Genomic DNA, 115,343 nt, shown 5'->3' with positions numbered 1-115,343 from the left:
CGTCACGCAGCGGAAGTCCGATCGCCGACGCATAGACTTTCGCGGCCCACGGCGAGAACCACCAGAGGAACGCCTGCATCGCACCGAGCGAAACCGCGATGGCGATGGCCGCGCCCGCACGGGCCAACAGTGCCGCGCCGAGGGTGAGCAGCATCGGCCCGAACCCCACGATGCCCAGGATGGTCGGATCGACTGGCAGATGCAGGTTGTTCAACGCATTGGTGGGAATCGGGGCGAAGGTTATCAGGATCGGAATCGCCACGACGATGCCGATCCGGCCCCAGCGGTGATCGCGGTGCGCGGCGAAAACGATGATGCTGCCGATCATGGTGAGCAAGATGGACAGGAACAGCGCCACATGTGACGGGGTATTGAGCACCGCGTCGAAGCCGTAGATCGAATGCCACTCCAGATCGAGCAGGCCGTAGAGCAGGAAGAGTGCCGCACCGGCTCCGGCGATCATATAGCCGAGCGGTGCGGTGAGGTTGCTGCCGAAGACTCGAATGGGGGTGCCGCCGAGGCGGGGCACCGGCCGACCCGCACGTTGCGCCGAGGTGGCGATGAGAACCATGGCCAGGCTGACGAATCCGGATATCGCGCTGCCGGAGTACAGGAACAGATGCGGCAGGGTGAAGAAGGTATCGGGGCCGACTTCGTCGTGCCACTCGATATCCCAGCTGAGGCCGATCAATGTGACCGCGGTACCGAGTAGTACGCCCCATGCGCCGACGCGAGCCGCGGTGGTGTCATTCGAGATCTCGGGTCCAGTGTCGACTTCGACCGGTGCTGCCGTGCTCATGGTGCTCATTCCTCCTGAGGTGTGCATGGTTTCAGCCGCCGACCCAGATCGGCACCGCGAGTTCGTCGATGCTGTCGTGTTCGTCGATCGATAGTCGAAGCTCCCACGGGCCGGTCATCATCAGTGGCACCGCTGCGGCATGGAAATGTCCCGGACCGGTGGCCATCGCCGCGACCGGTTCTCCGGCGTGGCCCATGAGCGGCTGGTTCGCCTGAATACTCACTGCGGCATGGTCTTTCGTAGCGCCAATGCGGTCGGTGACGGTGATATCAATTGCGGTGCTGCCGATTCGGACGCTGTCGATGGAAACGGTGACGAGATGTTGCGGGGAACCGGTTTTCAATACCAGTGGACCGGATGGGCGCGGCCAGACGAACCAGGCGATGGCGGCCAGCACGATGACGACCACCGCTCCCCCGGCGAGAAGAACACCTTTTCGGGGTGCCGCGATGTTCTCCACTTGCTCGCTCATGGCCGTGCTCCCGCCGCGACATCGAGTACGACGGGGACGGTGAGCACGGTGTAGCGCCGTTCGACCTGGATCCAGAGGCGATAGCGGCCCGCGAGGGGAAAGGTGTAGGTGAACGGCACATCGGGACCGTATGCGGCGACCGTCTCGTCGGGAGCGCTTTCGCCGTTGGCCGGTGGCATGAGCATGGCGCCGCGGCTCGCGGCGGGCTCGGTCATATCCATTCCCGGCATATCCATCCCCGGCATTTCGGACATACCCGGCATGGATGTCGCGCCCATCGAGTGGCCGTGCCCCCAGATGGGTGAAGTCTGCACGGCCGCACCGATATTCGGATCGTCGGGCAGCGGACCCGCCATTATCAGATGGCCGACCATGCCGAGCCACGGCTGCAGATCGGCGGCGTCGCCGAATTCGGCGGTGATGGTGGTCGGCACCCCCGCGACCGGTGTGCTCGTCCGGACAGTGACCTGGTTGCCGTCGACAACGGCGGACGACGCCTTGTCACCGCCACCGAGATGCACTGTGGCACTGGCCGATTCCGGTGCCACAGCACCAGGCGAGACCGTGAATCCGCTTGCCGCGCGCACCATTTGCACCCCGCCGCCGCGCCGCGCCAACTCCGCGGACAGCGCGTATCGCCCAGGCTCGGGTGCGGCGAGATGAACTTGATACCGACCTGGTCCAGTCCGGATCGGGTGCAGATGCGACAGACGACCGGTCGGGCCTACCAGCAGCAGATGCATGAGCGCACTGTCGTGTACGACCAGATCGTCGACGAGCGCACCGGTGGCGGCATCGATCAGAACGAGGTCGAGATCGCCCGGCTGTCCGGCGGTCACGGGCCCACCGGCGACCGTGAGCAGTACCGGCGGCCGCGAAAAGTCCGAAATCAATGGCTGATTCACGGCATAGGGATCGGTGACATTGTCGAGCGTGGGATCGAGCTGACCGCCGGGTTGCGGCGGCAGCGGTAGCGATGCCGAAAGCAGTGCGGCCGTCACCGAAACCGCCACCCCGGCCACCATTCCGGCGGCCGGAACCAGCGCCCACCCGCTGCGCCGAGCACGAATCGCGATCATCACGGCGACGGGTAGCAGGACACCCGCCACCAGAAACCCGCCGTACACCAAGCGCTCCGGCGGCGAGGTCACCTGTGCGGGCACGATGAACGGAATCCTCGTCACCCGCGTGCCGTCACCGACGGCCAGCTCCCACGGACCGGCGCGGTCCATCGGGACAGTCGCCGAGTACATGCCCGCAGTGCCGCCGAGTTCGACAACCGCATCGGCGGTGGGCGCGCCCGGTGCGGGCCGCGTCGACTGCGTCGATGCCCCCGTCGGCGTCGCCGCGAGCGTGAGCCGCCCCGCAGCGGTGCCGGCATGGGTGACCACATCCACCCGCAATGGCCCAGGCACACTGGTCACCCGGCGCAAGATGATCGTGAGCTCCCGATCACCGAGCGACTGCGCGACCGAAATATCCGAACCGGAGGACGCCGAATCCGCCGACACCGAGCCCACCCCGATCGCCATCAACAACGCACAAACCCCCGCTACCAGCAGAGCGCGACCAACACCGGCGACAACAGCCACGCCCGTCATGGTAGGTGTGCGTGCCTGCCAGAACATCACCCCCAGTGGGGATTTCACCTCCCCCGCCGGAGTGATGCCGCTCTGGACCGGCATCCGGATAATCCCCCAGCTCACCGCCGAAACCGCTGGGCCATCTGCTGATTCGATAGCACCCGAATCGGGGTGCACCAGCGCGCCGGAGTGGCCGCCGCCGATGGACGACGGTGCAGTCGACCCGACAACGAATGGAACACGGTGTCGCGGGTAGTGATCACCTGCGGCGGACCGCGACGGGGATCCAACGAGAAGTGGCCGCTCCGGCAGCGCGGGCTCGCTTGGTCAGCGCAATCATGGGGCCCTGTGCGCTGTGGACCAGGCCAACCACGCACGGTGTTGCTCTATATCGCCCCGAGCGCCCGGCATTCGAATCTGTGTGATCGAAACTCGTCGGCCGCGAACAGGGTGGCGCAATGGCCGCTCCGAGCCCCATCCGCCCAGGTCAGAGGCAATAGGGGGCGGCGCAATAACATCCGCTGATTTATGGCGCTCGCTTGCGCGCACTTGGGCGCCCGAGCGGCAGCTATCGTCGCTATCCATGCAGGTCAGCGAAAGAAAGGTGGCGGAGGTGGGAGCCGAGGCGACGCCCGTGCGACGGTTGCGGGCCGACCAGGCGCGCCGGATAGCCGACGTGCTGCGTCATCAGATACATGCGGGCGCGTTCGACGATGTGCTGCCGAGTGAGCAGGAGTTGGTCGCCGAATACGACGCGTCGCGCAATACTGTGCGCGACGCGCTCGCGCTGCTCAAGGATGACGGGTTGATCGATCGGATGCCGAAGGTGGGCACCCGGGTCGCCCGGCGAAAATACGATCACGGGCTCGACGCACTGCTCGGGCTGCAGGAAACCCTCAAGGGCCACGGCACCGTGCGCAACGAGGTGCGCGCGGCCATGCACATCACCGCACCCCCCGCCGTCGCACGCAAGCTCGGGCTCGACCCCGGTGAGCGCGTGGTGTATATCGAACGCCTGCGCTATCTCGCCGACCTACCGCTGAGCCTGGATCTGACCTACCTGGCACCCGATATCGGCACCGAGATCCTCGGTCACGATCTCGAGACCAACGACATCTTCGTACTCATCGAACAGATCAGCGGCGGACCGCTCGGCTCGGCCGACCTTGCGCTGGAAGCGATTACCGCCGACGCGCACACCGCCGCCACCTTGGAAGCACCTGAGGGCGCCGCGCTGCTGATGCTCGAACGGCTGACCCGGCTCGACGACGGCAGACCGGTGGATCTGGAGTACATCCGCATGCGCGGGGACCGAATCACCATGCGCGGCAGCCTGATCCGCAGCACATCCGAATGGAAGGTCATCTGATGGCACTGGCGAACCAACGCACCGATATTCCGGTGACCATCGACGAATCACTATGCATCCAGGGTTGCACGCTCTGCGTGGAGATCTGCCCGCTCGACTCACTGGCCATCAATCCGGAAAACGGTAAGGCCTTCATGCACGTAGACGAGTGCTGGTACTGCGGCCCGTGCGCCGCCCGGTGTCCCACGGGTGCCGTCACCGTCAATATGCCCTATCTGTTGCGCTGAACGATCCGGAAGTCCCATGAAGAAACGCCTCGCTCCGCTGCTCCTCGCCGTCGCACTCGCCGCGGCGGGCTGCTCCCTGCAGAGTTCCGACAGCACCCCCGCTGGAACCGTCAGGGTCGTCGTCGGCTACCAGTCCAAGACCATCAATACCGTCACCGCGGGCACTCTGCTGCGCGCCCAGGGTTATCTGGAACAGCGGCTACAGAAGATCACCGACAGCGGCGGCGCCAAGTACCAGGTGGAGTGGCAGGACTACGACACCGGCGCCCCCATCACCGCGCAGATGCTGGCCGAGAAGATCGATATCGGATCGATGGGCGATTATCCGCTGTTGATCAACGGATCTCGTACCCAGTCCAATGAGCGCGCGAAGACAGCGTTCGTGTCAGTGACCGGCTACAACCCCAAGGGTGCGCTCAATATGGTTGTGGTCCCACAAGATTCGACGGCGACCAGGGTCGGCGACTTGGCCGGGCAGAAGATTTCGGCCAGCGTCGGCTCGGCCGGACACGGCACACTGGTGCAGGCGCTCTCGCGGGCCGGCGTCGATCCGGCCAAGGGCGTCGAGGTGCTCAACCAGCAGCCGCAGATCGGGGCGACCGCACTGGAATCGCACCAGGTCGGCGCGCTGGCACAGTTCGTGGCCTGGCCCGGGCTGCTGGTCTTCCAGAACAAAGCGAAATTGCTCTACGACGGTGCGGAACTGGGTGTGCCCACCTTCCACGGCGTGGTCGCGCGGCGCTCCTACACCGCCGATCACCCCGAGGTGCTGCAGGCCTTCCTCGCCGCCCAACTCGATGCCACGAAGTTCCTGAACGACAAGCCGTTCGAAGCCGCCAAGATCGTCGCCGACGGGTCCGGATTGCCGCAGGAAGTCGTCTACCTCTACAACGGGCCCAGCGGAACGTCTTTCGATACCACCCTCAAGCCCGGTCTGATCGATGCGTTCAAAGCCGACGTGCAGTACTTGAAGTCGATCGGTGACTTCGCCGAACTCGATATCGATAAGTTCGTCGATCCCGCACCGCTGCGCACGGCCTTCGCCGACAACGGCGTCGGCGACTATGACCAGGCGGTGGCCTCCACCGTCAACCCCAGCCGCGTCACCGGCACCGATCCGGTGTGCGCACGTCCGGTGAGCAATGCCGCGCAGGCCGGTGAGCTGTGGCTCGACGGCACGGATCGACCGCAGCCCGCCGCCGATCCGACCTGCCTGCTGCGCGCGGTCCAGGCCGCCAAGGCACAGGGCAAGGTGACCCGCGCCGCATATGTGCCCGATGCCGAACTCGGCACGCGCTGGTTCGCCGATAAGGCGGTGTGGCTGCGAGATGGGGACAGTTTCCTGCCGTTCACGACGCCCGCCGCCGCGCAGCGCTATCGACAGACGCATCCGGCCGCGACCGCGATCTCCTACGATCAGGCCGTCACGGAAGTCCGGCCATGACCGCATCGCACAGCGCTTCGTTGTTGAACGATGACCTGGCAACAGCCGAGCGCGCCACCGCACCGGCCAGCCCCCTCGTAGTCGAACGTGCTGAAACCACTGAAGTACGTGGAAGTTCCGTATGGCGCACCCGAGTGCTCCAAGTGGCGTCGGTCGCGACCGCGATCGGGCTGTGGCAGCTGCTCACCGCCGATAAGGTGCGGTGGTGGCTGCGCTTCGACACGCTACCGACGGTCACCGAGATCGTCCGCGAATTCGGCAAGCAACTGCAATCGGACCAGTTCTACGTCGATGTCGCGCAATCGCTGATCCGGATTCTCACCGGATTCGGGCTCGCGGCCGTGGTAGGGGTGGTCGCGGGCATCGCCCTCGGCCGCTCCGGGCTCTTCGCCGCGGTACTCGGACCGCTCACCGAATTGGCCCGGCCGATTCCGGCCATCGCACTGGTGCCGGTGGCGATTCTGCTGTTCCCGAGCGACGAATCGGGCATCGTCTTCATCACCTTCATGGCATCGCTGTTCCCGGTCCTGGTCAGCACCAGGCACGCGGTGCGCGCGCTGCCGACCATCTGGGAAGACGCACTACGCACGCTGGGCGCATCGCGCACCGATGTGCTTGTGCGAGTGGTATTTCCAGGCATTCTGCCCGGCGTATTCAGTGGTCTGTCGGTGGGCATGGGCGTGGCATGGATCTGCCTCATCTCGGCCGAGATGATCTCCGGTCGGCTCGGCATCGGCTACCGGACCTGGCAGGCCTACACCATCGTCGATTATCCGGCGGTATTCGTCGGCATGATCACCATCGGCATCCTCGGCTTCGGCACCTCCGGAATCGTGGAACTGGCCGGTCGTCGGATCACCCGCTGGCTGCCGAGAGAGGTCGCCGAATGACCACGACAACCGCACCCGCCACCGCCATCGGAATGCGGTTGAGCCTGGATGGAGTTCGCATCGCCTACGGCGGCAAAACGGTGCTCGACAACCTCGAGCTGGCCATTACGCCCGGCGAAATCCTGGTCGTGGTCGGCAAATCCGGCTGCGGCAAGTCGACGCTGCTGCGGGCGATCGCCGGACTGCGCAAGCCGGACCAGGGCGTGATCCGCGCCGACGGCAGTGCCGTGACCGGCCCGTCGGCCGATCGCGCCCTGGTCTTCCAGGACGATGCGCTGCTGCCGTGGCGCACCGTGCGCCAGAACATCGAGCTCGCACTGCAATTGCGCAAAGTCCCGCGCAGCGAACGCAAGGCGCGCGCCCGACATTGGGTGGAGGAGGTCGGGCTCACCGGCTACGGCGACTATCTTCCGCGTGATCTCTCCGGCGGCATGCGCCAGCGAGTTCAGTTGGCGCGCAGTCTCGCCGGATCGCCGCGCGCGGTGCTGATGGACGAACCGTTCGGCGCACTCGATACCCAGACCCGGACAACCATGCAGCGCTTGCTGATCGATACCTGGCGCGCCCATCCCACCACCGTCGTATTCGTTACCCATGACCTGGACGAGGCGCTGCTGCTCGGCGACCGCATCGCGGTACTCGGCGGCGGCGTACTGCACACCGTGGTCGATGTGCCCGAACCCCGCACTCCGGCGGATCGCCGGTCGGTGAAGGCCGAAATCCTGGAGAAGTTGTGAATATTCCCGAGCTATCCGATCGGATCCGGCTCGACTGCGATGTGCTCGTCATCGGCGGCGGCACCGCGGGAACCATGGCCGCGCTGACCGCAGCCGAAGCGGGCGCCGATGTACTGCTGCTGGAGAAGGCGCATGTGCGGCACTCCGGTGCGTTGGCCATGGGCATGGACGGGGTCAACAATGCGGTGATTCCTGGCAAGGCCGAGCCCGAGGACTACGTCGCCGAGATCACCAGGGCCAATGACGGAATCGTCAACCAGCGCACCGTATATCAGACGGCCACCCGCGGCTTCGCCATGGTGCAGCGACTCGAACGCTACGGCGTGAAGTTCGAGAAGGACGAGTACGGCGAGTACGCGGTGCGCCGGGTGCACCGCTCCGGGTCGTATGTGCTGCCCATGCCCGAAGGCAAGGATGTGAAGAAGGCGCTGTATCGCGTACTGCGCCAACGCAAGATGCGCGAGAAGATCCGCATCGAGAACCGGCTCATGCCGGTTCGGGTGCTCACCGACGCGGGCCGCGCGGTGGGTGCGGCCGCGTTGAATACGCGCACCGGCGAATTCGTGGCGGTGGCTGCCAAGGCAGTGATCCTGGCGACCGGTCCGTCCGGCCGCTTGGGGCTGCCCGCATCGGGCTACCTGTATGGCACCTATGAAAACCCGACCAATGCGGGCGATGGGTATTCGATGGCCTATCACGCCGGTGCGGAGCTCAGTGGTATCGAATGCTTCCAGATCAATCCGCTCATCAAGGATTACAACGGCCCGGCCTGCGCCTATGTCGCCAATCCATTCGGCGGGTACCAGGTGAACGCCAAGGGTGAACGCTTCGTCGACTCCGATTACTGGTCGGGACAGATGATGTCGGAGGTCAAGCGCGAAATCGAATCCGCGCGCGGGCCCATCTATCTCAAGGTGTCGCATCTGCCCGATGAGGCGCTCACAACTCTCGAAGGCATTCTGCACACCACCGAACGCCCGACGCGCGGCACCTTCCACGCCAACCGCGGCCATGACTACCGCACCCACGACATCGAGATGCATATCTCTGAAATCGGTTTGTGCGGTGGACATTCCGCATCCGGCGTGTGGGTCGACGAACATGCCCGCACCACCGTCCCCGGACTCTATGCGGCCGGTGATCTGGCATGTGTACCGCACAACTACATGATCGGCGCTTTCGTCTTCGGCGATCTGGCGGGCGGACATGCCGCATCCACACTGTCGGAAGTCACTGCGCCGGCCTACCTTCCGGAAGACCAACTGGCCGCGGCCCACGAGCTGATCTACCGGCCACTGCGGCAGCCGGACGGCCCGCCGCAGCCACAGGTCGAATACAAGCTGCGCCGATTCGTGAACGACTATGTGGCGCCGCCGAAGACGGCCGCGAAGCTGTCGATCGCGGTCGAGACTTTCGAGCGGATGCGCGGCGAGATCGCCGACATCGGTGCCCGCACACCGCATGAGCTCATGCGCGCGGTCGAGGTTTCCTTTATCCGCGACTGCGCCGAAATGGCGGCGCGCAGTTCGCTGACCCGCACCGAATCACGATGGGGTCTCTATCACGAACGGGCCGATCTGCCGCAGCGCGACGATAACGAGTGGCGCTATCACCTGAACCTGCGCAAGAACTCCGATGGCGCGATGGAATTCCTGAAGCGGCCGGTCGCGCCGTATCTGGTACCAGTGCCCGGTCTCGATGACCTGCCCTCGACCGACACCAGCGCGGTCCCGGTAGCGCAACCGGAACTCGTCGGTGGGCGCGCGCCGGCCGATGCACCGCGCACCGTCCGCGCCTCGACCACACCACCGTCACCGCGACTGGTCAGCCTGCTGGCCCTGGATTCGCCTACCGTGCAGGACCTTTCGACCTATCTGTCCGATGCCGATGCCGGTGTTCGGGTGGCGGCACTGTCGGTCCTGACCGAGAACACCCCCGAGGCATTCACCTCGGTACTGATCGGCGCGCTCGATGATGACGCGGCATCCGTTCGCGCGGCCGCCGCGGCCAGCCTGCGCGAACTCGTTGAGGTGCTTCCCGATTCGACCGGCCTCGCCGATCGACTGCACTCCCCCGATCCCGTCGTTCGGGCGACAGTCGTGGATCTGCTGCGCGCGCTGCGAGCCGGATCCGCGGCGCAATTCGTTGCGGCGCTGACTGATTCGGATCATCGGGTGCGCATCGAGGCCGTGCGGGCGCTGGTGTCGCTCGATGACTGGCGCGCCGTTTCCGCCGCGGCGACCGATGAGAACCGCGAGGTGCGCATTGCCGTCGCACACGGGTTGTCGGCGATCGGCGGTCAGGGCACCGAAACCGCGCGGGCCCTGGCCAAGGATCCGGATCCACTCGTGCGTGCCGCCGCATTGGCCGCCTTCGCGAGTCTCGGTGTGACACACGATGACACACCGCTACTTGTCGGCGCGCTCGCACACTCGGCCTGGCAGGTCCGGGTGGGTGCGGCGCGGGGTCTCGCGGGCGCGGCCCCCGATATCGGAGTCATCCCGCTTTCCGAAGCCCTGCATGATCCGCACCTCGACGTGCGCAAGGCGGCAGTATTATCGCTGGCCACCTGGCCGCACAGCGGAGCGGCGCACGATGCGCTGAAGCTCGCGATCGATGACACCGATGCGGACGTGCGCGCCTATGCACGCCGTGCGTTGGACAGTGCACACCCTCTGTCGTAGCCGCATATCGCTTGTGCGGTGTGCGTCATCGCCACCGGGGGGCGACACTGCGCCGCTGCCCGACGGAACTGCGCGGCAGCGTCCTACCCAGGCCGCATCGCCGCGGATTCCAGGCTGCCGCAGCCGTCGACCGCACCCACCGGACTGAGTCGCCACGGACTCCAGGCTGCCGCAGCCCTCGCCCGCACCCACCGGACTGAGTCGCCACGGACTCCAGGCTGCCGCAGCCCTCGCCCGCACCCACCGGACTGAGTCGCCACGGACTCCAGGCTGCCGCAGCCCTCGCCCGCACCCACCGCATTGAGTCGAAATCGGTTTACGCGCAGCGGAATTGGAAGCTTGCGACCGGTGTCGCGCCGGGTGCCACCTCGACCTGGACGTAGGCGATGCTCGCCAGCTCACAGCCGGAGGGCACGGAGGTAACCTGCGCCTGGTAGCAGCCGTTCGGGAAGGCCTGCGTCGCGGTTCCATCGCCACCGGTCGTCAAGGTGGCAAGCACCGGACCGGCGGCGCAGGTGGTGATGCCGACCCCGACACCCGTCACCGGCAGTTGATCGGTGCCGGTGCTCGCCTGCACCTTCAGCGGACCGTCGCTCGGCGCCTGAGCACCGGCCGCGCCAGCGGGCAGCATCGCCACCAGTGCGGCACCGAGTACGGACGTGACGAGCAGCGTGTGGCGCAAACGAGTCTCCTTCGGCCGATGTGAGCGGATCCGGGTGATCGCCCCTGCCACCGTATTCCAAACCGACCCCCACGGCCACGACCGAGGCCATCTGCCGATCAGCGTCACCGGGCCTGGCCGCGGGTCGACGGCAACACAGTGTCGCTGGTCTCCGATCACTACCGCCGAACCGTTGATGTTTCCGTACCTGATGCGATGGCGTCCAGAGTCGCGGCGAGGATCAGACCTGGTCCGCGATAACAACCACACCACTGGGCGCATCGACCAGCGGAACCGTCCGCGCGGCAGCATCATCCACGTGCACGCGCGGATGATCAGGCAGCTCGGATTCGTAATATGTACCCGGACCATAGAATTGGCCATACTTCACGACCACGCCGCCGATACCGAGTACCGCCGCCTCGAATTCCTGGATGCCCGCCCCGCGACCGGCGGCCGGCTCCCACGCAATGCTCTGGGCGAGAAAGCGTTTCGCGTCCGCGGCCTGCGCGGCTGTGATCAGATTGCGGGTGCCCTCGGATCGGATGCGCGCATTCGCACCGGCGAGTTCCGGCAGCAGCGCGGCATCGTCGGGCAAATCGGTGAGCTGATGCATCACCAGATCCGGTCGGAAGGCGACGACCGCCGCGGTGAGCGCGTCGAGGTCGTACACATCGCAGACCACCGGTTCCGCACCGGCGGCGCTGACCAGGTCGGCCCTGGCCGCGGACCGGGTCATCCCCGCAACCTCGTGTCCGGCCTCGATCAGCAAGGGCAACAATCGTGTTCCGATGACGCCGGTCGCGCCGGCCAAATAGATCCGCACCCATCCCACCCTAGTTTCCCGCATCAATACTACGTAGCTGGTCGTATGCTCTAGGCCCAGCGGTATCGAGGGAGATGGAGCATCCGTGCCGGATCGAGAAGTGCTGACCTGGGAATTATTCGGGACGGCGAGTCGCGAACTCGCCACCGAAATCGCCAAGGACGGGTTCGAGCCGGATCTGATCCTCTCGATCGCGCGCGGCGGACTATTCGTCGCCGGGGCACTCGGATACGCACTCGACGTCAAGAACCTGCACGTGATGAATGTCGAGTTCTATACCGGTATCGATCAGCGCCTCGATCTCCCCGTCATGCTGCCGCCGGTCCCGCAGGCAGTCGACCTGGCCGGCGCGACGGTCCTGATCGCCGACGATGTGGCCGATACCGGCGCCACCCTCAAACTCGTACGCGACTTCTGCATCGACCATGTCGCCGAGGTGCGCTGCGCGGTCGTGTACCAGAAGCCGCATTCCGAGGTCGACTGCGAGTATGTCTGGCGGCGCACCGACCGCTGGATCAACTTCCCCTGGTCCACCGAACCGCCGGTCGTCGATCGGCAGGCCCGAGTGCTCGACGCCTGAGGCACACGACTCGGCACGCCCGCTTTCGTGCGACGGTGACTACCCGCCGGATCGCTGGGCCGTTGCGGCCTCGAGGCGGGCGCCGAGCGCGTTGACCTGGTCGCGCAGTTGGATGAGATGCTCGATCGGATATCCGACCTCGGCCATGACGGCCTCGATCATCTCCCGGGCCCGTGGTTGCAGTGCACGTCCGGCTTCGGTGGCGCGCAACTCGACGGCGCGGCGATCATTGGTGCTGCGAACGCTGTCGACCAGGCCATGTGCCTGCAGCCGCTGGACGAGCGGCGAAACCGTGCCGTAGTCCAGTTGCAGCTGTTCGCCGAGTTCCTTCATGGTCATCGTGGGCCGCTCCCACAACACCAGAAGTGCCAGATACTGCGGATAGGTCACCCCCATCCCCTCGAGAAACGGCCGGTACGCCGCGGTCATCGATCGGGATGTGGAGTACAGGGCAAAACACAGTTGTGACGCGAGCGAGAGCAGGTCGGCATCGGATCCCCCGACGGCCGCGGTAGTCCCCTTGGACCCCGCGGCCGCTCCGACACGCACCACTGGTGTGGGATGCGCTTCTTCGGGCATGGATCTGACTGTACGCACCCTTGTGCCCCTGATCGCACCATCCCTCGTTCAGTGGACGACTCCGGCTAGCTGATATCGATCGTCCCGTCGAACACCATCGGGGTCGGGCCCGGGTTGCAGTCTCGGAAAGAGCTCGTCGGCATGGGGACGCCGTAGCCGATCATGTTGGGCGCGCCGTCCTGCCCCTTGGTGACGGTGATCTGGATCGCCATCGCATCGGGTGCGAAAACCATCACCGGTTCGGCCGTAGTGATCGGATAAACCAGCGACACGGTGTTGCCGTTGACCCGGAGACAGGTGACAGGACCGGTGACCTTGATCGGCAGCTGCATATTCCCGACTCGGCCGGTGGCGGCATAGGTGCCGGTCGCGGGACCATCGCCCTGTCCCTGCGCCTGCACGTGTAGGACGCTCATGCCCAACGCCTGCATATTGCCGTTGATCGATACATTGGTGGGCTCGGCCGCTGCCTGACCTGCCGCCGCAACCACCGCTGCCCCGGCTATAGCCGCAGATGCGGCGATGCGAGTGAGCGAAGTTGTCATAGTGATACCTCCTACTGTTGACTGTGCGGACGGTTACCCGGGGCAGCAGCAACCATGCCTGGCACATTCGCGACACGACTGTCGCGCAGGAGGGCATGACGATCCAGCAAAGATGAACCGCCACAAGCACCGGCTACCTGGTCATCACCTGCGGCGGGGGCCTTTCGTGGGCCTGCGCAGACCCCATACCTCGAGGGTTGTCGCGATCGCCATGTATTGCAGATAGGCGGCAATGACGAGTTCGGCGCCGTAGTCGTGCAGCCATCCCCGCAGAGGCAGCAGCGCCACCAGACCGAGGCAGATCAGCAATGCGCCCAGCACAAGTGCGGGAATCCTCAGCGGCGCGAGCTGCTCATCGAGGAGTGCACGGGCGGCCCGCCCCGAATCCGTGGCAGAGCGCGAGTTCGGCTGGGGGGCGGGGGCGGTGGGCCCGCCTGCGTTGAAGGGGTTGGGTATTGACGCTGCGTTAGCCATAGCGTTCTCCGGGCCGACACTCGGATCGGCCTAGGTAGCGATTCGGTATGGAATATGGCGCGAGACGGGTGATCGCCATGATCGGCGACCGATCCGTCCTGTCATGCGGCGCGATTGCCGCTCCCCGACGTTTATGAAGGCTAACTATTCGCTGGGCGTTGTGGGGCAGTTATCGAACTCCGAAAAGGACCGACTACTCACCCGACGTCGCGCGTGCGCGCGAGACCGAATCGTGACCTTCGCGGCAGATTTGGCCCTGAACTAGGGAAATACCCTGTCCGGAAAGCGAAATTCCGGCGCGCCCCAGAGCGAGCGCAGCCTGCTGGCGTTACCGAACCGATATCCCAGCGGCACAGCGTTCTCCGTAGTGCTCCTTGGTCGATGACTGCGGCAGATCAGGTTCTGCGCGAGATGACCATGATGTATTCGCAGGGAACGACCGTTCGGTTGGCGAAGCCGTGGTCCGCGTCGGCCTGGAAGAACAGGGAGTCGCCTGTGTTCAGGGTCTCGCTGATCCCGCCGATCGCGACGGTGAGGGCGCCCTCGAGCACCACGAGTTGTTTCTCCGTACCCGGCGGATACGCGGGTAGCAGTCCGGTAGAGACCTGTGCGGGGAGGTAGTGGACGACCATCTCGGCTCCGCCCGCGCCCGGGGCCGCTGACACCATGTGCCGCTCGAAGCCGGTTTCCGGGTCACGGAAAACGGGGCGATCGTTCTTGCGCATGACAACGGCCACACCAGACGCGGCAGCAGTTGCCCCACCGATCAGGTCCGAGAGCGACGTGTCGAGCGCGTGGGCGATCCTGGACGCGACGCCGATCGTCGGGCTCTTCTCACCGCGTTCGACCTTGGACAGCATCGCCCGGCTGACCGACGACTGCGTGGACAGCTGCTCCAGCGTCAGGCCCGCCTCCTCGCGGCGTCGCCGCACGTTACCGCCGAACGCGCCGGCTAGGTCGTCACCGTGTTGTGGTTCGCCCGCGCTTCCGTCTTGCTCGACCACCCTGCTCCTCGATCGATGGGTACCTCGCTGCGAACAGTGTATATTTCTCCTAAAGAAGAAATCGTCTTCTATCGGAGACGCACGATATGTGCCCAGCACGACGGAGGTTCACCATGCGTTTGATCTCGAGTGGCCAGCACCATGCCACGTTCGAATTCGGTGATCTGCAGGTGATCTCCTTGCGAGACGGGTACATCGACATGCCGCCGACACGGCTCCGCGACGAGGATGGGCGCCCGCTCGAGGAGCTGCCAGCCGCCGTGCCGCTGGCCGGCGACAACTTGCGGCTGTCGGTCAACGCGTTCTTCGTCACCGACGGCACGCGGTCGGTTCTCATCGACACCGGCGCGTCCAACGCATGGCACGAGCCGACCATGGGATTGATCTACGACGCGCTCGACGAAGCGGGAATCGACCCTGTGCATGTCACCGATGTGGCCATTACCCACAAGCACGAAGACCACGTGAGCGGCCTGATCGCGCCGGACGGTTCAGAGGCGTTCACCAAACTCGAGCGCGTATGGATCGGCGCGGGCGACACTTCGGTGTTCACGGGGCGGCTCGAGCCGATCCGCGGCCGGGTCGTACCCGTGTCGGAGCAGGTCGCGATCAACGACTGGACCACCGCGATCCCGACACCGGGCCACACACCCGGTCACACCGTCTACGACATCAGGAGCGGCACCGGCCACCTACTGGTCTGGGGCGACACCGTTCACGTTCCCACGCTCCAATTCGATCAACCGAACGTGTCCTGGGAGCTCGACGGCAACCAGCCCCAGGCCCGCACCGCGCGAGCAGCCCTCCTCGAACAACTGACCCAACCACACCATTTCGTAGCCGGCGCCCACCTCGACTCACCCGGCATCGCCCGCGTAACACCCTCCGGTGACGGCTATGCGCTGGAATACCTCGCTCCACCCATCGGCTGATCGAGCGTGTGGCCCGCGGGACCAGCGCCGTTGCAGTACTAACCGCGGGCACCGGTCACAACCGGCACCAAATACCTGTGCGCGAATGCGGCGAGCTCGTCGTCGGAGCGCAGCGGGGCTGTGCCGTGCGGGGCGAGTACGAGCGAATGGACTATGCGGCAGACGATTTCGGCGCGGGTCATCAGGTCGTCGGTGTCGGCGAGCAGTCCGCGCTGTACCGCGCGTTCGAGCGTGCTGGCGGTTGCGGCAACACACATGGTGAAGGTAGTGGCGCCATCGACGGTGAGTTTCATGATCACTCGCTCGGGTTCGATCGCCAGCATTCGTTCGACCATGGCATGGGTGCGCCAGCGTGTCACGACCGTGACGAATACGTCGGCGACGAGACCTTCGATGCTGTCGTGATGTTCGGGCATTGCGGCAAGTTGCGCCAGCAGCGTCGCGACCTCACGGCTGATTACGGCTTGCACGAGATCATCGCGTGAGCCCACCCGCCGGTAGACCGTGACTCGGTCCACCCCGGCCTGCCGGGCGACATCCTCGATCGTCGACTTCTTCACGCCGACCTTCGAGAACTGCACGAGGGCGGCGTCGAGGATCCGTGTCTCGAGATCGGCCGCATCATCGCGGCTCAGGGGTGCTTTCGACGCCGTCTTCACTCGTTCGACGCTAGCAGAGTGCGCCCACCGTGCAACAATTTCGACGAAAATGTTGCGAGCAACATTGCAATGCAATTTGTTGCACTGTACGGTCGCCGTATGGCTGACACGGCTGGCGCGACGAAGCGCACCTACGGCGACGACGTGCACGCGATCAACGCTCGCGATGTCCATTTCGAGTTCGATTCCGTGCCCATGCACTACATCCCCGGCGAGGTGCTGGCCACGCACATCGTCAACGTCATGCATCTGGTGCTTCCCGAGGGTGAGCGGGCCATGGCGCAGGCCTTGGCCGAGGCCCTGCCGCATATCCAGGACGAACGGTTGCGGGAGGAGGTGATCGGGTTCGTCGGACAGGAGACCATGCACGCCAACAGCCATGAGGCCGCACGCGAGCACCTGCGGTCCATCGGCCTGGACGTGGACTCCTATGTGCGCAAGGTGGCATGGCTGGTCGACCGCATTCTCGGTGATCACGGCCTGACCGGACGAGCCGAGGATCAGTGGCTCAGAGAACGCCTCGGCCTGTTCGCCGGGATGGAGCACTACACGGCCGTGCTCGGCGAGTGGCTGCTCAACGCGGACATCCTCGAGGAAAAAGGCATGCATCCGGCCATGCTGGACCTGGTCCGCTGGCACGGTGCGGAGGAAGTCGAGCACCGCAGCGTGGTCTACGACGCCTACATGTATGTCGACGGCAGTTACGCACGCAGAGCACGGACCGCGATCCTGGCCAGCCTGACCCTGCTGCCGCTGTTCATCGTTTCGACGGCTTACATGCACCGGAAGGATCCGGAGGCCGATAAGGGCAAATTCTGGTTGCGGCAATTCGTCAGCGCGACCCGGCGCGGCGTGATCCCCAGTTGGACGGTGTTCCTGACCGAGATCCCGCGCTATCTGCGACCGGGTTTCCATCCCTCACAGCTGGGTCCGATGGACAAAGCGCTGCGGTATCTCGGGCACTCGCCCGCCGCACGGGCAGGTCACTGATGGGTAAGCCGACCGAGCCCACCCTGGTGAGTCTGCGAGCACTCGGCGCGATCATGGACGCTTACAAGAGCGTCTTCGTGAAGGGCGGCGCCGCGCCGCTGCTTTCGCGCCCGAATCCGGTGCGGCGCAGTGGATTCGAGCTGGATGTGCGCGTCGAGAGTATCGAACGCCAGACCGCTGATGTGGTGAGTCTGACGCTGCGCGCGACGCGGGGCGGACCGCTGCCGACGTGGCGGCCGGGCTCCCATGTGGATGTGTTTCTGCCCTCAGGGCGGCAGCGGCAGTATTCGCTGTGCGGGGATCCGTCGGATCGGTTCCGCTACCGGATCGCGGTGCGACTCATCCTGGACGGCGGCGGGGGCTCCCGGGAGGTGCACACGACGCTGCGCACCGACGACCGGCTGCGAATTCGCGGCCCCCGCAACGCATTCACCTTCGTGGATGCCCCGTCGTATCTTTTCCTGGCCGGTGGCATCGGCATAACACCGATCCTGCCCATGGTGCGGGCAGCGGGCTCCCGTGGTCGGCTGGTGTATGTCGGCCGGTCGCGCGACACAATGCCGTTCCTGCACGAGTTGCCCGGCGCGGATATCCGTCCCGATGATGAATTCGGTGTCCCCGATATCGCCGAACTCATCGCTCGAGCGAAACCCGGTGCGGCAGTGTACGTCTGCGGACCACCGCCGATGCTTGCGGCGGCACAGCGTTGCATGTTCGAGCTGAATCCGACCGGGTCGCTGCACACCGAGCGCTTTTCGGCGCTACCGGTCGTCGATGGCCGCGCATTCGATATCGCCCTCGCCCGCACCGGCGGCTCCGTTCGCGTAGCCGCGGACGAGACCGCACTGACCGCGCTGCGCCGTCGGCTCCCCGATATCGCCTACTCCTGCCAGCAGGGCTTCTGTGGCACCTGCAAGGTCGGTGTCGTGTCCGGATCCGTCGATCACCGCGACCGACTGCTCACCGAATCCGAACGTGCCGACCACATGCTGGCCTGCGTATCGCGCGCCGCTGGTGACGAACTCGTACTCGACCTCTGAACGGCCGGAGACCCGCTGATGGCGGCGCTTGTGCCCGAATCCCGAAAGGCTTTCGCGTCCAGTCGATTCGTCATCGAAGCTCTTGAATCCCTTGCCGCACAGGCTATCCGAAGAAAGCACAGTTATGAGCGCTCCCCGTTTCGATACCCTCTGCGCCGCCTTCCAACACACCGCCGCCATCGATCCCGACGCCGTCGCGGTGCGTACCGTGGGTAGCACCCAGGAGCTCACCTGGGGTGAATACGCCGCCCAGGTCCGCCGCATCGCGGCCGGTTTCGCCGCGCTCGGCATCGGCCGCGGTGACACCGTGGCCTTGATGATGGGCAACCGGGTGGAGTTCTACCCGATCGACGTCGGCGCACTGCACGCCGGAGCTACGTCCTTCTCCGTCTACAACACGCTGCCGCCCGAGGGGATTTCGCATGTACTGAGTAATGCGGGGGCATCCGTGGTGGTATGTGAAGCGCAATACCTAGACCGCATCCGGCGCTCCGGCGCGACCCCCACGCACATCGTCGTAGTGGACGGCCACCCGAGCGAGGGCACACTGACCCTGCAGCAGCTGCAGACGCTCGGCACCAGCGACTTCGATTTCGAGAAGTCCTGGCAAAATACGAACCCCGATGATGTCGCCACCCTCATCTACACCTCCGGCACCACCGGCAACCCCAAGGGCGTCGAGACCACGCACGCAAACCTGCTGTTCGACGCGCATGCGCTGGCCCAGGTGCTGCCGATCGAATTCGGCGACCGGATCACTTCGTTCATGCCATCGGCCCATATCGCCGACCGGCTGACCGCGCTCTACCTCCAGATAGTGTTCGGCACGCAAGTGACGGTGGTAGCCGAACCCGCGCTCATCGCGGCCGCACTGCCGGATTGCCGCCCGACCATCTGGGGTGCGGTACCGCGGGTGTGGGAGAAGCTGAAGGCCGCGATACAACTCGGCGTCGCCAACGAACCCGATGCGGCGCGCGCCGCAGCTATGCACTGGGCCCTCGACACCGCACGCAAACGCATGGACCTACTGCGCGCCGGAGCCCCCGTTCCGGCCGACCTTGCCGCCGAATTCGAGAAAGCCGATGCCGCCGTATTGTCGGTGCTGCGCGCGAAACTCGGCTTCGACGAACTGAAATGGGCAATCTCCGGCGCGGCGCCGATCCCCGCCGACACCCTCGCCTTCTTCGCCGCGCTCGGACTGCCCATCTCCGAAATCTGGGGCATGTCCGAACTCACTTGCATCGCCAGCGTATCCGCCTATGACCCAACCGAACTCGGCACCGTCGGACGTCTCGTACCAGGTATGGAGATGCGGCTCGCGGGCGACGGCGAACTGTTCGTACGCGGTCCGCTGGTCATGAAGGGTTATCGCGGCGAACCGGACAAGACGGCCGAATCCGTCGACGCCGACGGCTGGCTCGCGACCGGCGATGTGATGACTCGCGACGACAATGGCTGTTTGCGCGTCGTCGACCGCAAGAAGGAACTCATCATCAATGCGTCCGGGAAGAATATGTCTCCCGCCAATATCGAGAACGCGGTACGCGCGGCGTCCGCCCTGATCGGCACCGTCGTCGCGGTCGGCGACGCCCGCCCCTATGTCACCGCCCTGGTGACGCTGGACCCGGACACCGCCGCGAGTTTCGCCGCCGAGCACGGCCTACCGGTCGCCGCCACCGCACTCGTCGAGCATCCGGACATCATCGAACGGGTCCGCGCTGCTATCGATTCCGCAAACCAAGTCCTGTCCCGCGTCGAGCAGATCAAACGCTTCCGTCTGCTGCCGACCTTCTGGGAACCCGGCGGCATCGAACTCACGCTCACCATGAAGCTGCGGCGCAAGCCCATCAACGAGGTGTATGCCACCGACATCGACCTGCTCTACGCCGACCCGCAGCCCGCTGGCGTGCACACGCCCGCCACGAAGGAGAGCGTCTCCCGATGAGCCACTGGTGAGCCGATTACTTTGTGCGGGAACCGGTTTCGTAGGCGGCGAGGTCTACGCGGGCGGTGGCTCGAGCGTAGGCGATGTGCGAGCCGGGCCAGACGGCGACGACCTTGCCGGTCTCGGTGTGGTACCAACCGGGACAACCACTTGTGAAAACCGTTCCGGCGAGGCGGTTTTGCAGATCGCGGTTGTAGGCGTCCTGGACTTCGCCGCGAACATCGAGCCAGGCACCGGTACGCACGCTGTGTTCGAGGGCGAGGCGCGCATAGCGCGCCTGTTTCTCGAGCAGGAAGATGATGGTGTTGGTGAGCGAGCCGGTGTTGGGGCCGTAGATCATGAACAGATTCGGGTAACCCGAGACCGTGATGCCGAGATAGGCCTCGGGTCCCGTTTTCCACTCGGTGTGCAGTTTGCGTCCGTCGCGGCCGGTGATGTCGATCGGGGCGAGGTATTCGGTGGCCGTGAATCCGGTGCACCAGACGATCACATCCGCGTCGACCTCGGTGCCATCGTCCAGCACCAGGCCCGACTCCTGTACGCGGGCAACGCCTTCGGTGTGCACGCTGACATGCTCGCGGTCCAGTGCGGGATACCAGTCATTGGACGGCAGCAGCCGATTACATCCGGCCTTGTAATCCGGGGTGACCTTGCGACGCAGCTCCGGATCACTGATCTCGCGACGGATCTTCCAGCGCAGCCAGGCGTGTATACCGACCCGAAGTGGATCGAATCCATTGAAGATGATGGGAACTCGCGACTCGTACCACAGCCATTCCAGATTGTGCTGGGCGCGGGCCAAGCCGGGGACGATGCGCAGGAGTCGACGGCTGCGCGGGTTGGTCTTGTGGTTCCACTTGTTGCCGACCCAGTTCGGGGAGCGCTGGATCACCTGCAGTTCGCGCACTCGGTCGGCAATGGCGGGAACGATCTGCACCGCACTGGCCCCGCTGCCGACGATCGCGACTCGCTTGCCGGTGAGATCCACCGAGTCGTCCCATTCGGCGGAGTGGAAGTGCTTGCCCGCGAAGGCGTCCAGCCCCGCGAGCACCGGGACCTTTGGCCGGGACAGCTGCCCGGTAGCGCAGATCAGCCCGTCGAACCACTGCTTCTCACCATCGGCCAGCTCCACCTCCCAGCGTCCGCTGTCCTCGTCGAAGGTCGCCGCGATGACCTCGGTATCGGTCCGAACCTTCGGCGCCACACCATATTTGACCGCAGTGCGCTCCAGGTAGGCGCCGATCTCTGCCTGGGTGCCGAAACGCTGAGACCACTCGGTCTCCAGTTCGAACGAGATCAGCAGCCCGACCGTGCGGCACGCGTGGCGAGCTGGAGTCGATTACATGGACATCGCCTACTCCTTCGGGCGGTGGCGTTTCGATGAGAACAACGGTGGCGGCGCGGCGGCGATCATCGACTACTCCGGCGTCCCCGACGATCTGCGCACATTCCTGCTCGAACGCGATATCGCCGAGTTGATCACCGTGGACCGAGAGGTGTTCGGCGCGCCGGTATCGCCGGATATCGTCGAACTATCCTGTCCCGCACCAAAATACGCCGATATGTTCACCGAACTGATCGGCATCGAGCCGGTGTTCGACGCACCGGTGACCCGCATCGTCATGACTCGCGAGACCCTCGATCTGCCTATGCCGCAGGCGAATCCGCATGCCGCCCTACTCGCCGAGCAGCAAGCCAGCGAGATCATGCAGCGCCGCCGCGATCGGCAGGGTATCGCCGCCCGGGTCCGCGCGGCCCTGCTCACCCACGGTGTCACCGCGAGCCAAGACGAGCTCGCCGCCGCGTTGCGCCTGAGCGTGCGCACCCTGTGTCGCCGCCTCGACGCCGAGGACACCTCCTTCCGCGAACTCGCCATCGAAACCCGCCAATTATTGGCCGAGGAACTGCTCACCATCGGCACCACCGTCGAAGATGTCGCCCAACGCCTCGGCTATGCCGACGCCTCCAGCTTCACCCACGCCTTCACCCGCTGGACCGGAACCACCCCTGGCCGCTTCGCCCGAACCCGCCGTTGACCGCAATTTCAACGTTTCAGGTTGGCCTGCGCTTGCGGCGGTCGCCGAACACCTACTCGAGGCCGTGGCCTACCTGACCTTCCCGCAACCCACGACGCAGCCCGGAGCCGTTATCCGGGGAGCTGGTGTGGCTGAGTTCACGGTGCTCGCGTCGTGTTCGTGAGTAGGTTCTTGATCATGGACAACCAGGGACCCAGCCGGACAGCGCTCGTCACCGCCTACGCCCGCGCCTATCACCAAATCGCTGACCAGCCAAGGATTCTTACCGATCCACTGGCGGCACGTCTGCTGGGTGTCACTGCGGACGAGCTGACCGAATTCGGCCGCCCCGCAGAGGATCGTCCCGGTAGCGATGTCGACCCGGGAATCCTGCGGCTGGGTGTCAGTAATCGGCCGCGCCGCCTGTTCTTCGCTGCTCGTGCCCGCTTCGCCGAGGATCGCGTGGCCGCGGCCGTCGCGGCCGGCGTGCGGCAGGTCGTGATCCTCGGCGCGGGCCTGGACACCTTCGCCTACCGCAACCCGCATCCGAACTTGCGTGTATTCGAGGTCGACCATCCCGCTACCCAAGCGTGGAAACGCCAACGCCTCGCCGCCTCCGGTATCGACCAGCCCGAGCGGTTGACTTTCGTGCCGGTCGACTTCGAAACCGACACACTGGCAACAGGATTGGAGTCCGCTGGATTCAGCCGGACCGATCCGGCCGTATTCGTGTGGCTCGGTGTCGTCTTCTACCTGACCGAGGACGCCGCTCAGACCACCCTCGAATACATCGCTCGTCAACCCGAGCCGGTCGAGGTGATCTTCGACTACCTACAGCCAGCAGACACCGACGAGGAACGTGCGCAGCTGCAGGCGCGCGCGAATCGAGCGGCAGCTGTCGGCGAGCCCTGGTTCAGCTACTTCACCCCCGACGACATCGCTACACAGTTGCGCGCACTCGGCTTCACCGACGTCGAAGACCACTCCGCCACGGACCTCATCGCTGGATACCTCGATAGAACCGCGGAAGTCGAAGACGAACCATTCCAAGCACTGCGCCCGGTCCGCATACTACGGGCGAGCCGCTCAGGATTCCCCGCAAGTTTCTAGCCAGCGCAGGCCAGCCGCGCACGATAAATGTCGTATCGGCGTTGGTTGGGCTACCGGATCACCTTCGCGTAGAAATGCCATTTACCCCCGGACTTACGTACGTTGGTGATGCGGATTCCGAGCCCTTGCCCGAACAGGAGCTCATTTTGTTCCGGAAACGGGCCATTTCGCCCGATCCACAGCGCCTCCACGCCTTTCGGTACCAAAATGTGCAGTTCCACCGTCGGCTCGGCGTCGGCAATGACGACGGGCCCCTTCCCCAACGATGTCGAGGAGAAGCCGGGCTCGATCCAGGTGGTGCCGACCAGTTCGTAAGGGCTGTCGCCCGCCATCATGAACGCCGCCTCTTTGAGAGCACGATGGACCTCCAGCCCTTCGGGCAGCGGGCTTTGCACGGCCCTGTTGATAAGGGTGATCCGTTCCTGTATGTCCGCGACCGTAGGCCATTTTCCGAAGGAAGCGGTGAATGTTCCCCGCATGCCAGCCGATAGCGGTCTTCGAATTGTCTTCTGCAATTCACGCCAGGGGTCCTCAGAACTTATGATGCGTGATACGAGATCCCGCTGTACCGAAGTCAGATCGGCTTTCGAGGCGGCCCGATAAATGTCATCCAACGTCGGGACACTGCCATAGAGTTCGAACAGGCTCCAGCCGTCTCTGGTGTCGCTGTAGAATTCCTTCAATTTCCGTTCCGCAACCGACGGATCAATGACTCCCGTCGGGCGCAGTAGCGACTGATACGCATAAGAGTTGAAGGTACATTCGAGAACGGCCGCACGCTGATCGTCAGGAAGATCCCGGAATGCGGAACTAAGATATCGCTCACCGTACATCTCACCGAGGCGATCGGAATCGAATCGACGTATTCCGTCGATGACGTAGCCGGGTTTGCCATCGGCACGAAACAGCGCGCCGGCACGAATCGGCTCGCGGGTGACCGCCGAGCGGTACGACCTATCCTGCGACCACGGCGCCTCGCGCCCACGGTTGGGCGGCCGATTCTCGACGGGGGTTGGCTCAGGCGTATGGGTAGCGGCTGTGGGCGGTATATGTTCGCCCACACCTTCGGCAGCCGCAGGATCTGCGCGAGCGGGGATACTCGAGGCTCCGCGCTTGACGGCCGTCAACGTAGTGACCAGCGCTCGGACCGCCGCTCGCTGCAGAAGCTCGACCGTGTCCGTGCGGTGTCCCGTCGCCGCTGCCGTCGCGGCGACCGACAACCCCTCCCAGAACCGCAGTACCAGGACCCTGCGTAGGTCGCGAGTGAGTTGCTCGACGGCACTCCGCAATTCCGCTTCGGCCGATTCTGCCAGCACCCGACTACCTGGCCCGGGCTCTGCCGCCTCGAATGCCGCTCGAACCCTGTCGCGAAACCGTTCGAATCGTGTCGGCTGCTGCTGTGCCTGCCGCGTCTGGTCGGCGGGATTATCTTCGACCGATTTCATGGACGTTGCCGCGGGAGTGGGCCGCGGGAGCGTGGACGGAACTTCGGGTTCAGTGGCGGGTATCGATGCATGCGGCGACCATGGCGTTGGGCGGGGCGCCGGATCAGAAATATGGAACTGCTCAGCCGCGCGTCGCATCGCCGCTGCCGAGATGTAGCCCGCCTCACGCATACGGTCCAGTTGTGCGAGACCGGCCTGTTTTTCCGCGGCAGATGCGCCGCGGAAATCGCGTCGACCCACCTCGTCTCGGAAAACCCGTTCGGTCGTCCTGTGATATAGACGAGTTGCCTCTTTCCAATCGAGTATCGAGTCGAAATCGCCGGGATCAGGAGCCGATTCCCCTAACGGATCCATACGATAGCGGTACCCCCACGCCACAGCGAATTCGTTCCAGTGCCCGGCCTGCCGCAAGAATCGGTCATACACCCGCAGGGCAGCGTCTGCACCTACGGTCGGCGATCGACCCGGATTCCAGCCGAACAAACGTCTTACATCGATATCGGCGAGACCGTTCACCCGCTGAAATTCATCCTTGTATTCGACCAGTGATCGGGTATTGCGCGGGTCGGGAAAATGGAATAATTCAACCGAGTAGTCGGATGAATTCTTTCTTCCGAAATCGGGATCGATAGACGGGAACACTTCGAGCATATCGCGTCGAAGGTCGAGGACCTGGTCATCGTCGCCGAGATACATCTCGACCATCTCCGCCGTCAACGGAACTTCCCCTGCCTCGCGTTTTCTGACCATGGCTTCCGTCATGCCTGTCGCGGTCGCCACCTGCGCCAAGAGAACACCCGCTTGTTCGCGGCGATATCGGAGATAGCTGCCCGCGTGAGGATATCCTTCGGGGAAAATCGGCGTGCCGGGGACCAACGAGCAGAGAACGGCCTCGACGATATCTTTCGACGGCTGAGAACCGCCTGCCTCGATATCGGCGAGAGCTTCCTCCGCCATCCCCATCTTCACGGCGAGATGTCGGCGCGGAAGGCCGGTTCGCGACCGTAATACCCGCAGGCAAGCGCCGATATCGGCATCGCCGTCGATGGCATCTGACGACTGCGCGGCCAGGGCACGCAGATGCGCCTCCCATCCCACGCGCACCAGATGATCCGCAGCCTCACGGTTATTTATCGTCATGGGAATTACACCGAGCTCGCGAGCTAGTTCTTCCTGGGTCGATCCGGTGTATTCACGGAGTCGCCGGAGGCTACCGCCGACGTCGCCGGGTGGAGCTGCCGCCAAATCCGGGCAGAAGAACTGCGCGAGCGGGCTATACAGGTGGCGGGCATCAGGAACACGGCGCAATAGCGCCCGCATTTGGTCGACAGGAAGCGGCCGGGCGTTTGCCTCGATAGCCTCCCAGGTCCCCGGGCTCGCGTCGGTGAGCACATCCATGTCGGCTCGTGTCAACGCGAGGAATCCGCGAACGTCCCTTGCCCAGTCACGAGCCAGCTCATAGGCGTGCGGATGCGGAAGGGGGGCATCAGGGGCATCGTCGGATTCGGCGTGGATCTCGGCGAGCCAGCGCCTGATTCGGCGACCATCGATATCGTGGATCCGGGCGTACTGCCCAAGACTTTGTGTGGCGAACCCGGCCCCCTGGTTCCGTGCCCGGATCTTGTGCCAGCGCTGGAATGCCTCCCGATTCATGTCGTATGTGTGGCGCCCGGCGTCGAATTCGGGATCCGACGGGACGCCTTCCTCGGGTACCGCACCGATAAATGAGAGATCGAGATCATGGGCGTAGGGCATCGACTCATGACCACCGGAATGCGCGACCGCATGCGCCGCAGCCGACAAAGCGATCTCCACCACCTGCTCGACGGGCAGCCCGGCCACCACACCCATCGCCAGCGCGGCGGTGAACGCATCGCTCGCGCCCGTGGTATCGACCACGGACGTGCTATGTGCCTCGAACACTCCTGTGCGCCCCTGATGGCGCACGGCGCAACCAGCCGCACCGAGCGTGACCACGATTGTCGGAACACCCAGCAAATCGAACAGACGGTCGGGCAGCAGCTGCGTGTCGAGCGATTCGGCATCAGTTGCCCCGGCAGCGGTCAGGAGCGCCCGAGCCTCGGCTTCGTTCGGCACGAGAATATCGGCCATACGCACCGTCTCGAACGAAAACTGGTCACGCGCCGGCGCCGGCTGCAGAACGACCGTCGCACCGTTTTCCCGAGCAACGGACGCGACGTGCGCGACGACCGCACCCGGCGCCGTGAAAGTCAGCAGCACCACATCGGCGTTCTCGATCGCGCCGATATTACGTCGAATGTCCTCGCTGGTCAGATCCAGCTCTGGGGACAGATGGTCGATATACCACCATTCCCCGTCCGGCTCGACTATACATTCAACCATTCCGGTCGAAATACCGTCCTCGATCCGTATACCGTCATAACCAATTCCCTCGCGCCGCAATCTCTCGCGAATTTCTGCGCCATCCTCATCCCGCCCGGTCGTGGAGACGAATTCCACCTCCGCGCCGAGCCGCGCGAGGGCAACCGCCTGGTTGAGAGCCTTGGCGCCTGGCGTCCTGCGAATGGACCGCGCGGTACGGTACTTCGCCATTCTGGGAGGTTCATCGTATTCAACAATGCGATCCATGAGAGAGATACCGACCGTCACCGCTCGGGGACGCCCCAGTGGTCCAGGCCCCGAAGCGCGCGGAGCAGCAATGCGGAGCATCTCGTCCGGAACATCAAAAACACGACCGAAATCACGCAGATAATCCGGTGATATGCGGGAATGGTTCTCCGCCCTCGTTACAGCGGACAGGCTTACACCCATTGCTTCGGCGAGTTGCCGGCGACTCATCCCACGGAACGTCCGAACTGCCCTGTGCCAATCACCGAATGTCCGGAGATCAGGATCTCGGGGATCAGGAACAGTCCTACCGAAAAACCGTGCAAAATGACGCGGAGAAACGCTACGAAGCATGTCGTCCGAATAACCGATAACGCGACCGAAACCACGCATGTAGTAAATGGTAATACGTGTACCGCGTTCGGCCTCTCCTACGGTTTGCCTACTGACCCCCATGGCATCGGCGAGTTGTTGTTGTGTGAGGCCATGCAGCGTCCGGACGGCCGCGAGCCATTCACCGAATATGACCATTTGTTCGCTGTGGCTACGGGCTGGCATGCGCGGATGAAAATCCCCGACCACGAAGGGGCGATCGTCGCGCCCCGGACCACTCCTGTCGCGGTCAGCGGCCCTGGTCGATCTCGCCCATGGTGTCTCGGTCTTGCGGCCGCCACTCGATTCCGTATCCGGCGTCGATGGCCGCGAAGACAGGCTCGGCGGCGCGTCAGCATCCGTATCCGCCCGACGTTCGTCGGCGCGGCGTGCTACCGCTGCATGGGGATCAGTTGCGGCGCTTGCCGGTTCGACGCGGTCAGGCTGTTGCGAGTGGGGGCCTCGGGCTGTCCTGGACCGGGCATCGCTCGACGGGTCATCCGATGGTCTGCTGCCGATCAAACCTTCGGGAAGGTCCGGGTGCGCGGTGAAGTGCGCTGATTCGACATGCGGCGGTTGAAGATTCGCGACGTACTCGTGGATCACCCATCGCGGGGTGCCGACGACGTTGCCGTTGATCTCCGCGTCGCTGAATCCGACAGCGAGGGCCTCATCTTCTCTCAGCGTGGTCTGGCCCGCGACGTTGGTGAAAGCGTAGGACGGCAGGCGGCTGAGCCATTCCGCGTAACTTTCGATCAGGCCGCGCCTTTTAAGCTGGGCGTGCGCATTGCGCAGCATGGCGGTGAGGTTCCGGCTGAGCTCGTCCCCCGTGGCACGGTCGATCGCGTGCGCGAACTCGTGCAGCACATCATCTGCATACGGCTGCTCGCTGCTCGGTAGTATTCCGCGCTCGACACGACGCTGATTATCAGCGAGGGCCGCATTTCTATCGGCTGCATACTTCAAACTGAATGTCAATTCCGCCCGGACGGTGGAACCGTCGAGTTCCTCTCCGTGCTTGTCCGGCTCGGGGCCGGTCGTGGCGCGCGCGCCGAACAGAAAGTCGATCCTCAATTTGCGAATGTTGGTCATGAGCATCCGGAAACCAGGGGCGTATCGATACCTATCGAGCAGGTCATCCAGTTTTGCCAAGATTTCCTCGACGGTCTCCTTCGGGACGTGGGGACTGTCGAACCCGGCCAACTCGAGATAAGGGTGCCTGAGCAAGAAGTCTTCGATCAGCCGAGTCTTGGCCTGGGCGTCGTCGTCGAGCCTGGCCATGCGCAACGGACTCTCGGCGTGCTGGGCAATCTCACGCAGCGAATCCATCGCCGCCCTCTGTGTATTGAGCACCGTCCACGAGAGCGACTCGGGAAATGCCATTTGTTCCAACAGGTCCCCGGCAGACATCACAACCCGCCCGATGTCGACGATGGCTTGCCGGGGGAGATGGTGGTCCTGCCACACCTTACGACCGTCGACGTAGCGGACGAAGGCAGCGGCGAAGGGGCTCTTCTTGCCGGTGATAGCCGCTGAAATGCCCAGCAGGTCGGCCGCGTGTGGGTCGCGCGAGGCTCCTTCGTACTGGTAATCGCGGTAGAGGACATGGAATTCGGGCGGGCTCAGGCGCACCTCGGCAATCGGTGCTCCCATGGCCCGGCAAATCAGTGCCTGCGCCCACTCCCGCATGGCATGTTCGGCATAGCGGTAGGTCTCTCGCAGGACTTGGACGCCGTCTTCGAAGGTCATCAGTTCGATCTTGACGCCCGGCCGTCCCCGCAAAGCCGCGATCTTCTCCACCTCGGGTGTCTCCCGGGCCATGTCGGCATCGCTTCGGCGGCCGGTGCCTGCTCCATCGATGAGACTCGATTGATGTTCCGGCTGCCGTGCGACCCCCGGCTGGTCCACGGCCGCTCGGCCAACTGGTTCGGAAGAATCCGGAGTAGGTGCGGGTTCGTGATTGGGCGGACGGCTGCCGATGGTCCCGGCGGGACCATCGGGTTCCGTGGTATTGCCTCGGCCGAGGTGCTCGGCGATGACTCGGTCCATGTCGGCCCGCATGTTGGTCAGCTGTATCAGTCGAACCGATTGCTGGTGGTCCACGAGAGCGGCCAAGAGGCGGCCGGTGGGGGTGGTGGCGTCCAACGTGGCGGCGAGGCGCTCGAGCGCGCTCGAGCGGTGTTGGGCGTCGCGCTCGACGACCTCGCCCGATGCGACAGTGGCGTGGCCGAACATGTCGTCGAGCTCTCGGCTCCGCTCGGCGCGGCCGACGGTGTTCGATTTGTTGAGCTCGGTGTCCGGTGCCCCCTCGATGGCCAGCGCGGTTGCCCGTTGAAGATCGTCCTCCAGTAGCAGGCCACGGCTGATCCAGGAGCCGAGCCCGGTTAATCGCTGCTGCCCAGCGCTGGCGAGCAGTTGGTCCCATTGGGATCGGGTGAGTACATTCAGGCGCCTGAGCAGGAGATCGAGTATGTCGTTCAGGTGGTTTGACACCAGCCCCGGATCGGCACCGATCAATGTTGCAATGGTGGTGGCGGCTTCGGCGTGGACCTGGTGCCAGGCGTCCAAGGCTGACGCTTCCGCACCGGGGGCCGGGGTTTCTTCGCCGCGCAGCGCCGCGACAGTGCGCAGTTCCTCGACCAGTTCCGCGCGCCCGCGCAGCAACTGAGCGGCCCGCTCGTCGGCGGCGTCGGACTCCGGCGGTCTGGCGCCGATTATTCCCTCCGGCCCGGCAGGAGCGGCGCCCGGCGGCATCACCGCCGATGGATGTCGAGTCGGATCACCCCGCTTCGGGGTGGAATCGGACGGGCGACTGCCGATCTGACCGTTGGGCCGATCTTGCTTGAAGTCGGCTCCTTGCGCCGGTAGTGCGCGCAGCGATCGAATCAGCGCGGGATCCCAGTCACCATCCCGACTCGCGACCAAGTGATCCTCGGCAAATCTCGCCCATTCCTCCGCATTGACGATCCACCCCGCGTCGAGTTCGGCGGCAGCGATCACTCGCTCTGGGAATCGGGCCAGCACGTCCAGAACGTCGGTCCGGGGCGATGACATCGTCCGCGCCGCGGACAGGGCTCCGACGATCTCGAATACCCCGGTCGCGGCATGGGCTACGGTTTCGGCCGCCGCGATCGACGGTTGTGCACCGCCGTCGGTGAGCCGACGCCATTGCTCGGCCGCCAATGCGGTCTGCACTCGTGCGGCTGCGATGGCCGCGGCGACCGGCGGAGGTTGTCCATGATGCACGGCTGCGAGGTGAGCCGAAGTCACCGCCCGCGTTTCGGCGAGCAGCGTCCGCAGGTCACCATCGGACAGCCGCGCGGCGACCAGCGCCATATCGCGCATGGTGGCGATCTCGTTGCGGCTCATTCCATTTCGAGCCAGGGTGAGAATTTCGGACGCGCCGGATGTGAGCGATAGCCCGTCGATCAGCTTACGGGACCAAGGCGTCGCTTCGCCCGGCCGACTGCCGATGCGCCCATCGGGTCCGTGTTGTCCGCGCGACTGATCGGCATGTTGTCCGAAGGTGTCGACCACCTGGTCGGTGCCGGGCGACCGATCTGCTTGCCGATCGACTACTTCGAACACTCGATGTGCGGCAGCGGGCTCGGTGCCGAAGGTCAAATGCGCCGCGCGTCGTACATAGGCCGATACCGCTGGGTCGTCGACAAGTTTGCGCCAGCCCGACCATGAACGCAGGTAGGCCGCGAGTGCCGTTCCCGCTTCGCGAGCGATCCGTTCGGTATCCACCAGTGCGTAAACGTTCCGAGAATGCACTTCGCCGAATTGGCGATCAGGATCGCGAAATAGTTCTTTCCAGATCTCCGCCGCCATTTCAGCGTTACGGTCACAGTAGCCGATCACTCGATCCGCAAGTGCCTGCAGATCATCCACACCGACTTCTTCGAGGGCCTGCTCGAGAGATTTCTGGATGACGACGCCCACCTGCTGGATGAAGGCGGTGCGCCACTTCATACGTTTTTCGTCACCCGTGTGCAAGGGCTTGAAAGGCGCCACCTCAATACGATATCCGTGCGCCTGCAATACCGCGATGAAGGCGATGTCTTCATTGTAGGTGTGCGGTATGGGAACACGGCGTACACCTTGGTCATCCAGCAAAAGAAACGCCCCAGTGATGGGGACAGCTCCCTCCAAAGCGTCCTCTCGCTCACCACCGTCATATGCTGGCACGAATCGATAATTGGTCTGAGGTCCGGCCGCGGAATCCGACGCCAGCGCATGCTTTGCATGCTCGGCGTCGTACACATCCGCCCGCCCGACATATTCTGCGCCCACTACGCGGTCATCGGAAATCGGTCTGGAGAGCAGGTCAGCGACCGCTTCGGAATCTACCTGATACACTTTGCCTTGAAAAGCACCTTCGGACAATCTCACATCATCGTCGAGAAAGAGAACTCTACTCCCTGGAGCAGCGGTGGCCGCCGCAACGAAATGCGCCAGCCCTCTGATGCCCGCGTGGTTCCATTCGGCACGCCCCAATTCCTTGAAGGCATACCGCGCATACGACTCAGCGGCCTCGTCCGGCCATGGGAGATTGCGTAGAAGTTCGCGTCGACGAGACTCATCTATATATACCGTCCGAAACGGCGCACTTTTCAATGCCAAACGATTGTGCGCCCTGTTGACCCAATCCACAGAATCGTCATACACGAACACCGCGTCCACGGCAGTAATCACAGACGCGATATCGGAGATAATTTCGTTCAAGCGTTGCGGACCATCTTTGGTGCAGATGTGAACGTTGATCGGTGGAGCGGTGTGCTGTGTCGACCCAGGAATACCCAGAATGGGGATTCGTGTATCGGCGGTTACCGGCGGCTCGGCTATATCATGGACTGCGGGTCCGGCCGATCGCGCCGAGGAATCGAGTACGGCGCTGCCGACTGGATTATTCGCCGGTTCGGTCCGGACGACGCGCATGGCCGAATGGTCGGACCTCGTGAACTCGACAGTGCGGCCGCCGGGTTCGCCGGTAACCGCGATGGTGAGTTCACCGGGAGCGAAGCCGGACGCCTCCTCGGCCAGCGATTCGGTGAACCGCGGTGCCTCCGGCAGCAGCGCGATCAGCACCGCCCGCAGGTCATCGCGCACAACGCTCGGAAGACTTATGCGCAGGACGGTTGGCGTTGTCGGCCCCGCCGTCTGCAAATCGAGCACCCAATTCCCGGCGCGGATTCCGAGAGCGGTCGCTTCACCCCGCCGATCGGTGTGCACTTCGGCATGCGATGCTCGGCAGCGGTTGATCAATTCGCCCACGATCGGCGCGAATCGCGCGATGTACGCCGGTCGCCCGAGTTCGCCGATAAGGAAACGCGCCCGACGGGCGACCGCCCCGACGGCGTGACCCACCGTGATCGGTACCATCACCGGACCTGCGGGGCGATCGGCGACCTCAGTCCAGTCCCGGCCTGTATCGGTGATCGGTGACGAGAAATCGAGCAGCACGCGATGGCGTGGATGCGGCTCCGTCACGGAGAGCGGGCGCGACTCCTCTACTCGGAACTGGCATTTCGCGCCCGCCAATGCGAGGTTCAAGATCGCCGGACTCGGCGGCGTGCCGTGCGCGTTGTAATCCAGCTGAGCGCGCAATCGTAGCTGTCGATCCGCACCTTCATTCAGAGTCAGCACAATCGCCGCGTCGGCGTCGGTGCCGGGCTCGGAGTCCCCGTCCGCAGAGGTGGAAGAAACGAGTTCGGCTATTCGTATGACCGCATCGATCACGTCCCGTGCGGTATCGGACCCAACACCCTCGGGCAGTCGACGCATGAGGTTTTCGGTAATGGTGCTCAGGATCCAGGGCTGCGTGCCCGGTCGAATTACCTGCTGCCCCCGAAAGCCCTCATACTTCGCCTGCATGTGGAAGGCATGCTCCCGCGCCTCCTCGCGGACATCTGTAAGCGAGTATTTCGGGTCGGTCTCCAGTTTGTGGGCAATTCGCTGCAACGCCGTGGCGTTATCGCGGCGAATATCACGATTGTCGCCGTACAAGTTGTCGGGATAGGCTCGACTGAAATCCGGGTCGGTAAATCCAGCAATAATCCGCAGCCGAGCGGCGATCGCGCGTTTAACCACACTGCGGCGCATCGGACCCTCCGGACGGCGGACCTCGCTCAGTCCCTCTTCCTGCAACAGATCTCGGGACGCCCGCGTGAACGCATCCTCCACCGCATGGGGACCGGACAGGAGGCCAAACCCCCGACCGGCAACCCACTGTTCGATGTCGGATCCGGGTTGCAACTCGATCGACGTGCGTTGTTGCCCCAATGCCTGCACACCTCGAGCGAAAAGTTCCGCAGAAGGAGGGCCGATCAGGTGCGGACGCGCAGATTCCGACGCCGGACCTGTCGCACCCAGCCGACGGGTCAGGATGTCGGTGAACCATGCGATGAAGTCAGACTGGTTGCGCGCCTTGGCCTGTGAATCGAGATCGTGTGGTAGCCGCAGCGGCCGACCGAACGCGAAGGTCATCGTGGCGGCCGCGAACATCCGGATGGTCGCATCGCTGCCCCCGATAATCAGCGGCGCTTGAAAGAGCAGATAAACCACGTTGGCGAAACATCGCAAGGTGTCGGACGAGGGATGCGGGGAGCGAGGCGCGACGCGCGTGGCGAGTTCGGTGATGGCGGCATCAAAAATCACCTGCTGATCACTGGCCGAAGCCGTTTCGATGGCAAACTTGTCACGATCGAAACGACGCACGGCGTTTCCGTCCACACGGGTCCCGTCAGGAAGTTCCACAGTATTTACCAGCACCGCGGGATCTTCCGCCTCGTCCCTCATTCGCGCACGGAGAATGCGGCCGATGGCGGATGCCGCCCAAAACGCCTGCGTCCCCACACCGCCGTGCCACTGCCCGGTCCTGGAATCGCGGTCTATCCCAGCGCGCAACCACATCAAGTCGCCGTACATCTCGACATCATTTACACCGCGAGTGAACCTGGTCCGGAAGTATTCGGGATCCTTTTTCCCATCGATACCCACGATATTCGGGTCACGCGCGACCGCCCAGACCTGACGCAGGTACCGCTGACTCGAGATCCAGAAGTACAGCTGTGTCAGCACCTCTCGCTTAGCCTCAAGGGTGTCTGCCGAAGCCCATTGGGCGCTGAGCCCATTCAGTCCCTGATTGGCGACATGGGCCATCCAAAGCGAAAAACCCCACAGCGCCGCATTGATATCCGGATCATTGGTCGTCATCCGCCGTCCGGGCGGTGGGAAATGCGTACTGCGAAGCGGCCCCATTCCAGCCCACGCCGCGGGTATTCGGGTCCGACCGCGCACCAGAAAATCGGATGAATCACGCCCCGCGCCTTCGTGCGGACGCCGGCCGATCCGATCACCGGGTGCCTGGTCCGCGGTGCCTGGACGTGTCAGCTCGGTGATGACGGGCGGGCCAGTGGGAACAAACAACAAGTCCAGCGCCGCGAATTCGTCGAGCGGTGCGGACGAGCGCAGCACCCGATGAAATTCGGCGACCACGCGGCCGGTGAAATAGTTGCCCGGCGGGAATGGACGGTCCGTGCCCCCCAGGGCCCGATATCGCTGCCGCACCGACTCTAGTTCGAACAATGCCACGGGGTCGAGCGTGGAGTCCGATTCGACCCGGGCCTCCCATTTCCGATAGCGAGCACTGCCCTGCCGAACTTGCTCGGCCCACTCCGCTGGTGAGCTGAACATGTCCTTGTTGAAGGACGGGAGAGCGCTGGGCGGCTGCCCCGCGCGCTCCAGCGACCAACACAGGGCGACCCGCGAGGCGCGGCCGTTGAAATCTATCGAGAAGGGATGGAGCGATATCTGGCCCTGTTGCAGGTCCGCAGCCACCTGGTACGGGTTGTATCCCGGTTCGGCGATGGCCTCGTTGTACAGGGCGCACAACTGCGCCAGCTCGTCGCGCATCGCCGCCGCCGAGCCGTACCGCGGATAGATGATGAACGCCGCCGTGGCCAGTCGCACAGACCTCGGGGTCGGCCGCTCGAAGCCGGCGAGCGGGTCGGACAGCAGATCGGCCAGCTCCTCGTCGGACAACGGGGACGACACGAACCTGAGCGTGCGGGCGCCGGGGACTCCATCGATGCGCGGAACGGCCATGAACCCGTAAGGCACGCCATGTCCGTATGGTTCCGGAACGTAGGTGAGCCGAGGATTGTTCACGACGGCGCTGATTTCGTCGGCCGTCAGCGGCACGCCCTGCGCGGCCCGGACGATGTTGGCGCCTCCCTGCGAATCGCCGGCGCCCCGGAACCGCCCGGCGCACTCGGGTTTCACCCGAACCGCGAGCCGACGATGGATCTCCGCTAGAAACTCCACCGACAGTGCCTGCTCGGATCTCGAGCGTGCGAAGACGCGAGCATCCAGCCAGCCCGCCCACCCCTCCGGTCCGTCGAAAATGTCCTGCGGGCGTTCCTGGCCCGAGACCAGGACGACTTCGCGATAGGTGTCCTCCATGAACAGGGCCAGTTCCAGGGCACGCTCCGCCTCGCTGGTGATTCCCAGCGCGTGCTCCAGCACGCGGATCTGGTCGTGGATTTCCAGATCGAGGAATCCCCGCTCCCCGCCCGGGTCCGCCGCACCGGCATAGTGCTCGACGAGTGCCCGTCGGTTCGTGGGTTCGTGACCTTCGGCAGGTCTGCTACCGATCAACCCGTCCGGTCCCGATGTGCTGGCGCTGGTTCGAGCGCCCTGAGCACCGGCCTTGTTCCACGGTGTCAGCGACACGCTGTCATCTCGACCGCTATCGGCCGGAGCCCGAACCGCCGCGGTGCGCTCATCAGAGGACGGTGTGCCTGCGCTTCCGAGTCCGCCCGACGGTGGCCGACTGCCGATGAGGCGGGTCCGCTTCTCCCGCTCGGCCTGAGCGCGCAGGCTCGGTACGAGCTTGTCCAGCAAGCGGTGTTGCAGGTCCAGCAAGGCATAGGCCCGCAGTTGTTCGATCGGCAGATCGGCGAGACCCGTGATGAATGGTCGAAGCTGCTCGGCGACGTTGTCGATCGTCGTAGGCAATGTGTGCAGGGTCGCCGGTTCGAGGGTTGCGAATACGTGCTGCCATACGCCGTCCGTGAATGCGTCGAGCACGACGGCGGACCCGTCCCCGCCGTACGCCGGACCCCAGACGCTCTCGAGTCTCCGCAACGCCGTGTGTATTTCGTCGTTGCGGTGCAGCAGCGCGCGGCAGGTGGTCGCGTCGACACCCGCCAGCGAGGTCGCGACATGCTCTGGGTCATCCGGCGCCCGGTTGGGCTCTTGGGAGGAGTGGGCACCGGTCGCCATCCGCCACAGGTCGATCACCATTACCAGCTGGTCCAGTACGTCGTCGCTCGGTTGCATGGTTCGGGTCGGCCGGGTGAGCTCGTCGGCCGCGGTGAGCAACCGATGCGCGTGCAGCCATCGGCGGCCGACCGCCTGTTGTTGCGCGGTCGCGAGCGGGTCGGAATCAAGACGTGCGAGCGTGTATTCCGCCTCCTCGGACGTCAGGTCGGAGTCGGGCTTGCCGACCAATCGCCGATCGCCCGCCACAAACCGTTGTCTACTGAACTCACGCAGGTCGGCGGCGCGAAGACGCTCCAGTTGCTGCCGCTCAGCGGACCCCGGCGCCGCGAAGGCGGGATCGACGCCGAGCGCACCCGCTGCCAGCAGCACCTGTGCACGCCAGGAATCATCGCGATCGTTCGGGCGACTTCCGATAGAGCCGCCCGGCTCGCCCGGCCCGGTGGACGGATCGTCGGCGCCGGGGCGATCGGCGGGGCCGGGGCGATCGGCGGGGCCGGGAACGCCGTCGGACGCGTGCTCCGACGGTCTGCTGCCGATCATCCCTTCGGGGCCGCCCGGCAGGTCCGTCGGAGGGTAGCCGAAATACTCACGAAGCAGTATCCGACGCTCCACGAGCAGGGCGTGGTGTTGCTCGATGTGCTCATGCAGTTCGGTGTCGTCGAGATCATGTCCCGCCGCACGGGCCTGGGCGAGCAATTGCTGTCTGCGCAGCCACCACATGCGATTCTCATGACCGTAGGTCAGGTCGTCCGCTGAACCGAAGCCGATCAGTCCGGACATGCGCTCCAATCGTTCCGGCTCGGGCGGAAGCCGGGGATCGCGGTCCGGAGAGGCGGCCCGCGCCATCCGATAGGTATCGGTGTCGGAGCAGTCCAACCGCAGCGGCGCGATGCCGCTCAATCGGTCGTCGTGAAACGACTCCAACGTTTCCAGAGCGGTATGTGTCTCCCGCAGCATGTCGATCCTGTCGGCCAGCAGGTAATGCTGCCGACTCGCCGCGAGCAAGGCGGCGACGGCCGTGTTGTGGCGCTCGAGACCACCGAGATCGACGGCGGCGGACAGCAGTTCGACCGGCACCTCCGTTTCCGCGGCCCGGTACATCGCACCCGCCTCGACATACCCCGCCACCGCGGCGACGATTCCCGCCGCCAGGTCGTGCAGATGGTCGCGGCGCTGCTGGAGTGCGGCGGTCCGTGCGCCAGGCGTGGCGTCGGCGAGCTCTCGATCGAGCTGTTCGACCGCCATCCGGTAGTAGTTTTCGTACCGGTGCAGTACGAGCAGCGCGTCGGCGGCGATGACGTTGGGGCCACCTGCCCATTCGTCGAGATCACCATGCGCCGCTGTCGCAGCCTGCTCGAGCGGCGCGTCGGCGTCGGCGCGGACCATCTCCTCGACCATCGGTCGGACCCGGTCGCTGCCCTCCACCCACAGGGTCGCCGGTTCCTCCCGCACCCCTTGCAGGGCGTCCAGCCGACGGACGAATCGGTGGGCCTGCGCGGTGGCCGACCCGTCGTCATCGGTACCGGTGCGGCGGAACCGCAGGTGGGCCACCAGGGCGATTCGATAAGCGCCGTAACGGCGTTCGGCCCAGGCGAATCGGGCCGCGGCGGCCATCGCCTGTGCGCCGAATGTCGCCGGGTCGCCGGTGATGTCGAACACATAGGTCAGTACCTTTTTCGCCGGGTGGGCGAAAGGCAACAGTCCGGACAACGCCTCGGGCAGCAGCTCGGGTACGCCTAGTTCGCCGAAGGACAGGGTGACATCGGCACGGTTCGGGTCGGATACGTCCGCGGACAACAAATCCGGCCGTTCCAGGCCGTGGTCGGCGGCCCAGGCCCTGGCCTGTTCTATCCCAGCGCGAACCACGGCGGCGGATGACTCCTCGCCATCGGAAGCGTTGGCGCGCTGGATCTTCGCGTCGTTGACGACGGAGCGCACATTCGGGTGTATGCCGTCGACATCGCCGATCAGCTCGGGCAGCCGCTGGAATTCGGACGCCCCCCAATCCTGCTGCCCGAGGTGTGCGGCCACGGTGCCGTTGGCCGCGCCGCGCGCGTGAGCCTGCGCGGACGACTCGCCCGGTGACTCCATCCGGAACAGCGTGGCCGCCGCCGCGGCGGCCAGCCAGCCGCCGGCGTCCTCGGACGACAGGACATGCACGGCGACACCGGGGTTCGGTGCCGAGACGATATCAGCGCCCGGACTCGGTTCGACCATCACGAGGGTGTGCAGCCCGTCCGCCGCCGACAGTCCGGTCCCGCCGGCGACCAGGCAGCCGGTATCCGAGCCGATGACGGTGATATCCGGTGCCGCCGCCGGGTTGACGAGGCGACGGTAGTGGTTGTCGGCCGTGATCTGCTGACGCAGCAGCAGTTCCCGGGTCCGCAGGGACTCCGCCGAGTCGCCGACGGGTCCACGCCGCCAGGCCACCACGGAGACCCGCAGGTCTGGGGTGATCCGCCGGACCTGCTCGACCAATCTCGCGGCGGTGGCGAAGTACTCCGACACCGGGTCGGCGTCTCGGTCGAGCACCAGGTAAACGACCTTGTCCGCCCACTCCGGATCCTCGCCGAACACGAATTCCAGCTCGCCGGTGGAGAAGTCGGCGTGGCGCAGGTTCTGCACGGGAGTCGGCGGCTCGGTCGCGGGGTCCGCCGGTACCTCGGTCGGACGGCCAGCCGTTGGGTCGGCGGTCGACAACTCGGCGATCAGGCGCGCCGCTCGCGCTGACACCGGCGCCTCGGCCGCCCACACATTGGCTTGCCGCCGGGCATCGGTCGGGATGCCCGTGGTGGTACCGAGCAGGCCCGGATGCTGTCGGACCAGCGTGGACTGCAACCAGCTGTGTCCGCGGAGCAACACGAGTTCGGCGAGTGCTGGATCCCGCAACTCCTCGGGCGACTCTTCGTCGGTCAGACCGGTCCACCACCGGTGTACCTGTTCGATTCGCTGCCGGGTCAGGGTCGCTGCCTCGTCGGCGTCGATCCCGGCACGGTGGGCGGACTCGCCCGGCACCGCCAGCCGCTCGGCCGCCCACTCCTCGCCGCCGGGTGCCGCTTCGCTGTCGCTGGTCCCGGGCAAGCGCCGCAGCGCGGCAGCGGTTACCGCTTGCCGTCTTGCCTCGGGTCCGTCTGCCGGTTCGGTGGCTATCAGGGCGGCCGTGAGCCAGCGGATCACGCTATCGCTTGCGTCCGAATGGTATTCGGCCGCCAACCGGTCGACGTGGCGCGCCCGCTGCTGAAGTTCGCGCAACCGGCGCTGGGCGAGGCGATGCTCAGCCGCCGTGTCGGCGAGCTCTTCGAGACTGTCGGCCCGGTTCGCTGCCGTGGCACCGGCTGCGGTTCGCAGTCGCTCGGGCAGGTCAGGGCTGGATACGAGCAGTTCCCGGTCCGCCGGGCAAGTGTCGAGATGTGCCGCGGACTTCGTGGTGAACTCCGCCTGCAGCGTCAGTTCGCGCTGCTCGGCGTCGGCTAGGTCTCGGTCCAGCTGTTCGATGGCGTCCGCCCAGCCGGGGCGGTCCACTCTCGTGTCGGCGCGTAGTCGGGCGGTCGCAGCGCCGATATGCGGCGCGACATCCGTCACGGGAGAACCCGACTCCTGTTCGGGTTCTGGCTCGGAAGCACGAGTGCCATCGGGTGGGCGGTTGCCCATCCGGGCGAAATCTGCTGGATGGGCAGGACTCGGCCGGTCAGGCGAGTCCCTGGTGCTCGTGACCGGCTGGCTGAGCGGGCCTTCGTCATCGAATGGCCTCGATTGGGCGAGCACCGGTTCACCGATCTCGTTTATCACCCGGATATGTTCAGGAGACGCGTCGGTCTCGGTGCGGTTAGTGGCGGGTGCTGACGGTTCCTGAACGAGGTCGCCGTTCGGCTCGAAATCGATGGTCCAGAACGCGCGCTTGGATTCGGGCAGCTTATCGATGAATTTCTGCTGTTCGCGCTGCCAGATATCGAATTTGACGGCGCTGTTCAGTAATGCGCGCGGATCGGCCAGATCGTGCGGGGCGAAGTCGAGGTTGCCGTTTTCATCTGCGGCGAGATCGACAACGACCAACTTCGCGGGGTCGCCGGGTTTGCTGTCATTGACCAGGAGTACGAGGTGGTTGTCGGCGTCGTCGCTGCCGTCTTTGTCGGTGTCCTTCCATTTGTAGACCAGGACCTGGATGCCGCCGGGGCGCTGTTTCAGGGATTCGACGGCTTTGTCCAATGAGCCGAATGTCGTTGGTATGCCGCCGCGGAACGATTCTTGGACCGTGCTCCAGTCGTGGCCCCGCAGCGGTAACCCACCGGTCGGCATCGTGAAGAGGTCCTTGTTTTTTGGGCATAGCACTCGCATGGCGGTCACGCCGTTGTTGACGCAGTTGTTGGGGCTGCGTAGGTGGATTTGCGTGATCAGGTCGAGCAGGGCTGCGGTGGCCAGGTAGTTGGAGGCCGCGGCGAGAACGTTCTCGGCGTTTTCGGCGACGGGATCGGCGGCGTCCGCTTCGCGGGCTGCGGTGTCGTTCGTATTGACGTCGCCGGTGGGATTGTGGATGCCGGTGTCGGACAGGTGCTGGACGACCGCTTCACCGACGATGTCTCGGGCTATCGCGGGGGTGATGTCCGAGGGGGGAAACCCGAGTGTGTTCGCGAGATCGTGCTGAGCTTCGGCCAGCGCGATGCCGACCTGCCGCAGCCCCTCGGCACCTTCGACCTCCTCGGGAGACCAGTCGAGTTGCTGGGCGAGTTCGTCGCGCCGGGGAGTGAGCTGCTCGAGTGCTTGTTCGTCGGTGAGCAGCGCGTACTGGACGGCGGCTGCGCGGGTGGTCGCATCGACCTGCTGCCGCAATGCCGCGACCACAGCGGGCGGAAGGTTTGCTTCGCGCAGCAGCCTCTGTAGTGGGTCGCCGGTACCGTCGGTGCCGGAGGTCCGGGTGCCGACGCGTTGGGTGCCGGGGTCGGCGTGGTGAGTTTCAGAGCTGGCATGGTGGGTGTCGGATTTGGAGGTGTCGGCGGGGTCGTCATCGAGGACCGCAGCGGTCAAACTCGGGGCGGGAATGCCCAACAGTCTGGCGAGCCGCGTGGATCGGTCCACCAGTTGGTCTGGTGCGCCGATGTTCGCATTGCCAGGGTGCCAGGGGGTCAACGCGGCGATGAGGGCTTCGGGGGCGGTAATCGGCGCGTTGTGGAGGAGGAAGTCGGCGGTGGCGTGGTGATGGGCGCGCTGTTGCAATCCGGGTACGAGCGAGCCGAGCTTGTCACTGGCCTCGACGACGTCGTTGTGCGTCTCGGCTGTCGGCTCGGCCCGGTGCTGGGCCACGGCTTGGTTGTATTGCACCACCGCCTCGCGGACCCCGCGCAGGTGCATGGCGTTGCGGATCAGTTCGTCCTGCGGCGACATCAATGCTTGTGCGGTACCGGGTTTGCCGTTGCGCGCGGTGCGGTTCTTGGCCTGGTCGTAGATGTAGGACTGTTCGGGGACCTCGGTCATCCACACGTGCATGCCGCCCTTGGCGAGCACGGCGTCGGATACGGCGATGTCCACACCGCGTTGGCCCTGCCGGTTGATCACCAGGATCTTGCCCTGCTCACCGGCGGCGTCGAAGACCTTCTGCAACTCGGCTTCCGAGTCGGCGCCCCACTTGGCGATCCGGTCGTTGTCGACCGCCTCGATCGCCTCCCGCGGCACTCCGGCCCGCAGCAGAGCGCGGACCTGTTTTTCGACCAGATCGTTGCGGTGGCAGAGGATCTCCTGGAAGCGGCCGTTGCCGCCGTCCCACATCTGGTGGGCGTAGCCGGCCACCGCGTTCAGCTTGGCACGGGTGTTCTCGTGCAGGTCGGCCTGGCCCTCCACCAGCTGCGACGGGTTGTAGGGATCGATTTTGTGCGGCGCGTCGAGCCCGTACACCATCTTCAGCACGCCACCCAGATCGTCCAGCGTGCCCGAGGCGCCGGTGATGTGGTCGAAAAAGCGGTTGGTGCCGTATATCTCGGCCGCGGTGATGCTCTTCGACGAGTCCGCGTCGGCGCGCACCACGATCCCGTGCTGCTCGGCGTTCATCCCCTCGGCCTCGGCGGCCCGGATCTCCTTGGCCTCGACGGCCTGGGCCAAGCTCGCCTTGCCCGGCTCTGCGCTCCAGCGTGATTCGCTCGATGTCTTCGGATTGCGTTGCAGGCCGTGCTCGGCCTGGTCGATGATGACGATCTTGCCCTGATCGATCACGTAATGCGTTTTTTTGCGAGAGGTGAACTCGGCGGCGGCGGCCATCTCGAGCCGCGACGATCCCATGCCGTCCAGCCACCGTTTCCCGCCCGGCAGCGCCTCCAGTTTCGCCCGTCCCGCCGGGGTCAGCTCCGCTCTGCCGTCGTACCAGTACTCGGTGTCGATGTCGAGGGTGCCGTCGGACCGTTCGACGTCGACTTCCTCGGCGATCTGTTTCAGACCGAAATCCTCGTGCGACAGTTGCCCTTTCGCCACCGCGTCGGCGAGGAAGTCGTGCGCGTCGAAGACCTCACGAACTGTTGCCTCGGGAGCGGCGTCCTGTGTGCCTTCGGATTGGATGAAGATCTTCTCACCGCGGTCTACGATCGCGTCCATTTCGTCGATCACCGCCCGGCGCGGCGGCTTATGACCGGCATTGCACAGATGCCCGACGGTCTCGCCGGTGGCAACCACGATCGCGGGCCGGCCTGGTGTCACCGAACCGAACCCGGTCTCCTGATCGGCTCGCAACACGTCGATGCCGTAGCGGCTGAGCACCCGCCGGTACTCGGTGAACTCTCGATGCGCCAGTCCGTCCGCGGTCGTCACCAGCAGCGCCGAACCGTGACGGACCGCCTGGTTCAACGAGTACGACATGAACATCAGCGTTTTGCCCTGCCCCGGCAGCATCTGTACCGGTCGCCCGGCCATCTCGAACGTGCCCTCGAGCTGCGGCACACGCAACACCATCCCACCGGGTACCTCGTCGATCGTGCCGCGCCGAATGATCTCCATCCCCGCTACCAGCGATTCGTGTTCGTCGGGGTGGAACAGCCCGGCTTGCAACACCTCGTCCGGCAGGTTCGACAACTTCAGCGCCTCCGGGACGTGATCACCCGACCGCGCATGGAAATCGGCCAGCACGTCCTCGGCATGATCGCGAGAAGTCGTGGTCGACGAGCCCGTTTCGTCGCCGGGAGGCGCGGCCGGACCGGTATCCGGCCCCGCCTCGGCATCGGCCGGTGTCCTCTGGGCGGGCACACCGGTCTGGGTATCGTGCTCCACCGCGGAGCCGTGCTCATCGCTCGCTGCCGCCCGCCGTCCGTCGGAGGTGGCCGCTGCCGAGTCGTCCGGAGCCGCGCGCTCTCCGTTGTCCGCTGGAACCTTTTGTGGTCCAGAGGTTTCCGCACCGGCCTCCACTCGTGGAGCGACTCGGCTCGACTCGTTACCATCCGGATGCCGCGCGGCGCTGGCGGCATGCTCCTCGGTGGCGGGCACGTCGGGGCCGTGCTGGGTTGCGTCCACCGAAACCTTCGGCGGTGTGGCTGTTTCGGCACTGGTCACCACCGGCGGCGGGCCGTGCTCCACGGTCCGGTCGCGCGCGTTGCCTGCCGACGGATGCTGCCCGGCGGTGTGCTGTGGGGTGTCGGTCGCACCGCGTGTCGGCGCCGATGCATCCGGGACTGCCGCTTGCGATTCCGGCCTCGTGAGTGACTGGGCATCGGCCGATGTTGGTTGTCCGTCGTCTGCCGCGCGCGGGGTGGCATCCACTGAAACCTTCGGCGGCGCGGCCGGTTTGGCGCCGGCAGGGACCGACGGTGCGGCCGCGTTCGCATGGGCATCGGATCCGGCGGGGGCCGCTATTGGCGCAGCAGACACCGTCGTGCCCCCGCCGGATGCCGCATCGACCGGTGTCGAACCCGGCCGTGCGGGCCCAGCGGGCCCCGCCGCCCCTGGCGCGGTGTTCGCCGTCGCGTTGGGTACCGGCGCCTGACTCTCGGTGGTCGCCGCGTTCGGAGCGGCCATCGATGGCTGTCGCGCAGCCTCCCACGCCTGCTTCGCCTCCGCCGAAATCTCCACCGGCGGTGCGGCCGCGGGCAGATCGGGCCGGGTGAACAGAACGCTGCCGTCGACCGCCGACTCGGTAGCGGGACCGGAGCCAGCAGTGTGGCTGCCGAGTTGAGCATGCACGGTGCCGGCGAACGCGCCGTTGAGCATCGGCGCCAGAATATGGTCGAAATACTCCGGCCAGCCGGTGATCATGGCCGCCGCGCCCAGACCCGCCGCCGCGCCAGCCATCCCGTGCACCAGACCGGCCAGCGTTCGGCTGGTCTGGATCATGGGAATCGCCCCGGGCGCCACCCGCGCGGCCAGTGTGCCGCCCACCGCGCCACCGGCACCCGACGCCGCCGCCGCGAGTATCGACGTCACGTCGATACCGTTCGGGTTCTCGCCGTTGTCCCCGACCGGGGACGCATGTCGGTAACCGGCCTCGACCTGCAGTAGTTGCACGCCACCGTCCACGGCCGTCGGCAGCAGCGCCGCCCGGCCCACCGTGACCGCGAACCGGACCGGTCCCACCGCCGACAGCTTGGTCGCGGCATCCACCGCGAGCCGTTCGTAGGCCTGCTTCAGGCCCGCACGCATCACCTCGACCTCGGCGCGGCCCTCCGTCAGCGCCGCCTCCACCGCCGGTGCGGCCGCCGCCTCACCGACCGGCCCGGCCGCGGCGGCCGCCGACACCATCCGCACGATCCGCCAGCCCAGCTCGATGCCGAAGGTGAACATCACACACAGCGTCTTCTCCGCGTCGTTGGCCGCACCGTCGGTCTGATCGGCCAGCGCGAGTGCCCGCTCGCGCAGCTTGGCCCCGCCATCGCGCTGCGAGCGCAACGCCTCCCGCAACTGGTCACCGAACATACCCAGCGAATCCTGCTGCGCCAGTAGCATTCCCGCGCTCAGCGCGTGATCGTTCATGGCCGCGGCCCTGTCCCGCAACTCCGCGGCCATCCACCGCATTCTGGAGATGTCGGCGCGCGGCAGATCCCCGCCGAACACCACCATCTCGATCGGGCGCCGGACCATGTCGGGCAGCCCCTCGAACATCTCCCGCAGCTGAACCACGGGATTCAGCGACAACGCGTACCCCATCCGGCGCCGCCTATCCCGGCGGCGGGGCCGCGTCGACCAGCACCGCGTGCAGTATCTTCGCCGCAGCGCTCGCCCGCTCGCCGTGCAGCACGACATCGGCGAACGCGATACCCAGTGCCCGATCCACTTCGAAGCCACCCGCCGCACCGGTGGCCCCCTTCAACTCGGCCCGCCAGTGCCGGAAACCGCGCAGCAGCTCACCCAGTGTCGTGTACCGTCCCGCCACCACCCGCATGTACTCGGCGATCAGGGCGCGCTGAGCGACCTCCCGGGCGACACCGCCGCCGGCGTGGTTCAAGGCGAGACCGAGTTCTCGTACCGTCGCCGAGCCGACAGCCGAATCATTGGGTCCTGCTTCGGTTTCCGGCGTTCCGAGGCCAGGGCTCGGTTCGTAGACGACTCGCTGATCGAGCGTGATCGACCGGACCGTGGCCGAGTCACGCACGTCACGGCGCCACCGCACTCCGCCGGCGTCCTCGCCCAGGTCCCCCACCGCGACGACGTCGAGTTCGATCATCGGGTACTCGGTGAGCACCCGATCGACCGCCGCCGCGAACTCACGCACGGGCGTCTCCTGCAGGTCGGGCAGGTCGAAACCGATGACCGTGACGTGGTGCCGGTGGGCCAAAGTCCGTGCGAGCCAGGCGAATATGGGCGAGACGCCGGGCTTGCCGGCCGGTTTTTCCGTATCGCGGCCTCGATCACGCTTGCGCGGCTCGGCGCTCTTCGGGGAGCGCGGCGGGGAGCCGGGCCGGGGATTGGACGAATTCGGGGTGGAAGGCGCGGACCCGCTCTTGGGTGGTGGTCCGGTCCACGGCGTTTCTCTTCTGCCGCCGGTCCTGGGAGCGGATTTTCGCCCCGGCGTCGTCCCGGGCCTGGGCGATGTCGCGCTCGGGTTGCGTGGCGCATCCCGTCCGGCGCCGACCGGCGGCGACACCGGTGAGGATGGGGGCCGGCGGCTCGGATTCCCAGCGGACTTCGAGCCACCCTGCGGGTCCGAAGTTCCGGCCGGAGGATTCGACGACTGCGGGCTGTTCCGCGACGTCGACGGTTTCCCGGAAGATCCCCGAGGCGTGCCGGACGCTTGCTGTTCGGTGGGGGTGCGGTTCGAGATCGGCTGTCCGGCAGGGGTATTGCTCACAGTTCCGGCGCCGGGCCCGAGAGAGGTGGTCGCGGGTTCTGCGCTCCCAGCGGATGGGATGGCCGAGGACGGTCGCACACCCGTCCCATAGTTCTGGTCCGGACGATACGCCTCGTCGCCAGCTCGCCCGATCTGAGCGGCACCGTCGAGATCCTGGGCCTCGAAGTCGTGCGCGGCGGCGGCCGCGTGCTGAGCGGTCCCGCGCAGGCTTTCCTCCATCGCTTGCAAATCCCGCAGCAACTCATCGGCCTGTGGCGTGAAATTCTTGGCGAAGGCCTCGCCGAGATCGTCATCGCCCCAGCACCCGTTCGCATTCGCCAGGGAGTCTCGCAGTCCGGCGTAGGTCCGCGCGACCTGGTCGCCGAGTTCGGCCAGCCGTGCGCTGTCGCGTCGCAGACTGTCCGGGTCCAGCTGCACTCTGTCGTTCACATCGCCCCCGGTGCGGCCCGGCGCAGCCGGAATCGTCGCTCGAAGGCGGCCACGAACTCCGAACGCGGCACCGACGATGTCGACCGTTCCACCACACCGTCGTCGGCGACGTAGAAAACCGCACGGTCCAAGGCGATTTCGCCGTCGGGCATCGGTGACCGCACCACCCAGCCCACGTCGATGCGTTCGGCCCGCAACGTGGACAGCGGATACCCCGTCGTGTCGTAGCCATGCCGGTGAATGTGACCGCGAACGAGGTCGACGGCATCGGCCTCGGACATCCCGTCCGCGTTGTCCGCGGCCAGACCGGCGACCAGGAATTGGAACAGCGCGCCGTCGATATCGACCCGGTCGTCGTGACCGAAGACGTCCATAATTCGCGCCCTGGTCACCGAGCCCGACTGGGCGGCGAATACCAACGCCGCGGCGGTTTTCGGCACGTCGCCCACTCGATCGCCCACCAGGCTGCCAATGATGCCCGCCACGGTGTCGACGGTCCATACCGCGGGCATGGCCGGTGCGCACTGCGCCATCGGTGCCGACTCACCTCGATACCATCGACCCGCCTCCCACCAGTAGCAGAACGTCAGCAAACCGGCCGCCGCGCGCGGATTGAGCACCGGGTCCGCGACCCAAACCGGTGCGCCGGCAAAGAATTTCGGAGCTGCGGCACCGGAGTTGTAGACGGCATCCAGGACCGGCGCGTTCCAGACACCGCCCGACAACACCGCCCGGTCGCCGGGCAGCAGGTTGAGCGTCGAACCGCTGCGTGCCGCACTTTCGAACACACCGGTCGACGGCCCGATCCGTGGCCCCCGTCGCGATCCGGCCGCCGTAAAGGCCGCCGCCAACACCGCCCACCGGGCCCACAACGCGGCGAGATCCGGCAACTCGTCCTCCACCGGCACCGCCCGCACCCCGGCGCGGCGGTCCGCCCGCGTCTGGTCCGCGGCCTGCCGTGGCGGTCGCGACGGCAATTCGGCTCGCCCGACGTAGGCCGCCAACCACACCGGCAGCCGAGCTCGAGGATAGATTTCCAGGTCGGCGCGATACGCCTCGGGCGCGAACAACTGCTCGCCGGGGAAGGGCTCCGCACCATAGTCGGGCAAGGCCTCGACGCCGTCGGCATCCACCCGCACCAGCAATCGCCACCACGGTCCGTCGTCGGACCGAGCCGACTCGTCGCGGTGTCGACGCACCGCATCCCACACCGCGTCGGGCACCTTGCATCGAACCGAGCGTGTGCCGTCGTCGGCCAGCAGCAGTGCCGACTCATCGACGACGGTCACCGCGAACCAGGCTTCCAGCCGCCGCCATCCGGCCGGGGCGAATTCGGACAGCCCGCGCGCGATCTCCAGTGCCTCGGCATCACCGCGCCCGGACACGCTAGCCCCCTGAACTCGAGGTCAGGCAGGACCGGTGCGGCGGGGAGCCGGTGCGGCGGGCGGTCCACGCACAGTCCATAGGCAATCCCCTTCGACTAAAAACGATCGTCACCAGCACGGTTCGACGGCCTCAATCGGTGCGAGCAGCTCGGACAACAGCTGCGACGTGGTCATGACGTCTCCCCACGAGGTCGAATTCCCACACGCCACCGTGCTCGGCGATGTCGAAGATGCAACCAAAAATGGTGACCTGACCGCACGGAACCACGCAGGTACACCAGCCGAACGCATCGACGCGCGCCGCGGCCGGATAGGCGGTCGACTCCGGTCCCGCTCCAGCATGAAGGTGCGGACTCGATATGGCGTCCCGGACCGATATCTTCCGCTGTTCTTCACCTGACTCCACGATCGAAAACCATTACACGGCAACAACAATGCCCCCATCCACCTGGTCGCCACTCCACTCCCGACCGCGACGTGACCGTAGCCCAGGGATGCCCGGATGCGGCGCCTGAGTGTGCGGCAGCCGAATTCGACCCCCAACGATCGACTCACACCACGCTCCCCGGTTGCGTCCTAATAGACTCGCAAGTATTGGCGTATAGGTAGGCCTGAAGCATCGGTATGTGATAAGCGGTCCGCCCCTGGTCTAAAGGCTGTAGGTTCCCGCGGCGCGGTACGGCGGGCATCCGGCCACCGTGGCGACGGCGCCGTCGCCGGGCGGATTGAAACCGGCCAGATTCTTCATCTCGCCGCTCGCACTGTCGACGAGCCGCCGCGGGTCGACCTCGCCCTGCGCAGCGCGACTGGCTGGACAGGCGAAACCGGGCGGGGGACGGCGGATGATCAGGCTAGGTTGATCACATCAACGGCTCGGGCGGGAAGGATGGTGCGCCCGAAGGGGAGGGGCGCACCAACCGTTTGGGGGTGCCACGCGATGCACCGGGCAGGGGTTGACGTTGCACCGGGTGAACGCAGAAAGGCCTTTCTGCCGCTCCGCTCATACAGTTCGACGATGTGCAAGAACGAAGTGCCTCCCTGTGAGACTCCGCAGTTAGGTAGTGGTCCCACATCAGTACCCTGCGGGGTGAATCACGACTACTGGTCGAGGTGCGGCATGATGAACCGTTCAGCAGTGCTGGAACTCTGGATCGCTATTACCGTTGAGCCAGGTAGTCGCTGAATTCCGTATCTATCAGCGCCTAGATAAGATTTACGCTCGGTGCGGAATATCGACCGTATCGATGACATAGAAGTACTCGGAGAGTTCGACACCGGGAGAATCTTCTACATTCGATCAGCCCAATCTCTGATCAGCCGGCGATCCGCCCGCCGGGTCGGGCCATGCGATCGTGACCGGACCGATGATGCGAACATAGCGAAGACTACGGCCAGCACGCACTTTTTCGAACGTCGTCAACTCTCGCGGATATGATCCCCACCTATAATATTTGCTCGCGGCATACCGAATCCCACAACTTCGACTCACCCTGTGGTGTCACAATCATCAACTGATAGGTAGATATCGCACATCCGCAGATCGGTGGATTCACGAGATTTCGTTGGCAGCGTGTCGGACCGACCGGCTACTCTGCTCGATGTGTCAGCGCAACGCCCCTTCGGTAGCGGTTCTCTTCCAACAGCGGCCAGTGATTTCGTCGGACGAGAACGAGAGCTGGAAAAAATCGCAACCCTATTTCTGTCTTCGACGCGACTGATTACCTTGATCGGCGCGGGCGGCATCGGCAAAACCCGGCTCGCGACCGAAGCCGTCCACCGCTATCACAAAGCGCGGCGGGTGCCGATTCACTGGGTCCGGCTGGCCCGACTCCCCGCGGGCTCGGATGCGACGGCGGTCGAGGACGAGCTCGCTCACTCGATCATCGACATGGACTTCTCGAACCGGTCGACCTGGGATGCCTTGATCGATAAGTTGACCAAGACCGAGGGCACCAGCCGCAATCCGCAGGCCATTCTGGTGATGGACAACTGCGAGCACGTACTCGACGGTGCCGGACAGGCGATTGCGGCGTTGCTGGACGCGGTGCCCGGACTGACCGTACTGGCCACCAGCCGCGAGGCCATCGGCTGGGTCGACGAGCAATTGGTGCCGGTCCCGGCACTGTCACGCGAACAGGCGCTCGCTTTGTTCCGCGCCCGAGCGGAGTTGACCGGTCACCCTATTGCGGGTGATGACGACGCCGCGCTCGCCGGTTCGATCTGCTGGCATGTGCACAACCATCCCCTCTACATCAGGCTGGCCGCCGCCCGGCTGACGCGGCAACCGTTGCCGATGATCCTGCGTGATCTCAGCGGCGAGGACGGCGACCGACGGCTGCGCTGGTCGCATGGCCCACGGGTAGGCGCAGACGAAAGACATTGGCGCATCCACGATGTCATCGCCTGGTCCTACGACCTCTGCCAGGACGACGAGCGCCTGCTTTTCGAGCGTATGTCGGTCTTCGCCGCCGGTTACGACAGCAATACGGACGACGATCACGGCACGTCAAGGCGCGATGTGGGGGCCGAACTCGAAGCGATCGAGGCGGTATGCGCCGACGACGACGGCGCTGGCATCGCCCGCGACGAGATCGAGGGTTTGCTCGAACGTCTCGTGGACCAATCGCTCGTCACGGTGCACCTGACACCTGATTCAGTCCGGTATTCACTGCTGGAAAGCTTGCGAGTCTTCGCGCAGCAGCGGCTGCACGAGCGATCGGCGGGGGCGGAGTGGCAACGGTTGGCCGGCAGGCACCGACGGTACTACCGGGACAAGGCCGTCCGCGCTGGAGCCGATTGGTTCGGCCCGGCCGAACAAGAGTTGTTGGACTGGGCTCGTGCGGCGTGGGACAACCTGCTCACCGCGATGGACAGCAGCCTCGCCACGCCCGGGGAGTCCGCGATCGGATTGGAGATCGCGACCGGGTTGATCGCCCTGCGTCTTCCATTCTTCCTGGGTTCCCTGCGCGAGTCCCGCCGCTGGGCAATGCGCACACTGGAAGCGACCCGCGGTCTCGATCCCCAGCCCATTGCACTGCAGACCGCCTCGATGGCGCTGACCGCATGGTTGACCTCGTGTCAGGGCGTGCACGACGAGGCCGCCCAGATGCTCGATGAATGCGTCGCCGCCTGCGTCCCGGATGCGGCAGCGAGATCGAATTGGCGAGACGATCCGATGGCCGATCTCGGTCTGCCGGCTCCTGTCGACTTCGCCTGGGGTACCGAACTGCTCTTCGCGGATGATCCGCGCTCGATTGTGGTCCTGGCACGTGCGCGCGAGCGGTTCCGCGCGGATGGCGATGAGGGCGGTGCCGCCATGAGCGAATTGTTCCAGGCCCTGGCGGCCGGACTGCTCGGCACCGCGGCACAGGCATTGGAGATCGCACAGCGCTACCTCGACCGTGCCACGCGATCGGGTGCCGGATGGGCACAGTCCTGGGCCGAATTGGCCTGGGCGATAGCACTGACCAAGCACGGTGATCCACATGAGGCATTGGCCGTCGGGCGTACCGCGCTGAGGAGTCAACTGTCCATGCGGGACCAGTGGGGAGCGATCTGGGCGGTCCATATCCGGACGTGGACACTGGCACGCTTGGTCGCCGACGCACGCGTCGACCATGGCGCACAGCCCGATTCAGTGCTCTGCTTGGCGACGGAGATCGCTAATCTCGTCGGCGGTGCCGGCACGGTACGGCAGCAACTCGGCGTGAACATCGCCAACCTCGGACCGTTCGCCACCGAAACCGATAAGGCGATTGCGGTAGCCCGAGATGTGCTCGGACACAAGGCCTTCGCAGCCGCCACACACGAAGGAGCGATACTTCGAACCGAATTCGACGAAGTGGCTCGGCTGGCGCTCGGCACTCTGTCGTTGAACAAGCTGGCACTCGACCACCCGATCCGTCGACACCGACCATCCAAATGGAGCGAGTTGTCGGCCGCCGAACGCGAAGTGGCTGTATTCGCCGCGGCAGGCTGGACCAACACGGCGATCGCGGCAAGTCGTGGCAGCTCGTTCAAGACGGTCGACGCACAGATCGCATCGATCTTCAGCAAGCTGATGATCAACTCGCGAGCCGATATCATCACCCTCGTTCCCAGCGATGCACGGGAGAAGGTCGCCCAGGCGGCCGCCCGTCGCCCCCAGCAGCGAAGACATCGGTAGCCGAATCAGTGTGCCCACAACTCGGCCGCGCGCTCAACTCCCGCATCGAACCGGCCATAGTGTTCAATTCGGTGGCGATTTCGGCCAGCACTTTCGATACCTCGATCGCATTGGCTCGCAAGATATCCGTCGACAGCGGCGCCTCATCCGCGGCGAATCGCATGACATCCCGAATCCCGCTGCCGCACAACCGCAACACCGCATCGTCGGCGCCTCGAATGCTCGCCGCCAATGCCGACGCGACCAGATGCGGCACATGCGAGATCCGGGCAACGGCCCGATCATGCTCGGACGGTGTCATCATGACCGGGTGTGCACCGGTCAGGCCGACCAACTCGACGACGGCGTCGATCGCGGCCGGACTCGTATCCGCAACCGGTGTGAGGGCCCACGGTCGATCTCGGAACACATCAGCTGATGCGGCGAGCGGACCCGAACGCGTACGACCGGCCAATGGATGGCCACCGACATAGTTCTCCACATCGCAGCCGATCATCTCGGCATCAGCCGTAGGAGCCACTTTGACGCTGCCGACATCGGTATAGAAATGTGCGAGCGATTTGACCTGACATTCGGCGAGCACTGTCGCGATATCACTCGACGGCACGGCCAACACCGCGATATCGACCGGCGCCGCGGGCAGACCGACGACTCCCGCTCGCCGCGCCGCTGCCATGGCGACCGTATACGGATCCCGATCGCACAAATACGTCAGAATTCCCTGCTTACGCAGGGCGAGTGCGATAGATGTTCCGATCATTCCGGTGCCGATTATCGCAACCTCGCGCACCGACCGGTCCGGCGGCGTTTTCACCGCAACCGACAGATTGTCGAATTGAGGACATCACAAATTTTCATTACCCGACCTCATTGGCCTCGGCTCAAGCACAGTACGAAGTGCCTGATAGGGCGAGCTGATCTCGATGGGCAACAAGCTACTCGGGACGCACCGACCGGTTCAATAGGGAATGCACATAGGTAGATAATTCTCGGCAATTACCTACCAGCAGTCGCTACCTACGCAATCCATTTCAGACGTGAAGAGCATGGTGTGCGTCTCCACCGCGCCTTTGGAGCCCGCCGCCAGGGCCGGCGGCCGAATCGTCATCCTAAAATTGGGGCCATGACCGCAGCGACGGGCCTTGTTACTTTCACGCTTCATTTCATCAACGAGGAGGATCTCTTGTACCGTCCTATGCTGAATGTCATTGCCGGCGGCGCGCTTGCTGCCGCTCTCGTACTGCAGCCCGCGCTCGCCGCGGCCGCGCCGAACGGCCTCCCGGTGGCACCATCGACCACCGCCTCGACCCAGATCACCGCGCCGTTCGACCCCATCTGCCCGCTCTGCTTCATCCGTGAGTTGATCGAAAGCGGGTCCGCGCGCTGATAATCCGCCCAACCGGGCGAGCAGCACCTGCTCGCCCGGCTTGGGGATCAACCGACGGTCGACTCGTCACTGCCGAGCCGCAGCCGCCGGGTCGGAGACGAACACCCGCCCCGGGTAGACGGAATCGCGAACCCGGGGCCGTCTCGTTCAGCCGCGGATACATCGCTCGGCCCATTTCCGGTGAGATGCGCGAATCCTTCGCGCAATAGAGCCGCCCGCCCGCGAAGGCATGGCCAAGGCCCGCGCGAAAGACCGGCTCAAGGGCAAACACCCGAAAGTGCCACTCGCAGCACGAAAAACGATCCAACGTTGCTACCACGACCCCGACGACACCTCGATCGCATCCACTTCGTCGTGACAAAACAGGTGGCGCAGGTTCGTACAGCGATCACCGATGCCGTAGACCTACTTATGGTCCCATTCTGGAGTTCGACAGACCGGAATGGAGAGGTGTGAAGAGCATTGGTGTGCTGTGCGCTGCTCGCCGGACTCCTGGTGTTCGGGCCGCGTGGTGTGCGTATCCACCGCGCCTTTCGAGCCCGTCGCCAGGGCCGGCGGCCGAATCGTCATCCACTCGAAATCGCCGTCTCCGGTCATCTCGTCGAACCATCGCATACGACAGCCCTTTTCGTGCCCACCCGGCCAGCGGCGGCGCGCACATCACAGGAGTCGACATGAGCACAGCTGCACCGGTTCAGGAGTCCGCGTCGAATATTCGCCTGCGCGGACCCGCGACCTCCCGATGGTTGCGGCGCACTCTTGTACTCACCTCGCTGGTCTGGACCGCCGCGGCGGTCCTTCCGCAAGCTCTCGGGCTGTCGGATGCGTGGCGGGCCTTCGGCACCGGACTCGTCATTCCGGGCGCCGGTCTGTTGTACGCGATGCCGCCGCTCGACCACACCTTCGCTACCGAGGTTGTCGTCGGCCACGCCGTGGTGCTCTGGGCCGAGGTCGCTCTCGCTAGTGCGGCGGTGCGCCGTGGCCGCGGTCTGCTGGTCGCTGGAGCGGTCGCACCGCTGGTCGCAATAGCGGTCGTGGCCGTGCCGACGTTTGTCGTGGTGGCCGGTCATATTGCCGCCTTCATCGGCGTACTGGCCGCCGCGAGTTGGGCATTTGCCTTCCGTTCGGTGGCGCGGTCGGATTATGTGACCCTGCCGGCGATCGTGCTTTTCGCCGCCGCGGTCTCTGCAGCATTGACGCAGGTGCACGGCGACATGCCGGGACCGATGACATGGGTGTGGTGGGGTGCTCCCGTTGTCGCGGTGGGGCTTTCGGCATTCGGGTTGATTCGTGAGCGCGTCCGGCATGGTGCCGCCCGTCGGCTCGGGATCGAACGGGAAAACTATTTGGCCGGGCGGCGAGGCTCGGCGCGGACGAATCCGGTGCCGCTCGACCATCGCCTGGGTACGCCCGAGGTGACCGAGGCCGGTGTCGATCAGCTGCGATTGCTGCGATATCTGATGAGCATCGCCGCGCAGCCGCTCGACGACTGGGACGGTTTCGACGCCGAGGGTGCGGGCCCGTTGCAGCAGTACCGGTATCAGCTCAATGCCATCGGCTGGGCACTGGCGATGTACGGATACTCGCATTCCCCCGCTTTGCGCGGACCACTGCACCGCGCACAACTCGCCGTCCTCACACGCATGCAGGACCAAGCGGTCTGGGGATACTGGTACCACCAGAATCTCTTGGGCAATTGGGACTTTCGCGCGCGGCGCGCGGATCCGATCGACGTGCCACAGAACATCATGTTCACCGGCTACCTCAACCTGCAACTCGCCATGTTCCGGCAGGCGACCGGTGACCGTCGCTTCGACACACCCGGCTCGCTGACCTTCTCTTGGTCCCCCACCGAGGAATTCGCCTACGACCACCCTGCGATCAACGACATCGTGATCCGGAACTTCGGCGGTGAACTCGGCCTGTGGCCGTGCGAACCGCTGCCGGTCGGCCGCCGCCGCAGGCACGGCCTCGTCTTTCCATATTGCAATGCGGTGAGCGCGGCGGGCGTGGCGATACTCGACGCACTGGTCGGGACCAACCATGCCGCCGACATCAGTCGCCGCTTCCAACGCGGCCTCGATAGCGAGTTCACCGCCGCCGATGGCGATATCGTCTCCTTCATCGCCTCCGGACTCGGCTTCACCGCACGGGCATTCCGAGGACCGGCAACCACCGCGTCGGTCGCGGCTTTCGTCGCACCGCTACTGCCCGACCTCGCCTGGCGCGCATGGGAAATACTGCTGTGCGAATGGCTGACCACCGACCGGTTCCGGCACCTCGGCACCGGCGGATCCGAATCCCCGATCGTCGCGGACTGGGGCTCGCAGGCGGCGACCAACGCCGAATCATTCGCAGCGGCAATGCTGCTCGCACAGGAATGCGGAGAATCCGATTGGTGCGCCGAACTCTGGGCAGCGGCGACCGAGCAGCTGAGGTTCGGCGAATATGCTCGACAACCAGGGGTCTGGAGCTTCGACGCGGCCTCACTACATGCCAACGGAATGCTGGGGCTCGGCGGGCTCGGCCGCACCTACGCCCTCACCGACATGATGTCACGGCCCCGGCCACCGCAATGGAACGCAGGGCCTCGGATCTTCGATATGCCGCATCCGAATATCCTTGTGGCCAAGGCGGTCTCCGACGGCTACGGGCTGGACGCGGTCCTGTATCCCGGTCTCGGACCGGGCCGATTCGCACTAGTACTGGATCAACTCACCCCCCGAGGTCAGTATCTGATCCACGGTGCGGTGGAAGGAGAAGTGACCGCCGACGCGGCCGGCAAGGCCCGGATAGCCATCGAACTCCGTACCCGCAGCACCATCGCGGTGCGGCCGGTGCCGCACGGACCTGCCATTCGTCGATCAGCGTAACGAACTCGAACATTTCGTCGCGACTGCGACCAAGCGAGGTGGGGCCCGATCGTCGCCGCAGATCGCCCCGCTCGGCAGCTAGGAAAGGACGACCGGGAGGGCGGTCAAGGCCCGGTGGAAGGGACCGGGTCGCCAGGTCAGTTTCTCGGCGGGAACCGCCAGCCGCATACCCGGCAGGGCGTCCAGGAGCTGGTCGATGGCGTCTTGCGCGATCAGGTATGCCGCGGTGCGGGCCGGGCAGGCGTGCGGTCCGGTGCTCCACGCCAAATGCGAGCGGTTGCCGGTGTGTTCACCGGCGCTGATAGCCGGATCGTTGTTGCAGCCGGCCATGCTGACGACGACCGGTTGATGTGCCGGAAGCCAGACATCGTCGATCAGAACCGGCTGACGCGGGTAGGTGACGCAGAAGTTCGCCATCGGGGGATCGGTGAACAAGACCTCGTCGAGCGCATCGCGGGTCGATAGGCTCCCGCTGAGTATGTCGCCGCCGAATCGGTCATCGGTGAGCATCAGCAGCAAGGTGTTGACGATCAAATTCTGTTGCGGCTCGATCCCCGCGCCGTAGAGAACGACGAGTTGGTGGATCAATTCCATATCGTCGAGGTTGCTCGGGTGATGGATCAGTCGGGTGGCGATGTCGTCACCAGGTTCGGCTCGTTTGAGCGCGATCAACCGCGCCAGCGCCTCGGCGAGCAGGACGTTGCCCTGGTCGGCGTCGATACCGTCGAACAGCGCCGCGATTCCGGCCGCAACCTCCTCCCCGATCCGAGGTGGACAGCCGATCATGGCGTTGACGACCGCGAAAGCGAGCGGGAAGGCGTACTCGTCTACCAGATCGACCGTGCCAGCCTCGGGCATAGCATCGATCAGTGGGGCGGCGAGACTCTCTACCGTGGCGTGCAGCGCGTGTAGATCGACCTCGCCGATGCTCGCGGTATTCGCCTGTCGGTAGCGTGCATGCTCGATTCCGCTGCTGCGCAAAGCATTCGGACGCCATTCCAGGACTGGGAGCACCGGGCAATCGGCCGGGACAGTTTGCTGCCAAGCCCGCGGATCGGCCGGAAAGTGTTCGGGATCGTGCAGGATTCGTATTGCGGCGCGATAACCGATCACCAGGGTGGCGGGCACCCCTGGGGCAAGATAGACCGGTACCAGCGCGCCGTAGCGTCGACGCATCTCTCGGTAGAAAGGGTGTGGATTCGCGGCGAATTCCGGACTGAACAATGCCACCCGTCGATCGTCGGGATCGACCGGCGATTGGTGGTGTGGAATCGGACTTGTCACCATCCGAGCTGCCATCCCTCTCCCTGGGGCTCTGACAGGCCAGTCATGTCCCGCCGAACGTGCGCCTGCGCTATTCGTACCGTTAACGCTGGACTGCGCACGGCTTTTGAACCACCGACCAGCCGAGCCCTGGCACAGTAGAACAACAATGGCGAGTGCGGCAGACAAACCGATAGGCAGCGACTCCCTCTCACCGAGTTGACGCCACTCATAGTCACCGACTAGGTAGGTGACGAACATCGGTAGTTTCGGATTTTTACGAGTGCCACTATGGTCCGCGACCGAATGTCCGTCATTGGGCGAAAGTCCCCAGCTCGGGTGACCTCGGAGCCCCACCGGAGTTCAGCGCGACGCGGCAAGCACCGCATCTGTCGCCACGGCATTGCCGACGGTGATCCTGATACCCGTGCCGCAATGCTTGACCTGGATTCCGTCGCGCACGAAAGCCGCGCGAAGCCGGTCGATTTCGGCATTACCGCAGGAATTCAGGTACACGAAATTCGCCGCGCTCGTCGGCACCGCGAAGCCCAGTCCGCGCAATCCCTCGGTGAGCCGACCGCATTCATGGGCGATCGCCGCGGTGCGCACCGCCAATTCCGCCTCGGCGTCATAACATGCTCGCACACCGGCCTCAGCCAGCGTCGTGACCCGGAAAGGCAGCTGCCACCGTCTAATTTTCGCGATTACCGGAACCGCGCCGAACGCATACCCGACCCGCAGCGCCGCCAACCCGTATGCCTTCGAAAAGGTGCGCGTCACAACCAGATTCGGATTCCGCGCCACCAGGTCGGTCGTGGCCACCCGATCCGCGACCGCGACGAACTCGATGTACGCCTCGTCGAGCACGATGGTGACCGACGGATCGATCCGATCGAGCAAACCCTCGAGTTCGACCAGGTCGATGCGGGTGCCGGTCGGATTGTGCGGGCTGCACAGCACAACCACCCGCGTGTGGGCGTCGACGGCATCGGCCATGGCGTCGAGATCCTGATGGCCGTCCGCGGTGAGTGGAATCTGCACTGCCCGACCATTGATGGCCTCGGTCAGCAGCGGATAGCCGTCGAAGGTCGGCGTCGCCATCACGACGCTGTCGCCGGGCGCGACGAACTCGCGCAGGATATATGTGATCACCCCGGTGGCACCCGCGCCGATCACCACCTGCTCAGGCGGCAGGCCGAGCCGTTCGGCGATCATCGCCGGCAGCCGCCGCGGCAGGTACTCCGGATATCGGTTCGGCACTATCCGTGCGCCCCGCAGCGCGGCACGCACGGACGGCAAAGGGCCATAAGGATTTTCGTTGAGCGCGAGCCGATGCTCCAATTCCGAGGTCGGCGACATATCGAATCCCCTCGCTCAGCGTCGATGAAGGCCCGCACGACTATTCATGCGGGCGCTCGATTCGAACGGATGCTATGTGGTCGCTAGAGCACGGAATTCATGATCGTGCCCGCACTGGTGGCGACCGCACCACCGGCCATCGCACTGGCAATCATCTTCGGCGACTGCAACCCGCCCCCGGTCCATTTCTCCCAGGCGAACCGGCCGCCGCCATAGGTTATTGCGGTAACCCCGGACAACTGAATCATCCAGGTGAAATACCGGCCCATTTGCATCAGTTTGTCCGCCATCGGCGGCGCCTCCGGTTCCGGATTACTGATCTCGGCTAACACGACATCGTGTAACGCTGCGAGAATCATGCTCACTTTTCATGCTCCTTGTCGCATGCCGGTGCTGGGAGAAGAAGAGACTTCGCAATGGACCGCTGACAGCGCGTTGACCTCATAGATTCAACCTCATCAAGATCATGCGGCGGGGCCGACACACCGGAATCGATCGCCTGATGCCGCGCGAATCCCGGCGTGCTGAGCGCTCGTCGCGCCTTTCCTGAGCGCGGAAAATTCGCCGGAACAGGCCGCCGACCTTGCGGCCGATCGGCGATTGCGGGATCGTCATGCCCGATTGCAGAGCCGAAGCCGCCACCGAGGCGCCAACCGAAATCGACACGAGTGTGGCTCATGAAGCTCGTGTTTACGATTATTGGCTCAGTGGAAAGGACAATTACCCGGCAGAGCGGGCGGCGCGGCGATGCGATAGCCACCCATATTCCGGCGATCCGCAGTATGGCGCACCAATCGGACTTCCTCGGTGGGCATGGGCCGCAAGGACTGACATCGACCGACGTTTGGGTCGGCGCCGGTCGGCAACTCCCCTCATGAGGTGATCATCATGGTCAACGATCTGGAGAAGCGGTGGACGGCGGACGAGCCGACCTTTCATCGGGTGGCGATCTATGTGGCGGCGGTGCTCGGGGTGGCCGCGCTCGTCTTCGTGGTCACCGCGATATGGGCGGCGCAACGGCGGGCCTGCGCGGACGCGGAGACGATGCTGTGTGACACCGCCGCTAAAACCGCGATCCTGACCGGTCCGACCGTGGTGCTGATGCTCGGCGGCATCTGCGCATTCGTGCAAACGTATCGCGTGTGGCGGCGCGGCCGTAGTTGGCCGATCTGGCAGGGCGCTGGTTGGTTCCTGTTCACCATGATGATCGTCTACCTCGGCATCGGCGGCGGCAGCGTCGCTGGCTGAGTACCGGCGCCCGAGCTGTGATGTGAAGCACAGGCAATTATGTTGTGCCCAATTTAATTGCCCACTACCGTAGTAGACATGACCGATCACCTCACTCTCGACGAGCAGCTGTGCTTTCGGCTCTACGCCGCGTCGCGGGCGATGACGGCGGTCTATCGCCCGAAGCTCGAACGCCTCGGGCTCACCTACCCGCAGTACCTGGTGATGTTGGCACTGTGGGAACGCGACGGTCGCAGCGTCGGCGACCTCTGCGAAGTACTGCTACTCGACTCCGGAACGCTGTCGCCACTGCTCAAGCGGTTGGCGGCGGCAGGCCTGGTCGAACGACGCCGGGCAGCGGCCGACGAACGTCGCGTCGATATCCAACTCACCGAACGCGGCCGCGAACTGCGGTCCGAAGCCCGTTGTCTACCAACGGAAATGGGCGAGGCCAGCGGGCTGACGCCCGATGAATTCATTGCCCTGCGCGAAACCCTTCGGCGACTTGCCGATTCGCTGATATCCCACCCTCGATCGAAAGAGAGTCAGCCATGACCGTCCTGTACACCGCCGAAGCCCTCGCGACCGGCGACGGACGCAACGGCCACGCCCGCACCTCCGACGGCAAGGTCGACGTCGCGCTGAACATCCCGAAGGAAATGGGCGGCAGCGGCGTTGGCACCAACCCGGAGCAGCTCTTCGCGGCGGGTTACGCGGCCTGCTTCCACAGTGCACTGCGCCTGGTCGGCACGCGCGAAGGCGCGAATGTCGACGATTCCGCGGTCGGCGCGAAGGTCGGCATCGGCCCGAACGACGAGGGCGGCTTCGAGTTGACCGTCACCCTCGAGATCTCGCTGCCGCATCTTTCCCCCGACGAGGCGCAGACCATCGCCGACAAGGCACATCAGGTGTGCCCGTACTCGAACGCGACCCGCGGCAATATCGACGTCCAGGTCACCCTCGCCGACGACTGACGAAAGGAATCCACATGCGTGCCGTAGTCATCGAACGTTTCGGGGAGCCGAAGGATGTGCTCACCACCGCACAGCAGCCGACGCCCGAACCCGGGCCCGGACAGGTGCGGATCGAACTCATCCTCGCGCCCATTCACAACCACGACTTGGCGACCATTCGCGGGGTCTACGGCTACAAGCCCCCGCTGCCAGCCGTTCCCGGCACCGAGGCCGTTGGCCGAATCGATGCATTGGGATCGGATGTGCTCGGACTGGAAGTCGGTCAGCGCGTGAGCGTTTCCGGCATCCACAATGTGTGGGCCGAGTATTTCCTGGCCAAGGCGACGCAGGTGGTTCCGCTGCCGGACAGCATTTCCGATGAGACGGCGGCGCAATTACTCGCGATGCCGCTCAGTTCCCTGATGCTGCTGGAGGATTTGCGGGTTTCACCGGGCGACTGGATCGCGATCAATGCCGCCAATGGTGCGGTCGGTCGCCTGGTGAATGTGCTTGCGCGGCAACGCGGTCTCAATGTGCTCAATCTGGTTCGCGGCTCGGCTTCGGTTGAGTCGTTGCAGGAGTTGGGTTTCGAGCCGGTCTTCGATACCGAATCCGATGGCTGGCTCGACCGGGCCGTCGCGGCCACGGCGGGTGCGCCGATCGTGCGCGCGGTGGATCAGGTCGGTGGGCGGGCCGCCGATGCCCTGCTTTCGCTGCTCGGTCAGGACGGTGAGCTGATCTCGTTCGGTGCACTGTCCGGTCAGCCGCTGTCTATCAACCCGGGTCCGCTGATCTTCAAACAGGCTGTGGTCAAGGGCTTCTGGGGTTCCAAGCGGGCCGAGCAGACCAGCCGCGAGGATATGCGGCGCCTGATCGGCGAACTCGTCACAATGGCGGCAACCGGCGCGCTGCGCCTCGACGTCGAGGCCGTCTATCCACTGGAGTCCGCCGCCGATGCCGCCGCGGCGAGCGAAACGCCGGGGCGATCGGCCAAGATCGTACTGTCGTCCCAGCCGGTGTAATCCGATCCGGGCCCGCTACCCGACCCGCACCACGAGTTTGCCGAAGTTACGGCCCTCGAGCATGCCGATGAACGCCTCTGGTGCATGCTCGAGGCCCTCGACAATGTCCTCGCGGTAGCGGACCCGATCCTCGGCGATCCAGCCGGACATCTCGCGCAGGAAGTCCTTGTACATCTCCCGGACGAATTCGGTCTGAATGAATCCGCGCACCGTCAGACTCCTGGTCAGAATGCGGCCGTAGAAGCCGGGCAGGCGATCGGTTCCCTCGGGTGCACTGGTCGCGTTGTAATTCGCGATGAGTCCGCAAACCGGCACGCGCGCATAGGTATTCAGCAGTGGATAGACCGCGTCCGCCACCGCGCCGCCGACATTTTCGAAATAGATATCGATGCCATCAGGTACCGCGGCGCGCAGTTGATCGGCGAAATCCGGTGCGCGATGGTCGATTGCGGCGTCGAAGCCCAATTCTTCACGCACATGGGCGCATTTCTCCGGGCCGCCCGCAATGCCGACCGCCCGCGCACCCTTGATGCGGGCAATCTGGCCGACAGCGGAACCAACCGGGCCGCTGGCCGCGGCGACCACCAGGGTCTCCCCCGCCGTCGGCTGCCCGATCTTCAATAGCCCGGAATACGCCGTGAACCCGGGCATACCGAGAACACCGAGCGCGGTCGATACCGGCGCTTCGTCCGGATCCAGCTTGCGCAGGCCAGACGCGGGCGCGACCTGATGCGTCTGCCAGCCCGAATAGGCTTGCACCACATCACCTTTCGCGACCGACGGGTCCCGCGATTCGAGTACCTCGGCGACGGTCCCGCCGACCATCACATCGCCGATCCCGACCGGCGCCGCATACGACTCGGCGGCACTCATTCGCCCGCGCATATACGGATCGAGGGATAGATACAGGGTGCGCAGCAGTACCTGGCCCTCGCCGGGCTCGGGAAGCACCGCGGTTTCGATGCGGAAATTCGCCGGGGTCGGTGCGCCCTCCGGCCGGGATGCCAGCACAATCCTCGTCGACTCCACCATATGCCTTACCCTAGCCCGGCGGGGGCGTCGATTCACCAGGCTTGCGCCTTGGGCCCGAGATAACGTCCGGCGTTCACTTCCAGGGTCTGCCCGGTGACCCAACGTCCGTCATCGGCGGCGAAGGCGTCTACGCTACTGTCCAGGCGTTCGGCGCGAACGGCCCCGCCGCACGGGCCAGGGACCTGGTGGAACTGCTTGTACCCTGACCCGTCGCGACCGATCGCACGTCCTGAGAAAGCTAGGCACGCTAACGGTCGCCGGTATGTCACCGATAGGGCCGCCGACGGCCAGATGACAGTCCGAGAATTCACACCTGTTCGTGTTCGACTACGACCTGTTCAGGAGTCAAATTGGTACGGCTGGTTCGCACCCTTTCCGGATCGTACGCGCGGGCGGCACTCACATCGGCCACCGCCGCACTGGCGTTGCTGCTGAGCGTCGGCCTCGGCACCGCGACGGCACGCCCTGTCGGTCCGTTCGACGTCGGGGGAGCCATTGAGGTCGAATACGACCAGGTCGGCGGCCCCGGTGTGCTCGGCGACCCGACCGGACCCGAACTCGATGCCGCCAATGGCGGCCGGTATCAAACGTTCGAGCGCAATGCCGCTATCTATTGGCATCCCGATACCGGCGCGAATGCGGTCAGCGGCGCGATCCGCGACAAGTGGCGCGACCTCGGCTGGGAGACCGGCATACTGCGGTACCCCGTCACCCGTCAGCTGTCCACGCCGTCGGGGTCCGGCGCCTACAACGTTTTCCAGGGAGGGTCCATCTACTGGTCCCTCGGCACCGCCGCGCACCAGATCGGCGGGGCGATCCGCGATAAATGGGGTGCCTACGGCTGGGAAAGCGGCGCACTCGGGTTCCCACTCACCGACGAGGCGGCCGCCCGCGCGGGCAACGGGCGCTACAACCTGTTCCCGGGTGGCGCGATCTATTGGTCCCCACGTTCGGGTGCGCATGTCGTCTGGGGTGCGATCCGCGATCTGTGGGTGTCCAATGGTCAGGAATCCGGACGGTACGGATTCCCGACGGGCGAGGAGTACGACTACGAGGGCGGGAAGGCGCAGGACTTCCAGGGCGGTCGGATCACCTGGCAGCCCTAGGAAACGCGATGTGGCGGCCTACATTGCGCCACAGCAGGATGAGTGCCTTCACCTTTCGCGCAGTCGAGCTAGCCGCGACAATCAGCACGTCCTCGCCGCGGCGCGGCATACCGTCCAGCCGTCGCCGTCCGGACGCGGTACCCGGGTCCATGTCGTCGTGCCGCCGGTGCGGTTGCCGGAAGTATCCGTGCCGGACTCGTTCCGGCTGCGGTATTCGCGCAGATTGTTCTGTTGTTCGTTGCGCCGCAACGAATTCTGCGGGGTGTGGTGGTAGCCGAACGGATCGATGTGATGCCAGCCGGTGGTATCACGACCGCTGGTACTGCCGCCATTGTTCGAGTGGTCCGAGCGCGCGTCCGGAATCGCGGACGCCTCGCCCGCGCCGATCACCGTGCCCAGGGTGATCGCGCCGACGAGCAGTGCGAGGGCTCTGCCTCGTGCGCCACCGTGCTTGGTCGTGGTTGTTCGATGCATCATGGCTCCTTTGCCTCGGTGCTCCAACTACTGAGATGAATAGTAGATGTAGAACCTGAGAAATTTCAGCACCATGCCTAGCAGGCACTTTCAGCGCGAGTGCAACGGCAAGCACGTAAGCATTCAGTAGGTTCGCTTCCGCCTGAGGAACCGGGTAACCCAGCGACACCCTGGATGCGGATGCCCGGCAAGCAGGTGACGGCACGGGAGATCGCGACCGATCCGGTGCCGAAATAATTCCGTGCGGGAATAGCCGCGGCCGCGATACGTTGCTTCGGGGTGGTTGGTGAAGCGAAGGAGAGGGGCCGGTCGGTGGCAACCGAGGCAGTGGAGTCGTCGGTAGGTCTGCGATCCGATCGAGGTGCGATCCTTGCTTCGCTGATGCTCGCGACGGGACTGGTCGCGCTGGATTCCACCATTATCGCGACCGCGGTGCTGACCATCACCGACAGCCTCGGCGGATTCTCGCAATTCCCGTGGTTGTTCTCGATTTATCTACTGACACAAGCGGTTACGGTTCCGGTGTACGGCAAGGTCGCCGATACATTCGGGCGCAAACCGGTAATCCTGTTCGGTATCGCGGTTTTCGCGCTCGGCTCATTGCTGTGCGGTGCGGCGACGAGCATGTTGGGCCTGATCATTTTCCGCGCGGTGCAGGGTATCGGCGCGGGCGCCATCATGCCGATGACCATGACCATCGCGGGCGATCTCTACACCCTGACCGAACGTGCCAGGGTACAGGGCTATCTGGCCAGTGTGTGGGCGATCTCGGCGGTGGTGGGACCGCTGCTGGGCGGGCTCTTCGCCGAATACGTCAGCTGGCGCTGGATCTTCCTGATCAATATCCCGCTGTCCGCACTCGCCGGGTGGATGCTGGTCCGCAACTTCCAGGAGAGCACCCCACGCCGCAAGCAGCGCGTCGACTATCTCGGTGCGGCACTGCTCACCGTCGGTGCGGGGGCGCTGATTCTCGGTTTGCTCGAGGGCGGACAGGCCTGGGCCTGGTCGTCGCCGACCGGCATCGGCATCTTCGTCGGCAGCGCATCTGTACTGGTGCTGTTCGCCCTAGTCGAGCGACGAGCCGCGAATCCGATTCTGCCGCTGTGGGTTTTCACGCGACGGGTCATTATCGCCAGCAGTCTGGTCTCGGTGCTGGTCGGTGCGATCCTGCTCGGCATGACCTCGTATGTGCCGACTTTCACCCAGGGTGTGCTCGGAACCGGGGCATTGATCGCCGGTCTTACCGTCGGTGCGCTGACCCTCGGCTGGCCGCTGGCCGCATCCCAGGCCGGAAAGGTATACCTGCGCGTCGGTTTTCGCGCGACCGCGCTGATCGGCAGCACTCTGGCCACCGTAGGGGCCGCGACCACCCTGCTGATCGATGAGAATTCCACGCTGATCCAGGTCGCCGCTTCGTGTTTCCTGATCGGCACCGGCATGGGCTTGGTCGCCACACCCACCCTGATAGCGGCCCAGACCACGGCGCAGTGGTCGGAGCGCGGCGTGGTCACCTCGGCGAATATGTTCGCCCGATCATTGGGTAGTGCGGTCGGTGTCGCGATATTCGGCGCGATCGTGAACTCGCGCGTCGGCGACACCGACCATCCGGCTCCGGCATTGCTGTCCTCGGCGGTGCATCTGGTCTTCCTCGCGGTGGCCGCGATGGCCTTGGTCATGGTGACCGCCTCCGCGATGATGCCGCGCCGAGGCACGAACGCCGCCTAGCACGTTATGAGACGCGCCGCTGGGCGATTTCGGCCAGCGCGCGGTCACGCTGTTGGGTGGGTAGTTGTTCGGCGGCGGCGCGGACAGCATCGACGGCGGATTCGGAGAGGGCGTTCAGTGTGCCGCGGTATTGCGACCAGAGGTCGTTTTCGGCTGTGGCACGCAGCATTTCGGTGAGTTTGTCGGGCGAGGCCAGGTTGACGAAACGTTCCAGTTGCGCGGCATCGTCGACGAGGTGGGCCGAGCGGACGAGTGCGATGCCATCGAGTGCGGATTCGGTGGCGCGGGCGGCGGTATCCGGAATCGAGGAGACCAGCTCGCCGAGGGTAATCCAATCTTCGCGTGCCGCGAGCTCTTTACCAACCGCGACAATGGTGGCCTCGGGCAGACCACCGATAACGGCCGCGCAATGGCGTGGATCGAGTTGTGCGGCAATATCGGCGAGGAAATCGATCGGCAGGCGCTTGGCGACCTCCACCGCGTGCGACGGATCTAGCACGCCCGACATCCGGGCCGCGAGCAGCGCACCGCGGCTGCGTGCCACCATTTTCGCGGTGATGGACGTCGGAATCACCTTGGACGCCTGGGCAACCCGACGCAACCCGGCTTCCTGTCCGGCGACGAAAAGATCGGTGACCTGGCGACGGAATTCCCGCAGATCCGCATCGGGTACGTCAGCGAGATAGGCGAGCTGATCGGCTGGAACACCCAGTGTCCGAGCGAGTTTCAGTAATTGCGCCGTCACAGCCCGGCCGCCTTCTTGACCGGGCCGCGCAGAAAGCGCGGCAGGAAGTCGAGCATTCCGAAGGCGGCGGCCTTGAGCTCGTCGGCCTGCCGCCATCGGGCATCGACTACCGCTTGAGCGAGTTCGGCTTGGTGCTCCGAGCTCAGCGCGGAAATGCCAGGGGGTAGGTCCTCGGATATCAGTTCCGCCAGCGTGTGCTCTGTCATGGTTACCTCCGTGGGCACATCGGGTTCATGATCACAGTGGGGCGATTCGGGGCTTGATGCAAGGAAACCGCGCTGTTCGAGCATTGCCGGGATCGCATGCCCTAACGTCGGAGCATACGACCGAGTCGTAGATCGATCGGTCATTGGTGGATCGGTGGTCGCCATGGGTGTCGAGCACAGATGGATATCGCGGTAATCGGCGCCGGACTTGCCGCATTGACGGCGGCTCGCCAATTGCGTCGCGACGGATTCGATGCGCCGTCCTGCTGGATGCCTATGTCGGTCTGCAGCGGTTGGGTCGGATGTCGCGCGGTGCCAGCGGCGGCACCGCGGTCGGCGACCCGGGCACGGCAATGGGATGCCGAGACCGTCGAGTTGTGGACGCGGCGCAATGTGCATTCGGAGATCACCGCGTTGGTCGCTGGACACTGGAAGCCGACAGCGGTCATCTGCCCCCTCCGGTGTGGCTTATCCAGCAGCCGAGCGGGTAAATTCGGCCCGCCACCTTTGCGTCTCGTGATTCGCTTCGATATCCACTGCCCGAAGTCCCCCAGCAGCAAACGAATTGATCTCCGACCGGGTCAGTGGCCACGGCGGTCCGCTGACCTGTTCTCCTTCCGCCCTGATTCCGGCGATCACGACCAACTGACCACCGGGTGCTACGGCCCGCCGGATATTGGCGATCGCGGTGTCGCGCACCGACACCGGCATCGACTGCACCGTAATCGACTCGACGACGAGATCGAACGCTTCCCGCCACGCGGCGGGCGGATCCAGCAGATCGGCCACCACATACTCAACGGATGACTCCGGAAACCGTTGGCGCACTTCGGCGATGACGGTCGGCGAAATATCGAAAGCGATGGTCGCGAAACCGAGCCGGCCGATGTACTCCGCGTCCTGCCCGTATCCGCAGCCGATTACCAATGCCCGACGTCCGGCACGGTCGGACGGTCCTCGCTCGGCCCACTCGACCAGCATCGGATTGGGCTGATCACGATCCCACGGCACCACCGCCGCCCCGGCGGCCGCCTCCGCATACAGTCGCTCGAACCACCCGGTCGGATCATCCTGCGCAAGCGACTCGGCGGCCAACCTGCTGGCATCGGCATCTCGGTTCACAGCCATCCGGCCAGTCTCGCACGGGCCGACGTCAGGAGCGGCCCCGCCGGAAGGCGCGGCGACCTCCGCTATGCCACCGGTTCGGTTACCGCGCCGCCCTTGCCGAACTTGGTCATCGCCAGATAGCCGCCGCCGACAAGCACACCCCAGACCGCTCCGACGATAATCGCGGTGCGCCCGCTGTCGGTCCAGAACAACAGGACGACAACCAAACCCAGGAAAGCCAACGCCAACCAAGTACTGATCGGAGCACCGGGCAGACGGTAATCGCTGGCGGGCAGCTCGCCACGACCGACCTTGGCGCGATAGATCAAGTGGCACACCAAGATTACGCCCCAGACGAAGATGATGCCGATGGTGCTGACCGAGGTGATGTAGTTGAATGCCTTATCCGGCGAGATCACATTGACGATCACACCGATGACCATCGCCGCCGCCGAAGCCGTGATGCCGACATACGGCACCGCACGCGAACTCAGCTTGTTCAAGCCCGCGGGAGCTTCCCCGTGCAGCGACAGGGTGCGCAGCATGCGGCCGGTGGAGTAGATGCCCGAATTGCACGACGACAGCGCCGCGGTGAGCAGTACGAAATTGATGATGCCCGCGGCACCCGGAATACCGATCTGCTGGAACACCTCGACGAACGGACTCTTGCCCGCGTGGAAGTTGCGCCAACTGGCCACCGACATGATCACCACGAGCGCGCCGACATAGAACAGGCCGATCCGGAACGGCAGGGTATTGATCGCCTTGCGCAGCGTCTGGCGCGGATCCCGCGCCTCACCCGCGGTCACGCCGACCAGTTCGACGCCGACGTAAGCGAACAGCACGATCTGCAGCACCAGCAACGACTGTCCGAACCCGTTCGGGAACACGCCGCCATCGGCCCACAGGTTGGTGACCGTCGGATCGGCGGCATGGCCGAAGCCGACCGTCAGCACCCCGATACCGATGAGGATCATCGCGATGATCGCGGTGACCTTGATCGCGGAGAACCAGAATTCGCCCTCACCGAACAGTCGCACCGAGATCAGATTGGCGCAGAACATGACCGCCAACACCACCAGCGCGGTCAACCACGGCGCGATATCGAACCAGTACTGCACATACTTCCCGGCGACGGTGATCTCGGCCATACAGGTCGCCACCCACACCGCCCAGTACGACCACCCGGTGACGAATCCCGCGAAGCGGCCGAGGAATTCGTGCGCGTACTCGGCGAAGCTACCCGAAATCGGCCGGTAGGTCAGCAACTCCCCGAGCGCCCGCATGATCACGAAGATCGCCAGACCCGCCGCGAGATAGGCCAGGATCAGCCCCGGCCCCGCCTGCTCGATCGCACCACCCGCACCATAGAAGAGCCCAGTGCCGATGGCACCACCGATCGCGATCATCTGGATGGTCCGTGGGCTCAGCCCCCGGGAGTACCCCTCTTCACCGGATGGAGCCGTGGGCGCCGAATCAGCTCGTAGCTGACGGTCGGAGGCTGTCATGGATCGTGCGGTCCTTCCCCTGGAGCTCGAGATCGATCAGCCCGTCACGCTACCGGCCGCACCACCGGACCGCCGCGCGACCCGAACCGTGGTGCGATCAGTGCAGGCGGAAGCCATGATTCGCCAGGGACTCGCGGAGCCGGTGGCGGCCGTTCAGGCTGGCGGCGGAGGCCAGCCGAGTCAGGACGCGTTCGGTCCAGGAATGCGCCAATCGCTGTTCGGCGTAGAACTCGGCGATGCGCTCTTCATAGGCCGCGACGTGGGTGCGTTGGGCGGGGAGGTCGTAGGTTTCGTGGTGGAGTACGGCCGGTTGCGGGAGGCGCGGTTTGACGCGGGCGTCCTCATTCGGGTCCGGGTGTCCGACAACGAGTCCGAAGACGGCGAACACTTGGTCGGGCAGTTCCAGTTCCGCCGCGACCTGTTCCGGATTATTGCGGATCGCACCGATATAGACGGTCCCGAGGCCGAGGGATTCCGCCGCGACGACGGCGTTCTGCGCGGCGAGTGCGGCGTCGATGAAACCGACATAGCTCGATTCGAGGTAGTCGGCTCCGGCCAGCGGCGCTTCGCGATCGTCGGCGAGTTGGCGCAACCGGGCGAAATCGGCGGTGAACACGAGCAGCACCGGTGCCTGTTCGATATGCGCCTGCCCACCGGCGAGCGCGGCGAGGCGAGCCTTGCGCGCCGAGTCGCGGACCGCGATGACGCTCCACACCTGCAGATTGGAGGAACTCGGCGCGGACTGGGCCGCGGATATGAGCAGGCGCAGGGTGTCGTCGGAGACCGGGTCGGCGAGATAGCGGCGCACCGAGCGGTGCTCGTGCAGCACCTGCAGCACCGGATTCCATGCGGTGGGCTCGGTCGAATTCGGATCCCGATAGCGCTGCTGGATGGCGTAGGCGGGGCTCGGCACGGTCTGCGTCATGCCGATCATCCTGTGCCATGTACGGCGCGCCCGTCTGCGGTAACCCTCAGCATGAACCGAACCGGGTACGGTTGGTAAGGCAAGCCTAATTAGCAATTAGTGGAGGTTACCTTGGCACGACCCCGCACCACCCTGACGGTGCAGCGCACCGAGCGGCTGACCCCGCATCTGATCCGGGTGCATTTCGGCGGACCCGGATTCGCCGCGTTCCGACCGAGCGAGTTCACCGACTCGTATGTGAAGTTCATTTTCCCCCGCGACGGAATAGATGTGCTGCGCACCTACACCGTGCGCTCGGTCGATCCGGATGCCGGTGAGCTGGCCGCGGACTTCGTGTATCACGGCGACGAGGGCATTGCCGGTCCGTGGGCCGCGTCGGCGCGGCAGGGCGACACCATCGACTGCTTCGGACCGGGCGGAGCCTATGCGCCGCGCGTCGATGCCGACTGGCATCTGCTGGCCGGTGACGAGGCGGCGCTGCCCGCGATCGCTGTCGCGCTGGAGGGGATGCCCGCCGATGCGGTCGGGCATGCGTTCGTCGAGGTCGCCGGACCAGATGACGAACTGAAGCTGGACAAGCCGACCGGCGTGGAGCTGACCTGGCTGCACCGCGGCGCACGCGAGCCCGGCGATGCACTGGCCGAAGCCGTGCGCGCGGCGACCTGGCGCGAGGGCCGGGTGCAGGTCTTCATCCACGGCGAGGCGCGCGCCGTCATGCAGGACCTGCGCCGCTACATCCGCCGCGAGCGCGGCGTCTCCGCGGAGTGGGCGGCCTCGATCTCCGGCTATTGGCGGCGCGGACGCACCGAGGAGGGCTTCCGCGAATGGAAGGCCGAATTCAAAGCAAGCGACACCGAGGACGCGCCGACCAGGTGAACGGCCGAAATCCCATGGCGACCGGATGTTCGCCGATCGCCATGGGATTTCGTGGTGTCGCTACTGCTGATTCGCGCGCAGCGCCTCCTGCACGAACCGAGTCGTGTAGGTCTTCGACAAATCGATGCGGTCCTTGACGGGCGCCACATTCTTCGAGTACTTGCCGAGCACGTTCAGCACGTTCTCGGCGCCTTCGGATTTCATCAGGCCGCTACCGTTGAACATGCCGATCGAGTCGCGGATGGATTGGACATAGAGATCCCGGCCAGCGCTGGCGTATTGCGAGGGCATCTTGGCGGCGATCTCCTCGGCGGTGTGCGTCTTGATCCACTGCAGCGTCTGCACGAAGGCCGTCGCGACCTTCTGCACGATATCCGGATGCGCGTCGACGGTGTCGCAGCGCATGTACAGCGAGGATGCCGGATACAGCCCGCCCAATGCCGCCCGGGTGCCCTGCTCGGTGCGCATATCCACCAGAATCTTCGCCTCACCGGAGTTCACCATGGTGGCGACCGTCGGGTCGGTGGTCATGCCAGCATCGATGCCGTTGTGGTTCATACCCGCGATAAAGGTCTGTCCCGCACCGACTTTCACGCGCGTGTAGTCGGCGGTGGTCATGCCGGCCTGCCCGGTGAGCGCCTGGGTGAGGAAGTCGGTCGAGGAGCCGAGCGAGGTCACACCGAGGTTCTTGCCGCGCAGGTCGGCCAGCGAATTGATACCGGCCGCATCCGCCTTGGAGACGAGTTCCACTTCCCCTGGCACATCGGCGAATTGGACCACCGAGGTCAGGCACTGTTCCTTGGCCTGCAGGTCGATGGTGTGGTCGTAGAATCCGACCACGGCCTGCACATCGCCGGTCAGCAGCGCGGTTTCGGCACTGGCACCGGACTGCTCGCCGAGCAATTTGACGTCGATATCGTTCTTCGCGAAGAATCCGAGCTTCTCGGTGAGCATGGCGGGCAGGTAGATCACCTTCTCCAAACCGCCGACCATAATGGTGATCTGGGGCCGCCCGTTTGCCATCGGAATGGTTCGCGAGTCCCGGCAACCGGTCGCCAGCAGCAGTGCCGCGATGACTCCGAGAATGATCGTCAGATGTTTGACGTACCGCATGATCAGATCCCGTGGCTCGAAGTCGCCTGCGACGGACGCCATTTCAGTAGTCGGCCCTCCGCCGCACTGATCGCCCACTCCGCCAGCAGCGCGATAACGGTGATGATGATCATGCCCGCGTAGATACCGGCCGAATCGAACGTGCCCTGGGCATTGCTGATCAGCAGACCCAGACCTTTACTCGCACCGGCATATTCACCGACAACCGCGCCGATCAGCGCGAAACCGAAGGCGGTGTGCAGACTCGACAGGATCCAGGTGGTCGCGCTCGGCAGCACGATCGAGCTCAACACCTGACGCTTGCTCGCACCGAGAATGCGGGCGTTATTGATGACATTGCCGTCGACCTCACGCGCACCGGTGAAGGCATTGAAGAACACGGCGAAGAACACCAGCACCACGACCGTGGCGACCTTCGAGCTGAGCCCGAGACCGAACCAGATGATGAACAGCGAGGCCAGCACGATACGGGGAACAGCGTTGAGCGCCTTGATGAACGGTGCGAGCACCTCGGCCCAGTACCGGCTGCGGCCGAGCAGCGTACCGAGAACGACACCGGCCACCGCGCCGATGACGAAGCCGAGCACCGCTTCCTGCACGGTGGTGTACATCTGCAGCCAAATCGAGCCGAATTGTGTTCCATCGGTGAACCATTCGACCAGCCGGTCCCAGATCAGCGAGGGCTTGGAGTAGAAGAACGGGTCGATCCACAGCGTGGCGGTGAGCTCCCAGGCGCCCAGCCACACCGCGATCAGCAGGATCCGCAGACCCCAGGTACGCAGCCGGTTGCGCCGGAGGTTGGTCCGCACGCGCGCGAGAATCTGCTCCTCGGTTTCGATTTCGACCTCGGGCGCGGACTTCGCCACATCTTCGAGTACGTTATGCGACACGGGAGGCTCCCTTGCCTCGGGCTGCCTCGACCTGATCGCGCAGCGTTTCCCAAATTTCCTTGTAGATATCCCGGAATTCGTTGGTGAGCCGTACCTCCTCGACATCGCGCGGACGTTCCAGCGACACCGGGAAGTTGCCGCAGACCGTGGCCGGGCTGGCGGTCATGACGACGACCCGGTCGGCGAGCACGATGGCCTCTTCCAGATCGTGGGTCACGAAGATGACGGCCGCGCCGGTGCCCGCCCACACGCGCAGCAGCTCGTCCTGCATCAGCTGCCTGGTCTGCACGTCCAGCGCGCTGAACGGCTCGTCCATCAGCAGGATCTCGGGATCGTTCACCAGCGTCTGCGCCAATGCGACGCGCTTGCGCATGCCGCCGGAGAGCTGATGCGGGTAGTAGCTCTCGAATCCGGCGAGACCGACCTTGCGCACCCAGCCGCGGGCCTGTTCGCGCGCCTCGGCCCTGGACTTGCCGCGCAGCCGCGGGCCGAGGGCGACGTTATCGATCACGCTCTTCCACGGCAGCACCGCGTCCTGCTGGAACATGTAGCCGATGCCGTCCGGGATGCCGTGGACATCCTTGCCGCGCACCAGCGTCCGCCCGGCCGAGGCCGGCTCCAGCCCGGAGACCAACGACAGCGTCGTCGACTTTCCGCAGCCCGTCGGGCCGACCACGGCGACGAATTCGCCGGGTTGCACCGCGAGGTCGAGATTGCGGACGGCAGTGTGGATTCCGCCGCCGGTGCCGGGGAAGCGCTTCGTCGCGCTCCGCAGCTCGATGAGTGGTTCGGTCATTTTTCTTGCTCCTAGCGGATCAGGTAGAGCGAACCTACGTGGGCCGGGTCACACTTCGAGGCTTGTGCGCACAACCGGTGCAAACGAGGCGATTCGAAGGTTGTGCGCATTCTGCTCACGTCGGTCCGCGTGGTTTATGCTGCGGAAATGGCCAGCGACGGCAGAGCACGACGGCACGCGACCGGACACTTCCGGTTGCGCACCCAGGTGCTGCTGCTGCAGATCGTGATCGTCTCGGTGACCCTCGGCGCCGCCTTCGCGGTATTCGGCTACGTCAGCGGCCAACGGCTCAACGATCAGTACGGGCAGCGTGCGCTGGCCATCGCGCGCAGCATCGCGGCCGAACCGGTGGTGCGCGAGGAGGTCGCACGGTATGCCCCGGGCACGGTGACGCCCGAGCTGCGGGCGCAGCTCACCGCGGGACCGCTGGAGCGGATCGCGATCGATACAACGCAGCGCACCGGCGCGCTGTTCGTGGTGATCACCGACGATGCCGGGATCCGGTTGGCGCATCCGGACGAGGCGCGACTGACCGAACATGTGAGCACGGATCCGTCGGAAGCGCTGGCGGGCCGGGAGGTGATCGTCAAGGAACGCGGCACGCTCGGGCCATCGGTGCGCGCGAAAGTTCCTGTGCTGGAAAATGATTCGGATCGTGTTGTCGGTGCGGTGAGCGTCGGTATCTCGACCACCGCGATTCGCGGGCAGTTGCTCTCCGATCTGCGCACCGCGGCGCTGTTCATCGCCGCCGCGCTCCTGATCGGCATCGCGGGTTCGGCATTGCTGGCGCGGCGCTGGCGCGGGTTGACGCTCGGACTCGAACCTGCCGAACTGGCCGAACTGGTCCAAGGGCAGGCGGCGGTGCTGCACGGCATCGGTCGCGGTGTGCTGGCCGTCGACTCGGCTTGGCGCACGACGTTCGTCAATGACGAGGCACGGCGGCTGCTCGGAATCAGCGCCGAGATCGGCAGGCCGGTCGACGAGATCGGTTTGACGCCACGGGTGCTGGAGGTATTCCACGCGCTCGACGAACAACCGACGCCGGCCACCATAGGCTCGCATATCGTGGTGGTCGCGGCTCGGCCGGTCACACGTGACGGACGCGATCTCGGTGCCGTGCTGACCGTGCGCGATCGCACCGATGTCGAGGCATTGACCCGCCAACTCGACGCCGTGCAATCGATGAGCACCGTACTTCGCGCCCAGCGCCACGAATTCTCCAACAAGATGCACCTGCTCAGCGGGCTGCTGCACAGCGGCCGCACGGAAGAGGCGTCACATGTCATCGATGAGCTGATCGGTGCGGGACCGCTCGGCGCGGCAACACCCGGCATCGATGCGATCCACGACGCCTATCTGCAGGCCTTCCTCGCCGCCAAGGCGGCGCATTCGCGCGAGAGCGGCGTCGAACTCGTCCTCGGCCCGAATACTTGGGTGGACGGCAACCTCGCCGAGCCCGTCGATGTCACCACCGTGCTGGGCAATTTGCTCGACAACGCGATCGAGGCGGCACGCATCGCCGACCATTCCGTCAAACAGGTGGAAGTCGAACTGGTGCAGGAGGATTCGACGTTGCACATCGCGGTCGCGGACAGTGGTGACGGTGTCGCGCCCGAAATGATCGAAACCCTGTTCACCGAGGGCACCTCGACCCGTGAGGATCATGGCGTTCCGGGCGGGCGCGGTGTCGGCCTCGCACTGATCCGCCAGATCGCCCGCGCGCACGGCGGCGATGTCCGGCTCGCCAGTTCGCGTGGCGGTGCACCGCCACTCACCGGTGCCGAATTCATTGCCCGAATCCCCGGAGTACTCGTAGACAGCGAAATGCCATGGCCGCAACAGATCTGACCGTGCTGGTCGTGGACGACGACTTCCGCGTGGCCAATCTGCACGCCGGAATCGTCGAATCCATCGCGGGTTTCACCGTCGCTGACACCGCGAATACCCTGGCTGGTGCGCGAGAACTCAACGCCGCCAACGAGATCGATCTGGCGCTGGTCGACGTGTACCTGCCCGATGGTTCGGGCATCGACCTCGTGCGCGAATTGCACTGCGACGCCATGGTATTGACCGCTGCCACCGAAAGTGCCACCGTCCGAGCCGCATTCACCGCTGGTGCACTCGCATACTTGGTGAAACCCTTCCCACACACCATGCTCGCGGCCCGCCTTGCCGGATATGCCCGCTACCGGCGCACCCTCGCAGCACCTCAGATCGATAACGCTGCCATCGAGTCCGCGCTCCAGGCGCTGCGCCCCACCTCGTCGCCCGCTGCGGCGACCATCATCGCCTCCCCCACCAAAGATCTTGTCCTGCACACCATCCTCGAGGCCGCCGCACCCTTGTCCGCCGCCGAGGTGGCTACCGCCATCGGCATCTCCCGCGCGACCGCCCAGCGCTACCTCGCCGCCCTGGTCGCCGCGGGCACCGTCCACATGCGTCTGCGCTACGGCACCACCGGCCGTCCCGAACAGGAGTACACCGCCGCACCGCGTCGCTGAATGCCCCTGTCGATCCGGACGGAAATCGGAGACACTAGCATTAGGCGTGCCTAACCTTAACCAGGTTGGGTGAGTTGTGTGAGTGAGGATCGACAAATGCATGGCCACGACTTGGGGCGGCGCCGATGATGGCGCTGGTAGGCGGGGGACATACCCGGCGCGGTTTCGCGATCCGGACGGTTGCCACCTGCGCCGCGCTCGTGACGGCGATCTGGTTGTCGACCCAATTGCACTGCACGCCAGCGCTGCATCATGCGGCACTGCTCATCCACCTGACATCGCTGGTCCTCGGCTTCGGCGCGGTGTTGGCGGTGGATTATTTCGCCGTCGCCTGGGTCCTGCGTCGCACCCCTCTGCGCGAAATGCTGACCGTCGCAGATCGCCTCCAACTGCCCATCTGGCTCGGCGTCATCGGTCTGGTCGCCAGCGGCGTACTCCTCGAACCGAATATCGCCAACCACACCACCCAGACCAAAATGGCGCTGGTAGTCGCCCTGACCCTGAACGGCCTGCAAGCATCCGCCTTCACCGACCGGGTCGCGGCCCGCGGCGGCATCCTCGACCGACCACTGATCGCCCGCGGCGCGCTAACCCTGCTCATCTCCCAGGCTTGCTGGTGGGGCGCACTCTGGATCGGCTTCTGGAACACCACCAACCACGCGTAATCCTCAGTTGCTGCCGCTTACCGCGGTACCCGCACCGACGCCGATGATCATCAATCCACCGGTGGCGCCGACGGATCGAGTCGGCGCGGACGAACCGCGCCCGCGCGGCACCCGCGATCACGACCCACATTCCGTCCGAGAGTACTTGGACGCCGAGCGCGATCGCCCCGAGCATCAGCAGCCGTAGCGCACCTGTGGCTGGGTCGGATATGAGATCGCTATATCCCAAACGTCGCGCCGCAAGAGGTCCGGTAGCGTCGGAACGATGAGCCTGCAGGTCGCCATAGTCGGGTACGGATTGGCCGGGTCGGTATTCCATGCGCCGCTGATCGCCGCGCAACCGAGGATGCGGGTGGCGACGGTGGTCACACGGTCATCGGAGCGGGCGGAGCAGGCGCGGCGCGAGCATCCAGGGGTGCGGGTGCTGGCGAGTGCGGAGGAATTGTTCGACGATATCTCGGGCCTCGATCTCGTGGTCATCGCGACGCCGAATCAAACACATGCGCTGCTGGCGCGGCAGGCACTGGACGCCGGGCTGCCGGTGGTCGTCGACAAGCCGTTCGCGGTGAGTGCCGCCGACGGCGAGGATCTGATCGCGCGAGCCGAGCGCGCCGGGCTGGTGCTGTCGGTATTCCAGAATAGGCGTTGGGACGGTGATTTCCTGACCGTGCGGAAACTGATCGCGGATGGGCGGCTCGGTGCCGTGCGCCGTTTCGAGTCCCGATTCGAGCGGTGGCGTCCGGTGCCGAAGGGTGGCTGGCGCGAGGTCGGTTCCGCCGAAGAGGGCGCGGGACTGCTGTTCGACCTGGGTAGTCACCTGATCGATCAGGCGGTGACGCTGTTCGGCCCGGTGCGCACGGTGTACGGCGAACTGGACCGGCGACGGCCGAATATCCAGACCGATGACGACGCCTTCGTCGCACTCACCCACACCTCGGGCGTGCGATCGCACCTCTGGATGAGCGCGGTAACTCCGCAGCTGGGACCACGTTTTCGGGTGCTCGGTTCCGAAGCCGGTTACCTCACTTACGGATTGGATCCACAGGAGGAGGCACTGCGTTCGGGCCGTCGCCCTGGTGACGGCCCTTGGGGCACAGTCGGACCCGAACGGTGGGGGGTATTGGGCGCGGAACCCAGCCTCGAACCGGTCCCTACCATCTCGGGCGACTACCCCGCGTTCTACGACGCCATGGCCGCCGCACTCCTCGACGACGCACCCGTTCCCGTCGACCCACGCGACGCCGTCACGACCCTGCGATTGATCGACGCCGCCCACAAATCGGCGGATCTCGGAGAACTCGTCACCACCTGATCGGCTCGCGACGAGTCAGCGAAGCTCGCCGCCGCCGGATAAGGTGCGGCGGTGCAAACAGCGGAATTCGTCGAGCGCGGCGCCTCCATCGCGGACCGGCTCACCACAACCCAGGCGGTGCCACCATGGTGGTTGGTCATCGCGACAGCAGTCGCGGCCCTGATTCTGGTCGGATACAGCCCGCTGTGGCGGCTCACCCGCAATGTGGTCACCATCGCGCACGAGGGCGGCCATGCGCTCACCGCGCTGCTCACCGGCCGCAGGCTCAACAGCATCACACTGCACTCCGACACCTCCGGCCTGACCGTATCGAGCGGAAAACCTTACGGCCTCGGCATGATTTTGACCGCGATGGCGGGCTATCCCTCGCCACCGCTACTTGGCCTCGGCTTCGCCGCACTGCTGGGCGCCAACCGCATCACTCTCATGCTCTGGACCGCGATCGCCCTGCTCGCAGCCGTCCTGATCAAGGTGCGCAATGTCTACGGACTGCTGACGGTGTTCGGCTTGGGCGCCGTCGTCTTCGCGGTGTCCTGGTTCGGAACCGATACGGTGCAGGCCGGTTTCGCATATCTCGGCGCGTGGTTCCTACTGCTCGCGGGAACCCGGCCGGTGATCGAATTGCAGCGCGGGCGGGTTCGTCGCTGGAATATGCCGCAGGGCACGGATTCCGATGCCGATCAGCTCGCCCGGCTCACCCACATCCCCGCGCTGCTGTGGGTCTTCGTCTTCGGCGCGATCGCGGTAGCTGCGCTGGTCGGCGGAGCGCTGCTGCTGTCCGAGGCCGCGGGTGTCTGCATTCCCAACGTCTCCGGCGCGGAGTGCACCACACCGGCCCTGCCCACCAGATAGGTCCGGTACGCCGCCAGACACAGCGCGAGCCACAGCGCACCGATACTCCAGCCGCCGAGCACATCGGTCGGCCAGTGCACGCCCAGATACCAGCGGGAAAGGCCCACGGCCACAACGAATACGGCCGCGACGATCACGCCGATGCGGCGCAGGGCCGGACGGTGCGATCGCGAAAGCACCACCGCGGCAAGGAGTCCGATCACCACGATCGACCCGAGACTGTGCCCGGACGGAAACGCCTGATTGGTCTCGGTGATGAGACGATCCGCCTCAGGTGGGCGAGTACGCCCGACGAGATGTTTGCCGACCACGACGAGCACACCCGCGCCCATCGTCGTGACACCGGCCAGCACCACCTCCGGCCACCGCCGGCGCCAGGCCAGCACGACACACAGAACCACCGCCACCGCGGTCATCGCCAGCGTGCCGCCCAAGTCGCTGACCCCGATGGCAACAGGCGTCAGCAGCCCGTCACGCCGCTGGACCACCCAGTCGGTCCCCGGCTGATCGATCGCGGTGACGCCGCCGCGCCAGAGCACGCTGCCGGTTATGGCGCAGACCATCGTGGTCAGCACCACGATGCTGCGAACTGGTAGCGGACGACTTGTCATACCTCCACCATGCCAGATCCGCAGCTGTGAGATTGCTGAGCGTCCGGCCGAGGATCTACCGGATATACCGTTGCGATGTCGTAGGGTGTTGGCCGTGAATCGATGGCCGGACCATGCCAGCAGCGGACCGGACGAGCACTCGCCAGTCGCGGAGTTGGCTCGTGCCCTGATCCACGCGATATGCGATACCGTCGCGGGCTGGCTGCATCCGTTCGCGGGTGCGGCGACCGTACCGCTGCTGCTGCTCATCCCGCTGCTCATTCTCGGCGTGGCCTGGCTGGCGACCCGGGTCGTGCGTCGACGCACGCATCCCTGAGTCAGCTCGACTGCCAGGCGGTTATCGCCTCGCGAACCAGTTCGGCGGGATCCTGGGTCGCATCCACGGTGATGCCGAATTCATCCGAAGCCAAGGGTTGCAAGGCCGCGAGTTGCGAATCGAGCAATGCCGCTGGCATGAAATGGCCACGGCGAGTCTGCATTCGGCGAGCCAGTTCCGCGCGCGATGCGGACAGATGCACGAAGAACGCCTCGGGTGCGGCCGCACGCAACCGATCGCGGTAGCTTCGCTTGAGCGCCGAGCAACTGACAACACCCCCGCGCTCGCGCCGCTCCCCCAGCCACGCCGCCACGATATCGAGCCACGGGGTGCGATCGTCATCGGTCAGTGGCACACCGGCCGCCATCTTCTCGATATTCGAAGCCGGATGGAAGTCGTCACCCTCGGCGTATTCGACCTGCAGCGTCTCGGCAAGCAGCGCACCGACGGTGGACTTTCCGCATCCGGAGACGCCCATTACGACGACAATCGGCCGATCTGTCATGCGAGCTCCACTCACCAGGCCGACCCTATCGGTAGCCCGCGCTACGACGTTGCGAGGACGAAGGTCTCGGCGACCTTGTCATGCCAGCCCTGCCGAGCGACATGATCGAAATACGGCGACACCGCACAAACCACGCCCCAGACACCGCACAGAACGCTTGGCAGCACGAGAGTCACCCAGCGGATCAATGCCGCCGCCGCGCCGATACCTTCCCCCGGCGCGGCGGCGGTGTCGATCCGCACGACGCGAATGCCGAGCGCCTTCTTCCCGAAGGTCGCACCCTGGGTCGCGGTCAAGCCGACTTCGTAGGCGAGGCCCGCGAGCAAGCCGAGTGCGACGACCAGCAGCACGGTCCCCGCGCCGAATCCGGAATCGGTATCGGCGGGGAATTCGCTCGACGAGTCCGTGCTCGCCGTCACGACGGCGGCGACAATGCCGATCGGTATGCCGACGACGACGGTATCGATGAGCCGCGCGCACAGCCGGGTTCGCATACCCGCTAGCCGATATCGACCGGAGGGGATGGTGAGGTAAGCGGTACTGGACATGCTCGAGATTCCCCTCCGTTTCCGATCGCCGACGGCCGCGGGAACAGGAATCGACCCGCCGAACTCCCCTCCACATGGTCCGGCCGGCCTGATTCCTGTTCCCGCTCGCCGACCGGACGTTACGCAGCGGCGCGACCACGCAGCCACTGATCGGCTTGCCGAGTGGCGCATCTGTGCAGTTCACGGTCACGCAACGGAATTCCGGACCGGAATGCCGGTATGTCGCAGCGGTTGCGGTAATTTGATGCCTCGAAACACCGCGCATGCCGCAGGAGGGGAATGACTGCCATCAGGGGGATGGTCGCCGCTGTGCTCGTTGTGTTGGCAATGCCCGGCATCGCGCGGGCCGAAGAGCCGATCGATATCTTGCAGGCGGGTGCCGACGCCGGGGTCGCGAGCGGTTATCCGGGCGTCATCGGATTGGTCCGCAATGGCTCCGACACGCGCTACGTGCACGCGGGCTACGGCGAGTTGTCCACCCGCACTCCCGCCGACCCGAAGGCACGGTTGCGCATCGGCAGCTTTACGAAGGCGTTCGTCGCCGTGGTCCTGCTGCAATTGGAAGCCGAACATCGGCTGTCCCTCGACGACCCCATCGACCGCTGGATTCCCGGCGTCGTGCCCGACAGTGCCGGTATCACGATCCGCCAGTTGCTCAACCACACCTCCGGCCTGCCGGAATACACCGACGATCCGAGGATCTCGCTGCCCTATATCGCCGGGGTCGAAAGATGGCCTGCGTGGTCCCCCCAGGCGGAGGTCGATATCGCGCTGCAGCGAGGTCGGATCGCAGCGCCCGGCGTGGGGTTCGCCTATGCCAATACCAACTATGTCCTCGCGAGCATGGTGATCACCGCCGTGAGCGGCCATCATACGGCCGACGAAGTGCGCGAACGCATCATCGAACCACTACAGCTGCGCGATACCACCTATCCGGTCACGGACCCGAATCCGCACGGCAACTGGCTGCACGGCTACACCTGGCAACGCGATATCTCGGTCGCGGATCCGCAGATCTACGGCGCAGCGGGCGCGATGATCTCCACGCTGGACGACTTCGCCACCTTCACCCACACCCTGTTCTCCGGGCAGCTGCTGCCACCCGCGCAACAGACCCAGCTCACCGCCACGGTGCCGACACCCGACGATGGCAACGGCTACGGACTCGGCGTCCTTCATGCGCAGGCACCATGCGGTCCGGTCTGGACCTACCTCGGCCGGACGCTCGGCTACGACAATCGGCTCGTCGCCAGCCCGGATGGCAGCCGCATCGTGCTGCTCACCGGCAACGAATTCCACTACCTCGCCGACAACGCCGCTGCCGCACGGTTTCTCGACGATGCCGCCACACGAGCCTTCTGCGCACTGTCTTCACCCACCGCGCCGTCTCCGCAAGCTCCGTCTGCTGCCAGCCCCTCTGATCAGCAGGGCGGACGATAGGCCATCCGCGGCAGATGCGCCTGCCACACCTCGCGGGTCAATACCGCGCGACCGACATCGCAGATGCGCGCGATGGCGTGCCGCGGGTCCAGATCCCACATGCTCAGCACGCCGTTGCCGGTGCCGACCAGATATCGCCCCGCCGGATCGAAGGCCAGCTGCCAGCTCGTCGTGCTCGGCACGGTGATCGAATGCCCGAGCGGTTTCGGATGCGCGCGGTCGCGGAAATCCCAGATCCGCACGGTCGAATCCGCGCTCGAGGTCGCCATCGTCGCGCTGTCGGGACTGAAGTCGACGGACAAGATATTCAAACCGTGCGTCGCGATCGGCTCGCCGAGTTCGCGCACCGCGGCGGGATCGGAGATGTCCCAGGCTTGCAGGGTGTCGGCCGCGAGACTGACCAGCGTCCTGTTGTCCGGCGTGATACCGATCCAGCCGAACGGTTTGGTCGGCTCGCTCGGAATCTCGCTCAGCACATGGGGTGCGGCCGGATTCGACAGATCCCAGAGTCGGATGACGTATCTATCCTGGCCGGTATCGGTCCGATCCAAAGACATGGTCGCCATCAGCTCATCGCCGATGCTGTACATGGCGAATGCGCCGCTGCCGGTGGCCAATGGCATCCGGCGACCGAGCGGGACCGGATGCGCCCGGTCGACCAGATCCCATACCTGGAACGACCAGGCCGCATCGTCGGCGATGGTCCACAAATATCGACCGCCCGGACTGAACATGGCGGCGAAGATCCCGGGCAGTTCCGCGATCGTGCGCGCATGCGCGGGATCGCTGACATCGTGCAGGAGCACACGCGGCGGCGATCCGACTGTCGAGGCGGCCGAGTGCCCGTCTCGGCTCAGCGCGGCTCCCGCCGCGTACAGCTCGGTGGGACCGGGTCCAAGGTCGGCTAGTTTGCGCAGGTCGGCGCGATCACGTACATCCCAGAGCGCGACCCGGCCGTTGATCGCGCCGGTCACCATCGTGCCCTCGGTGCTGAACGCGGGCGGCACAGGTAACCACCCGAGCCGCCCGGGGAGCACGGCGGGCGCCAGCGACCAGAGCCGGATCACGCCGAGCGCGCCCGCGGCCGCGACGGTATGGCCGTCCGGACCGAAGGCAAGCGAGTTCTGCGTGTCCTGACAGACCAGCATGGTGCTGACCTCAGGACACGGTGACGACGATGCCAGCAACGGTTCGCCGAGCGGCCGCGGATTGGCGCGGTCGGCGATATTCCACACCGTGACGCCATTGCGGTTGCCCGCGGCAAGGGCGTCGCCGTCCGGGCTGAACGCGAGCGAGCGCACCGCCGAGCTGGCGGCCGAGAGCATCGAACCGCGGAGGACCGGCCGGACCGGATCGGTGATATCCCATACTCCGACGGTGGCATCGCCGGTATTCTCCGCCCACGGCGAATCGCCGCCGCTGCCGACCGCGAGGGTCACACCGTCCGGGCCGACCGCCACCTCCCGCACCGGCCGCGCTGGAATCGGGATCGGCGCGCCCAGCAGTGTCGGAGTATCGCCGATGGTCCACAGTTGGATCGCATCGTCGTAGGCGACAGCGAGCCAGAATCCCTTGGGATGGAATGACATCGATCGAGTCTGCTGTGGAACCGGCAGCGGGGCAGCCATTTTCGTCGGTGACGCGGGGTTCTGCAGATTCCACAGCGTGACGGTGCGATTGTTATCGGCAGCGGCGAGCACCCGCCCGCTCGGGCTGAAGGCCACCCGGAACACTTCACCGGCGATCGGGACCGCCGCCGGGGCCGGATGTCGCGGATCTTCGACATTCCACAGCTGCAATGCCTTGCCGCAGGCCGCCGCAAGGAGCTTCCCATCGGGGCTGAACGAAATCGAGGTCGCCGGGGCGTCACAGGTCAATGGCGTGCCGATGGGCTGTGGACGCGCGCGATCGATGAGATCCCACAGCCGGACCGTGTGGTCCTCGCCCGCCGACGCGAGCAGCGCTCCGCCCGGTTGGTATGCGACCTGGTCGACCGCGCCGATATGGCCGGACAGCGGGGTCGCCAGCGGCAGGTTCTGGGTGCTCAGCAGTCGCGAATTCACGTCCGGGTCATCGGGTTCGAGGCGATGGGCGACCAGGGCGAGTTGGGCTGACAGGGTGGGGTCGGTGGTGCGCAGACTCTCGGATTCGGCGAGCACCGCCGAGAGCAGGGCATTGTCACGCTGTTCGTCCTTCAACCGGACTTGGCCGTAGGCGGCGATGCCGAGGACGAGCACACCGACGCCGAGCAGGGCGAGCACCGCACGGGTCGCGGCGGCCCAGCGTCGCGACTTGGTTCGGGAAGCCTGTGCCGCGGTGAGGAATTCGGTCACGGAGTCGGTGGCCGGATGCTGGTCTGCGGCTTCTTTCGCGCTCGCCAACCGGGTGCCGCGGTAGAGCAGGGCTGGATCATTGCCGGATGAGGACCAGTCCGCCGCATCGGCTTCCAGCCGTTGGCGCACCAGATATCCGACGCGATCCTCCTCGATCCAGGCCCGCAGTCGGGGCCAAGCGCGCAGCACGATTTCGTGGGTGAAGTAGGCGCTGTCGGCATCGGAAGTAACCAGCCTGGCACGAACCAGTGTTTCCAGCACCGCATCGGCGGCCTCGGAATCGACTGCGCGGCTGATCAATTCGGCGCGGGCGGCACGACGCCTGGTGTCGTGACCGTCCGGACCGACGCTGACCAGGCTCAGCAACAGCGGTTCTGCCTCGATCCGCTGGGTGACGGTGAGTTCGTCCCAGGCCTGTTCGGCCGTCGCCGCGACCGAACCCGTGACCCCGCCCGCCTTGCGATAACCGGCAACAGTCAGGCGTAGTCGTTCCCGATGTTCCCAGGTCGCAGCCATGACGTGGGAGAGCAGCGGCAGTGCGCCGGGATCGTAGCTGCGCCGGTTCTGATGATCGCCGAGGCCACAGAGTTCGGTGACCACCAGTTCGACCAAGCCTGCTTCTAGTTCGAGTCCCGCCGCCGAGGCCGGTCCGGTAATGGCCTCGGACAGTTCGCTCAGCCGCATCGGGCCGAGTACATAACCTCGGTTGTTCAGTACGTCTTCGAGGATCGGATAGTCGAGGCAGGGTGCGTAGAAGTCGGCACGCACGGCCAATACTACTGTTGCCCAACGATTTTCGTGCGCCACAGCGAGGTCCGCAAGCGCGGTGAGGAAACCCTCGCGCTCCTGCTCGTCTTGGCAGGCGGTGAACAATTCCTCGAACTGGTCGACGATCAACAAGCCGTATTTGCCGATAGCCCAGTCCTCGCCGACGGCTTCGGCCAGCGCTGTCCGCGGTTGCGCGCCGGGAGTGACAGTCGTTATCTGCCAATCCTTTTCGATCTTCCGGACCGCCGGGACCAAACCCGCGTGCAGCAGCGAGGATTTACCCGCACCCGACGCGCCTACCAGGGCGACCATGCCGCCCACGGCCGCGTCGAGCGTGCTCAGTACCAGCTCGGTGAAATCGGTGGTGGCGCGGCCGCGGCCGAAAAACCATGCCACGTCGTCGGATTGATACGACGTCAGCCCCCGATAGGGGCATACGCCGGTGGCCGGATCGTTTTCGGGTTTCCAGGTGACGGCTGCCTGCCACAGCCGCCGCCACTCCGGTAGATCCACCAGTTCGCGCTGCACGGGCGCGGCCGACTTCTTGGCCAGATCGAGCAAGGTCAGCAGAATCGGCAACAGCGTCTCGAATTGCGCGGGGACATTACGGCCCGAGCGCCAGTCGCTGATCCGCTGCAACGATGCGGTACCGCCCTTGGCCGGTCCGCGGGTGGCCTTCATCCGCGCCTCGGCGGCGGTGGCCACCTGCCGCAATTTAGGATTGCCCGCGGCCTCGAACAGACTCATCAGACGTTGGGCGAATACCGATCTCGGCGAAACACCCCTGCGTAGATCGGATTCCGATTCGACCGCGCCAACCACCGGCCAATGATAAGCGGCGGCGAATCAGACCCGACCCACGAGACCATTTTCGGGCACCATGGTCGGCATGGATCTACGCATCTTCACCGAACCGCAGCAGGGTGCGAGTTATGACACCCTGCTCACCGTCGCCAAAGCCACCGAGGACCTGGGTTTCGACGCGTTCTTCCGCTCCGACCACTATCTGGCCATGGGCGGCAGCGATGGCCTGCCCGGCCCGACCGATGCCTGGATCACCCTGGCCGGGCTGGCCAGGGAGACCAAGCGCATCCGGCTCGGCACCCTGGTGACAGCCGCCACCTTCCGACTGCCCGGACCGCTGGCCATCCAGGTCGCCCAGGTGGACCAGATGTCCGGCGGCCGGGTCGAGTTCGGACTGGGCAGTGGCTGGTTCGCCGAGGAACATGCCGCCTATGGAATCCCGTTCCCGCAGGACAAGTTCACCAGATTCGAGGAGCAGCTGGCGATCATCACCGGCCTGTGGGCGACCAAGCTCGGCGATAAGTTCAACTTCGAAGGCGCGCATTACGCCATTACGGACTCCCCCGCACTGCCGAAGCCGGTGCAGGACCCGGTGCCGCTGATGATCGGCGGGCACGGTGCGACGCGCACCCCGCGCCTGGCCGCCACCTACGCGACCGAATTCAATATGCCCTTCGGCTCGCTCGAGGACAGCGCCCGTCAATTCGACCGTGTGCGCGCCGCCGCGCAGGCGCGCGGCCGCCGCCCCGACGATCTGATCTACTCCAATGCCCTGGTGGCCTGTGTCGGCGCCTCCGATGCCGAGGTGGCCCGCCGGGCCGCCGCCATCGGCCGTGAGGTCGAGGAACTGAAGACCAACGGGCTCGCGGGCTCCCCTGCCGAGGTCGTCGACAAGATCGCCCGCTACGCCGAAATCGGCGCTACCCGTCTCTATCTCCAGATCCTCGACCTCGACGATCTGGCGCACCTGGAACTCATCGCGGCCCAGGTGATGTCACAGCTGTAGATCGTCCACGGTGGCGGATTCGTTGCGAGACAGGTTGATGCCCAGATTCGCCGCCGTCCGATCGATATCGTCCTCATCGACGCCACCCATTTCGATGGCGGCGCCGTCGGAGGACAGCACCTCGACGTTGAGGCACAGCGACTGGAGCTCCTTGAGGAGCACCTTGAACGACTCCGGAATGCCCGGCTCCGGAATGTTCTCGCCCTTGACGATCGCCTCGTACACCTTGACCCGGCCCGCGATATCGTCGGATTTGATGGTGAGCAGTTCCTGCAGCGTGTAGGCGGCGCCGTAGGCCTGCATGGCCCAGCACTCCATCTCACCGAAGCGCTGACCACCGAACTGGGCCTTACCACCGAGCGGCTGCTGGGTGATCATCGAGTACGGACCGGTCGAACGGGCGTGGATCTTGTCGTCGACCAAGTGGTGCAGCTTCAGGATGTACATGTAGCCGACGGCCACCGGGTACGGGAAGGGCTCACCGGAACGTCCGTCGAACAGCGTCGACTTGCCGTTGTCGTCGACCATGCGCTCACCGTCGCGGTTGGGCAGGGTCGAGGCGAGCAGACCGGTCAGCTCCTCTTCACGAGCACCGTCGAACACCGGGGTGGCCAGATTGCTGTCAGCGGGCACGGCGCGCATATCCTCCGGCAGCGCGCTCGCCCAGCCGGGTGTGCCCTCGATCTTCCAGCCCGCCTTGCCGATCCACCCGAGGTGGGTCTCCAAGATCTGGCCGATGTTCATACGACGCGGCACACCGTGGGTGTTCAGGATGATGTCCACCGGCGTGCCGTCGGGCATGAACGGCATGTCCTCGGTCGGGAGGATCTTGCCGATGACACCCTTGTTGCCGTGACGGCCGGCCAGCTTGTCGCCGTCCTGGATCTTGCGCTGCTGCGCCACATAGACGCGCACGAGTTCATTGACCCCGGGCGGCAGATCATCGTCGTCCTCGCGCGAAAACACGCGAATACCGATGACTTTGCCCGATTGACCGTGCGGCACCTTCAGCGAGGTGTCGCGCACTTCACGCGCCTTCTCACCGAAGATCGCGCGCAGCAACCGCTCCTCCGGGGTCAGCTCGGTCTCACCCTTGGGAGTGACCTTGCCGACCAGGATGTCGCCATGTCGCACCTCCGCGCCGACGCGAATGATGCCGCGCTCGTCGAGATCGGCGAGGACCTCGTCGGAGACGTTCGGGATATCGCGGGTGATCTCCTCGGCGCCGAGTTTGGTATCGCGGGCATCGACTTCGTGCTCCTCGATGTGGATCGAAGTGAGCACATCCTCTTCGACGATGCGCTGCGACAGGATGATCGCGTCCTCGTAGTTGTGGCCCTCCCACGGCATGATCGCCACGAGCAGGTTCTTGCCGAGCGCCATCTCACCGTTCTCGGTGCACGGACCATCGGCGAGTACCTGGCCGGACTCGACCCGCTGCCCTTCGTCCACGATCGGGCGTTGATTGACGCAATTGCCTTGATTCGAGCGGGCGAACTTGCGCAACCGGTAGCTCTTGCGGGTGCCATCGTCCGCCATGACGGTAATGAAGTCGCCCGAAACCTCCTCGACCACACCGGCCTTCGCATTGACCACCACATCGCCCGAATCGAGAGCGGCACGAAACTCCATACCGGTACCGACAATCGGCGCCTCGGAGCGGATCAGCGGCACGGCCTGGCGCTGCATGTTCGCGCCCATGAGGGCACGGTTGGCGTCGTCGTGCTCGAGGAACGGAATCATCGCGGTCGCGACCGACACCATCTGGCGCGGTGAGACATCCATGTAGTCGACCTCGTCGGGGGGAACCGATTCGACCTCCTCGCCGAAGCGGCGGGCCAAGACCTTGTCCTCCGCCAGATACCCGTCCGCGTCGATCAGCGAATTGGCCTGCGCACGCACATACCGTTCTTCCTCGTCCGCGCTGAGGTACACGACCTCATCGGTGACCACGCCGTCGACCACCTTGCGGTACGGCGTCTCGATGAAGCCGAACGGATTGACCCGCGCGTACACCGACAGGTAGCCGATCAGGCCGATATTCGGGCCCTCCGGGGTCTCGATCGGACACATCCGGCCGTAGTGACTATGGTGCACATCCCGCAGTTCCAGGCTGGCGCGTTCCCGCGACAGACCACCAGGGCCCAGCGCCGAGAGCCGACGTTTATTGGTCAAGCCCGACAGCGGGTTGTTCTGGTCCATGAACACCGACAGCTGGGAAGTTCCGAAGAACTCCCTGATCGACGCGGTCACCGGACGGATATTGATCAGTGTCTGCGGGGTGATGGCCTCCACGTCCTGGGTGGTCATGCGCTCGCGGACGACGCGCTCCATCCGCGACATGCCGACTCGGATCTGGTTCTGGATCAGCTCGCCCACGCGGCGCACGCGACGGTTACCGAAGTGGTCGATGTCATCGACGTCGACCGGAACTTCGACACCGCCGGGTACTGTCATGGTCTTTTCGCCCGCGTGCAGCCGGACCAGGTACTCGATGATCGCGATGAGATCCTCCTCGGTCAGCACCTGGTCGGTGGTGGTACTGATGCCGAGCTTCTTGTTCATCTTGTAGCGACCCACGCGCGCCAGGTCGTAGCGCTTCTCCTTGAAGAACAGGTTCTCCAGCAGCGCTTGCGCGGACTCCTTGGTCGGCGGCTCACCTGGACGCAGCTTGCGATAGATATCGAGCAGTGCGTCGTCGGTGCCGACCGTGTGATCCTTCTCCAAGCTCGACATCATGACCTCGGAGAAACCGAAGCGCTGCGTGATCTGCTCGGAGCTCCAGCCGAGCGCCTTGAGGAAGACCGTCACCGGTTGGCGGCGCTTGCGGTCGATGCGCACACCGACGGTGTCGCGCTTGTCGACATCGAACTCCAGCCACGCGCCACGCGACGGAATGACCCGCACACTGTGCAGATCCTTCTCGGTGCCCTTGTCGACCGAGTGATCGAAGTACACACCCGGCGAACGCACCAGCTGCGAAACGACGACGCGCTCGGTGCCGTTGATGATGAACGTGCCCTTATCGGTCATCATCGGGAAATCACCCATGAAGACCGTCTGGCTCTTGATCTCACCGGTGTTGTTGTTGATGAACTCAGCGGTCACGAACAACGGCGCCGCGTAGGTCATGTCCTTGTCTTTGCACTCGTCGATGGAGGCCTTGACCTCCTCGAAACGAGGATCGGAGAAAGAAAGCGACATCGACCCGGAGAAGTCCTCGATCGGCGAGAGCTCCTCGAGGACCTCCTGCAGTCCGCCCGTCGAATCGCCCACGCCGAGTTCGGCGGCGCGGGCCTCCCATTCCGGGCCGCCGATCAGCCAGGCAAACGAATCGGTCTGCACGTCGACCAGGCCGGGAACCTCCAGCGGCTCCCGGATCCTGGCGAAGGAAATCCGCTTCGGTGCACCAACCGTCCGGCTCGATTCTGACAAGGTGCGTCCTTCCCCTCACGCAATGCGCGAACATCGCTTGTCTACTGATGAATTTCGCCCCGGCCGCGCACCCGAACGAAACTCGCGCACCACAAAGGAAACATCACCACAGCGAGTGATGTTTACAACAATTGGTTCGTGAGGTGGACAGGAGGCAACCAGCGCAACGTCCAAAATTACACTCACACTCGCTGAATGTCGAGTGCGGAACAGAAAAGGAATCAACGTTTTTGAGCCACGTCAGAACCGCGCCGAATTGCTTCCCATTTATAGAATAACTTGCGCTGCCCGCCTACGTCAAGCTTTTCGCCACATTTCAGGCGATGGGCCGGTTCGTGGGCAGATTGACGAAGCTCGGCGCATCCGGATCGAGCTGCAGGTATTGCGGCTTGAGTTCAGTGGCGTTGAGCATCGGCCGAAAAGCCAAAGCCTTCGGCAGGTTTCCGGCGAACACATCCACCCGCAGCCGGTGGCCGGGCAGCAAGAGTGCTTGGGTCGGGATGACCGCGATATCCAGTGTCACGGGTTCTCCCGGCACGACGGGCAGCATGCTCTCCAGGGTGATCGGGTTGTACGGCGCGGTGTAATCGCCACTCGCCGAGCGCATGCTGCGCACCTCGTCCACCGCACGCAGTGACGCGGTGAGCTGGCCGGTGGTCAATACGGTCGACGTACCGTCGGGCGAGACATCGTTGACGGTGACGTCCCAGTAGCCGTCCGTCGCATCATGCACCGCGTTGAGGTGCACATTGATCGGTCCGGAAAGCACCGTCGGCTCACTCATCTGCGCACTGGTGAAGGTCAGCCCATTGCCCTCGGCGACGCGAGAATCCTTGGCGCAGATGTCGAATGGCGCGGCTAAACCGGCGGAGCCCTGCGCGGTATCGCGTGAGCATGCCATGCTCATCCCGGGCGCCACTTGCAGGGCGGTGCGGTCCTTCGGCTTCGTCGAGGACAGTGACCCGTCGTGCACCGCATGCTCGGCGGTATCGCTCGACGCCGAGGACAGGTAGACGCGACGATGTGTGACACTGGGTTCCGGGAACTGTCCCAAGGTCTTCCAGCCCGCACCCTGCTCCCACAGCGTAATCGGCCCGAAGTCGCCGATGCCGTTGTCGATGCCTTTGAGCCACTTGTCGAACCACACCCGCTGCAGCACATCCAACCGTGGCGGAGCGCCGGGCACACCGGTACCGGCACCCGGATTCGCGTGGTAGGTATCGCCGATCAGCAACTGCTTCTTCGCCTGTGGCAGTGGGATGACGTTGTACAGTTTGGACGCGCTATTGGCGAAGATGTCATGCCAGCCGCCATACATGAAGGTGGGCACCGTGATTCGCTCCGGATGCCCGAGAATCCCCTGCCGGAACTCACTGTCGTCGTCGAGTGCGGCGGCCAGTGCGGTCGGCACCCGGTCCAGCGACGGGGTGAGCAGCGCCTGCGCCAGTAGATCGGAATTGGTTGCCGGATCGGCCACTCTGGACTGGAGCCATTTCCAGTCGAAGGTGCCGTTGAGCATCGACGGCACGTCGGGAATCAGCTTCGACTGGTTCACATTGCTCAACCACAGGGGCAAGAAGGTGGTGCCGATACCGCCACCCGGTGCGACGACATCACGCATCAGATCGCTGCCCGCCTCCACCGGGAAGATGGCTTTCAATGCGGCAGGAGCGTTTTCGGCCGCACGCAGTTGATTGATGCCCGCATAGGAGCCGCCGCTCATACCGACCGTACCGTTGGACCACGGCTGCTCGGCCGCCCAATCGATCACCTCGAGGGTGTCCAATTGTTCACGCTTGCCGAGGGTGTTCCAAGTGCCCTGGGAGAAACCGGTACCGCGGACGTCCGCGACCACCAACGTGTAGCCGCTGCGGATGAGATTGCGGTCGATGCCCAGCACGGTTTGGATCATGCCGCCGTCGAGCGCGTGCATCAGCTCACCGAATCCGCTGATCGGCGTGCCGGACAGATTGAGACGCCGGACCATGTCCATGGTGAACGGCCGCAGTCCGGGCGTGGCGAAGGCCGAATCGATCAGATTGCTCATGAGTTTGGTGTAGGGCGTGAGGTTCACGATCGTCGGCAACGGCTTGTCGACCACCGTGTTCGCCGCATCGACGGGTCGATACACATTCGCCTTGAGTACGACGCCGTCGCTCATGCGAATCGGGACATCCCAGTCGATATGGACATCCGGATACTCCTGTGGGCCGTCGTGCATAGCGGTCCACCGCTCACTGAGGGCGCTGTCGATGCTTTGCTCGGCGGTCGCGGAGCCGCCGCTACTCGAGGCAAGTGCCACCACGGCGGCGACAACGGTCGCCAGTCGAACCCAACGCATAAGCGCAGGTGTCACTCCATGCCCCGACAACTCGCGATCCCCTCTCGATTGGTAGGCAGCACGCGGACAAGATCGTCCGATCGACGCGCGACGACGACGATAGCAACCCATTGGCGAATATCGCGCTAGCTACGGTCGGTGCGGTTCGTCGGATTCGGTCGCAGACTCACTGAGCCCACCATGCGGCGTTATCGAACCGTGACCGGTTCGGGTCGAATCGCCGACCTGCGCTCCGACCCCTGGGTACACGCCACCGCGGCGTGCTGGGTCGAAAGGATCGAAATGCGCAAGCTCATCGTCGTCAACATCATGTCGCTGGACGGCTACTTCGAAGGCCAGGGCGGCAATGTCATGGCCCTGCCGATGGACCAATCGTTCGACCGCACCAACCTCGAGCACATCCGCAATGCCGATACCGTCCTGCTCGGCGGCACGTCCTACCGGATGTTCAGCGGCTTCTGGCCGAATGTCGAGCACGATCCGACGTTCTCGTCCACCAATCGCGAATTCGCCAAGCGCTACAACGCCATCGACAAGGTCGTCGTCTCCGACCACGCGGAACTTCCGCCCGCGGACCACGCCTGGGCGAGGAACACCCGCATAGTCCCTCGGTCCGATGCCTATGCGGCGATCGCCGAGCTGAAGCAACAGCAGGGTGGCGATATCGTCGTCTTCGCCAGCCGAATCCTGTGGAACGACCTGCTGATCCACGGCCTGGTGGATGAATTGCACGTGGTGATCGGCGCGGCCACGCTCGGCGGGGGCACCCCGATCTTCACCGGCGACCACCCGCCCTTGCGGCGGGTGGAAACCCGAACCTTCGACGACTCCGACAACATCTTCGTGCGCTACGTCGCGCTCGATGGCTCGAATTGAGTTATTTCGGTAGTCCGAGACGGCCCGTGATGCCGTCGAGCAGGCTGGTCAACGTCCACTCGACGGGGTCTGCGGCACCGGTGGTGGTACGTGCGGCGATCCAGCGTGCGAAGGCCGGATAGCGACCGTCGGCGAGGATCGGCGCCAGCATCGGTCGCGCGGCGGCCGCCAACTCGTCGTCGGTGTGCAGTCCGGAGCGCGCCCGCATGCGGTTCTCCTCGGCGAGTTGCAGTGCGGCGCCGATGAGATGGCCGTCCACGGCGGCGGTGATCAGCGTCATATCGTCGGCGGCGATATCGAGGGGCTCCAACAGGGCGAAGCGGAAGTCGAAGTAGCGCAGCGCATTCGGCCCGATCGGGGGTCTGGTATGCACGAGTTCACCGAACCAGAGGTGGCGCTGGATTACCGACCAGCTGGCGAGCGAAAGCTCTTCGAGTGCGGTGCGCCAATGCCCCGAAGGCGCTGCGGGCAGCGGAATCTCGCCGTATACGGCATCGATCATCAGGTCGACCAGACCGTCCTTGCTGCCGACATAGCGATACAGCGACATCGGCGTGGACGCCCCGACCGCCGTCGCGATCCGCCGCATGGTCAGCGCCCGCGCACCCTCGGCATCGGCCACGGTCAATGCCGCACGCAGGATGCTCGCCCGGCTCAGCGTCGTGGTCGGTCGGCCGGGTGGTTCCGGCAGCGACCAGATCAACGGTCCGGGCGGCGACGAATCCGCACTCATTGCCACCTCCTTGCCGGGCATTCAACCATTCGTGTACAACGTACACATGATGTACAAAGTACACGCACCTTGTGTTCTGATCGTCGGTGGCGGATTGGTCGGGCTGTCGGCCGCGCTGTTCCTGCGTCGGCATGGCGTGGCAACCGTGCTGGTCGAACGCCGGGCCACCACCTCCCCGCAACCCAAGGCCAGGCGCATCAATATCCGAACCATGGAACTGTTCGGCCAGCTCGGCATAGCCGAGCAGGTCCTCGAGGCGGCCCGCGACCTCGCCGGGTACCAGCACTTCGCGGCCGGTCCGACGCTCGCGCAAGCCGAACGAATTCCCTTCACGCTGCCCGGTGGGGTGCCGGACTGGTCGACCATCACCCCAGCCACCGCCTGCCTGTGTGCCCAGGATCTGCTGGAGCCGGTGCTGCGGCGCATCGCCGTGGCCCGCGGCTGCGATATACGGTTCGGCGTCGAGCTCACCGACTTCGTCGACGCGACCGATGGCATCACCGCCACAATCCGCGCCGCCGACGGCACGGTCGAGCGATTGCGAGCGGACTACTTGATCGCCGCCGACGGTGCGTCGAGTCCGATCCGCGAGCGGCTCGGCATCGCGCGCGATGGACGTGGCACGCTCGGCCGAGCCGTCAACGTGTACTTCCGCGCCGATCTCGCCGAGTTGGTGCGCGGCCGCGAATTCAACCTCTGCCAGATCGAGAATGCGGATGCGCCAGGAGCTTTCGCCTCGATCGACGGGTCACGGCGCTGGATATTCACCACCACCGTTGGGGTCGACCGTCCCATCGATGAATGGCCGAACGTATTGCGGACGGCCATCGGCGTACCCGATACTCCGATCGAGCTGCTCAGCGTACTGCCCTGGGAGCCAGGGATGTTCGTGGCCGAGCGATATCGTGCGGGCCGCGTCTTGCTGGCCGGTGACGCCGCACACGTCATGCCGCCCTTCGCCGCCGCTGGCGCGAATACCGGCATCGAGGACGTGCACAATCTGGCCTGGAAGTTGGCGGCCGTACTCCGCGACGAGGCCGATCCGGCATTGCTGGACACCTACCACACCGAACGCCATCCGGTCGGCTGGTACATCGCCGACCAGTCGAGCATCCGAACCGCCGACCTGCGCACCATGAATCGCGAATCCACCGACGCCACACCACTCGCCGACCCAATCGCCCTGATCCTCGGCCATCGCTACCATGCGGGCGCGCTCATCGACGACGGCAGCACGCACACCATGGCGCGGCTCGATCTCACCGGCCAACCCGGCACTCGGCTGCCGCATCGCCGGCTTCCCGACGGTCGCTCCACACTCGACCTCATCGACACGTCCTGGGCCCTGCTGGTCGGCCCAGCAGGCACCGCATGGCAAGCCGATCTACCGCTGGAAATCCATGAGCTCGACCAGGATTGGCCCGAGACCGTCGGTCTCTCCCCTACCGGCGCGCTGCTCGTGCGCCCCGATCAGATCATTGCCTGGCGCATGCCGAGACTGCCGAGTGATCCGCCCGCCGCGCTGCACGCCGTCCTGGATCGCATAATGCGATGACGTTATTTCGGTGGCGTCCCGATCGTCTGGACTTGTTTTCCATCCCAATGGAATTGGACCGATGTCACCGTGCCGTCGGGGCAGGCATTGCACCTGCCGGGCGTCTTGTAGATCACACCGACGGTGTCATCGGCCGTGTGTACCGGATCCAGCGAGGTGAACCCGAGACTTTCCCGCGTGCCGGTGCCGACGAATTCGCCCTTGTGGAACAGCAGCACTTGATTCGGTGAACTGCCGGTCGCGCCCTCCACCGTAATGATCACGGCCGATAGTGTGACGCACGGATCGAAGGTGCCCTCGAATCCGGCCGGATCGGTGGACCACGGCACCTTGGTGATCGGATCTACCGGCAGCGTCGCGATCGCTGCACCAATCACCGGCGCGGTCAGATCGATGCCGCATTTCGCCGCAGGCGACGTGGTCGCCACCGTAGTGGTCGGTCCGCCATCGGTTATCCGGCTGCCGTTGTCGCCTGAGCTGCACGCGCTCAGACCAACGAGTCCGACACCGAGGGTGAGCCGTACTAGCCGATGGGTCTGCATCGAGGGAATGCCCCTTCAGGTCGGACGGGTGTCTCGATCGCGCTCCGCACACCATCATCGCATCGTCGAATCCGGCGATCGCCGCGGCCGGGCTCCCACGGGTGGGGTCGCCGCTCGGACGGTGAGTCGATAACGTCGATATCCGTCCGAGTCCTGATGAGGAGATCTGAATGGGTTCAACGATTTTCGCCGTGTTCCTACCGCTGGCCCTGGCGCTGGTGATGTTCGGACTCGGGTTGACCTTGACCGTCGACGATTTCGCCAGGGTGCTGCGGTATCCCAAGGCGGCGGTGGTCGCGCTGGTGTGCCAGATGATCGTGCTGCCCGCGATCTGCCTGGGTCTGGTCTATCTGTTCCGGCTCGAGGGTGCGCTGGCCGTCGGGGTGATGTTGCTCGTCGCCTCGCCGGGCGGGCCGTCGGCGAATCTGTTCAGCCATATCGCCGGTGGCAATGTGGCGCTGAATATCACGCTGACCGCCATCAATTCGATTCTCGCCGTCTTCACCCTGCCGCTGGTGGTCACGCTGTCGTTCACACTGTTCATGGACGACGACGCGGCGATCGGGCTGCGGCCGGATAAGTTCGCCCAGGTGTTCGCGATCGTGCTGGTGCCGGTCGCGGTGGGGATGTGGGTGCATCGCCGGTTCACCGACTGGGCGGATCGGATGCGCAAGAACGTCAAGATCGTCTCGGCGGTGGTGCTGCTGCTTGTCGTGGTGGCGGCGGTGGGGCGCGAGTTCGACACGCTGACCGAGAACATCGGCAAACTCGCCACGCTCAGTCTGCTGCTCTCGACGCTGAGCTTCGTCATCGGGTACACCGTGCCGCGCTTGTTCCGGGTGCAGACCGATCAGGCGATCGCCTCAGCGATGGAGATCGGCATCCACAATGGCGCATTGGCCATCGCGGTTGCCTCCAGCGTGCTGCACAATTCGCAGATGGCGGTGCCGCCCGCGGTCTACGGGGTGCTGATGAATGTTCCGGCCGCCATCGCCGCGTACTTGTTGGCGCGGCAGCTGCGCCTTGCGGATCCCACGCCGGTTCCGGCCGCCACCGGCTAGGGCAACCGAGTGCGTCGATAGGTAGCCTTTGCGTGTTCGACGTCAGGTGAGAGGACCCCAGTTCGCGATGCGACCGCTCGGCACAGACGATCCCACGCGGATCGGGGACTACCGACTACTCGGCCTGCTCGGTGCGGGCGGTATGGGCCGGGTGTACCTCGGGCGCAGCGCGGGTGGGCGCACCGTCGCGGTGAAGGTGATCCGGCCGGATCTGATCGGCAACGAGTTCCGGGAGCGGTTCCGCCGCGAGGTCACCGCGGCGCGGCGAGTCGGCGGGAAGTTCACCGCACCGGTGCTCGATGCGGATGTGGATTCCACGCCGCCGTGGCTGGCGACCGGCTATGTGGCCGGATTCTCGTTGACCGATGCGGTCGAGCAGTTCGGCACCTTCGACGAGAACACGCTGCTGGTGCTCGCGCACGGTCTGGCCGAGGCATTGATCGCCGTGCACGGCGCGGGGATCGTGCATCGCGATCTGAAACCGTCCAATGTGCTGCTGGCAGTGGACGGCCCGAAGGTGATCGACTTCGGCATCGCACGCGCCGCGGAGGACAGTGCGCTGACGACCACCGGAAATGTTATCGGCTCACCGGGATTCATGTGTCCCGAGCAGGTGCTCGGACCGACCATGGGACCCGAGGGTGATGTTTTCGCACTCGGTGGCGTGCTCGTCTACGCGGCGACCGGTCAGGGGCCGTTCGGCTCCGGTGAGACGGTGCAGATGCTGTATCGGGTGGTGTACGAGGAGCCGCGGCTGGCGGCGGTGCCGGACCGGCTGCGGCCGCTCATCGCTTCCTGTCTGAACAAGGATGTGGCGGCGCGACCGACACCGCAGCAGCTACTCGATCAGCTGACCGAACTCGGGGTTCCGGAGCGTGGCGGCTGGCTGCCCGCGCCGGTGCTCGAAGAGGTGAGTCGGCGCGCGGTGGCGCTGCTCGATCTGGAATCCGGCCCTGTCGAAGCGGTCGGCCCGGATCCGTCGCGGTCGGCGCCGACGATTTCGCCATCGACTTCGGGACCGCACGCAGCGCCCCATACGCTGTCGCGGACCGCGGCCGATACGGTGGCTTGGCAGTCCGGAAATACGGCATGGCAATCCAGACCACCCCGGCCGCAAGCTAATTCGACTCATATGTATGCGCCGCCTGCGCAGGATCGGTCGGGGCCACAACCTGCCTACTACCACGCGCAGCCTGCGCCGAAGACTCGGTCGCGCCGGACCGCATTGATCGTCGCGGCCGTGGTGGTCTGTCTCATCGTCGCGGGCGGCGCGTTTCTGATCGGGACGCAGCTGACCGACAAATCCTCCGATTCCGCCGCGACGGTGAGCACTTCAGCGGTGGCTACCTCCGTCGCTCGCACGACCACCTCGACGACGCAGACCTCCGCGACGAGCACCTCGGCGGCGGCAACGGACTCCGTGATACCCGAAGCGTTCGTCGGCAAGTGGACCGGCACCGCAAGGGATGCCCTCGCTGTCTTCGATATCGAGTTGACCATTCAGGACGGGAAAATCGGCGAGGAAGTCGCCGCCTCGGCCAATACCGGCCAGGCATCGCACAGCCGTTGTGAACGCGCCGAACGGCTGACGAATGCGACCGATACCCAGCTCGCCTTCGTTGCCCGGCTCAGCGGCGGTGCGAGCGGGTGCATGGACGAAGGGTCGACATCGAAGGTGATACTGCAGCAGGACGGTTCGCTCACCTACAGCTTCAGCGGCGGCTTCAGCGGTGTGCTCGGCGATGTCACCGGCACGCTGCGCAAGAACTGATGTGCGAGATTCACCGGGCGCGCCTTCCGACCCACTCGACGCCGATCGTCCATCCTGTGGACCGACAACGAGCCGTATCCGCGTGAAAGGAACACTCGAATGCGCGTAGTAGCCGAAGTGCTGGTCGGCCTGGTGGCCCTGCTGCACATCTACATCCTGGTCATGGAGATGTTCCTCTGGACCACGCCGCGGGTACGCGCGTCCTTCGGCAGCACCGCCGAATTCGCCGAGCAGACCAAGGTCTTGGCCGCCAACCAGGGCCTCTACAACGGCTTCCTGGCGGCCGGTCTGATCTGGGGCATTATCGCCTCGGACCCGGTCGGATTCGCCGCGATGATCTTCTTCACCGCATGCGTTGTCGTCGCCGGCATCTACGGTGCGGCGACAGCGAACCGTCGGATCCTGTTCGTCCAAGCGCTGCCCGGTGCGATCGTCCTTGTCGCCGTACTGGTGGCGGGCAGCGACTAACGCTTGCCGAACCGTCGACACCGCCGAATGCTCAATCGGAGGATAGGCATGCGGAGATTCATCGGGATCGTGGTCGCCGTGCTGATGGTCGGCACGGTTAGCGGATGCGGCGGCGATTCCGACTCGGAAGCGCGCGTCGTCATGAGCGCCGCGCCCAGCACACCGTCAGGGGTGCCGGATCTGGCTGCGGGGCAGGATATCGCGCGCGATATCGATGTGCCGTGGGGACTGGCCTTCCTGCCCGATGGTGGTGTGCTGGTCGCGGAACGGGATACCAGCCGGATTCTCCGGGTGGTACCTGGACGTGCGCCCGAGCAGGTGTACGAGGTGCCGGGAGTTGTGGCCCGCGGCGAGGGTGGTCTGCTCGGCCTTGCCGTGGCGGCGGATTATGCCGAAACAGGATACATCTACGCGTATTTCACCGCTTCCGATGACAATCGGATCGTGCGGTTCCGGCTCGACGGACAACCGGAAGTCGTCTTCGACGGTATCGCCAAGGCCGGGGTCCACAATGGCGGACGGATCGCATTCGGACCCGATGGGATGTTGTATGTCGGAACCGGAGATGCGGGGCAGGGCACTAGATCTCAGGATCCGGCGAACCCTAATGGCAAAATCCTTCGACTGACACCCGATGGTGCCGCGGCACCGGGCAATCCGACGCATGGTTCGCCGGTCTACAGTCTGGGACATCGCAATGTGCAAGGTCTGGCCTGGGATCGTTCTGGCAGACTCTTCGCGGCGGAGTTCGGGCAGGACAACTTCGACGAGATCAATCTGATCGAGCCGGGCCGCAACTATGGCTGGCCGATCGTGGAAGGTAAGGGCGGCACGGACCGCGGATTCACTGACCCCCAAGTCATGTGGAAACCCGCGGAGGCATCGCCGTCCGGCATCGCCATCTCCGGCGACACCCTCTATGTGGCGGCGCTGCGCGGGGAACGATTGTGGACGGTTCCGCTGCAGAACGGCACACTGGGCACACCACAGTCCCGGCTGCCCGACCTGGGCCGCCTGCGCACGGTGGCGGTATCCTCGGACGGCGCACTGTGGCTGACCACCTCCAATACGGACGGCCGCGGTGACGTCCGTGCCGGTGATGATCGGATCATCCGCTTCCCGGCGCGCTGAATTCGACTACTTGGCAACCTTGCCGACCGGGCGCAGATCGCGGCGCAGCAGTGCGGTCTCCCTGGCGTGGCTACGGCGGCCGAACACTCGATACAGCAGCCGCACGTGCACCGGAAGCTGTCTCGCGAATTCCGACCACTCACGCTCATCGGCCTCCTCGGCGATATGACCGAGGAAAACCAGCGCTCGCGCCCTCGGCAGAGCAGCCATACCCCGCTTGCCGAGCGCGGCCCACTCCGATCGGGTCAAGGTTTCGGCCACGACCGGCAGTACCGAATCTTCTTCCAGACGAAGATGTTCGGTGAGCAACCCATGTAGTCGGCGTAGGCCCTCGACGAGCAGATCCGCCGTTTCCACATCACCCTGATGTTCCCATTCGGAGAGTTCGGAATCGGCACGCCGCATGCGGGCATCGATTTCTTCGTGCTGGGTCCGCATGAGATCGATCAGTGTCGAATCCAGTTCCGCCGAACGCAGTTTCGGCCATACCAGCTCGTCCTCATCGCAGTGATGGTGATGCAGCGCGGCGAGCATCTCGCGCGCATGCGCACTCACTCGTGTCACCTGTTCGGCATCCAAGGGCGAGGTGGCCTCGACAATGTCTGCCAGCAAACGAAATTCGCGACCGAAGACGCGGTGCACGAGCACCATGTCGTGGGTATCACAGCCCGGCGCCTCGGCCGCCCGACGGCTCATAACACCTGCTCCAGCGCAGCTCGAAGCTCCCCGATAGTCATTTAGTTCCTCCCGTGACTAAATGCACTCCTGTGCGATAAGTGCAACTCAGTATAGTTTTGGCCGACCCTCGGTCAATGACATCGCCGCCGCCGCGGACGCATCCAGACGCACCGTCTACCTGTATTTCCCACAGTTTCTCCTCGACGACACCATGAGCCTGTTCAGCGCCAATACCGATGAGGCGCTGACGAATTTCCAGTCCGACGACTCGCGCGTACGCGTCGGCGAATTGGCGCGGGCGATGGGTGCGCGATCACCGAGCTACTCCCGATGGGGCGGCTGGCGAAGCTCACCGTCGATCCCGCGCAGGACGCACCGCGGCACGGGCATCGTCGGGTGCGTTGGGTCGAATGGGCGCTCGGACCACTGCGTGACCGCATGTCCCAGCGACAGTTCGACGATCTCGTGTCGGTATTGCTCTCGTGGTGGGCTATCGTGCTGATCGATGTATGCGGACTCGAACCAGACGTGGCCGTCGACGTATGTGCCCGCACCGCAATGGCTCTCGTGTATGCCGCGCTACCGCTCGATCGTAGACTCATAGACCGCACTCGGCCATTCAGCCGCCGGAATGCGATGTCCCAAGCGCCAGACGGCCCGCGTCAGTGGGACCCCTGGACGGTACGCCAGATGGGTGACCGAGGGTGCGTCGAGCACCTGGAGATCGGCGCGTGCACCGACCTCGATGACCCCGACATCGTTGCGGCGCAATGCTTTCGCGCCCGCGGCGGTGGCCGCGTAGACTGCTTCGGCGATCGAGAGCCCCATTTGGAGTACGGCCGTTGCCACGCAGTAGGCCATCGACGTGGTGTAGGAGCTGCCCGGATTGGCATTGGTGGCCAGGGCGACGGTCACACCCGCGTCGAGCAGCGCACGGGCGGGAGCGAGTGGCTGTCGGGTGGACAAATCGCAGGCGGGCAGGACGGTGGCGACGGTGTCCGAGGCGGCGAGGGCCTCGATATCGGCTTCGGTGAGGTAGGTGCAGTGATCGACGCTTGCCGCGCCGTGCCGGACCGCCAGTTGCACGCCGGGGCCAGTGCCCAATTGGTTGCCGTGCACACGTAAACCGAGTCCGCGTGCGGCGGCGGCCCGCAGGACGCGATCGGACTGAGCCTCGTCGAAAGCGCCTGTCTCGCAGAAGACATCGGTCCAGCGCACATGTGGTGCGACCGCGTCGAGCATATCGCCGCAGACCAAGTCCACGTAGCTTTCGGCGTCGGCACCGGGCGGGACCAAGTGGGCGCCGAGAAAGGTCACCTCGTCGGCGATGGCGGCGGCGATGCGGGCCGAGCGCGTCTCGTCGGGCACGCTGAGGCCGTAGCCGGTCTTGGTCTCCAGGCAGGTCGTGCCCTGGCGGTAGGCCTCGGTGACGTGGCGGTGCAGGTTGGTCGAAAGCTGTTCGTCCGAGGCGCCTCTGGTGGCGGCGACCGTTGTCGCGATACCACCGGCACGGTAAGGCTGACCGGCCATCCTGGCCTCGAATTCGGCGGTGCGATCACCGGCGAAGACCAGATGGGTGTGGCTGTCGACCCAACCCGGCAGCGCGGCGCGGCCGCCGATGTCGACACGATCATCGGCGGCGGGTGCGGAGTTCGCCGCGCCGATCCAGGCGAAGCGTTCACCATCGAGCACCACCGCGGCATCGTGCAGCGGGCCGTCAGACGCGTTGGTCGTCAGCTCGCCGATTCCAGTGATGAGGGTCGACACGGTGCCCTTTCTGTCGGTGAGGATTCTGCTCGTTTCGTCATCGCCAGCTGTCACGGCGGGCATAAAGCCCGAATCTCTTCTCGTAGAATCATTTCGGGGTCCTGCACCAGTAAATGGCGGCCATCGGAGACCACCGGCCGCCCGGCGATCATCACCTCGCGGATGTCGGCGGCCGAGGCGGCGAACAATGCGGCCGCGGGTTCGGTGCCAGCGGTCCGGATCGAGTCGAGATCTACGGTGACCAGATCGGCAGCCGCACCCGCTTCGATGCGACCCACTTCGGGCCAGCCGATCGATGCGTGATCGGTTGCCGCACTGAACAACTCCGCTATTTCGAATCGACCGCGGGTGTGGGATGCGAGTCGTTCGTTCAACTCCAGTGCACGCCACTCTTCGAAGCCGTCCACGATCGCGTGACTGTCGGTGCCCAAGCACAGCCGAACTCCGGCATCGAGAAGTTGGCGGGCGGGGCCGATGCCATCGCCGAGATCGCGTTCGGTGGTCGGGCAGAAGCACGCTCGCGACCGCGCGGCGGCCAGCATCCGGATATCGGCGGTGCTCATATGTGTGGCATGCACGGCTACCGTATCCGGCCCGAGCAACCCGTTTTCGGCCAACAACGCCGTCGGCGTAAGCCCGTGTGTGGCAAGGCAATCACGATTCTCGGCTGGTTGTTCCGAGAGGTGGACGTGGACAGGGCGACCGTCGGCCTGTGCGGCGACCACCGCCAGTGCCTGCGGCGGTACCGCGCGCACCGAATGTGCGGCCACACCGGTGCGCACCCACTCCGACTCCGGCTTGAACGCGGCGGCGCGCTCGGCCCAGGCCGCCGCATCACCGTCACTGAAGCGCCGCTGATGTTCGTCGGGATCTCGACCGAATCCGCCACTGAGATAACAGGTATCGAGCAGGGTGAGCCGAATCCCGGCGTCCTGCGCCGCCGCGGCCAGGGCCGTACTCATCGCATTCGGATCGGCATAGGCCGCCCCGCCGGGCGCGTGATGCAGGTAGTGGAATTCGCCGACGCTGGTGTATCCGGCCAAGACCATCTCCGCGTAGACCCCGCGTGCGAGCCGGTAGTAGGAGTCGGGTGCCAGCCGATCGGCGACCGCGTACATTCGTTCTCGCCACGTCCAGAACGAGCCCCGGCCATGGTGGGTGCGCCCGCGCAAGGCGCGATGGAAAGCATGTGAGTGCGCATTCGCCAACCCGGGAATGGTCAAGCCGCGCAATATATTTCCGTTCGGCTCGGTTCCCCGGGCGATCGCGCGGATCGTCGATCCGGTGATATCGATCGTCACCCGTTCGGCCAGTCCGTCAGGCAGCCAAGCGTATTCGGCCCAATAGGCGCTCATCGGAGCGAACCTACCGTCAGTCGGCAGCGACTCGAATCAGCGCTTCGGCGTGACCCATCGCTGAGCAGAACTCCGCACCGCACGCAGCGCTGCGCGCTCATTTCGCCAAGTCCTCGAGCACGCGAGCCAGGCTCTCCGCACCGAAATCCACGTCCGCGGGTTCCGAATACTCCTGCGGCGCATGGCTGATGCCAGTTGGATTGCGCACATAGAGCATGCCGGACGGCACATGGGCCGCCAGGATGCCCGCATCGTGCCCCGCGCCGGTCGGTAGGGCGGGCACACCGCCGAGCACTGCGTCCATTCGGGCGCGCAGTGGCTCACTGAAAACGACATCGCCCGAATAGGATTCCTCGGTGACGGTGACCTCGCAGCCTTCGGCGGCCGCGGCCTCGAGTGCGAATCCCGCGATGTCCTCGACCAGTGCGGCGGTGCGTCCGTCTCCGGCGACGCGCGCATCCAGCCACAGATCCACGGTCGACGCAATGACATTCGTGCCGCCCGGCGTTGGTATCAGCTTGCCGATGGTCGCCCTGGCGTCGTCGGTGGCCGCGGCAACCCGGCGAGCGGCCGCGATCACGGTGGCCGCGGGCAGCATCGGATCGTGCCGGTCGGGCATGCGGGTCGCACCCGCATGGTTGCCCTGGCCGGTGAAGGAGAACCGGTAGCGTCCGTGCGCGATGATGCTGCTGCCGGTGGCGATCGGGCTGTCCAGGTCGATCAGCCCGCGTCCCTGTTCGACATGCAATTCGACGAAGCAGCCGACACCGGCGAGCGCTTCGGGATCCGCGCCGAACCGATCCGGGTCCTGCCCCGCTTTGGCCGCGGCCTCGGCGAAGGTGATCCCGGCGGCATCGCGCAGTCCGCGAGCCCGGTCGGCGTCGATGGCACCGGTCAGCAGTCTGGACCCCAGACAGGGCACTCCGAAACGCCCACCCTCCTCCTCCGCGAACACCAACAGCGCCAGTGGCTTCGCCGGTGTGAAACCCCTGGCGCGCAAGATATCCACGGCAGCGAGCGCGCTCGTCACTCCGAGCGGGCCGTCGAACGCGCCCCCACCGGGCACCGAGTCCAGATGACTCCCCGTGACCACGGCACCGGAACCCGGAGTTCCCCACCACGCCCAGATGTTGCCGTTGCCGTCGGTCGTGACATCCAGACCGCGCCGGGCCGCCTGCTCGATGAACCAATCCCGCAATTCCAGTTCGGCACGATCGAAGGCGTGCCGGGAGTATCCGCCGCGCCGTACATCCCGGCCCACATCCGCGATGTCGGCGAGCAGTCCGTTCGCTGTCACTTGTTCTCCTGCATGGGGATGCGCACGCCGCGCTCGTCGGCGACCGCACTGGCCCGCTCGTACCCGGCATCCACATGCCGAATGACGCCCATACCGGGGTCATTGGTGAGCACGCGCTCGATCTTCTGCCCGGCCAACGCGGTTCCATCGGCGACACAGACCTGACCGGCGTGAATGGACCGGCCCATGCCCACCCCACCGCCGTGGTGAATCGAAACCCAGCTCGCGCCCGAAGCGGTGTTGACCAGCGCATTGAGCAGCGGCCAGTCGGCAATGGCATCGGAACCATCGGCCATGGACTCGGTTTCGCGATAGGGCGAGGCGACACTGCCGGAGTCGAGGTGGTCGCGGCCGATCACCACCGGGGCCTGCAACTCGCCGTTGGCGACCATTTCGTTGAAGCGGAGTCCGGCCAAGTGCCGCTCACCGTAGCCGAGCCAGCAAATGCGGGCCGGAAGCCCTTGGAAGGCAACGCGTTCCCCCGCCATGGTGATCCAGCGGCGCAGAGATTCGTTCTCCGGGAACAGTTCCAGCATGGCGCGGTCGGTCGCGGCGATATCCGCCGGGTCACCGGACAGCGCGGCCCAGCGGAACGGCCCCTTGCCCTCGCAGAACAGCGGCCGGATATAGGCGGGCACGAAACCCGGGAAGTCGAACGCCCGCTCGCAGCCACCGAGTTTCGCCTCCCCGCGCAGCGAATTGCCATAGTCGAAGACCTCCGCACCGCGGTCGAGGAACCCGAGCATCGCGTCGACGTGTTCGGCCATGGATTCGCGGGACCGGTCGGTGAATTCGTCGGGCTTCTTCGCCGCGTAATCGGCCCAGTCCTCGACTGCGACACCGCGCGGCAGATACGCGAGGGGATCGTGCGCCGAGGTCTGGTCGGTGACGATATCGATCTCGACACCCGCCGCCAGCAGCTTCGGCAGCACCTCGGACGCATTTCCGATCAGACCGACCGACAGTGCCTTTCGCTCCTTTCGTGCCTTCGAGACTCGGCGCACCGCATCATCGAAATCGGTGGCGATCTCGTCGAGATAGCGGTCGTGTACCCGCCGCTCGGCACGTGCCGGATCGCATTCGACGACCAGCGCCACCCCGCCGTTCATGGTGACCGCCAGTGGCTGCGCGCCGCCCATGCCACCCAATCCCGCCGTGAGCGTGAGGGTTCCGGCGAGTGTGCCACCGAAACGCTTATCCGCGACCGCGGCGAAGGTCTCGTAGGTGCCCTGCAGAATGCCCTGGGTGCCGATGTAGATCCACGAGCCCGCGGTCATCTGCCCGTACATGGTGAGACCGAGCGATTCCAGTCTGCGGAACTCCGGCCAGGTCGCCCAGTCCCCCACCAGATTCGAATTGGCGATCAATACCCGCGGCGCCCATTCGTGCGTCCGGAACACGCCCACGGGCTTTCCCGACTGGACCAGCAGGGTCTCATCCGCCTCGAGCGTGGTGATGGTGCGGGTGATCGCATCGAAGCTGGCCCAGTTCCGCGCCGCCTTACCGGTGCCGCCGTAGACCACCAGGTCCTGCGGGCGCTCGGCCACGTCGGGATCGAGATTGTTCTGCAGCATCCGGAGGGCACCCTCGGTCTGCCAGTTCTTGGCCGTCAGTTGCGTGCCACGCGCCGCGCGCACTGTCCGTGTCATCGGATTGCCTCCATATCAACGAGATTCCGGTCCGCTCCGCAGGTGGCTGTTGCATAGCTACTGGGGACCACGCATGAGGTTGAGCCCGATCCGCCATGCGGAAACCGGAATGCTTCGGGAGTTGGCACGGGAGGGAACTCACTTTCCTGAGGTATCGAGGTGGGGTGTGACCGCGGCCAGCAGTTCGCCGGAACGGACCAGTTCCGTCGCGGTGGCGATTTCCGGGGCGAGGTGTCGGTCCGGTCCCGGGCCGTCGACCTCGGTGCGGAGCAAGGCAAGTGCCGCCGCCGTGGCCGGGCCAGGACGCAATGGCGCACGCAAATCCAATGCCCGTGCGGCCGTGAGGTATTCGATGGCCAGTACGGTGGCCAGGCCGTCGACGGCCCTGCGCAATTTGCGCGCGGCCGACCAGCCCATCGACACATGGTCTTCCTGCATCGCACTGCTCGGAATCGAATCCACCGAGGCGGGCATCGCGAGGCGTTTGAGCTCGCTGACGATTCCCGCCTGGGTGTACTGGGCGATCATGTGACCGGAATCGACACCGGGATCGGCCGCCAGAAAGGCCGGAAGGCCGTGCGAACGTGCGACATCCAGCATCCGATCGGTGCGCCGCTCGGCCATGCTCGCGACATCGGCGACCGGAATGGCCAGGAAGTCCAGGACATACGCCACCGGAGCACCGTGGAAATTGCCATTGGATTCCAGCCGGCCATCGGCGAGTACGACGGGATTGTCGATGGCCGAGGCCATTTCTCGCTCGGCCACCAATTCCGCGTGCGCGAGGGTGTCGCGGGCGGCACCGTGCACCTGCGGTGCGCAGCGCAACGAGTACGCGTCCTGCACCCGGTTGCACTCCGGACCCCGGTGGCTGGCAACGATTTCCGAGCCCGCTAGCGCAGCGGCCATCCGCCGCGCTGACAGTGCTTGGCCCGGATGTGGACGCAACGCCTGCAGATCATCGGCGAAGACCCGATCGGTGCCGAGCAGCGCCTCCACACTCATGGCGGCGGTGATATCGGCGACGTCGAATAGTTGGCGCAGATCACTGATCGCGAGCGCCAGCATGCCGAGCATGCCATCGGTGCCGTTGGTGAGCGCGAGCCCTTCCTTCTCGCCGAGAACTACCGGGGTGATTCCCTTGGCGTGCAACGCTTCTGCGGCCGCGATAACCGTGCCGGAAGTGTCGCGGACCTCACCTTCCCCCATCAGGGCCAAAGCGACGGCGGCCAATGGCGCGAGATCGCCGGAACAGCCGAGCGAGCCGAACTCGTGCACCACCGGTGTAATGCCCGCATTGATCAACGCGGCTAAGGTGCGAGCCGTCTCCGGTCGCACCCCGGTATGTCCCGTGGCCAAGGTGCGCAACCGCAACAGCATCATGGCGCGCACCACGTCGGTCTCGACCGCCGCACCCGCGCCTGCGGCATGCGAGCGGATCAGCGACCGCTGCAGCGCGGCCCGACTCTCCGGCGGAATGTGTCGGGTAGCCAGGGCGCCGAAGCCGGTGGAGACGCCGTAGGTCGGGACCGTGCCCGCGGCCAGCGCGTCGACGTGCTGGCGCGCATGGGTCAGCCGCTTCTCGGCGGCTTCGCTGAATCGCACCTCGGCACCGGCGCGGGCAACGGCGACGATGCGTTCGACGCTCAGCGGCCCGTCCAGCTCCACGGGCGGTAACTGCGTGGTATCCGGCATAGCCCCATTCCACCGCCGCGCGGGCGGATGGAGAATGAGGCTGAGCCAGGTTCCGTCTGGTATCCGAGACAATCCGAGGAAGCGCCATGGGAACGAGCAGCGACATTCCGGCACTGCGGCGCGGCCTGGCCGTGCTGCAGTTGATGGCGACCCGGGCCGGGCCGGTCTCCGCGTCCACCGTCGCGCGTGAGCTGGACATCCCCCGCTCCACCACCTATCACCTGCTCGCGGAGTTGGAGCAGGCCCGCTTCGTCACCCGGCTGCCCGCCGAACGCCGCTACGGCCTCGGTATCGCCGCCTTCGAATTGGGTTCGGCCTATCTACGCCACGATCCGCTGGAGCGGGTGGCCGGACCGTTGCTGCGCGAGCTGGCCGGACGGGTCGGACACAACGCGCACCTCGGAGTTCTGCACGGCAATGAACTGCTGTATCTGATCAAGGAACGCCCGGCGCGGCCCGAAACTCTGGTGACCGATGTCGGCGTCCGGTTGCCCGCGCAGTTGACCGCATCGGGTCGGGCGATCCTGGCGCATCTGCCCGCCGCCCATGTGCGCGCACTGTTCCCATCGGCCGCGGCCTTCGTACGTCGCACGGACCGCGGGCCGACCAGCCTCGCCGCGCTGCGCACCATTCTGGCCGCCGAGCGGCGGCGCGGCTGGGCGAGCGAGGACGGACATGTCACCGCCGGATTCGCCTCGGTCGCCTATCCAGCATTCGATCACGACCATCGCCCGATCGCGGCGATCAGCGTGACGCTGCGGCACCATTGCGAACAGATCCCCTGCGTGGCCGATTGGTCCGGCCTCGCTGCCCAGGTGCGGTCGACCGCTGACGAGCTCACCCGCCGCATCGGTGGGCGGGTGAGCTGAGGACGCAAATAGGCAGCAATCGACACGAATTTCCAGGTCTTCGGACTCCATATCCGACACACCGACCGACTGCGCGGTTTCCAGCAATCTGACAGTTACGCTGGGAGATCACCGATCCGGGCAATGCCCGCCAGGTGACGCATGACCAACAGTGCCGGATGGGGACAGGAGCTCGATGCGAACACCGATGCGCCGCCGCACCCTGGTTGGACTCGCGTTCATCGCGACCGCGCTACTGCTGCCCGGCATCACCATGCCGACCGCGCACGCCACCATCGCACCATTCGGCCGGGAGTTCCTCTGGGGCGTCGCGTCATCGGGCTTCCAATCCGAAGGCCATGCGCCGGATAGCAATTGGACCCGCTACATCGAGTCCGGCGAGGCCGGGGACGACTACGAGAACTCGGTCGATTTCTACAAGCGCTACATCTCCGATATCAACCTCGCCGCAAGTCTCGGGGTCCGGGTGTATCGGATCGGCATCGAATGGGCGCGGGTCCAGCCGCAAGCCGATACATGGAACGAGGCGGCATTCGGCTTCTACGACAACGTGATAGCGCGCATCCTCGCGGCCGGAATGCGGCCGATGCTCACCCTGGATCACTGGGTGTACCCCGGATGGGCTGCCGATCGGGGCGGCTGGCGCAACCCGGGCATGGTCGAGGATTGGCTGGCGAACATGCGAAAGGTGGTGAACCGCTACGCCTCTCGCGACCCGCTGTGGGTCACCTTCAACGAGCCCGCCGCCTACATCGGCACCGAACTGCGCATCGGCGCGATCACGCCGGACGAGGCGCCCGCCGTCTTGGACCGAATCGCACAGGCGCACAACGCAATCTACGACACCATCCATCAGAACCGACCCGACGCGCAGGTCACCAGCAACCTCGGCTATGTCGCGGGCGCCGAGACCGAGGTGAACCAGCCGATCGTGGACCGGATTGCCGATAAGCTCGATTTCATCGGCGTCGACTACTATTTCGCGCCACTGCCGGAAACGAACAAAGCGGTACAGGGCGGTTCGAACGAAGGTCCGGCGATCTGGGAACTCCCTATTCACACCGAGGGCATCTACTACGCATTGCGTCATTACGCACAGTTGTTTCCCGATCGCCCACTGTATGTCGTGGAGAACGGCATGCCCACCGAGGACGCCAAGCCACGCGCCGACGGCTACACCCGCGCCGACCACCTCCGCGACACCGTCTACTGGCTGCAGCGCGCCAAGGCCGACGGCATGAATGTCGTCGGCTACAACTACTGGAGCCTGACCGACAATTACGAATGGGGCAGCTACACACCGCGTTTCGGCCTTTACACCGTCGACGTTCGCACCGACCCCACCCTGGCCCGCACCCCCACCGACGCCGTCGACGCCTACCGGGCCATCATCCGGTCCGGCGGCGTCCCCACCACCTATCATCCAACCCGCCCACCCGCCGAATGCGGCTTGGTCGACCCACCCGACAGCTGCGACGAAACCGTCGCCGTTCCCTAGCCGAATGTCCGAGGTTTCCTCCCGGCTCCGCTACACCCGGACCACACGGAGCCGAATCCTTGATCTGCAGATCTAGTTCCCGCGACAGCACGCGGTTCGGATTCACCCGAGCCGAATCCGACCGAGTGATTCAGTCTGCCCTCGGGGATTCCGCGATCGACGTGACAGCGTCACTATTCGTCCGATGTCGTTCGGGCCGGTAGCGCGGTGTCACGAGCGGCGTACGCAAGACTCGCCGCCGCTGCGATCAGGGCGGCGGGGACGACGAAACCCCAGTGGGCGCTTATGGAATAGAGTGCGACACCTGCGGCGGCACCGGCGACAACCGCGGCGATTCTGGCGACGGCGAGCGGGTCGGCACGGCGATTCGCGGCAAGGTCGCTGACCAGACTGGTGAACGTGCTCGTCATATAGGTGGTCGGTGATCCGCGATCAATAACCAGGACTGCGGCGGACTGGACGCCCATGGCCAGGGCTGCTACAGCCAGCAGGATGATGCGAATGGCACCGACCGCATCGGCGAACACAGCGACAACGGCGACGACGACCACCAATGCCGCCTCACCCGCGAGGCAGTGCCGGATACGTGCGGTGCGCCGTCTCATCGGCGGCATTGCGCGACACCAGCGCGCGGCCCCGGCAACACCGACGAGGTAGGCAACGAGGACCGTCAACGGCGGTGTCAGCTCGATCCCGGATAACCCGGCGGCCGCACCGAGCAGCACCAGATTTCCGGTCAGGATGCTGGCGAATACCTTGCCGAGTTCGGTGAAAACCAGGGCGTCGGTCGCGCCAGCACCGGCGGATAGCAGCACCAGAACCACCGGCCCGACCGGTAGCCAGCGTGGCAGGTCATGCTTGATCGGCATGACCGCGACGGTATC

85 protein-coding genes and 2 pseudogenes (1 of these 87 only partly in view) are annotated in these 115,343 nt (G+C 65.4%); 41 read left to right on the top strand and 46 right to left on the bottom strand.

Annotation, left to right across the window (positions count from 1 at the left end):
• The 3 genes in view from ACQP2U_RS15965 to ACQP2U_RS15955 are tightly spaced (at most 31 nt apart) and all read right to left on the bottom strand, a layout consistent with a single transcriptional unit that may run on beyond the window.
• Positions 1–799, bottom strand: partial view of a hypothetical protein gene (locus tag ACQP2U_RS15965; protein ID WP_433715373.1) — the 5' portion only. The gene continues 320 nt to the left of window position 1, outside the view; 799 of the gene's 1,119 nt are visible here — the first part of the coding sequence; the start codon lies at positions 797–799; its stop codon lies beyond the left edge, outside the window.
• 31 nt (positions 800–830) lie between these two features.
• Positions 831–1,271 (bottom strand): hypothetical protein, encoded by a 441-nt coding sequence (locus tag ACQP2U_RS15960; protein ID WP_433715372.1) that lies wholly within the window; start codon positions 1,269–1,271, stop codon positions 831–833.
• Complete coding sequence (locus tag ACQP2U_RS15955) at positions 1,268–2,956, bottom strand: hypothetical protein (protein WP_433715370.1); 1,689 nt, start codon at positions 2,954–2,956, stop codon at positions 1,268–1,270. The genes ACQP2U_RS15960 and ACQP2U_RS15955 overlap by 4 nt, the downstream gene beginning before the upstream one ends.
• A 481-nt stretch (positions 2,957–3,437) precedes the next feature.
• Between ACQP2U_RS15955 and ACQP2U_RS15950 the strand changes: the two genes are divergently transcribed.
• Genes ACQP2U_RS15950 through ACQP2U_RS15925 form a run of 6 tightly spaced genes read left to right on the top strand, consistent with a single transcriptional unit; the run spans position 3,438 to position 10,205 of the window.
• The gene (locus tag ACQP2U_RS15950; RefSeq protein ID WP_433715369.1) at positions 3,438–4,223 is read left to right on the top strand and encodes a GntR family transcriptional regulator; all 786 of its coding nucleotides are present in this window, start codon (positions 3,438–3,440) and stop codon (positions 4,221–4,223) included.
• Positions 4,223–4,450 carry a 4Fe-4S dicluster domain-containing protein gene (locus ACQP2U_RS15945; RefSeq protein ID WP_040689749.1) on the top strand — a complete coding sequence of 76 codons (228 nt, stop codon included), beginning with the start codon at positions 4,223–4,225 and terminating at the stop codon, positions 4,448–4,450. Before ACQP2U_RS15950 ends, ACQP2U_RS15945 begins: the two co-directional genes overlap by 1 nt.
• 16 nt (positions 4,451–4,466) lie before the next feature.
• Positions 4,467–5,894 (top strand): ABC transporter substrate-binding protein, encoded by a 1,428-nt coding sequence (locus ACQP2U_RS15940; RefSeq protein ID WP_433715368.1) that lies wholly within the window; start codon positions 4,467–4,469, stop codon positions 5,892–5,894.
• A complete protein-coding gene (locus tag ACQP2U_RS15935; RefSeq protein ID WP_433715367.1) occupies positions 5,891–6,784 on the top strand; it encodes an ABC transporter permease in 894 nt (297 codons plus the stop codon). The genes ACQP2U_RS15940 and ACQP2U_RS15935 overlap by 4 nt, the downstream gene beginning before the upstream one ends.
• Positions 6,781–7,521 carry an ABC transporter ATP-binding protein gene (locus tag ACQP2U_RS15930; protein WP_433715366.1) on the top strand — a complete coding sequence of 247 codons (741 nt, stop codon included), beginning with the start codon at positions 6,781–6,783 and terminating at the stop codon, positions 7,519–7,521. The genes ACQP2U_RS15935 and ACQP2U_RS15930 overlap by 4 nt, the downstream gene beginning before the upstream one ends.
• A complete protein-coding gene (locus ACQP2U_RS15925) occupies positions 7,518–10,205 on the top strand; it encodes a fumarate reductase/succinate dehydrogenase flavoprotein subunit (RefSeq protein ID WP_433715365.1) in 2,688 nt (895 codons plus the stop codon). Before ACQP2U_RS15930 ends, ACQP2U_RS15925 begins: the two co-directional genes overlap by 4 nt.
• A 316-nt stretch (positions 10,206–10,521) precedes the next feature.
• Here the strand turns inward: ACQP2U_RS15925 and ACQP2U_RS15920 are convergent, their stop codons facing one another.
• On the bottom strand, positions 10,522–10,887 hold the full coding sequence (locus ACQP2U_RS15920) for a hypothetical protein (RefSeq protein WP_433715364.1): 366 nt from the start codon (positions 10,885–10,887) through the stop codon (positions 10,522–10,524).
• 220 nt (positions 10,888–11,107) lie between these two features.
• The gene (locus ACQP2U_RS15915; protein WP_433715363.1) at positions 11,108–11,692 is read right to left on the bottom strand and encodes an NAD-dependent epimerase/dehydratase family protein; all 585 of its coding nucleotides are present in this window, start codon (positions 11,690–11,692) and stop codon (positions 11,108–11,110) included.
• Positions 11,693–11,777: 85 nt separating this feature from the next.
• Between ACQP2U_RS15915 and ACQP2U_RS15910 the strand changes: the two genes are divergently transcribed.
• On the top strand, positions 11,778–12,272 hold the full coding sequence (locus tag ACQP2U_RS15910; RefSeq protein WP_433715362.1) for a phosphoribosyltransferase: 495 nt from the start codon (positions 11,778–11,780) through the stop codon (positions 12,270–12,272).
• A 39-nt stretch (positions 12,273–12,311) separates the two neighbouring features.
• Here ACQP2U_RS15910 and ACQP2U_RS15905 read toward each other — a convergent pair whose 3' ends face one another.
• The 4 genes from ACQP2U_RS15905 to ACQP2U_RS15890 all read right to left on the bottom strand — a co-directional run bounded on the left by ACQP2U_RS15905 (position 12,312) and on the right by ACQP2U_RS15890 (position 14,874).
• Positions 12,312–12,851: a MarR family winged helix-turn-helix transcriptional regulator gene (locus ACQP2U_RS15905; protein WP_433715361.1), complete on the bottom strand. Its 540-nt coding sequence runs from the start codon at positions 12,849–12,851 to the stop codon at positions 12,312–12,314.
• A gap of 65 nt (positions 12,852–12,916) precedes the next feature.
• Positions 12,917–13,396, bottom strand: coding sequence for a hypothetical protein (locus ACQP2U_RS15900; RefSeq protein ID WP_433715360.1), 480 nt, complete (start codon positions 13,394–13,396; stop codon positions 12,917–12,919).
• A gap of 144 nt (positions 13,397–13,540) precedes the next feature.
• Positions 13,541–13,870 (bottom strand): hypothetical protein, encoded by a 330-nt coding sequence (locus ACQP2U_RS15895; RefSeq protein ID WP_433715359.1) that lies wholly within the window; start codon positions 13,868–13,870, stop codon positions 13,541–13,543.
• 395 nt (positions 13,871–14,265) lie between these two features.
• Positions 14,266–14,874 carry a helix-turn-helix domain-containing protein gene (locus ACQP2U_RS15890; RefSeq protein WP_433715358.1) on the bottom strand — a complete coding sequence of 203 codons (609 nt, stop codon included), beginning with the start codon at positions 14,872–14,874 and terminating at the stop codon, positions 14,266–14,268.
• Positions 14,875–14,987: 113 nt separating this feature from the next.
• Between ACQP2U_RS15890 and ACQP2U_RS15885 the strand changes: the two genes are divergently transcribed.
• Positions 14,988–15,806 carry an MBL fold metallo-hydrolase gene (locus ACQP2U_RS15885; RefSeq protein ID WP_433715357.1) on the top strand — a complete coding sequence of 273 codons (819 nt, stop codon included), beginning with the start codon at positions 14,988–14,990 and terminating at the stop codon, positions 15,804–15,806.
• Positions 15,807–15,844: 38 nt separating this feature from the next.
• On the opposite strand, the gene ACQP2U_RS15880 is transcribed toward ACQP2U_RS15885, so the two are convergent.
• Positions 15,845–16,465, bottom strand: coding sequence for a TetR/AcrR family transcriptional regulator (locus tag ACQP2U_RS15880; protein WP_433715356.1), 621 nt, complete (start codon positions 16,463–16,465; stop codon positions 15,845–15,847).
• Between the two features lie 99 nt (positions 16,466–16,564).
• Between ACQP2U_RS15880 and ACQP2U_RS15875 the strand changes: the two genes are divergently transcribed.
• The 3 genes from ACQP2U_RS15875 (at position 16,565) to fadD11 (ending at position 20,440) form a co-directional block, all read left to right on the top strand.
• On the top strand, positions 16,565–17,455 hold the full coding sequence (locus tag ACQP2U_RS15875) for a metal-dependent hydrolase (RefSeq protein ID WP_433715355.1): 891 nt from the start codon (positions 16,565–16,567) through the stop codon (positions 17,453–17,455).
• A complete protein-coding gene (locus ACQP2U_RS15870; protein WP_433715354.1) occupies positions 17,455–18,495 on the top strand; it encodes a PDR/VanB family oxidoreductase in 1,041 nt (346 codons plus the stop codon). The genes ACQP2U_RS15875 and ACQP2U_RS15870 overlap by 1 nt, the downstream gene beginning before the upstream one ends.
• A gap of 124 nt (positions 18,496–18,619) precedes the next feature.
• Positions 18,620–20,440: a fatty acid--CoA ligase FadD11 gene (gene fadD11, locus ACQP2U_RS15865; protein ID WP_433715353.1), complete on the top strand. Its 1,821-nt coding sequence runs from the start codon at positions 18,620–18,622 to the stop codon at positions 20,438–20,440.
• A gap of 16 nt (positions 20,441–20,456) precedes the next feature.
• Here fadD11 and ACQP2U_RS15860 read toward each other — a convergent pair whose 3' ends face one another.
• Positions 20,457–21,683, bottom strand: a complete 1,227-nt coding sequence (locus ACQP2U_RS15860) for a flavin-containing monooxygenase (protein WP_433716483.1) — start codon at positions 21,681–21,683, stop codon at positions 20,457–20,459.
• Between the two features lie 52 nt (positions 21,684–21,735).
• Here ACQP2U_RS15860 and ACQP2U_RS15855 point away from each other — a divergent pair, with 52 nt between their 5' ends.
• Both ACQP2U_RS15855 and ACQP2U_RS15850 read left to right on the top strand, forming a co-directional pair.
• Positions 21,736–22,476: a helix-turn-helix domain-containing protein gene (locus ACQP2U_RS15855; RefSeq protein WP_433716482.1), complete on the top strand. Its 741-nt coding sequence runs from the start codon at positions 21,736–21,738 to the stop codon at positions 22,474–22,476.
• 177 nt (positions 22,477–22,653) lie between these two features.
• The gene (locus tag ACQP2U_RS15850; protein WP_433716481.1) at positions 22,654–23,565 is read left to right on the top strand and encodes a class I SAM-dependent methyltransferase; all 912 of its coding nucleotides are present in this window, start codon (positions 22,654–22,656) and stop codon (positions 23,563–23,565) included.
• Between the two features lie 50 nt (positions 23,566–23,615).
• Here the strand turns inward: ACQP2U_RS15850 and ACQP2U_RS15845 are convergent, their stop codons facing one another.
• The 3 genes from ACQP2U_RS15845 to ACQP2U_RS15835 are packed head-to-tail and all read right to left on the bottom strand — an operon-like array spanning position 23,616 to position 49,325.
• On the bottom strand, positions 23,616–46,370 hold the full coding sequence (locus tag ACQP2U_RS15845) for a PfkB family carbohydrate kinase (RefSeq protein ID WP_433715352.1): 22,755 nt from the start codon (positions 46,368–46,370) through the stop codon (positions 23,616–23,618).
• 10 nt (positions 46,371–46,380) lie between these two features.
• A complete protein-coding gene (locus ACQP2U_RS15840) occupies positions 46,381–47,940 on the bottom strand; it encodes a hypothetical protein (protein WP_433715351.1) in 1,560 nt (519 codons plus the stop codon).
• Positions 47,937–49,325: a hypothetical protein gene (locus tag ACQP2U_RS15835; protein WP_433715350.1), complete on the bottom strand. Its 1,389-nt coding sequence runs from the start codon at positions 49,323–49,325 to the stop codon at positions 47,937–47,939. Before ACQP2U_RS15835 ends, ACQP2U_RS15840 begins: the two co-directional genes overlap by 4 nt.
• Positions 49,326–49,497: 172 nt before the next feature.
• On the opposite strand from ACQP2U_RS15835, the gene ACQP2U_RS15830 reads away from it, so the two are divergent.
• Positions 49,498–49,725, top strand: coding sequence for a hypothetical protein (locus ACQP2U_RS15830; protein ID WP_433715349.1), 228 nt, complete (start codon positions 49,498–49,500; stop codon positions 49,723–49,725).
• A 249-nt stretch (positions 49,726–49,974) separates the two neighbouring features.
• Here ACQP2U_RS15830 and ACQP2U_RS15825 read toward each other — a convergent pair whose 3' ends face one another.
• Positions 49,975–50,169, bottom strand: coding sequence for an LpqN/LpqT family lipoprotein (locus tag ACQP2U_RS15825; protein ID WP_433716480.1), 195 nt, complete (start codon positions 50,167–50,169; stop codon positions 49,975–49,977).
• 756 nt (positions 50,170–50,925) lie between these two features.
• Here ACQP2U_RS15825 and ACQP2U_RS15820 point away from each other — a divergent pair.
• On the top strand, positions 50,926–53,490 hold the full coding sequence (locus tag ACQP2U_RS15820; protein WP_433715348.1) for a helix-turn-helix transcriptional regulator: 2,565 nt from the start codon (positions 50,926–50,928) through the stop codon (positions 53,488–53,490).
• Here ACQP2U_RS15820 and ACQP2U_RS15815 read toward each other — a convergent pair.
• Positions 53,411–54,280 (bottom strand): prephenate dehydrogenase, encoded by an 870-nt coding sequence (locus ACQP2U_RS15815; protein ID WP_433716479.1) that lies wholly within the window; start codon positions 54,278–54,280, stop codon positions 53,411–53,413. The two genes, ACQP2U_RS15820 and ACQP2U_RS15815, sit on opposite strands and share 80 nt — an antisense overlap.
• Positions 54,281–54,613: 333 nt before the next feature.
• On the opposite strand from ACQP2U_RS15815, the gene ACQP2U_RS15810 reads away from it, so the two are divergent.
• Both ACQP2U_RS15810 and ACQP2U_RS15805 read left to right on the top strand, forming a co-directional pair.
• On the top strand, positions 54,614–54,877 hold the full coding sequence (locus ACQP2U_RS15810) for a hypothetical protein (RefSeq protein WP_433715347.1): 264 nt from the start codon (positions 54,614–54,616) through the stop codon (positions 54,875–54,877).
• A 674-nt stretch (positions 54,878–55,551) separates the two neighbouring features.
• Entirely contained in the window at positions 55,552–57,750 is a 2,199-nt protein-coding gene (locus ACQP2U_RS15805) for a hypothetical protein (protein ID WP_433715346.1), read from the top strand.
• A gap of 78 nt (positions 57,751–57,828) precedes the next feature.
• On the opposite strand, the gene ACQP2U_RS15800 is transcribed toward ACQP2U_RS15805, so the two are convergent.
• The 4 genes and pseudogenes from ACQP2U_RS15800 to ACQP2U_RS15785 form a co-directional block, all read right to left on the bottom strand.
• Positions 57,829–59,037, bottom strand: coding sequence for a cytochrome P450 (locus tag ACQP2U_RS15800; RefSeq protein WP_433715345.1), 1,209 nt, complete (start codon positions 59,035–59,037; stop codon positions 57,829–57,831).
• A gap of 289 nt (positions 59,038–59,326) precedes the next feature.
• Positions 59,327–59,413, bottom strand: a pseudogene (locus tag ACQP2U_RS15795) (hypothetical protein); the annotation flags it as partial.
• Positions 59,377–60,372: a pyridoxal phosphate-dependent aminotransferase gene (locus ACQP2U_RS15790; protein ID WP_433715344.1), complete on the bottom strand. Its 996-nt coding sequence runs from the start codon at positions 60,370–60,372 to the stop codon at positions 59,377–59,379. The pseudogene ACQP2U_RS15795 and the gene ACQP2U_RS15790, both read right to left, overlap by 37 nt.
• 83 nt (positions 60,373–60,455) lie before the next feature.
• Positions 60,456–60,731, bottom strand: coding sequence for a hypothetical protein (locus tag ACQP2U_RS15785; protein ID WP_397039041.1), 276 nt, complete (start codon positions 60,729–60,731; stop codon positions 60,456–60,458).
• A gap of 254 nt (positions 60,732–60,985) precedes the next feature.
• On the opposite strand from ACQP2U_RS15785, the gene ACQP2U_RS15780 reads away from it, so the two are divergent.
• The 5 genes from ACQP2U_RS15780 (at position 60,986) to ACQP2U_RS15760 (ending at position 63,574) form a co-directional block, all read left to right on the top strand.
• On the top strand, positions 60,986–61,255 hold the full coding sequence (locus ACQP2U_RS15780) for an SAM-dependent methyltransferase (protein WP_433716478.1): 270 nt from the start codon (positions 60,986–60,988) through the stop codon (positions 61,253–61,255).
• Positions 61,256–61,260: 5 nt separating this feature from the next.
• Complete coding sequence (locus ACQP2U_RS15775) at positions 61,261–61,620, top strand: hypothetical protein (protein WP_397038949.1); 360 nt, start codon at positions 61,261–61,263, stop codon at positions 61,618–61,620.
• A 78-nt stretch (positions 61,621–61,698) separates the two neighbouring features.
• Positions 61,699–62,154, top strand: a complete 456-nt coding sequence (locus ACQP2U_RS15770; protein ID WP_433715343.1) for a MarR family winged helix-turn-helix transcriptional regulator — start codon at positions 61,699–61,701, stop codon at positions 62,152–62,154.
• Complete coding sequence (locus tag ACQP2U_RS15765; protein ID WP_433715342.1) at positions 62,151–62,573, top strand: organic hydroperoxide resistance protein; 423 nt, start codon at positions 62,151–62,153, stop codon at positions 62,571–62,573. The genes ACQP2U_RS15770 and ACQP2U_RS15765 overlap by 4 nt, the downstream gene beginning before the upstream one ends.
• Positions 62,574–62,587: 14 nt before the next feature.
• The gene (locus ACQP2U_RS15760; RefSeq protein ID WP_433715341.1) at positions 62,588–63,574 is read left to right on the top strand and encodes a zinc-binding dehydrogenase; all 987 of its coding nucleotides are present in this window, start codon (positions 62,588–62,590) and stop codon (positions 63,572–63,574) included.
• 15 nt (positions 63,575–63,589) lie between these two features.
• Here the strand turns inward: ACQP2U_RS15760 and ACQP2U_RS15755 are convergent, their stop codons facing one another.
• Positions 63,590–64,606 carry an NADP-dependent oxidoreductase gene (locus tag ACQP2U_RS15755; RefSeq protein ID WP_433715340.1) on the bottom strand — a complete coding sequence of 339 codons (1,017 nt, stop codon included), beginning with the start codon at positions 64,604–64,606 and terminating at the stop codon, positions 63,590–63,592.
• 350 nt (positions 64,607–64,956) lie between these two features.
• Between ACQP2U_RS15755 and ACQP2U_RS15750 the strand changes: the two genes are divergently transcribed.
• A complete protein-coding gene (locus ACQP2U_RS15750; RefSeq protein ID WP_433715339.1) occupies positions 64,957–65,712 on the top strand; it encodes an LGFP repeat-containing protein in 756 nt (251 codons plus the stop codon).
• Between the two features lie 81 nt (positions 65,713–65,793).
• Here ACQP2U_RS15750 and ACQP2U_RS15745 read toward each other — a convergent pair whose 3' ends face one another.
• Positions 65,794–66,189 carry a hypothetical protein gene (locus ACQP2U_RS15745; protein ID WP_433715338.1) on the bottom strand — a complete coding sequence of 132 codons (396 nt, stop codon included), beginning with the start codon at positions 66,187–66,189 and terminating at the stop codon, positions 65,794–65,796.
• A gap of 309 nt (positions 66,190–66,498) precedes the next feature.
• Here ACQP2U_RS15745 and ACQP2U_RS15740 point away from each other — a divergent pair, with 309 nt between their 5' ends.
• Positions 66,499–67,911: an MDR family MFS transporter gene (locus ACQP2U_RS15740; protein ID WP_433715337.1), complete on the top strand. Its 1,413-nt coding sequence runs from the start codon at positions 66,499–66,501 to the stop codon at positions 67,909–67,911.
• Positions 67,912–67,915: 4 nt separating this feature from the next.
• On the opposite strand, the gene ACQP2U_RS15735 is transcribed toward ACQP2U_RS15740, so the two are convergent.
• From ACQP2U_RS15735 to ACQP2U_RS15710, 6 genes are all read right to left on the bottom strand, one after another.
• A complete protein-coding gene (locus ACQP2U_RS15735) occupies positions 67,916–68,656 on the bottom strand; it encodes a hypothetical protein (RefSeq protein ID WP_433715336.1) in 741 nt (246 codons plus the stop codon).
• Positions 68,653–68,862: a hypothetical protein gene (locus ACQP2U_RS15730; RefSeq protein WP_433715335.1), complete on the bottom strand. Its 210-nt coding sequence runs from the start codon at positions 68,860–68,862 to the stop codon at positions 68,653–68,655. The genes ACQP2U_RS15735 and ACQP2U_RS15730 overlap by 4 nt, the downstream gene beginning before the upstream one ends.
• Before the next feature lie 140 nt (positions 68,863–69,002).
• The gene (locus ACQP2U_RS15725) at positions 69,003–69,311 is read right to left on the bottom strand and encodes a hypothetical protein (RefSeq protein WP_433715334.1); all 309 of its coding nucleotides are present in this window, start codon (positions 69,309–69,311) and stop codon (positions 69,003–69,005) included.
• A 19-nt stretch (positions 69,312–69,330) separates the two neighbouring features.
• Positions 69,331–69,990 carry a class I SAM-dependent methyltransferase gene (locus ACQP2U_RS15720; protein WP_433715333.1) on the bottom strand — a complete coding sequence of 220 codons (660 nt, stop codon included), beginning with the start codon at positions 69,988–69,990 and terminating at the stop codon, positions 69,331–69,333.
• 62 nt (positions 69,991–70,052) lie between these two features.
• On the bottom strand, positions 70,053–71,477 hold the full coding sequence (locus ACQP2U_RS15715; protein ID WP_433715332.1) for an amino acid permease: 1,425 nt from the start codon (positions 71,475–71,477) through the stop codon (positions 70,053–70,055).
• 97 nt (positions 71,478–71,574) lie between these two features.
• Positions 71,575–72,402, bottom strand: coding sequence for an NADPH-dependent oxidoreductase (locus ACQP2U_RS15710; RefSeq protein WP_433715331.1), 828 nt, complete (start codon positions 72,400–72,402; stop codon positions 71,575–71,577).
• Between the two features lie 111 nt (positions 72,403–72,513).
• On the opposite strand from ACQP2U_RS15710, the gene ACQP2U_RS15705 reads away from it, so the two are divergent.
• The gene (locus ACQP2U_RS15705; protein WP_433715330.1) at positions 72,514–73,278 is read left to right on the top strand and encodes a siderophore-interacting protein; all 765 of its coding nucleotides are present in this window, start codon (positions 72,514–72,516) and stop codon (positions 73,276–73,278) included.
• A 60-nt stretch (positions 73,279–73,338) separates the two neighbouring features.
• Here ACQP2U_RS15705 and ACQP2U_RS15700 read toward each other — a convergent pair whose 3' ends face one another.
• Genes ACQP2U_RS15700 through ACQP2U_RS15690 form a run of 3 tightly spaced genes read right to left on the bottom strand, consistent with a single transcriptional unit; the run spans position 73,339 to position 76,077 of the window.
• Positions 73,339–74,433, bottom strand: a complete 1,095-nt coding sequence (locus ACQP2U_RS15700) for an ABC transporter substrate-binding protein (RefSeq protein ID WP_433715329.1) — start codon at positions 74,431–74,433, stop codon at positions 73,339–73,341.
• Positions 74,394–75,281 carry an ABC transporter permease gene (locus tag ACQP2U_RS15695; protein WP_433715328.1) on the bottom strand — a complete coding sequence of 296 codons (888 nt, stop codon included), beginning with the start codon at positions 75,279–75,281 and terminating at the stop codon, positions 74,394–74,396. Before ACQP2U_RS15695 ends, ACQP2U_RS15700 begins: the two co-directional genes overlap by 40 nt.
• Positions 75,271–76,077: an ABC transporter ATP-binding protein gene (locus ACQP2U_RS15690; protein WP_433715327.1), complete on the bottom strand. Its 807-nt coding sequence runs from the start codon at positions 76,075–76,077 to the stop codon at positions 75,271–75,273. The genes ACQP2U_RS15695 and ACQP2U_RS15690 overlap by 11 nt, the downstream gene beginning before the upstream one ends.
• 147 nt (positions 76,078–76,224) lie before the next feature.
• Between ACQP2U_RS15690 and ACQP2U_RS15685 the strand changes: the two genes are divergently transcribed.
• The 5 genes from ACQP2U_RS15685 (at position 76,225) to ACQP2U_RS15665 (ending at position 81,407) form a co-directional block, all read left to right on the top strand.
• The gene (locus tag ACQP2U_RS15685) at positions 76,225–77,925 is read left to right on the top strand and encodes an ATP-binding protein (RefSeq protein WP_433715326.1); all 1,701 of its coding nucleotides are present in this window, start codon (positions 76,225–76,227) and stop codon (positions 77,923–77,925) included.
• Positions 77,907–78,578 (top strand): response regulator, encoded by a 672-nt coding sequence (locus ACQP2U_RS15680; protein ID WP_433715325.1) that lies wholly within the window; start codon positions 77,907–77,909, stop codon positions 78,576–78,578. The genes ACQP2U_RS15685 and ACQP2U_RS15680 overlap by 19 nt, the downstream gene beginning before the upstream one ends.
• A 125-nt stretch (positions 78,579–78,703) precedes the next feature.
• On the top strand, positions 78,704–79,243 hold the full coding sequence (locus ACQP2U_RS15675) for a hypothetical protein (protein ID WP_433715324.1): 540 nt from the start codon (positions 78,704–78,706) through the stop codon (positions 79,241–79,243).
• Positions 79,244–79,508: 265 nt separating this feature from the next.
• Positions 79,509–80,555, top strand: a complete 1,047-nt coding sequence (locus tag ACQP2U_RS15670) for a Gfo/Idh/MocA family oxidoreductase (protein WP_433715323.1) — start codon at positions 79,509–79,511, stop codon at positions 80,553–80,555.
• A gap of 51 nt (positions 80,556–80,606) precedes the next feature.
• Entirely contained in the window at positions 80,607–81,407 is an 801-nt protein-coding gene (locus tag ACQP2U_RS15665; RefSeq protein ID WP_433715322.1) for a M50 family metallopeptidase, read from the top strand.
• Positions 81,408–81,421: 14 nt separating this feature from the next.
• On the opposite strand, the pseudogene ACQP2U_RS15660 reads toward ACQP2U_RS15665, so the two are convergent.
• A pseudogene (locus ACQP2U_RS15660) lies at positions 81,422–81,970 on the bottom strand (phosphatase PAP2 family protein); the annotation flags it as partial.
• Positions 81,971–82,112: 142 nt separating this feature from the next.
• Here ACQP2U_RS15660 and ACQP2U_RS15655 point away from each other — a divergent pair.
• Positions 82,113–82,334 carry a hypothetical protein gene (locus ACQP2U_RS15655; protein WP_433715321.1) on the top strand — a complete coding sequence of 74 codons (222 nt, stop codon included), beginning with the start codon at positions 82,113–82,115 and terminating at the stop codon, positions 82,332–82,334.
• Between the two features lies 1 nt (position 82,335).
• Here ACQP2U_RS15655 and ACQP2U_RS15650 read toward each other — a convergent pair whose 3' ends face one another.
• Complete coding sequence (locus ACQP2U_RS15650) at positions 82,336–82,839, bottom strand: gluconokinase (protein ID WP_433715320.1); 504 nt, start codon at positions 82,837–82,839, stop codon at positions 82,336–82,338.
• A gap of 41 nt (positions 82,840–82,880) precedes the next feature.
• Positions 82,881–83,387 carry an RDD family protein gene (locus ACQP2U_RS15645; RefSeq protein WP_433715319.1) on the bottom strand — a complete coding sequence of 169 codons (507 nt, stop codon included), beginning with the start codon at positions 83,385–83,387 and terminating at the stop codon, positions 82,881–82,883.
• Positions 83,388–83,666: 279 nt separating this feature from the next.
• Here ACQP2U_RS15645 and ACQP2U_RS15640 point away from each other — a divergent pair, with 279 nt between their 5' ends.
• Positions 83,667–84,827, top strand: a complete 1,161-nt coding sequence (locus tag ACQP2U_RS15640) for a serine hydrolase domain-containing protein (protein ID WP_433715318.1) — start codon at positions 83,667–83,669, stop codon at positions 84,825–84,827.
• Here ACQP2U_RS15640 and ACQP2U_RS15635 read toward each other — a convergent pair.
• Positions 84,809–88,750 (bottom strand): hypothetical protein, encoded by a 3,942-nt coding sequence (locus ACQP2U_RS15635; RefSeq protein ID WP_433715317.1) that lies wholly within the window; start codon positions 88,748–88,750, stop codon positions 84,809–84,811. The genes ACQP2U_RS15640 and ACQP2U_RS15635 overlap by 19 nt on opposite strands.
• A gap of 67 nt (positions 88,751–88,817) precedes the next feature.
• On the opposite strand from ACQP2U_RS15635, the gene ACQP2U_RS15630 reads away from it, so the two are divergent.
• Positions 88,818–89,738, top strand: a complete 921-nt coding sequence (locus ACQP2U_RS15630) for an LLM class F420-dependent oxidoreductase (RefSeq protein WP_433715316.1) — start codon at positions 88,818–88,820, stop codon at positions 89,736–89,738.
• Here the strand turns inward: ACQP2U_RS15630 and ACQP2U_RS15625 are convergent.
• Together ACQP2U_RS15625 and ACQP2U_RS15620 are read right to left on the bottom strand one after the other, a co-directional pair.
• Positions 89,727–93,173 (bottom strand): DNA-directed RNA polymerase subunit beta, encoded by a 3,447-nt coding sequence (locus ACQP2U_RS15625; protein WP_433715315.1) that lies wholly within the window; start codon positions 93,171–93,173, stop codon positions 89,727–89,729. The genes ACQP2U_RS15630 and ACQP2U_RS15625 overlap by 12 nt on opposite strands.
• A gap of 316 nt (positions 93,174–93,489) precedes the next feature.
• A complete protein-coding gene (locus ACQP2U_RS15620) occupies positions 93,490–95,514 on the bottom strand; it encodes a CocE/NonD family hydrolase (RefSeq protein ID WP_433715314.1) in 2,025 nt (674 codons plus the stop codon).
• 198 nt (positions 95,515–95,712) lie between these two features.
• Between ACQP2U_RS15620 and ACQP2U_RS15615 the strand changes: the two genes are divergently transcribed.
• Complete coding sequence (locus tag ACQP2U_RS15615; protein ID WP_433715313.1) at positions 95,713–96,390, top strand: dihydrofolate reductase family protein; 678 nt, start codon at positions 95,713–95,715, stop codon at positions 96,388–96,390.
• 1 nt (position 96,391) lies between these two features.
• Here the strand turns inward: ACQP2U_RS15615 and ACQP2U_RS15610 are convergent, their stop codons facing one another.
• The gene (locus tag ACQP2U_RS15610) at positions 96,392–97,123 is read right to left on the bottom strand and encodes a TetR/AcrR family transcriptional regulator (protein ID WP_397040833.1); all 732 of its coding nucleotides are present in this window, start codon (positions 97,121–97,123) and stop codon (positions 96,392–96,394) included.
• Between the two features lie 46 nt (positions 97,124–97,169).
• Between ACQP2U_RS15610 and ACQP2U_RS15605 the strand changes: the two genes are divergently transcribed.
• Complete coding sequence (locus tag ACQP2U_RS15605) at positions 97,170–98,678, top strand: FAD-dependent monooxygenase (protein ID WP_433715312.1); 1,509 nt, start codon at positions 97,170–97,172, stop codon at positions 98,676–98,678.
• 2 nt (positions 98,679–98,680) lie between these two features.
• On the opposite strand, the gene ACQP2U_RS15600 is transcribed toward ACQP2U_RS15605, so the two are convergent.
• On the bottom strand, positions 98,681–99,220 hold the full coding sequence (locus tag ACQP2U_RS15600; protein ID WP_433715311.1) for an LppP/LprE family lipoprotein: 540 nt from the start codon (positions 99,218–99,220) through the stop codon (positions 98,681–98,683).
• Positions 99,221–99,390: 170 nt separating this feature from the next.
• Here ACQP2U_RS15600 and ACQP2U_RS15595 point away from each other — a divergent pair, with 170 nt between their 5' ends.
• The 4 genes from ACQP2U_RS15595 to ACQP2U_RS15580 all read left to right on the top strand — a co-directional run bounded on the left by ACQP2U_RS15595 (position 99,391) and on the right by ACQP2U_RS15580 (position 103,651).
• On the top strand, positions 99,391–100,281 hold the full coding sequence (locus ACQP2U_RS15595; protein ID WP_433715310.1) for a bile acid:sodium symporter family protein: 891 nt from the start codon (positions 99,391–99,393) through the stop codon (positions 100,279–100,281).
• 67 nt (positions 100,282–100,348) lie between these two features.
• Positions 100,349–102,052 carry a protein kinase domain-containing protein gene (locus tag ACQP2U_RS15590; protein ID WP_433715309.1) on the top strand — a complete coding sequence of 568 codons (1,704 nt, stop codon included), beginning with the start codon at positions 100,349–100,351 and terminating at the stop codon, positions 102,050–102,052.
• A gap of 99 nt (positions 102,053–102,151) precedes the next feature.
• Positions 102,152–102,520, top strand: a complete 369-nt coding sequence (locus ACQP2U_RS15585) for a DUF1304 domain-containing protein (RefSeq protein ID WP_433715308.1) — start codon at positions 102,152–102,154, stop codon at positions 102,518–102,520.
• A 48-nt stretch (positions 102,521–102,568) separates the two neighbouring features.
• Positions 102,569–103,651, top strand: a complete 1,083-nt coding sequence (locus ACQP2U_RS15580; RefSeq protein WP_433715307.1) for a PQQ-dependent sugar dehydrogenase — start codon at positions 102,569–102,571, stop codon at positions 103,649–103,651.
• Positions 103,652–103,657: 6 nt separating this feature from the next.
• On the opposite strand, the gene ACQP2U_RS15575 is transcribed toward ACQP2U_RS15580, so the two are convergent.
• The 6 genes from ACQP2U_RS15575 to hutH all read right to left on the bottom strand — a co-directional run bounded on the left by ACQP2U_RS15575 (position 103,658) and on the right by hutH (position 112,092).
• The gene (locus ACQP2U_RS15575; protein ID WP_433715306.1) at positions 103,658–104,347 is read right to left on the bottom strand and encodes a hemerythrin domain-containing protein; all 690 of its coding nucleotides are present in this window, start codon (positions 104,345–104,347) and stop codon (positions 103,658–103,660) included.
• Between the two features lie 561 nt (positions 104,348–104,908).
• Complete coding sequence (gene hutI / locus ACQP2U_RS15570) at positions 104,909–106,096, bottom strand: imidazolonepropionase (protein ID WP_433716477.1); 1,188 nt, start codon at positions 106,094–106,096, stop codon at positions 104,909–104,911.
• Positions 106,097–106,146: 50 nt separating this feature from the next.
• Positions 106,147–107,451 (bottom strand): formimidoylglutamate deiminase, encoded by a 1,305-nt coding sequence (locus ACQP2U_RS15565; protein ID WP_433715305.1) that lies wholly within the window; start codon positions 107,449–107,451, stop codon positions 106,147–106,149.
• A gap of 97 nt (positions 107,452–107,548) precedes the next feature.
• Positions 107,549–108,748: an allantoate amidohydrolase gene (locus tag ACQP2U_RS15560; RefSeq protein ID WP_433715304.1), complete on the bottom strand. Its 1,200-nt coding sequence runs from the start codon at positions 108,746–108,748 to the stop codon at positions 107,549–107,551.
• Positions 108,745–110,397 (bottom strand): urocanate hydratase, encoded by a 1,653-nt coding sequence (gene hutU, locus ACQP2U_RS15555; protein WP_397040855.1) that lies wholly within the window; start codon positions 110,395–110,397, stop codon positions 108,745–108,747. Before hutU ends, ACQP2U_RS15560 begins: the two co-directional genes overlap by 4 nt.
• A gap of 138 nt (positions 110,398–110,535) precedes the next feature.
• Positions 110,536–112,092, bottom strand: a complete 1,557-nt coding sequence (hutH, locus tag ACQP2U_RS15550; protein WP_433715303.1) for a histidine ammonia-lyase — start codon at positions 112,090–112,092, stop codon at positions 110,536–110,538.
• Between the two features lie 86 nt (positions 112,093–112,178).
• On the opposite strand from hutH, the gene ACQP2U_RS15545 reads away from it, so the two are divergent.
• Both ACQP2U_RS15545 and ACQP2U_RS15540 read left to right on the top strand, forming a co-directional pair.
• Positions 112,179–112,961: an IclR family transcriptional regulator gene (locus ACQP2U_RS15545; RefSeq protein ID WP_433715302.1), complete on the top strand. Its 783-nt coding sequence runs from the start codon at positions 112,179–112,181 to the stop codon at positions 112,959–112,961.
• 175 nt (positions 112,962–113,136) lie between these two features.
• Positions 113,137–114,459, top strand: a complete 1,323-nt coding sequence (locus ACQP2U_RS15540; protein WP_433715301.1) for a family 1 glycosylhydrolase — start codon at positions 113,137–113,139, stop codon at positions 114,457–114,459.
• Positions 114,460–114,632: 173 nt separating this feature from the next.
• Here the strand turns inward: ACQP2U_RS15540 and ACQP2U_RS15535 are convergent, their stop codons facing one another.
• Entirely contained in the window at positions 114,633–115,328 is a 696-nt protein-coding gene (locus ACQP2U_RS15535; RefSeq protein ID WP_433715300.1) for a DUF1275 family protein, read from the bottom strand.
• Between the last annotated feature and the right edge of the window lie 15 nt (positions 115,329–115,343).

This window comes from Nocardia sp. CA-084685 (assembly GCF_050955785.1).
GTDB lineage: Bacteria > Actinomycetota > Actinomycetes > Mycobacteriales > Mycobacteriaceae > Nocardia.
Note: the sequence above shows the minus strand (reverse complement) of the source record. Positions and strands in the feature narration are given on the sequence as shown.

Bases quoted from the DNA above. Each gene is read 5' to 3' on its own strand.
- ACQP2U_RS15960 (WP_433715372.1), bottom strand. From the start codon at position 1,271: ATGAGCGAGCAAGTGGAGAACATCGCGGCACCCCGAAAAGGTGTTCTT.
- ACQP2U_RS15955 (WP_433715370.1), bottom strand. From the start codon at position 2,956: ATGCCGGTCCAGAGCGGCATCACTCCGGCGGGGGAGGTGAAATCCCCA.
- ACQP2U_RS15950 (WP_433715369.1), top strand. From the start codon at position 3,438: ATGCAGGTCAGCGAAAGAAAGGTGGCGGAGGTGGGAGCCGAGGCGACG.
- ACQP2U_RS15945 (WP_040689749.1), top strand. From the start codon at position 4,223: ATGGCACTGGCGAACCAACGCACCGATATTCCGGTGACCATCGACGAA.
- ACQP2U_RS15940 (WP_433715368.1), top strand. From the start codon at position 4,467: ATGAAGAAACGCCTCGCTCCGCTGCTCCTCGCCGTCGCACTCGCCGCG.
- ACQP2U_RS15935 (WP_433715367.1), top strand. From the start codon at position 5,891: ATGACCGCATCGCACAGCGCTTCGTTGTTGAACGATGACCTGGCAACA.
- ACQP2U_RS15930 (WP_433715366.1), top strand. From the start codon at position 6,781: ATGACCACGACAACCGCACCCGCCACCGCCATCGGAATGCGGTTGAGC.
- ACQP2U_RS15905 (WP_433715361.1), bottom strand. From the start codon at position 12,851: ATGCCCGAAGAAGCGCATCCCACACCAGTGGTGCGTGTCGGAGCGGCC.
- ACQP2U_RS15900 (WP_433715360.1), bottom strand. From the start codon at position 13,396: ATGACAACTTCGCTCACTCGCATCGCCGCATCTGCGGCTATAGCCGGG.
- ACQP2U_RS15895 (WP_433715359.1), bottom strand. From the start codon at position 13,870: ATGGCTAACGCAGCGTCAATACCCAACCCCTTCAACGCAGGCGGGCCC.
- ACQP2U_RS15885 (WP_433715357.1), top strand. From the start codon at position 14,988: ATGCGTTTGATCTCGAGTGGCCAGCACCATGCCACGTTCGAATTCGGT.
- ACQP2U_RS15875 (WP_433715355.1), top strand. From the start codon at position 16,565: ATGGCTGACACGGCTGGCGCGACGAAGCGCACCTACGGCGACGACGTG.
- ACQP2U_RS15870 (WP_433715354.1), top strand. From the start codon at position 17,455: ATGGGTAAGCCGACCGAGCCCACCCTGGTGAGTCTGCGAGCACTCGGC.
- fadD11 (WP_433715353.1), top strand. From the start codon at position 18,620: ATGAGCGCTCCCCGTTTCGATACCCTCTGCGCCGCCTTCCAACACACC.
- ACQP2U_RS15850 (WP_433716481.1), top strand. From the start codon at position 22,654: ATGGACAACCAGGGACCCAGCCGGACAGCGCTCGTCACCGCCTACGCC.
- ACQP2U_RS15845 (WP_433715352.1), bottom strand. From the start codon at position 46,370: ATGGGGTACGCGTTGTCGCTGAATCCCGTGGTTCAGCTGCGGGAGATG.
- ACQP2U_RS15830 (WP_433715349.1), top strand. From the start codon at position 49,498: ATGACGTCTCCCCACGAGGTCGAATTCCCACACGCCACCGTGCTCGGC.
- ACQP2U_RS15810 (WP_433715347.1), top strand. From the start codon at position 54,614: ATGACCGCAGCGACGGGCCTTGTTACTTTCACGCTTCATTTCATCAAC.
- ACQP2U_RS15805 (WP_433715346.1), top strand. From the start codon at position 55,552: ATGAGCACAGCTGCACCGGTTCAGGAGTCCGCGTCGAATATTCGCCTG.
- ACQP2U_RS15800 (WP_433715345.1), bottom strand. From the start codon at position 59,037: ATGGTGACAAGTCCGATTCCACACCACCAATCGCCGGTCGATCCCGAC.
- ACQP2U_RS15790 (WP_433715344.1), bottom strand. From the start codon at position 60,372: ATGTCGCCGACCTCGGAATTGGAGCATCGGCTCGCGCTCAACGAAAAT.
- ACQP2U_RS15785 (WP_397039041.1), bottom strand. From the start codon at position 60,731: ATGATTCTCGCAGCGTTACACGATGTCGTGTTAGCCGAGATCAGTAAT.
- ACQP2U_RS15780 (WP_433716478.1), top strand. From the start codon at position 60,986: ATGCCCGATTGCAGAGCCGAAGCCGCCACCGAGGCGCCAACCGAAATC.
- ACQP2U_RS15775 (WP_397038949.1), top strand. From the start codon at position 61,261: ATGGTCAACGATCTGGAGAAGCGGTGGACGGCGGACGAGCCGACCTTT.
- ACQP2U_RS15770 (WP_433715343.1), top strand. From the start codon at position 61,699: ATGACCGATCACCTCACTCTCGACGAGCAGCTGTGCTTTCGGCTCTAC.
- ACQP2U_RS15765 (WP_433715342.1), top strand. From the start codon at position 62,151: ATGACCGTCCTGTACACCGCCGAAGCCCTCGCGACCGGCGACGGACGC.
- ACQP2U_RS15760 (WP_433715341.1), top strand. From the start codon at position 62,588: ATGCGTGCCGTAGTCATCGAACGTTTCGGGGAGCCGAAGGATGTGCTC.
- ACQP2U_RS15755 (WP_433715340.1), bottom strand. From the start codon at position 64,606: ATGGTGGAGTCGACGAGGATTGTGCTGGCATCCCGGCCGGAGGGCGCA.
- ACQP2U_RS15745 (WP_433715338.1), bottom strand. From the start codon at position 66,189: ATGATGCATCGAACAACCACGACCAAGCACGGTGGCGCACGAGGCAGA.
- ACQP2U_RS15730 (WP_433715335.1), bottom strand. From the start codon at position 68,862: ATGACAGAGCACACGCTGGCGGAACTGATATCCGAGGACCTACCCCCT.
- ACQP2U_RS15725 (WP_433715334.1), bottom strand. From the start codon at position 69,311: ATGACCGCTGTCGGCTTCCAGTGTCCAGCGACCAACGCGGTGATCTCC.
- ACQP2U_RS15720 (WP_433715333.1), bottom strand. From the start codon at position 69,990: ATGGCTGTGAACCGAGATGCCGATGCCAGCAGGTTGGCCGCCGAGTCG.
- ACQP2U_RS15715 (WP_433715332.1), bottom strand. From the start codon at position 71,477: ATGACAGCCTCCGACCGTCAGCTACGAGCTGATTCGGCGCCCACGGCT.
- ACQP2U_RS15710 (WP_433715331.1), bottom strand. From the start codon at position 72,402: ATGACGCAGACCGTGCCGAGCCCCGCCTACGCCATCCAGCAGCGCTAT.
- ACQP2U_RS15700 (WP_433715329.1), bottom strand. From the start codon at position 74,433: ATGGCGTCCGTCGCAGGCGACTTCGAGCCACGGGATCTGATCATGCGG.
- ACQP2U_RS15690 (WP_433715327.1), bottom strand. From the start codon at position 76,077: ATGACCGAACCACTCATCGAGCTGCGGAGCGCGACGAAGCGCTTCCCC.
- ACQP2U_RS15685 (WP_433715326.1), top strand. From the start codon at position 76,225: ATGGCCAGCGACGGCAGAGCACGACGGCACGCGACCGGACACTTCCGG.
- ACQP2U_RS15680 (WP_433715325.1), top strand. From the start codon at position 77,907: ATGGCCGCAACAGATCTGACCGTGCTGGTCGTGGACGACGACTTCCGC.
- ACQP2U_RS15675 (WP_433715324.1), top strand. From the start codon at position 78,704: ATGATGGCGCTGGTAGGCGGGGGACATACCCGGCGCGGTTTCGCGATC.
- ACQP2U_RS15670 (WP_433715323.1), top strand. From the start codon at position 79,509: ATGAGCCTGCAGGTCGCCATAGTCGGGTACGGATTGGCCGGGTCGGTA.
- ACQP2U_RS15650 (WP_433715320.1), bottom strand. From the start codon at position 82,839: ATGACAGATCGGCCGATTGTCGTCGTAATGGGCGTCTCCGGATGCGGA.
- ACQP2U_RS15645 (WP_433715319.1), bottom strand. From the start codon at position 83,387: ATGTCCAGTACCGCTTACCTCACCATCCCCTCCGGTCGATATCGGCTA.
- ACQP2U_RS15640 (WP_433715318.1), top strand. From the start codon at position 83,667: ATGACTGCCATCAGGGGGATGGTCGCCGCTGTGCTCGTTGTGTTGGCA.
- ACQP2U_RS15630 (WP_433715316.1), top strand. From the start codon at position 88,818: ATGGATCTACGCATCTTCACCGAACCGCAGCAGGGTGCGAGTTATGAC.
- ACQP2U_RS15620 (WP_433715314.1), bottom strand. From the start codon at position 95,514: ATGCGTTGGGTTCGACTGGCGACCGTTGTCGCCGCCGTGGTGGCACTT.
- ACQP2U_RS15610 (WP_397040833.1), bottom strand. From the start codon at position 97,123: ATGAGTGCGGATTCGTCGCCGCCCGGACCGTTGATCTGGTCGCTGCCG.
- ACQP2U_RS15605 (WP_433715312.1), top strand. From the start codon at position 97,170: ATGATGTACAAAGTACACGCACCTTGTGTTCTGATCGTCGGTGGCGGA.
- ACQP2U_RS15600 (WP_433715311.1), bottom strand. From the start codon at position 99,220: ATGCAGACCCATCGGCTAGTACGGCTCACCCTCGGTGTCGGACTCGTT.
- ACQP2U_RS15595 (WP_433715310.1), top strand. From the start codon at position 99,391: ATGGGTTCAACGATTTTCGCCGTGTTCCTACCGCTGGCCCTGGCGCTG.
- ACQP2U_RS15590 (WP_433715309.1), top strand. From the start codon at position 100,349: ATGCGACCGCTCGGCACAGACGATCCCACGCGGATCGGGGACTACCGA.
- ACQP2U_RS15585 (WP_433715308.1), top strand. From the start codon at position 102,152: ATGCGCGTAGTAGCCGAAGTGCTGGTCGGCCTGGTGGCCCTGCTGCAC.
- ACQP2U_RS15580 (WP_433715307.1), top strand. From the start codon at position 102,569: ATGCGGAGATTCATCGGGATCGTGGTCGCCGTGCTGATGGTCGGCACG.
- ACQP2U_RS15575 (WP_433715306.1), bottom strand. From the start codon at position 104,347: ATGAGCCGTCGGGCGGCCGAGGCGCCGGGCTGTGATACCCACGACATG.
- ACQP2U_RS15565 (WP_433715305.1), bottom strand. From the start codon at position 107,451: ATGAGCGCCTATTGGGCCGAATACGCTTGGCTGCCTGACGGACTGGCC.
- hutU (WP_397040855.1), bottom strand. From the start codon at position 110,397: ATGACACGGACAGTGCGCGCGGCGCGTGGCACGCAACTGACGGCCAAG.
- hutH (WP_433715303.1), bottom strand. From the start codon at position 112,092: ATGCCGGATACCACGCAGTTACCGCCCGTGGAGCTGGACGGGCCGCTG.
- ACQP2U_RS15545 (WP_433715302.1), top strand. From the start codon at position 112,179: ATGGGAACGAGCAGCGACATTCCGGCACTGCGGCGCGGCCTGGCCGTG.
- ACQP2U_RS15540 (WP_433715301.1), top strand. From the start codon at position 113,137: ATGCGAACACCGATGCGCCGCCGCACCCTGGTTGGACTCGCGTTCATC.
- ACQP2U_RS15535 (WP_433715300.1), bottom strand. From the start codon at position 115,328: ATGCCGATCAAGCATGACCTGCCACGCTGGCTACCGGTCGGGCCGGTG.